107 protein-coding genes and 2 pseudogenes (2 of these 109 running past the window's edge) are annotated in these 114,150 nt (G+C 62.4%); 63 read left to right on the forward strand and 46 right to left on the reverse strand.

The window, feature by feature from the left end:
- The 17 genes from R1T45_RS02715 to xylB all read left to right on the forward strand — a co-directional run.
- Positions 1 to 1,194: the 3' portion of an FAD-binding oxidoreductase gene (locus R1T45_RS02715; RefSeq protein ID WP_317389169.1), read on the forward strand. 30 nt of this gene lie to the left of the window's left edge; only the last 1,194 of its 1,224 coding nucleotides appear in the window; the start codon falls outside the window, past its left edge; its stop codon occupies positions 1,192 to 1,194.
- A gap of 8 nt (positions 1,195 to 1,202) precedes the next feature.
- Positions 1,203 to 2,204: a 4-hydroxyproline epimerase gene (locus R1T45_RS02720; protein WP_317389170.1), complete on the forward strand. Its 1,002-nt coding sequence runs from the start codon at positions 1,203 to 1,205 to the stop codon at positions 2,202 to 2,204.
- Between the two features lie 16 nt (positions 2,205 to 2,220).
- On the forward strand, positions 2,221 to 3,918 hold the full coding sequence (locus R1T45_RS02725) for an aconitase family protein (RefSeq protein WP_317389171.1): 1,698 nt from the start codon (positions 2,221 to 2,223) through the stop codon (positions 3,916 to 3,918).
- Entirely contained in the window at positions 3,911 to 4,942 is a 1,032-nt protein-coding gene (locus R1T45_RS02730) for a trans-3-hydroxy-L-proline dehydratase (RefSeq protein ID WP_317389172.1), read from the forward strand. The genes R1T45_RS02725 and R1T45_RS02730 overlap by 8 nt, the downstream gene beginning before the upstream one ends.
- A 211-nt stretch (positions 4,943 to 5,153) precedes the next feature.
- Entirely contained in the window at positions 5,154 to 6,770 is a 1,617-nt protein-coding gene (locus R1T45_RS02735) for a peptide ABC transporter substrate-binding protein (protein ID WP_317389173.1), read from the forward strand.
- A gap of 96 nt (positions 6,771 to 6,866) precedes the next feature.
- Complete coding sequence (gene oppB, locus R1T45_RS02740) at positions 6,867 to 7,784, forward strand: oligopeptide ABC transporter permease OppB (protein WP_120352378.1); 918 nt, start codon at positions 6,867 to 6,869, stop codon at positions 7,782 to 7,784.
- Position 7,785: 1 nt separating this feature from the next.
- Complete coding sequence (locus R1T45_RS02745) at positions 7,786 to 8,700, forward strand: ABC transporter permease subunit (RefSeq protein WP_120352379.1); 915 nt, start codon at positions 7,786 to 7,788, stop codon at positions 8,698 to 8,700.
- Positions 8,700 to 9,668 carry an oligopeptide/dipeptide ABC transporter ATP-binding protein gene (locus R1T45_RS02750; RefSeq protein WP_317389174.1) on the forward strand — a complete coding sequence of 323 codons (969 nt, stop codon included), beginning with the start codon at positions 8,700 to 8,702 and terminating at the stop codon, positions 9,666 to 9,668. Before R1T45_RS02745 ends, R1T45_RS02750 begins: the two co-directional genes overlap by 1 nt.
- Positions 9,665 to 10,672 carry an oligopeptide/dipeptide ABC transporter ATP-binding protein gene (locus tag R1T45_RS02755; protein ID WP_317389175.1) on the forward strand — a complete coding sequence of 336 codons (1,008 nt, stop codon included), beginning with the start codon at positions 9,665 to 9,667 and terminating at the stop codon, positions 10,670 to 10,672. Before R1T45_RS02750 ends, R1T45_RS02755 begins: the two co-directional genes overlap by 4 nt.
- A gap of 186 nt (positions 10,673 to 10,858) precedes the next feature.
- Positions 10,859 to 11,917, forward strand: coding sequence for a LacI family DNA-binding transcriptional regulator (locus R1T45_RS02760; protein WP_317389176.1), 1,059 nt, complete (start codon positions 10,859 to 10,861; stop codon positions 11,915 to 11,917).
- A complete protein-coding gene (xylA, locus tag R1T45_RS02765) occupies positions 11,914 to 13,209 on the forward strand; it encodes a xylose isomerase (protein ID WP_317389177.1) in 1,296 nt (431 codons plus the stop codon). Before R1T45_RS02760 ends, xylA begins: the two co-directional genes overlap by 4 nt.
- Before the next feature lie 22 nt (positions 13,210 to 13,231).
- Positions 13,232 to 14,287: a sugar phosphate isomerase/epimerase family protein gene (locus R1T45_RS02770; RefSeq protein ID WP_317389178.1), complete on the forward strand. Its 1,056-nt coding sequence runs from the start codon at positions 13,232 to 13,234 to the stop codon at positions 14,285 to 14,287.
- A complete protein-coding gene (locus R1T45_RS02775; RefSeq protein ID WP_317389179.1) occupies positions 14,287 to 15,423 on the forward strand; it encodes a Gfo/Idh/MocA family oxidoreductase in 1,137 nt (378 codons plus the stop codon). Before R1T45_RS02770 ends, R1T45_RS02775 begins: the two co-directional genes overlap by 1 nt.
- A complete protein-coding gene (locus R1T45_RS02780) occupies positions 15,420 to 16,937 on the forward strand; it encodes a sugar ABC transporter ATP-binding protein (RefSeq protein ID WP_317389180.1) in 1,518 nt (505 codons plus the stop codon). Before R1T45_RS02775 ends, R1T45_RS02780 begins: the two co-directional genes overlap by 4 nt.
- A gap of 11 nt (positions 16,938 to 16,948) precedes the next feature.
- Entirely contained in the window at positions 16,949 to 17,947 is a 999-nt protein-coding gene (locus tag R1T45_RS02785; RefSeq protein WP_317389181.1) for an ABC transporter permease, read from the forward strand.
- 33 nt (positions 17,948 to 17,980) lie between these two features.
- A complete protein-coding gene (locus R1T45_RS02790) occupies positions 17,981 to 18,928 on the forward strand; it encodes an ABC transporter substrate-binding protein (RefSeq protein WP_120352387.1) in 948 nt (315 codons plus the stop codon).
- A gap of 62 nt (positions 18,929 to 18,990) precedes the next feature.
- Positions 18,991 to 20,436, forward strand: a complete 1,446-nt coding sequence (gene xylB, locus R1T45_RS02795; RefSeq protein WP_317389182.1) for a xylulokinase — start codon at positions 18,991 to 18,993, stop codon at positions 20,434 to 20,436.
- Between the two features lie 59 nt (positions 20,437 to 20,495).
- On the opposite strand, the gene R1T45_RS02800 is transcribed toward xylB, so the two are convergent.
- Genes R1T45_RS02800 through R1T45_RS02810 form a run of 3 tightly spaced genes read right to left on the reverse strand, consistent with a single transcriptional unit; the run spans position 20,496 to position 24,171 of the window.
- On the reverse strand, positions 20,496 to 22,685 hold the full coding sequence (locus R1T45_RS02800; RefSeq protein ID WP_317389183.1) for a xanthine dehydrogenase family protein molybdopterin-binding subunit: 2,190 nt from the start codon (positions 22,683 to 22,685) through the stop codon (positions 20,496 to 20,498).
- Positions 22,682 to 23,668 (reverse strand): xanthine dehydrogenase family protein subunit M, encoded by a 987-nt coding sequence (locus R1T45_RS02805; protein ID WP_317389184.1) that lies wholly within the window; start codon positions 23,666 to 23,668, stop codon positions 22,682 to 22,684. Before R1T45_RS02805 ends, R1T45_RS02800 begins: the two co-directional genes overlap by 4 nt.
- The gene (locus tag R1T45_RS02810; protein ID WP_317389185.1) at positions 23,665 to 24,171 is read right to left on the reverse strand and encodes a 2Fe-2S iron-sulfur cluster-binding protein; all 507 of its coding nucleotides are present in this window, start codon (positions 24,169 to 24,171) and stop codon (positions 23,665 to 23,667) included. The genes R1T45_RS02805 and R1T45_RS02810 overlap by 4 nt, the downstream gene beginning before the upstream one ends.
- 258 nt (positions 24,172 to 24,429) lie before the next feature.
- Here R1T45_RS02810 and R1T45_RS02815 point away from each other — a divergent pair, with 258 nt between their 5' ends.
- Positions 24,430 to 25,656 carry a glutathionylspermidine synthase family protein gene (locus R1T45_RS02815; RefSeq protein ID WP_317389186.1) on the forward strand — a complete coding sequence of 409 codons (1,227 nt, stop codon included), beginning with the start codon at positions 24,430 to 24,432 and terminating at the stop codon, positions 25,654 to 25,656.
- Between the two features lie 39 nt (positions 25,657 to 25,695).
- The gene (locus R1T45_RS02820; protein WP_067941094.1) at positions 25,696 to 26,274 is read left to right on the forward strand and encodes a DUF1190 domain-containing protein; all 579 of its coding nucleotides are present in this window, start codon (positions 25,696 to 25,698) and stop codon (positions 26,272 to 26,274) included.
- A 23-nt stretch (positions 26,275 to 26,297) separates the two neighbouring features.
- Here R1T45_RS02820 and R1T45_RS02825 read toward each other — a convergent pair whose 3' ends face one another.
- From R1T45_RS02825 to R1T45_RS02835, 3 genes are read right to left on the reverse strand one after another with little or no spacing between them, the layout of a single operon-like run.
- Positions 26,298 to 26,456, reverse strand: coding sequence for a peptidase M23 (locus R1T45_RS02825; protein ID WP_067941096.1), 159 nt, complete (start codon positions 26,454 to 26,456; stop codon positions 26,298 to 26,300).
- 38 nt (positions 26,457 to 26,494) lie between these two features.
- Positions 26,495 to 27,322, reverse strand: a complete 828-nt coding sequence (locus R1T45_RS02830) for a 3-keto-5-aminohexanoate cleavage protein (RefSeq protein ID WP_120352393.1) — start codon at positions 27,320 to 27,322, stop codon at positions 26,495 to 26,497.
- 27 nt (positions 27,323 to 27,349) lie between these two features.
- Entirely contained in the window at positions 27,350 to 28,213 is an 864-nt protein-coding gene (locus R1T45_RS02835) for a 3-hydroxyacyl-CoA dehydrogenase NAD-binding domain-containing protein (RefSeq protein WP_317389187.1), read from the reverse strand.
- Between the two features lie 85 nt (positions 28,214 to 28,298).
- Here R1T45_RS02835 and R1T45_RS02840 point away from each other — a divergent pair, with 85 nt between their 5' ends.
- Complete coding sequence (locus R1T45_RS02840) at positions 28,299 to 29,024, forward strand: SDR family NAD(P)-dependent oxidoreductase (RefSeq protein WP_317389188.1); 726 nt, start codon at positions 28,299 to 28,301, stop codon at positions 29,022 to 29,024.
- Here the strand turns inward: R1T45_RS02840 and R1T45_RS02845 are convergent, their stop codons facing one another.
- The 4 genes from R1T45_RS02845 to R1T45_RS02860 all read right to left on the reverse strand — a co-directional run bounded on the left by R1T45_RS02845 (position 29,025) and on the right by R1T45_RS02860 (position 34,077).
- Positions 29,025 to 29,933 carry a LysR family transcriptional regulator gene (locus R1T45_RS02845; protein WP_317389189.1) on the reverse strand — a complete coding sequence of 303 codons (909 nt, stop codon included), beginning with the start codon at positions 29,931 to 29,933 and terminating at the stop codon, positions 29,025 to 29,027. It lies immediately after the preceding gene.
- A gap of 78 nt (positions 29,934 to 30,011) precedes the next feature.
- Positions 30,012 to 31,193, reverse strand: coding sequence for a LarC family nickel insertion protein (locus R1T45_RS02850; RefSeq protein WP_317389190.1), 1,182 nt, complete (start codon positions 31,191 to 31,193; stop codon positions 30,012 to 30,014).
- Positions 31,193 to 32,506 carry a lactate racemase domain-containing protein gene (locus R1T45_RS02855; RefSeq protein WP_317389191.1) on the reverse strand — a complete coding sequence of 438 codons (1,314 nt, stop codon included), beginning with the start codon at positions 32,504 to 32,506 and terminating at the stop codon, positions 31,193 to 31,195. The genes R1T45_RS02850 and R1T45_RS02855 overlap by 1 nt, the downstream gene beginning before the upstream one ends.
- Positions 32,507 to 32,529: 23 nt before the next feature.
- On the reverse strand, positions 32,530 to 34,077 hold the full coding sequence (locus tag R1T45_RS02860; protein WP_240791625.1) for a UxaA family hydrolase: 1,548 nt from the start codon (positions 34,075 to 34,077) through the stop codon (positions 32,530 to 32,532).
- Between the two features lie 90 nt (positions 34,078 to 34,167).
- Here R1T45_RS02860 and R1T45_RS02865 point away from each other — a divergent pair, with 90 nt between their 5' ends.
- Entirely contained in the window at positions 34,168 to 34,944 is a 777-nt protein-coding gene (locus tag R1T45_RS02865) for a GntR family transcriptional regulator (RefSeq protein WP_243263584.1), read from the forward strand.
- A 1-nt stretch (position 34,945) separates the two neighbouring features.
- Here the strand turns inward: R1T45_RS02865 and R1T45_RS02870 are convergent, their stop codons facing one another.
- From R1T45_RS02870 to araD, 3 genes are read right to left on the reverse strand one after another with little or no spacing between them, the layout of a single operon-like run.
- The gene (locus R1T45_RS02870) at positions 34,946 to 35,656 is read right to left on the reverse strand and encodes a ribonuclease activity regulator RraA (protein ID WP_120352400.1); all 711 of its coding nucleotides are present in this window, start codon (positions 35,654 to 35,656) and stop codon (positions 34,946 to 34,948) included.
- Positions 35,653 to 36,564, reverse strand: coding sequence for a dihydrodipicolinate synthase family protein (locus R1T45_RS02875; protein WP_317389192.1), 912 nt, complete (start codon positions 36,562 to 36,564; stop codon positions 35,653 to 35,655). Before R1T45_RS02875 ends, R1T45_RS02870 begins: the two co-directional genes overlap by 4 nt.
- Before the next feature lie 11 nt (positions 36,565 to 36,575).
- A complete protein-coding gene (gene araD, locus R1T45_RS02880) occupies positions 36,576 to 38,318 on the reverse strand; it encodes an L-arabinonate dehydratase (protein WP_317389193.1) in 1,743 nt (580 codons plus the stop codon).
- A 117-nt stretch (positions 38,319 to 38,435) separates the two neighbouring features.
- Here araD and R1T45_RS02885 point away from each other — a divergent pair, with 117 nt between their 5' ends.
- From R1T45_RS02885 to R1T45_RS02895, 3 genes are read left to right on the forward strand one after another with little or no spacing between them, the layout of a single operon-like run.
- Positions 38,436 to 39,236: an HpcH/HpaI aldolase family protein gene (locus R1T45_RS02885; RefSeq protein ID WP_120352403.1), complete on the forward strand. Its 801-nt coding sequence runs from the start codon at positions 38,436 to 38,438 to the stop codon at positions 39,234 to 39,236.
- A gap of 2 nt (positions 39,237 to 39,238) precedes the next feature.
- The gene (locus R1T45_RS02890) at positions 39,239 to 40,780 is read left to right on the forward strand and encodes an aldehyde dehydrogenase (NADP(+)) (RefSeq protein ID WP_317389084.1); all 1,542 of its coding nucleotides are present in this window, start codon (positions 39,239 to 39,241) and stop codon (positions 40,778 to 40,780) included.
- On the forward strand, positions 40,777 to 41,739 hold the full coding sequence (locus R1T45_RS02895; RefSeq protein WP_317389085.1) for a 2-hydroxyacid dehydrogenase: 963 nt from the start codon (positions 40,777 to 40,779) through the stop codon (positions 41,737 to 41,739). The genes R1T45_RS02890 and R1T45_RS02895 overlap by 4 nt, the downstream gene beginning before the upstream one ends.
- A 39-nt stretch (positions 41,740 to 41,778) precedes the next feature.
- On the opposite strand, the gene R1T45_RS02900 is transcribed toward R1T45_RS02895, so the two are convergent.
- From R1T45_RS02900 to R1T45_RS02920, 5 genes are read right to left on the reverse strand one after another with little or no spacing between them, the layout of a single operon-like run.
- Positions 41,779 to 42,093, reverse strand: a complete 315-nt coding sequence (locus R1T45_RS02900) for an NIPSNAP family protein (RefSeq protein ID WP_317389086.1) — start codon at positions 42,091 to 42,093, stop codon at positions 41,779 to 41,781.
- A 25-nt stretch (positions 42,094 to 42,118) separates the two neighbouring features.
- A complete protein-coding gene (locus tag R1T45_RS02905; RefSeq protein WP_120352407.1) occupies positions 42,119 to 42,835 on the reverse strand; it encodes a FadR/GntR family transcriptional regulator in 717 nt (238 codons plus the stop codon).
- Positions 42,836 to 42,838: 3 nt separating this feature from the next.
- Positions 42,839 to 43,540 (reverse strand): nickel pincer cofactor biosynthesis protein LarB, encoded by a 702-nt coding sequence (larB, locus tag R1T45_RS02910; RefSeq protein ID WP_348408789.1) that lies wholly within the window; start codon positions 43,538 to 43,540, stop codon positions 42,839 to 42,841.
- The gene (locus R1T45_RS02915; protein WP_317389087.1) at positions 43,527 to 44,312 is read right to left on the reverse strand and encodes an adenine nucleotide alpha hydrolase; all 786 of its coding nucleotides are present in this window, start codon (positions 44,310 to 44,312) and stop codon (positions 43,527 to 43,529) included. The genes larB and R1T45_RS02915 overlap by 14 nt, the downstream gene beginning before the upstream one ends.
- Positions 44,309 to 45,064, reverse strand: coding sequence for a FadR/GntR family transcriptional regulator (locus R1T45_RS02920; protein WP_120352409.1), 756 nt, complete (start codon positions 45,062 to 45,064; stop codon positions 44,309 to 44,311). Before R1T45_RS02920 ends, R1T45_RS02915 begins: the two co-directional genes overlap by 4 nt.
- Before the next feature lie 254 nt (positions 45,065 to 45,318).
- Between R1T45_RS02920 and R1T45_RS02925 the strand changes: the two genes are divergently transcribed.
- The 5 genes from R1T45_RS02925 (at position 45,319) to R1T45_RS02945 (ending at position 51,483) form a co-directional block, all read left to right on the forward strand.
- Positions 45,319 to 46,050 carry a TAXI family TRAP transporter solute-binding subunit gene (locus R1T45_RS02925; protein ID WP_317389088.1) on the forward strand — a complete coding sequence of 244 codons (732 nt, stop codon included), beginning with the start codon at positions 45,319 to 45,321 and terminating at the stop codon, positions 46,048 to 46,050.
- Entirely contained in the window at positions 45,959 to 46,279 is a 321-nt protein-coding gene (locus R1T45_RS02930; protein WP_317389089.1) for a TAXI family TRAP transporter solute-binding subunit, read from the forward strand. The genes R1T45_RS02925 and R1T45_RS02930 overlap by 92 nt, the downstream gene beginning before the upstream one ends.
- Positions 46,280 to 46,409: 130 nt before the next feature.
- A complete protein-coding gene (locus R1T45_RS02935; RefSeq protein ID WP_317389090.1) occupies positions 46,410 to 48,284 on the forward strand; it encodes a TRAP transporter permease in 1,875 nt (624 codons plus the stop codon).
- Between the two features lie 31 nt (positions 48,285 to 48,315).
- Positions 48,316 to 50,022 carry a thiamine pyrophosphate-binding protein gene (locus R1T45_RS02940; protein WP_317389091.1) on the forward strand — a complete coding sequence of 569 codons (1,707 nt, stop codon included), beginning with the start codon at positions 48,316 to 48,318 and terminating at the stop codon, positions 50,020 to 50,022.
- A 12-nt stretch (positions 50,023 to 50,034) separates the two neighbouring features.
- Positions 50,035 to 51,483, forward strand: a complete 1,449-nt coding sequence (locus R1T45_RS02945; protein ID WP_317389092.1) for an FAD-binding oxidoreductase — start codon at positions 50,035 to 50,037, stop codon at positions 51,481 to 51,483.
- 4 nt (positions 51,484 to 51,487) lie between these two features.
- Here the strand turns inward: R1T45_RS02945 and R1T45_RS02950 are convergent, their stop codons facing one another.
- On the reverse strand, positions 51,488 to 52,234 hold the full coding sequence (locus tag R1T45_RS02950; RefSeq protein ID WP_317389093.1) for an SDR family oxidoreductase: 747 nt from the start codon (positions 52,232 to 52,234) through the stop codon (positions 51,488 to 51,490).
- Between the two features lie 169 nt (positions 52,235 to 52,403).
- Here R1T45_RS02950 and R1T45_RS02955 point away from each other — a divergent pair, with 169 nt between their 5' ends.
- The 10 genes from R1T45_RS02955 (at position 52,404) to ureG (ending at position 59,424) form a co-directional block, all read left to right on the forward strand.
- Positions 52,404 to 53,015: a TetR/AcrR family transcriptional regulator gene (locus tag R1T45_RS02955; protein ID WP_317389094.1), complete on the forward strand. Its 612-nt coding sequence runs from the start codon at positions 52,404 to 52,406 to the stop codon at positions 53,013 to 53,015.
- Between the two features lie 11 nt (positions 53,016 to 53,026).
- Positions 53,027 to 54,007, forward strand: a complete 981-nt coding sequence (locus tag R1T45_RS02960) for a zinc-binding dehydrogenase (RefSeq protein ID WP_317389095.1) — start codon at positions 53,027 to 53,029, stop codon at positions 54,005 to 54,007.
- Between the two features lie 275 nt (positions 54,008 to 54,282).
- Positions 54,283 to 55,053 carry an urease accessory protein UreD gene (locus tag R1T45_RS02965; protein WP_317389096.1) on the forward strand — a complete coding sequence of 257 codons (771 nt, stop codon included), beginning with the start codon at positions 54,283 to 54,285 and terminating at the stop codon, positions 55,051 to 55,053.
- A 1-nt stretch (position 55,054) separates the two neighbouring features.
- Positions 55,055 to 55,357 (forward strand): urease subunit gamma, encoded by a 303-nt coding sequence (locus R1T45_RS02970; protein WP_067263701.1) that lies wholly within the window; start codon positions 55,055 to 55,057, stop codon positions 55,355 to 55,357.
- A gap of 9 nt (positions 55,358 to 55,366) precedes the next feature.
- Positions 55,367 to 55,564, forward strand: coding sequence for a hypothetical protein (locus tag R1T45_RS02975; protein WP_067941446.1), 198 nt, complete (start codon positions 55,367 to 55,369; stop codon positions 55,562 to 55,564).
- Positions 55,561 to 55,866: an urease subunit beta gene (locus R1T45_RS02980; RefSeq protein ID WP_067630724.1), complete on the forward strand. Its 306-nt coding sequence runs from the start codon at positions 55,561 to 55,563 to the stop codon at positions 55,864 to 55,866. Before R1T45_RS02975 ends, R1T45_RS02980 begins: the two co-directional genes overlap by 4 nt.
- On the forward strand, positions 55,866 to 57,602 hold the full coding sequence (gene ureC / locus R1T45_RS02985; RefSeq protein WP_317389097.1) for an urease subunit alpha: 1,737 nt from the start codon (positions 55,866 to 55,868) through the stop codon (positions 57,600 to 57,602). The genes R1T45_RS02980 and ureC overlap by 1 nt, the downstream gene beginning before the upstream one ends.
- A gap of 10 nt (positions 57,603 to 57,612) precedes the next feature.
- Positions 57,613 to 58,143, forward strand: a complete 531-nt coding sequence (ureE, locus tag R1T45_RS02990) for an urease accessory protein UreE (RefSeq protein ID WP_317389098.1) — start codon at positions 57,613 to 57,615, stop codon at positions 58,141 to 58,143.
- Entirely contained in the window at positions 58,136 to 58,783 is a 648-nt protein-coding gene (locus R1T45_RS02995) for an urease accessory protein UreF (protein WP_317389197.1), read from the forward strand. The genes ureE and R1T45_RS02995 overlap by 8 nt, the downstream gene beginning before the upstream one ends.
- Positions 58,780 to 59,424: an urease accessory protein UreG gene (gene ureG, locus R1T45_RS03000; protein WP_120352419.1), complete on the forward strand. Its 645-nt coding sequence runs from the start codon at positions 58,780 to 58,782 to the stop codon at positions 59,422 to 59,424. Before R1T45_RS02995 ends, ureG begins: the two co-directional genes overlap by 4 nt.
- 107 nt (positions 59,425 to 59,531) lie before the next feature.
- On the opposite strand, the gene R1T45_RS03005 is transcribed toward ureG, so the two are convergent.
- On the reverse strand, positions 59,532 to 60,707 hold the full coding sequence (locus tag R1T45_RS03005; RefSeq protein WP_317389099.1) for a nucleotide sugar dehydrogenase: 1,176 nt from the start codon (positions 60,705 to 60,707) through the stop codon (positions 59,532 to 59,534).
- 247 nt (positions 60,708 to 60,954) lie between these two features.
- Here R1T45_RS03005 and R1T45_RS03010 point away from each other — a divergent pair, with 247 nt between their 5' ends.
- Positions 60,955 to 62,289: a DUF2793 domain-containing protein gene (locus R1T45_RS03010; RefSeq protein WP_317389100.1), complete on the forward strand. Its 1,335-nt coding sequence runs from the start codon at positions 60,955 to 60,957 to the stop codon at positions 62,287 to 62,289.
- Positions 62,290 to 62,335: 46 nt separating this feature from the next.
- Here R1T45_RS03010 and R1T45_RS03015 read toward each other — a convergent pair whose 3' ends face one another.
- The 4 genes from R1T45_RS03015 to R1T45_RS03030 form a co-directional block, all read right to left on the reverse strand.
- Complete coding sequence (locus R1T45_RS03015) at positions 62,336 to 63,298, reverse strand: threonine/serine dehydratase (protein WP_317389101.1); 963 nt, start codon at positions 63,296 to 63,298, stop codon at positions 62,336 to 62,338.
- Positions 63,299 to 63,386: 88 nt separating this feature from the next.
- On the reverse strand, positions 63,387 to 64,532 hold the full coding sequence (locus tag R1T45_RS03020; RefSeq protein ID WP_317389102.1) for an aminotransferase: 1,146 nt from the start codon (positions 64,530 to 64,532) through the stop codon (positions 63,387 to 63,389).
- A 19-nt stretch (positions 64,533 to 64,551) separates the two neighbouring features.
- A complete protein-coding gene (locus R1T45_RS03025) occupies positions 64,552 to 65,625 on the reverse strand; it encodes a serine hydrolase (protein ID WP_317389103.1) in 1,074 nt (357 codons plus the stop codon).
- 91 nt (positions 65,626 to 65,716) lie between these two features.
- A complete protein-coding gene (locus tag R1T45_RS03030) occupies positions 65,717 to 66,196 on the reverse strand; it encodes an Lrp/AsnC family transcriptional regulator (protein ID WP_120352424.1) in 480 nt (159 codons plus the stop codon).
- A 96-nt stretch (positions 66,197 to 66,292) separates the two neighbouring features.
- On the opposite strand from R1T45_RS03030, the gene R1T45_RS03035 reads away from it, so the two are divergent.
- The 5 genes from R1T45_RS03035 (at position 66,293) to R1T45_RS03055 (ending at position 73,022) form a co-directional block, all read left to right on the forward strand.
- The gene (locus R1T45_RS03035) at positions 66,293 to 67,495 is read left to right on the forward strand and encodes a methionine gamma-lyase (RefSeq protein ID WP_120352425.1); all 1,203 of its coding nucleotides are present in this window, start codon (positions 66,293 to 66,295) and stop codon (positions 67,493 to 67,495) included.
- Positions 67,496 to 67,573: 78 nt separating this feature from the next.
- On the forward strand, positions 67,574 to 69,958 hold the full coding sequence (locus R1T45_RS03040; RefSeq protein ID WP_317389104.1) for a transketolase-like TK C-terminal-containing protein: 2,385 nt from the start codon (positions 67,574 to 67,576) through the stop codon (positions 69,956 to 69,958).
- Between the two features lie 30 nt (positions 69,959 to 69,988).
- A complete protein-coding gene (locus tag R1T45_RS03045; RefSeq protein WP_317389105.1) occupies positions 69,989 to 70,909 on the forward strand; it encodes an isoaspartyl peptidase/L-asparaginase in 921 nt (306 codons plus the stop codon).
- A 143-nt stretch (positions 70,910 to 71,052) separates the two neighbouring features.
- Positions 71,053 to 71,631, forward strand: coding sequence for a TRAP transporter small permease subunit (locus tag R1T45_RS03050; RefSeq protein WP_067622577.1), 579 nt, complete (start codon positions 71,053 to 71,055; stop codon positions 71,629 to 71,631).
- Positions 71,631 to 73,022 carry a TRAP transporter large permease subunit gene (locus R1T45_RS03055; protein ID WP_317389106.1) on the forward strand — a complete coding sequence of 464 codons (1,392 nt, stop codon included), beginning with the start codon at positions 71,631 to 71,633 and terminating at the stop codon, positions 73,020 to 73,022. Before R1T45_RS03050 ends, R1T45_RS03055 begins: the two co-directional genes overlap by 1 nt.
- Positions 73,023 to 73,306: 284 nt before the next feature.
- Here the strand turns inward: R1T45_RS03055 and R1T45_RS03060 are convergent, their stop codons facing one another.
- Complete coding sequence (locus tag R1T45_RS03060) at positions 73,307 to 74,401, reverse strand: TRAP transporter substrate-binding protein (protein ID WP_120352429.1); 1,095 nt, start codon at positions 74,399 to 74,401, stop codon at positions 73,307 to 73,309.
- Positions 74,402 to 74,643: 242 nt separating this feature from the next.
- Between R1T45_RS03060 and R1T45_RS03065 the strand changes: the two genes are divergently transcribed.
- Genes R1T45_RS03065 through dctP form a run of 3 tightly spaced genes read left to right on the forward strand, consistent with a single transcriptional unit; the run spans position 74,644 to position 77,566 of the window.
- On the forward strand, positions 74,644 to 75,144 hold the full coding sequence (locus tag R1T45_RS03065) for a TRAP transporter small permease subunit (protein ID WP_067936149.1): 501 nt from the start codon (positions 74,644 to 74,646) through the stop codon (positions 75,142 to 75,144).
- Positions 75,145 to 75,160: 16 nt separating this feature from the next.
- On the forward strand, positions 75,161 to 76,456 hold the full coding sequence (locus R1T45_RS03070) for a TRAP transporter large permease (protein WP_411041173.1): 1,296 nt from the start codon (positions 75,161 to 75,163) through the stop codon (positions 76,454 to 76,456).
- Positions 76,457 to 76,477: 21 nt separating this feature from the next.
- Complete coding sequence (gene dctP / locus R1T45_RS03075) at positions 76,478 to 77,566, forward strand: TRAP transporter substrate-binding protein DctP (protein WP_317389108.1); 1,089 nt, start codon at positions 76,478 to 76,480, stop codon at positions 77,564 to 77,566.
- A 106-nt stretch (positions 77,567 to 77,672) separates the two neighbouring features.
- Here the strand turns inward: dctP and parA are convergent, their stop codons facing one another.
- The 13 genes from parA to R1T45_RS03140 all read right to left on the reverse strand — a co-directional run bounded on the left by parA (position 77,673) and on the right by R1T45_RS03140 (position 89,370).
- Positions 77,673 to 78,311, reverse strand: a complete 639-nt coding sequence (gene parA / locus R1T45_RS03080; RefSeq protein WP_132445442.1) for a ParA family partition ATPase — start codon at positions 78,309 to 78,311, stop codon at positions 77,673 to 77,675.
- A gap of 93 nt (positions 78,312 to 78,404) precedes the next feature.
- Positions 78,405 to 79,139 (reverse strand): amino acid ABC transporter ATP-binding protein, encoded by a 735-nt coding sequence (locus R1T45_RS03085; RefSeq protein WP_317389109.1) that lies wholly within the window; start codon positions 79,137 to 79,139, stop codon positions 78,405 to 78,407.
- Positions 79,136 to 79,810, reverse strand: a complete 675-nt coding sequence (locus R1T45_RS03090; RefSeq protein WP_120352433.1) for an amino acid ABC transporter permease — start codon at positions 79,808 to 79,810, stop codon at positions 79,136 to 79,138. The genes R1T45_RS03085 and R1T45_RS03090 overlap by 4 nt, the downstream gene beginning before the upstream one ends.
- 3 nt (positions 79,811 to 79,813) lie before the next feature.
- Positions 79,814 to 80,572: an amino acid ABC transporter substrate-binding protein gene (locus R1T45_RS03095; RefSeq protein ID WP_120352434.1), complete on the reverse strand. Its 759-nt coding sequence runs from the start codon at positions 80,570 to 80,572 to the stop codon at positions 79,814 to 79,816.
- 244 nt (positions 80,573 to 80,816) lie between these two features.
- The gene (locus tag R1T45_RS03100) at positions 80,817 to 82,172 is read right to left on the reverse strand and encodes a sigma-54-dependent transcriptional regulator (protein WP_120352435.1); all 1,356 of its coding nucleotides are present in this window, start codon (positions 82,170 to 82,172) and stop codon (positions 80,817 to 80,819) included.
- Positions 82,173 to 82,189: 17 nt separating this feature from the next.
- Positions 82,190 to 82,315: a hypothetical protein gene (locus tag R1T45_RS03105; protein WP_259950196.1), complete on the reverse strand. Its 126-nt coding sequence runs from the start codon at positions 82,313 to 82,315 to the stop codon at positions 82,190 to 82,192.
- Between the two features lie 31 nt (positions 82,316 to 82,346).
- A complete protein-coding gene (locus R1T45_RS03110) occupies positions 82,347 to 83,546 on the reverse strand; it encodes a formate dehydrogenase subunit gamma (protein WP_132445436.1) in 1,200 nt (399 codons plus the stop codon).
- A gap of 66 nt (positions 83,547 to 83,612) precedes the next feature.
- The gene (fdh3B, locus tag R1T45_RS03115) at positions 83,613 to 84,206 is read right to left on the reverse strand and encodes a formate dehydrogenase FDH3 subunit beta (protein ID WP_067266580.1); all 594 of its coding nucleotides are present in this window, start codon (positions 84,204 to 84,206) and stop codon (positions 83,613 to 83,615) included.
- A 12-nt stretch (positions 84,207 to 84,218) separates the two neighbouring features.
- Entirely contained in the window at positions 84,219 to 87,206 is a 2,988-nt protein-coding gene (locus R1T45_RS03120; protein WP_317389110.1) for a formate dehydrogenase subunit alpha, read from the reverse strand.
- Between the two features lie 103 nt (positions 87,207 to 87,309).
- On the reverse strand, positions 87,310 to 87,522 hold the full coding sequence (locus R1T45_RS03125) for a twin-arginine translocation pathway signal protein (protein WP_120352438.1): 213 nt from the start codon (positions 87,520 to 87,522) through the stop codon (positions 87,310 to 87,312).
- Between the two features lie 65 nt (positions 87,523 to 87,587).
- Positions 87,588 to 88,196: a molecular chaperone gene (locus R1T45_RS03130; RefSeq protein WP_132445427.1), complete on the reverse strand. Its 609-nt coding sequence runs from the start codon at positions 88,194 to 88,196 to the stop codon at positions 87,588 to 87,590.
- Positions 88,193 to 88,834, reverse strand: a complete 642-nt coding sequence (locus tag R1T45_RS03135) for a DUF3306 domain-containing protein (protein ID WP_317389111.1) — start codon at positions 88,832 to 88,834, stop codon at positions 88,193 to 88,195. The genes R1T45_RS03130 and R1T45_RS03135 overlap by 4 nt, the downstream gene beginning before the upstream one ends.
- Positions 88,831 to 89,370 (reverse strand): DUF3305 domain-containing protein, encoded by a 540-nt coding sequence (locus R1T45_RS03140; protein ID WP_120352458.1) that lies wholly within the window; start codon positions 89,368 to 89,370, stop codon positions 88,831 to 88,833. Before R1T45_RS03140 ends, R1T45_RS03135 begins: the two co-directional genes overlap by 4 nt.
- 380 nt (positions 89,371 to 89,750) lie before the next feature.
- Here R1T45_RS03140 and R1T45_RS03145 point away from each other — a divergent pair, with 380 nt between their 5' ends.
- The 5 genes from R1T45_RS03145 to R1T45_RS03165 are packed head-to-tail and all read left to right on the forward strand — an operon-like array spanning position 89,751 to position 94,215.
- Entirely contained in the window at positions 89,751 to 91,715 is a 1,965-nt protein-coding gene (locus tag R1T45_RS03145) for a 4Fe-4S binding protein (protein WP_120352441.1), read from the forward strand.
- A gap of 25 nt (positions 91,716 to 91,740) precedes the next feature.
- Positions 91,741 to 91,944 (forward strand): DUF6494 family protein, encoded by a 204-nt coding sequence (locus tag R1T45_RS03150; RefSeq protein ID WP_067628701.1) that lies wholly within the window; start codon positions 91,741 to 91,743, stop codon positions 91,942 to 91,944.
- 5 nt (positions 91,945 to 91,949) lie between these two features.
- Positions 91,950 to 93,020, forward strand: coding sequence for an Mrp/NBP35 family ATP-binding protein (locus R1T45_RS03155; protein WP_317389112.1), 1,071 nt, complete (start codon positions 91,950 to 91,952; stop codon positions 93,018 to 93,020).
- Positions 93,017 to 93,733 (forward strand): biotin/lipoate--protein ligase family protein, encoded by a 717-nt coding sequence (locus tag R1T45_RS03160; RefSeq protein ID WP_317389113.1) that lies wholly within the window; start codon positions 93,017 to 93,019, stop codon positions 93,731 to 93,733. Before R1T45_RS03155 ends, R1T45_RS03160 begins: the two co-directional genes overlap by 4 nt.
- A complete protein-coding gene (locus R1T45_RS03165) occupies positions 93,730 to 94,215 on the forward strand; it encodes a DUF6505 family protein (RefSeq protein WP_067628709.1) in 486 nt (161 codons plus the stop codon). Before R1T45_RS03160 ends, R1T45_RS03165 begins: the two co-directional genes overlap by 4 nt.
- A 42-nt stretch (positions 94,216 to 94,257) precedes the next feature.
- Here the strand turns inward: R1T45_RS03165 and R1T45_RS03170 are convergent.
- From R1T45_RS03170 to R1T45_RS03180, 3 genes and pseudogenes are all read right to left on the reverse strand, one after another.
- Positions 94,258 to 95,071 (reverse strand): annotated as a pseudogene (locus tag R1T45_RS03170) (substrate-binding domain-containing protein).
- Positions 95,068 to 95,778 carry an ATP-binding cassette domain-containing protein gene (locus tag R1T45_RS03175; protein ID WP_317389198.1) on the reverse strand — a complete coding sequence of 237 codons (711 nt, stop codon included), beginning with the start codon at positions 95,776 to 95,778 and terminating at the stop codon, positions 95,068 to 95,070. The pseudogene R1T45_RS03170 and the gene R1T45_RS03175 overlap by 4 nt, the downstream one beginning before the upstream one ends.
- On the reverse strand, positions 95,778 to 96,482 hold the full coding sequence (locus R1T45_RS03180; RefSeq protein ID WP_067628713.1) for an ABC transporter permease: 705 nt from the start codon (positions 96,480 to 96,482) through the stop codon (positions 95,778 to 95,780). The genes R1T45_RS03175 and R1T45_RS03180 overlap by 1 nt, the downstream gene beginning before the upstream one ends.
- Positions 96,483 to 96,933: 451 nt before the next feature.
- Between R1T45_RS03180 and repA the strand changes: the two genes are divergently transcribed.
- The 4 genes and pseudogenes from repA (at position 96,934) to R1T45_RS03200 (ending at position 102,557) form a co-directional block, all read left to right on the forward strand.
- Positions 96,934 to 98,109, forward strand: a complete 1,176-nt coding sequence (repA, locus tag R1T45_RS03185; RefSeq protein WP_120352309.1) for a plasmid partitioning protein RepA — start codon at positions 96,934 to 96,936, stop codon at positions 98,107 to 98,109.
- Positions 98,109 to 99,104 carry a plasmid partitioning protein RepB gene (repB, locus tag R1T45_RS03190; RefSeq protein ID WP_317389114.1) on the forward strand — a complete coding sequence of 332 codons (996 nt, stop codon included), beginning with the start codon at positions 98,109 to 98,111 and terminating at the stop codon, positions 99,102 to 99,104. The genes repA and repB overlap by 1 nt, the downstream gene beginning before the upstream one ends.
- Positions 99,105 to 99,282: 178 nt before the next feature.
- Entirely contained in the window at positions 99,283 to 100,437 is a 1,155-nt protein-coding gene (gene repC / locus R1T45_RS03195) for a plasmid replication protein RepC (protein ID WP_317389115.1), read from the forward strand.
- A gap of 153 nt (positions 100,438 to 100,590) precedes the next feature.
- A pseudogene (locus R1T45_RS03200) lies at positions 100,591 to 102,557 on the forward strand (cache domain-containing protein).
- A gap of 35 nt (positions 102,558 to 102,592) precedes the next feature.
- Here R1T45_RS03200 and R1T45_RS03205 read toward each other — a convergent pair.
- The 5 genes from R1T45_RS03205 to R1T45_RS03225 form a co-directional block, all read right to left on the reverse strand.
- A complete protein-coding gene (locus R1T45_RS03205; RefSeq protein ID WP_317389116.1) occupies positions 102,593 to 103,645 on the reverse strand; it encodes a M42 family metallopeptidase in 1,053 nt (350 codons plus the stop codon).
- Positions 103,646 to 103,740: 95 nt separating this feature from the next.
- Entirely contained in the window at positions 103,741 to 105,054 is a 1,314-nt protein-coding gene (locus R1T45_RS03210; protein ID WP_317389117.1) for a TRAP transporter large permease, read from the reverse strand.
- On the reverse strand, positions 105,051 to 105,554 hold the full coding sequence (locus R1T45_RS03215; RefSeq protein ID WP_317389118.1) for a TRAP transporter small permease: 504 nt from the start codon (positions 105,552 to 105,554) through the stop codon (positions 105,051 to 105,053). Before R1T45_RS03215 ends, R1T45_RS03210 begins: the two co-directional genes overlap by 4 nt.
- A gap of 58 nt (positions 105,555 to 105,612) precedes the next feature.
- Positions 105,613 to 106,632: a TRAP transporter substrate-binding protein gene (locus R1T45_RS03220; RefSeq protein ID WP_317389119.1), complete on the reverse strand. Its 1,020-nt coding sequence runs from the start codon at positions 106,630 to 106,632 to the stop codon at positions 105,613 to 105,615.
- Between the two features lie 138 nt (positions 106,633 to 106,770).
- Positions 106,771 to 107,265 carry a MarR family winged helix-turn-helix transcriptional regulator gene (locus tag R1T45_RS03225; protein ID WP_067628730.1) on the reverse strand — a complete coding sequence of 165 codons (495 nt, stop codon included), beginning with the start codon at positions 107,263 to 107,265 and terminating at the stop codon, positions 106,771 to 106,773.
- A gap of 137 nt (positions 107,266 to 107,402) precedes the next feature.
- Between R1T45_RS03225 and R1T45_RS03230 the strand changes: the two genes are divergently transcribed.
- The 6 genes in view from R1T45_RS03230 to R1T45_RS03255 are tightly spaced (at most 11 nt apart) and all read left to right on the forward strand, a layout consistent with a single transcriptional unit that may run on beyond the window.
- Positions 107,403 to 108,353 carry a PDR/VanB family oxidoreductase gene (locus R1T45_RS03230; protein ID WP_317389120.1) on the forward strand — a complete coding sequence of 317 codons (951 nt, stop codon included), beginning with the start codon at positions 107,403 to 107,405 and terminating at the stop codon, positions 108,351 to 108,353.
- Between the two features lie 11 nt (positions 108,354 to 108,364).
- A complete protein-coding gene (locus R1T45_RS03235) occupies positions 108,365 to 109,699 on the forward strand; it encodes an aromatic ring-hydroxylating dioxygenase subunit alpha (protein ID WP_317389121.1) in 1,335 nt (444 codons plus the stop codon).
- Positions 109,696 to 110,175, forward strand: coding sequence for an aromatic-ring-hydroxylating dioxygenase subunit beta (locus R1T45_RS03240; protein ID WP_132445385.1), 480 nt, complete (start codon positions 109,696 to 109,698; stop codon positions 110,173 to 110,175). Before R1T45_RS03235 ends, R1T45_RS03240 begins: the two co-directional genes overlap by 4 nt.
- Positions 110,172 to 111,797, forward strand: coding sequence for an AMP-binding protein (locus tag R1T45_RS03245; RefSeq protein ID WP_317389122.1), 1,626 nt, complete (start codon positions 110,172 to 110,174; stop codon positions 111,795 to 111,797). Before R1T45_RS03240 ends, R1T45_RS03245 begins: the two co-directional genes overlap by 4 nt.
- Entirely contained in the window at positions 111,794 to 112,963 is a 1,170-nt protein-coding gene (locus R1T45_RS03250) for a thiolase family protein (protein ID WP_317389123.1), read from the forward strand. Before R1T45_RS03245 ends, R1T45_RS03250 begins: the two co-directional genes overlap by 4 nt.
- Positions 112,960 to 114,150: the 5' portion of an SDR family NAD(P)-dependent oxidoreductase gene (locus tag R1T45_RS03255; RefSeq protein WP_317389124.1), read on the forward strand. 57 nt of this gene lie beyond the right edge of the window; the window shows 1,191 of its 1,248 coding nt (coding positions 1-1,191); it begins with the start codon at positions 112,960 to 112,962; its stop codon lies off the right edge, out of view. Before R1T45_RS03250 ends, R1T45_RS03255 begins: the two co-directional genes overlap by 4 nt.

A 114,150-nucleotide genomic window follows, 5' to 3' on the forward strand; every position in this document is an offset into this window, starting at 1 on the left:
GCTGGCGTGGTGGGCCTGTCCACCGCGCTGGCGCTTCAGGCGCGCGGGTTGACCGTGCGGGTGATTGACCGCGAAGGCCCGGCAGCGGGCGCGTCGGCGGGCAACGCAGGCGCCTTTGCCTTTACCGAGATCCTGCCGCTCGCCTCACCCCGGATGATCCGGCAGGCGCCGAAATGGCTGCTGGATCCGCTGGGGCCGCTGACCGTGCCGCCGCGCTATGCCGGGCGGATCGCGCCGTGGATGTGGCGCTTTTGGAAAGCGAGTTGGCCCGCGCAGGTGCGCGCCTCGACCGTGGCGCAGACGGCGTTGATGAAGCTCTCGCAAGCCGCCCTTGAACCGCATCTGGAGATGAGCGGTCTGGCGCATATGCTGCGGCACGACGGGCAGTTGCAGGTCTATGAAACCGAGACCGAGTTCCGCGCGTCACTCCCCGGTTGGCAGGCCCGCGAAGAGGCGGGGATCGCCTTCACGCATCTAAAGGGCGATGAGATTGCGGCCTATCAACCCGGTCTTGCGCCCGGCTTCACCCATGCGACCTTCACCCCGGAATGGCAGTCGATCTCGGACCCGCGCGACTATGTGCTGGCGATGGCCGAGCGTTTTCGCGCAGGGGGCGGCGAGATCACGATCACCCGCGCCGAGCGTTTGGTTGCAGGCGGGGTCGAGACCTCCGATGGCATGATCCCCGGCTGCGTCGTGCTGGCCGCAGGTGCGCACTCGCATCACTTGGCCCTCACCGCCGGCGCGAAAATCCCGCTGGAAACCGAACGCGGCTATAACACGACGCTACCCGCAGGTGCCTTCGATCTAAAACGCCAGATCACCTTCGGCGGCCATGGCTTTGTCATCAGCAAAGCCGGCAACGGCCTGCGCGTTGGCGGGGCGGTGGAACTGGGCGGGCTCGACCTGCCGCCGAACTTTGCCCGCGCCGATGCGATGCTGAAAAAGGCCAAGCGCTTCCTGCCGGGGCTCGACACCTCGGGCGGCACGCAATGGATGGGTTTCCGCCCCTCGCTGCCAGATAGTCTGCCTGCCATCGGCGCGCTGCCGAACCGTCCGGATGTGTTCTGCGCCTTCGGCCACGGCCATCTCGGCCTCACGCAATCCGCGGGCACCGCCGCCATCATCGCTGACCTGATGACCGGCCAAAATCCCGGCATCGACCTGACCCCCTTCTCTCCCGCGCGCTTTTAGAGGCTGACATGACGCAACACACATTTCCTTGTATCGACGGCCACACCTGCGGCAATCCGGTACGGCTCGTCACCGGCGGCGCGCCCCTGCTCAAAGGTGCGAACATGCTGGAAAAACGCGCGCATTTTCTGGCGGAATACGACTGGATCCGCACCGGTCTGATGTTCGAGCCGCGCGGCCATGACCAGATGTCGGGCGCGATCCTTTATCCGCCGACACGGGATGATTGCGACATCGCCGTGCTGTTCATCGAAACCTCGGGCTGCCTGCCGATGTGCGGCCACGGCACCATCGGCACGGTCACCATCGCGCTGGAAAATGGGCTGGTGACACCTGCCTCCCCCGGCCAGTTGCGCCTTGAAACCCCCGCCGGGCGGGTCGATGTGACCTACCGCCAAGAGGGGCGTTTCGTCGAAGAAGTACGGCTGACCAATGTGCCTGCCTTCCTCCATGCCGAAGGGCTGACGGCTGAGGTCGAAGGCTTGGGCGAAGTGGTCGTCGATGTGGCCTATGGCGGCAATTTCTATGCCATCGTCGAGCCGCAGAAGACCTTTCGCGATATGGCTGATTTCTCTGTTTCCGAACTGGTCGGTCTCAGCCCGAAACTCCGCACGGCGCTGAACGCGAAATACGAATTCATCCACCCCGAACACCCCGCCATCAACGGGCTAAGCCACATCCTCTGGACCGGTGCTGCCCAAGCCCCCGAGGCTCACGCCCGCAACGCGGTTTTCTACGGCGACAAGGCGATCGACCGCTCCCCCTGCGGCACCGGCACCTCTGCCCGGATGGCGCAACTCGCGGCCAAGGGGAAGCTGAAAGTTGGCGATGACTTCGTCCATGAATCCATCATTGGCTCCATGTTCAAAGGCCGCGTCGAAGCGGCGGCGGAGGTGGCGGGAAAGCCCGCGATCATCCCCTCCATCGCCGGTTGGGCCCGGGTCACCGGCTTTAACACCATCTTTATCGACGAGCGTGATCCCTTCGCGCATGGCTTTGTCGTCACCTGACTTGGAAAGGCTCCCCATGGCGCAAATTATCGTTCCCGCCGAGGCCAAAGGCGCGGTGCTCGTCTCGTCCGAGGGGTTGAGCTTCTGGGGCGGCGTCGATCCGGCCGATGGCAAGGTCATCGACGCGCATCACCCGCTCTGTGGACAATCGCTAGCAGGGAAGATCGTGTTGATGCCGACCAGCCGCGGCTCCTGCACCGGCAGTGGCGTCTTGTTGGAACTGGCGATGAACGGCCATGCCCCCGCCGCATTGGTGTTTCGCGAGGCCGAAGACATCCTGACCTTGGGTGCCTTGATTGCGGGCAAGATGTTCGACAAGCCACTGGCGGTGCTGCGCCTCGGAACCAAGGATTACGACCTGCTCGCCAAAGCCCGCAGCGCACGGATTACGCCTGAGATGCTCAGCACCGGTGATTGGGACTTGCCGCTGTCTGCCAAACCCGCCCGCGATCTGCATCCGAGCACCGAAGACCAAGCGATGCTTGATGGGGCCCACGGCCCGGCCGTGCAACTGGCGATGGAGATCACCTGCACCATGGCGCGCGGGCAGGGGGCCGAGCGGCTGATCGACGTGACGCGCGTGCATATCGATGGCTGCATCTACGCCAGCCCCGCCAACCTGCTTTTTGCGCAGACCATGGCCGATATGGGATCAAAAGTGCGGGTGCCGACAACGATGAATGCCATCTCGGTCGACCACGGCAACTGGCGCGCGCAGGGCGTGCCGCCTAATTTCGGCCTGCCCGCCAGCCGTCTGGCCGATGCCTATGTCACCATGGGTGCGCGCCCCAGTTTTACCTGCGCGCCCTACCAACTGCCCGCCCCGCCCGAGCGCGGCGAGTTCATCGCCTGGTCTGAATCCAACGCGGTGATCTATGCCAATAGCGTGCTCGGCGCGCGGACGGTGAAACATCCTGATTTCCTCGACCTGTGTATCGCGCTCACGGCGCGCGCGCCGCTCTCGGGGGTCTATCTGGATGAACACCGCGCCCCACGCCGGGTGATCGATGTGGCATTGCCCGCGCAATATGACGAGGCGATCTGGCCGATGCTCGGCTGGCTGGCGGGGCAGGCGGCACCGGACCGGACCCCGCTGCTGCGCGGGCTGGAAACCGCTGCGCCGAACGAGGATGACCTCAAAGCGCTCTGCGCCGCCTTTGGCACCACCTCCGCCGCGCCGATGCTGCATGTGGCAGGCGTCACGCCCGAAGCCGATCTGCCCCCCGTGGCCGAGGCCGATACGCTGCGCATCACGCCCCAAGACCTGCGCCGTGTCTGGCGGCAATTCAACGCGGGGCCTGCGCAGGTCGATCTCGTGGCCTTCGGCAGCCCGCATTTCTCGCTCGCGGAATGCCGAGCTTTGGATGCGGCTCTGGCCGGGCGAAAACGTCACCCAGACACGGCGGTTATCGTTACCCTTGGGCATGACACGCTCACGGCGGCGCGCGACGACGGCACCGTGGCGCGGCTCGAAGCGGCAGGGGTGCAGGTCGTGCCCGACATCTGCTGGTGCTCGATTTCCGAGCCGGTCTTCCCGCCCTCGACCAAGGTGTTGATGACCAACTCGGGCAAATATGCCCATTACGCACCGGGCCTTTCAGGCCGTGCAGTGCGCTTTGGCAGCATCGCCGATTGCGTGGATGCTGCCGTGACCGGGCAGGCCGGAGAAGCTTTGCCCAAATGGCTGGCTGAGGAGGAGACAAGCAATGCGTAGCAGCAAGACCGTTCACGTCATTTCCGCCCATGCCGAGGGCGAAGTCGGCGATGTGATCGTCGGCGGTGTCACCCCGCCCCCCGGCGACACGCTTTGGGAGCAAAGCCGTTGGATCGCGCGGGACCAGACGCTGCGCAACTTCGTGCTGAACGAGCCGCGCGGCGGGGTGTTTCGCCATGTGAACCTGCTCGTCCCGCCGAAAGACCCGCGCGCCGATGCGGCCTTTATCATCATGGAGCCGGAGGACACGCCGCCGATGTCGGGCTCCAACTCGATCTGCGTGTCGACTGTCCTGCTGGACGGGGGGATCCTGCCGATGACGGAACCGGTGACGGAGCTAACGCTCGAAGCGCCGGGCGGGCTGGTGAAGGTCCGCGCGGAATGTCGCAATGGCAAGGCGGAGCGTATTTTCGTGCAAAACCTGCCGAGCTTCGCCGCCCGGTTGGATGTGCCGCTTGAGGTCGAAGGGCTGGGCAGGCTCACCGTCGATACCGCCTATGGCGGCGACAGTTTCGTGGTCGTCAACGCCGCCGCGATGGGGTTTTCACTGGAGGCGCATGAGGCCCATGACATCGCCCGCCTTGGCGTGCGGATCACCAATGCCGCGAATGCTGCGATGCGGTTTGAGCATCCCGAGAACCCCGATTGGCAGCATTTCTCATTTTGCCTTTTTGCCGGGCCAGTCTCCCGCGACGCGACCGGTCTGCGCGCCGGGGCGGCGGTGGCAATCCAGCCGGGCAAGGTCGATCGCTCCCCCACGGGCACGGCGCTCTGCGCGCGGATGGCGCTGCTGCATGCGCGGGGGGAAATGGGGGTGGAGGACAGCTTGACGACTGTGTCGCTGATCGGTTCGACCTTTACCGGGCGGATCTTGGGCGAGACGCGCGTGGGCGATCATCCGGCGATCCTTCCCGAACTCTCTGGGCGGGGCTGGGTCACAGGCATCCACCAGCACATGCTAGACCCCGATGACCCGTGGCCCGGCGGCTACCGACTGTCCGACACTTGGGGGGCACGCGGTTAGGCGCCCATCCCTTTCGCCAAATTGAACCCCGATCCCCCGGCCTGAGTGGGGGCGGGGCGCGGGGTGGTTATTCGCCGCGCTACCGCCGCGCCGCCTCGGCGCGAAGCCGCCGTCCTTGGCTGACGCGAGGCAACGTCTTGCATGTGCTCTTCGTTTTCGATTGATTACTTTTCAATCAGAACACGAACTTTCAAACAACGGAGAAGTCACCATGAAGCTACGCACCACACTTGCATCCTCCGCATTGGCGCTCAGCCTTGCGTTTCAGGCCCAAGCCGCCGATGTCCCCGAGGGTGTGAACCTTGCCGAAGATCAAAGCTATACCTTCTGGCTGCTTGACGCGATCAAGTCGATGGACCCGCAGATCAACACCGATGTCGAAGGTTCGGACGTGCTGCGCAACCTCTTTGAAGGGCTTTATAACGAAGACGGCAATGGCGAACTGGTCCCCGGTGTGGCGCTGGATCATGAGGTCTCCGAAGACGGCAAGACCTATACGTTCAACCTGCGCAAAGACGCCAAGTGGTCCAATGGTGATCCGGTCACGGCCAATGATTTCGTCTATTCTTGGCGCCGTTTGGCGGACCCGGCGACCGCGTCGGAATACGCATGGTATATGGAGTTGATGCAGGTCGAAAACGCGCCTGAGATCATCGCCGGGGACAAGTCGCCCGAGGAATTGGGCATCCAAGCCGTCGACGACCACACGCTTGAGGTCAAGATCACCACGCCGCTGCCCTATTTCCCGCAGATGCTGGTGCATGGGTCGACCTTCCCCGTGCTGCAAAGCGTGGTGGAAGAGCATGGCGACGATTGGACCGATGCGGGCACGCTCGTCGGCAACGGCGCTTATAAACTGGTCGAGCATCAGTTGGGCGAACGTGTCGTGATGGAAAAGAACGACACCTATTGGGATGCCGACAACGTGGTGATGGAGAAGATCACCGCGCTCACGATCAATGACGTGAACCAAGCGCTGACCCGCTATCTGGCTGGTGAGTTGGACCGCGTGGATATCCCCGCCGGGCAGTACCCGCGTCTGAAGAAAGAATACCCCGAACAGGCGGTCTCAACCCCCTATAACTGCTCGTATATCTACATGCTGAACGTAGGCGAAAAGGGCCCCGAGGCGCTGAAAAACGTCAATGTGCGCAAGGCCTTGGCCTATGCCATCGACCGCGACATCATTGTCGAGCGTATCCTGCAAGGCGGTCAGAAACCGTCGTACAACTGGACCCACTGGGCGATTGCCGATTTCGAGCGTCCCGAGCTTGATTGGGCCGACAATATGGATCAGGCGCAGCGCGTGGAAAAGGCCAAGGAACTGTTGGCCGAGGCGGGCTATGGCCCTGACAACCCGCTGGACCTGACGCTGCAGTACAACACATCCGAAGATCACAAAAAGATCGCCATCGCGGCCTCGCAGATGCTCAAACAGATCGGCGTGAACCTGACGCTGGATAACTACGAGTGGAAGGTGCACACCGACCGCATGCAGCGCCAAGACTACGACATGGCGCGCTATGCATGGTGCGGCGACTACAACGAGGCCTCGACCTACCTCGATCTGCTGACCTCATATTCGGGCCACAACAACGGCGAGTTCTACAATGACGCTTATGACAAGCTCATGAAGGACAGCAAAACCGCCGAAGACCCGCAGCCGCTTTACAAAGATGCGGAGCGTATCTTGGCCGAGGAAATGCCGATCATCCCGATCTACCACTACGCCAACGTCGACATGATCGCGGAAGACATCGAAGGTCTGCCCGAGAATAACGTCAACAACACGTGGTACGGCAAAGACCTCTATCGTACCGCGGAGTAACCTCTCGACATTCGGGCAGCCCGGCGGTTAAGGCACGGGCTGCCCGATTCCATTTTGCCCCCCCCTCAACCCCCCCGTATCCGGAGCGCGCGCCTCTTGCTCAGTTACATCCTCAAGCGCCTTGCCATCGCTGTTCCGACGCTGCTTGTGCTGATCGTCATCTCCTTTCTGCTGATGCATTCCGCCCCCGGTGGGCCCTTCACATCAGAGCGTGAATTGCCGCCGCAGGTGCTGGCGAACCTCAATGCGAAATACGGGCTGGACGACCCGCTGTGGAAGCAGATCGGCAGCTATGTTTGGGGCATCGTGACCGAGTTCGATTTCGGGCCGAGCTTTGTTTACAAAGACCGTTCGGTGAATGAGATCATCGCCCAAGGTTTCCCGATCACGCTGACCTATGGGCTGTTGTCCTTTGCTGTCGCAGTGATCGTCGGCGTTGGCCTTGGCGTGGCCGCAGCGGTGCGGCACAACTCGCTGCTCGATTATGTCGCGGTTGGGGTTTCCATCGGCGCGCAGGTGCTGCCGAATTTCGTCATGGCGCCGATCTTGGTGCTGGTCTTTACGCTCTGGCTTGGTTGGTTGCCCGGGGGCGGGTGGCAAGGGCCGGAGTATTGGATCATGCCGGTGATCGCGCTGTCGACATCCTTCATGGCCTCGATTGCGCGGATCACCCGCTCGTCGATGCTTGAGGTGCTGACCTCGAACCACATCCGCACTGCGCGCGCCAAGGGGCTGCCCGAACGCCGGGTGATCCTGCGCCATGCGCTGAAACCCGCGATGCTGCCAGTGATTTCCTATCTGGGCCCCGCTTTCGTGGCGATGATCACTGGCTCCGTGGTGGTCGATATCTATTTCTCCACCGGCGGCATCGGCAAGGCTTTCGTCGATTCAGCGCTCAACCGCGATTACGCGGTGATGATGGGGGTGACGATCCTCGTGGGCGCGCTGACCATCTTCTTTAACCTCGTGGTCGATATCCTCTACGGGTGGATCGACCCCAAGATCCGGTACTGACATGGTGATGACATCCGAACAACGGGTCGAGGCCAGTGAGATCGCAGGCAAGGGCCGCTCGCCTTGGGCCGATGCGCGGCGGCGGTTCTTTCGCAACAAGGCGGCGCTGATGGGTCTGGTAATCCTCGGCTTCGTCGTGGTCTTTGCGCTTTTCGGCAACAGCTTTGCGCAATGGTCGAACGAGGAATTGGACTACAACGTCATGGGCCAGATCGTCGAATTGGGTGGGCCGTCGATTGAAAGCGGCCATTACTTTGGCACCGACGATCTGGGGCGCGATTTGTTCGCCCGCACCGTGCAAGGCACGCAGATCAGCCTCGCGGTGGGCCTTGTCGGCGCGTTGATTGCCTGTGTGGTCGGCACGCTTTACGGCGCGGTAGCGGGCTACTTCGGCGGGCGCACCGACAGCATCATGATGCGGCTCGTCGATATCTTCATGGCCGTGCCTTACATGTTCGTGCTGATCCTGCTCTTGGTGATGTATGGCCGTTCGATCACCATTCTTTTTGCGGGCGTCGGGCTGATCTCATGGATGGAGATGGCCCGCATCGTGCGGGGCCAGACGCTGACCATCAAGGGCCGCGAGTTTGTTGAGGCTGCCCGCGCCACCGGCGTTTCGGCCCCGGTCATCATCCTGCGCCATATCGTGCCCAACCTCTTGGGCGTCATCGCGGTATACGCCACGCTGCTGGTCCCGCTGATGATCCTGACGGAAAGCTTCATCTCTTTTCTCGGGCTTGGCATTCAGGAACCGCTGACCTCCCTCGGGGCGCTGATCTCCGAAGGGGCGGGGACCATCGCCTATGGCACCACTTGGCAGTTGGGTTTCCCGCTGCTGTTCTTCTGTCTCACGCTCTTTGGCCTGTTCTTTATCGGCGACGGATTGCGTGACGCCCTCGACCCCAAGGATCGCTGATGTCTCTGCTGGAAATCGACAAGCTCTCTGTCACCTTCGACGGCGAAGATGGCCCCGTGCATGCGGTCAATGACCTGTCGCTCTCCATCGATAAGGGCGAGACGCTTGGCATCGTGGGCGAAAGCGGGTCGGGCAAAAGCCAGACCGCCTTTTCTGTCATGGGACTGCTCGCGCCGAATGGGCGCACTGATGGCTCGGTAAGGTTTGACGGGCAGGAAATTTTGGGCGCGAAGCCGAAGGTGCTGAACAAACTGCGGGCTGAGCGGATCGCGATGATCTTTCAAGATCCGATGACTTCGCTCAATCCCTATATGCGCATCGCCGACCAGATGACCGAGGTGCTGACCCTGCACAAAGGCATGTCCAAACGCGACGCACTGGCGGAGTCGGTGCGGATGTTGGACGCAGTAAAGATCCCCGCAGCCAAGGAGCGCATCCGCCTCTTCCCGCATGAATTTTCGGGCGGGATGCGCCAGCGGGTGATGATCGCCATGTCGCTGCTGTGCAAACCCGACCTGCTGATCGCGGATGAGCCGACCACCGCGCTCGACGTGACGGTGCAGGCGCAGATCATGGACCTGCTGGGTGATCTGCAAAAGGATTTCGGCATGGCCACGATCCTCATCACCCATGACCTTGGCGTCGTCGCGGGGTTCTGCGAGCGGGTGCTGGTGATGTACGGTGGCCGCGTGATGGAGCAGGGCCCGACCGAGCCGCTTTTCGCGCAACCGACGCACCCCTACACCCGTGGCCTTCTGGCCGCCGTGCCGCGGGTCGATGACCAAGACGCCACCATGAAGGCGATCCCCGGCAACCCGCCCAACATGGCCGCCCCGCCCGAGGGCTGCCCTTTCCGCCCGCGCTGCACCTACGCCGGTGAGGATTGCCGCGTGATGCCGCCACTTGCGCCTTTTGCCGAAGGCCGCGCCCGTGCCTGCCACCGTCCGATTTCGGAGGTCACCGCATGAGCCCGCTTCTCTCAGTGCGCGATCTCCACGTTCGTTTCCCCATCACCCGCGCTGGCGACATGCCTTGGACGAAACCGCGCTATCTGCACGCGGTGAACGGGGTGAGCTTTGATCTGGAGCCGGGCAAAACGCTTGGCGTGGTTGGCGAATCCGGCTGTGGTAAATCCACCCTCGCGCGGGGTTTGATCCAAATGGTCCCCGCGACGGGGCAGGTGAACTGGCGCGGAGAGACGGACCTGCTGTCACTCTCCCCCCGGCAGATGAAACCCTACCGTTCTGAGATCCAGATGGTGTTTCAAGACCCTCTGGCCTCGCTCAACCCCCGCATGACGCTGGGCCAGATTATCGCAGAGCCGCTGCGCACGCACCGGCCCGAGATCTCTGCCAAGGAACGCCGCGCCCGTGTCGCGCAGATGATGGAGCGCGTGGGTCTGCTGCCGCAGATGATCAACCGCTACCCGCATGAGTTCTCGGGCGGCCAGTGCCAACGCATCGGCATCGCCCGTGCCCTGATCGTAGAGCCGAAGTTGCTGATCTGCGATGAGCCGGTCTCGGCGCTTGATGTGTCGATCCAAGCGCAGGTGATTGAGCTGCTGAAGGAACTGCAACGCGATCTGGGGCTGGCGATGATCTTTATCGCCCATGACCTCAGCGTGGTGAAAAACATCTCGGACGAGGTCATGGTGCTCTATCTGGGCCGCATCATGGAAAAGGCCCCCAAGGCGCAGCTCTACGACAACCCGCAGCACCCCTATACGCAGGCGTTGCTTTCGGCGGTGCCGATCCCCGACCCCGTGGCCGAACGCGCCAAGCAGATCGTGCCGATGACGGGCGATATGCCCTCCCCGATGAACCCGCCCTCGGGCTGTGTTTTTCGGGGCCGCTGCCCGCGCGCGCAGGCCGATTGTGCAGAGGTGGTGCCAGAACCGGGGCGGGGCGCGCATCAGGTGGCCTGCATTCACCCCGGCCCGATGCAGGAAAATGAAGTGGCCGTAGGGCGCTGACGCCCTGCTGTCGGTTTAAATCCCTTTATAATAACGCTTTACCTGCCGCCGTAGAACCCCGCGGCGGCTTTGCATTCTGCAAAAATGATATACGTCTATCAAAAATGATTGACGTATATCAAAATATCCTCATAGATAGGGTCAAGACGCGCCGCTTGGGAGGGTTGGTGCGATGGGGGAGGGATCATGACAAGTCCAACGCTGAGCGATGTCGCACGCGCTGCCGGGGTGAGCTATGCAACCGCGGACCGGGTGATCAACAACCGCGGCAATGTGGCCGACAAGTCCATCGCCAAGGTGCGCGAGGCGGTCACCTCTCTTGGCTATGTGCGCAATGTCGCGGCGGCCAACCTGTCGCGCGGTCGGATCTACCGGCTCGCGTTTTTGATCCCCCGCGGCTCCAACGCTTTCTTCAACCGTATCCGCCAGCACATCGACCACGCCGCCGCCCATCACGTCAGCGAGCGTGTGACCGCCGAGGTGATCGAGGTCGCAGCCTTCGCGGTGGAAGGGCTGCAAGACAGTATCTCGGCCCTGCTTGAGCGTGATTTTGACGGTGTCGCCATCGTCGGGCTGCAAAGCGCTGCGCTTGAGGCACCCTTGGCCGAATTGCGCGCCAAAGGGGTGGCTGTGGTGGGCCTTGTCTCCGACCTGCCCCGCGCCGCCCGCGCGGCCTATATCGGCATCGACAATATCGCCGCCGGGCGCACTGCCGGGCGGATGGTGGGCCTTGCCCATGGCGGGCAGGGCGGGCAGGTGCAGACCTTTGCAGGCTCGCTCGACGCGCGTGACCACGCGGAGCGCCTTACCGGATTTCGCGAAGTGCTCAACGCTGATTTTCCGCAGGTTACGGTGCTCGATCCGATCATGACCAAGGACGATGCGCAGGTGCTTCAGGCGCAGACGCAAGAGGTCCTGACCCAGCAAGGGCTGACGGCGCTTTACAACGTTGGCGCGGGCAACAGCGGCCTGATCGCCGCCCTTCGCGGCGGGCAGGGAAAACGTCCCTTTTGCGTGGTGCATGAGCTTGTCGCCCATTCCCGCCAAGCACTGATGGAGCGGCAGATTGATCTGGTCATCGACCAGCGGCCTGACGTGGAAATCAACCGCGCGTTCACCGTGCTGCGCGCCCTGATTGACGCGAAAGACCTGCCGCCGATGCCGGAACTCGTGCCGACGATTTATGTGCGGGACAATCTGCCCGCCGACGCTTTGACCGATCAGATGAAGGCCCAAGATACATGAGTGATTTCTTTAAAGATATTAAGCCCCTGTCCTATGACCCAGAAGGGTCTGACCTGGCCTTTCGCCACTACAATCCTGACGAAGTGGTCATGGGCAAACGGATGGAAGACCACCTGCGCTTTGCCGTGGCCTATTGGCATTCCTTTGCGTGGCCCGGCGGCGATCCCTTCGGCGGCCAGACATTTGACCGCCCGTGGTTTGGCGAGACGATGGACATGGCGCGGCTCAAGGCCGATGTGGCGTTTGAAATGTTCGACCTGCTGAACGCGCCCTACTTTTGCTGGCACGATGCCGACATCCGCCCCGAAGGCGATACATTCGCCGAGAGCCTGCGTAATTTTGAAGAGATCATCGACTACCTCGGCACCAAGATGGAAAGCTCCAAGACCAAGCTGCTTTGGGGCACCGCGAACCTCTTTGGTCACCGCCGCTTTATGTCAGGCGCGGCCACCAACCCCGACCCGGAGGTCTTTGCCTGGTCCGCGGCGACGGTCAAAGCCTGTATGGATGCGACCCACAAGCTGGACGGCCAGAACTATGTGCTTTGGGGCGGGCGCGAGGGCTATGAAACCCTGCTGAACACCGACCTGAAACGCGAACGCCAGCAGGCCGGGCGGTTCTTGCAGATGGCGGTGGAGTACAAACACAAGATCGGCTTCAAAGGCGCCATTCTGGTGGAGCCGAAGCCGCAAGAGCCGACCAAACACCAGTATGATTTCGACGTCGCCACCGTTTACGGTTTCCTCAAGGAGTTCGGGCTGGAGGGTGAGGTGCAGATGAACATCGAACAGGGCCACGCGATCCTTGCGGGCCATTCGTTCGAACATGAATTGGCGCTGGCATCCTCGCTCGGAATTTTCGGCTCCATCGACATGAACCGCAACGACTATCAATCGGGCTGGGACACGGACCAGTTCCCCAACAACATCCCCGAGGTCGCGCTGGCCTATTACGAGGTGCTGAAAGCGGGCGGTTTCACCACCGGCGGCACCAATTTCGACGCCAAGCTGCGGCGGCAATCGCTCGACCCGGTCGATCTGGTCGCGGCCCATGCAGGCGCGATGGATGTCTGCGCGCGGGGCTTCAAAGCCGCCGTCGCGATGTTGGAGGATGGCACGCTCGAGGCCATGCGTGATGAACGCTACGCGGGGTGGGAGAGCCCCAACGCCAAGGCCATGCTGGAGGGGGATCTGGCCAGCATCGCGGCGCAAGTCGCCAAAGACGGCATCAATCCGCAGCCCCGCTCGGGCCGGCAGGAAATTCTGGAGAATATCGTGAACCGGTTCGTTTGAGCCGGGGAAAGGGAGGACCACCATGAAAACGATCAAGGGACCAGCGCTGTTTCTGGCGCAGTTTGCAGGCGACGAAGCGCCGTTCAACTCTTGGGATAGCATCACTAAATGGGCTGCCGATTGTGGGTACAAAGGCGTGCAGGTGCCCAGTTGGGACGCGCGGCTGATCGACTTGGCCAAAGCGGCATCGAGCAAGGATTACTGCGACGAATTCAAGGGCAAGGCGGTCGAGAATGGCGTAGAGGTCACCGAGCTTTCGACCCACCTTCAGGGCCAATTGGTTGCCGTGCACCCGGCCTATGACACCGCATTCGATGGCTTCGCCGCTGAAGAAGTGCGCGGTAATCCGAAGGCGCGTCAGGAATGGGCCGTCGAGCAGGTTAAGATGGCCCTTTCGGCGTCCAAGAATATGGGCATCGGCGCACATGCGACCTTTTCGGGCGCGCTGGCTTGGCCCTATGTCTACCCATGGCCGCAGCGCCCTGCGGGGCTGATCGAGACCGCCTTTGATGAGTTGGCCGCGCGTTGGCTGCCGATCCTCAACCACGCCGAAGACTGCGGTGTCGATGTCTGCTACGAGATCCACCCCGGCGAAGACCTGCATGACGGCATCACCTATGAGATGTTCTTGGAACGCACGGGCAATCACGCGCGGGCCAATATGCTCTACGATCCCAGCCACTACGTGCTGCAATGCCTCGATTATATTGATAACATCGACATCTACAAAGACCGGATCAAGATGTTCCACGTCAAGGATGCGGAGTTCAATCCGACGGGTCGGCAGGGGGTCTATTCAGGCTACCAAAGCTGGACGGACCGCGCCGGGCGGTTTCGGTCGCTGGGCGATGGTCAGGTTGATTTCGGCGCGGTCTTTTCCAAAATGGCCGCCAATGATTTCGATGGTTGGGCCGTGGTTGAATGGGAATGCTGCCTGAAACACCCCGAAGACGGCGCGCGCGAAGGGGCGCAGTTCGTCAAGGATCACATCATCCGCGTGACGGACAAGGCCTTTGACGATTTCGCCGATGGCGGCACTGATGAGGCGGCAAACCGCAAGATGCTGGGGATCGACTGATGGCACGTATTCGACTTGGCATGGTGGGCGGCGGCAATGACGCCTTTATCGGCGGGGTGCACCGCATCGCTTCGCGCATCGACGACCGGTTCGATCTGATAGCGGGCGCGCTGTCTTCGACCCCTGAGAAATCCGCCGCCAGTGCAGAGGCTTTGGGCATTCCGCGCTCCTATGGCAGTTTTGAAGAGATGGCCGCAGCCGAAGCCGCCCGCGAAGACGGGATCGAGGCGGTGTCGATCGTCACGCCCAACCACGTCCATGCGGCTGCCGCCAAGGCGTTTTTGGCCAAGGGCATCCATGTGATCTGCGACAAGCCGCTGACCTCCACGTTGGAGGATGCAGAGGCGTTGGAGGCGGCGGTGGCCAAGGCCGACGCACTCTTCATCCTCACCCATAACTACACCGGCTACCCGGTGATCCGCCAAGCGCGGGCGATGGTCGAAGCGGGCGATCTGGGCGATATTCGCATCGTTCAGGCAGAGTACCCGCAGGATTGGCTAACCGCGCCGATGGAGAACGAAGGCGTCAAACAAGCCGAATGGCGCACCGATCCCGCACGCTCTGGCGCTGGTGGCTCGGTGGGCGACATCGGCACTCATGCGCATAACCTTGCGTGCTTTGTAAGCGGCTTGCAGGTCGAAAGCATCGCCGCCGATCTGCAAACCTGGGGCGCAGGGCGCAAGCTAGATGACAACGCGCATATGATGCTGCGCTTTGCGGGCGGCGCGCGCGGCATGCTGTGGTCAAGCCAAGTCGCCCCCGGCAATGAAAACGCGCTGAAGCTGCGGGTCTATGGGGAAAAGGGCGGTCTGGAGTGGTCGCAGGAGGATCCCAACTACCTGTGGTCTACGCCGCTCGGCGAACCCAAACGTCTGATCACCCGCAACGGGGCCGGGGCATCGGAAGCCTCGCAGTCGGTGAGCCGTATTCCCGGTGGCCACCCCGAAGGCTACCTCGAAGGGTTCGCCACAATCTATAACGAAGCCGCCGATGCGATCCGCGCGGTGCAGGGCGGGGCGAGCCGCGAAAGCGCCATGGGCGTGCTGCCGGGCATCGCGGCGGGGATGGACGGAATGCGGTTCATCAATGCATGCGTGACCTCTTCGGCCAATGACGCGGCGTGGACCAAGCTATGACACCCAACCCCGTTCTTGCCCTGCGCAATGTGAGCAAAAGCTTCGGCTCGATCGAGGTGTTGCATGGTGTGACCCTCGCGCTGGAGCCGGGGACCGTTCACGCGCTGATTGGCGAGAATGGGGCGGGCAAATCCACCACGATGAAGATCATGGCGGGCTATCAACTGCCCACGCAAGGGGATGTACAATTGGACGGCGCGCCCGCCCGGTTCGACAGCCTGCACGATGGCGAGGTGGCCGGGATCGTGATGATCCACCAAGAGTTCAATTTGGCCGAACAGTTGACGGTTGAGCAGAATATCTTTCTGGGCCGAGAGCTAAAACGTGGCCCATTGCTTGATAAAGCCGAGATGCGGCGCCGCACGCGAGAGTATCTAGACCGCGTGGCTTGCGACGTTTCCCCTGATGCGCGCGTATCCACTCTGTCGAACTCCGACAAACAGATGGTCGAGATCGCCAAAGCCCTGTCGCGCGATGCGCGGGTGTTGATCATGGACGAGCCGACGGCGGTGTTGACCAAACGTGAGACGGATATGTTGTTCAAACAGGTCGCGGCGCTGCGGGCAGCGGGTACGGCGGTTCTGTTTACGTCACATAAGCTTGATGAGGTCGCCGAGATCTCGGACCATGTCACCATCATGCGCGATGGCGAAGTGGTGCAATCCAGCCCCACGGCAGAGATCACCGAAGATGAGATGGCGACCGCCATGGTGGGCCGCGATGTGTCTGATCTTTACCCGCCAAAACCCGGCGTCCCCGCAGACGCGCCGGTGGTGCTTTCGGTCGAAAACCTCAGCGTGCCCGGCTACGCCAGCAACGTGTCCTTTTCGCTCCGGCAATGCGAGATACTGGGGATTGGTGGGCTGATCGGTTCGGGCCGGACGGAACTGATGGAGGGTCTGGCGGGCTTGAGGGCGGCGCGCGTCGATCGAGTGACACTCTTTGGCGAGCAGGTTCATTTCAAACAACCCAGCGACGCGAAGCGGGCCGGACTTTGCTACCTCACCGAGGACCGCAAGCTGCGGGGGCTGCTGCTGGAACGCGGTATGCGTGAAAACCTGACGCTGCAGAACCTGCATAAATTCGGCGGGTTTATGATCGACCGGGGTGCCGAGGAAACGGCGCTGACCCATGCGATCAAAGAATTCGACATTCGCGCAGGCAGCCGCGATGTGCGTGTCGGCAATATGTCAGGCGGCAACCAGCAAAAGCTTTTGCTGGCCAAAATCATGCTCTCTGAACCGCGCATCCTGATCGTAGATGAGCCGACCCGCGGCATCGACATTGGCACCAAACAACAAATCTATGCCTTCTTGCGCAACTTGGCTGATCAGGGTCATGCGATCATCGTGATCACCTCTGAAATGCCCGAACTTATCGGACTTGCCGACCGCGTGTTGGTCATGCGCTTGGGCGAAGTGAGCGGCACGCTGGCGCCAAATGAGATCACGGAAGACGCGATTGTGCGCCTCTCGATGGGGCTGCGCGCCGAACAAATGCCGATGACGGCCTAAGGAAACCGAAGATGACAGATGTAACCACACCTCACACCAAAAGCCTTCGGATGCCGTCGATGTCCGTCCTCGGGCCGATCATCGCCTTGGTCGTCTTGCTGTTGATCGGCGCGCTAATGAACTCTAACTTCCTGAGCGCGGCGAACATCACCAACGTCTTGGCACGGTCGGCCTTTATCGGGATCATCGCGGTGGGCATGACCTTTGTCATCACCGCTGGCGGCCTCGACCTTTCGGTTGGCTCAATGGCGGCCTTTATCGCGGGGCTAATGATCTTGGTGATGAATGCGGCGTTGCCCAGTCTAGGCATCGGCGTGCCTATTATTCTGCTGGGGATGCTCACCGCCATCGTCGCGGGGCTGCTGGCGGGGCTGTTGAATGGCTTTTTGATCACCACTCTCGGGATCGAAGCCTTTATCGTCACCCTGGGGTCGATGGGGATTTACCGGTCGCTGGTGACATGGCTTGCCGATGGGGGCACGCTGTCGCTCGACTTTGGTTTGCGGACCTTCTACCGGCCCGTCTACTTCGACGGCATTCTCGGGATCAGTTGGCCGATCATCGTCTTTGCGCTGGTTGTGATCATCGGTGAGATCATCATGTCGCGGTCTGTCTACGGGCGCCATTGTGCGGCCACCGGATCGAACGAACATGTCGCGCATTATTCAAATGTGAACGTGAAACGCACGCGGCTAATCTCTTACGCGGCCTTGGGCATTTTGGTCGGCGTTGCGACGATCATGTATGTGCCACGGCTTGGGTCTGCTTCGGCCTCTACCGGGGTGCTGTGGGAGCTTGAGGCCATCGCCGCGGTGATCATCGGCGGCACGGTTTTGAAGGGTGGCTTTGGCCGGGTCTGGGGCACCGTCATCGGCGTGCTGATCCTAAGCCTCATCGGCAATATTCTGAACCTCACCGATTTCGTGTCGCCATATCTCAACGGGGCGATCCAAGGGATTATCATCATTCTCGCTGTGATCCTACAGCGCGAAAGGAAGACGGCGCTTTAAGCCGTAGTTGAACGCTTCATGGGAGGAGCAAAAATGACATTTACCAAAACATTCATTGCCACAGCGCTGGCCACGGCTGTCGGTACGGGCGCCTTTGCCCAAGAGACCAAGGTTATCGGCGTCTCGATCCCGGCGGCGACCCACGGCTGGGCGGGGGGTATGAACTTCCACGCCAAGGAAACCGTCGAGCGGCTGGAAGAGGTCTATCCCGATCTCGACTTCGTGCTCGCCACCGCGTCGGACCCCGGCAAACAGGTGAACGACATCGAAGACATGGTTGCCACACGCAACATTGACGCGCTGGTGGTACTGCCGTTCGAATCCGATCCGCTGACCCCGCCGGTGCAAGCCGTGGCAGACAGCGGCGCATGGGTGACGGTTGTCGACCGTGGCCTGTCGGTCGAGGGTATTCAAGACCTCTATGTCGCGGGCGACAACAGCGGCTTTGGCAAGGTCTCGGGTGAGTTCATGGCCCAGCAGATGCCCGACGGCGGCGACATCGTCGTGCTGCGCGGCATCCCCACCACCATCGATAACGAGCGTGTCGAGGGCTTCAACACAGCCATCGAAGGCGCCGGGATCAACGTGCTCGATATGGAGCACGGCAACTGGAACCGCGACGACAGCTTTACCGTGATGCAGGATTTCCTGTCGAAATACCCCAACATCGACGCGGTCTGGGCCTCGGATGATGACATGGCGATTGGCGTTCTGGCCGCGATTGAGGCCGCAGGGCGCGATGACGTGAAATTTGTGCTCGGCGGTGCTGGCATGAAAGAGATGATCAAACGCACTGCCGATGGCGACGCGATGATCCCGGCCAATGTGACCTATCCGCCGTCGATGATCGCCACCGCGATTGAACTGACCGCCGTGGGCCTCACCTCCAACGCGCCGGTCTCGGGCACATTCGTGATCGGCTCGGTGCTGGTGACGCAAGAGAACGCGATGGATTTCTACTATCCTGACAGCCCGTTCTAATGAACATCGCCACCGGCAGATTGCCGGTGGCTTTTTCCCACCTGTGAAGTAATGAGTACCGCATGACCTATCTCGGCTTGGACCTAGGCACCTCGGGCGTCAAAGCGCTTTTGATCGACGAAGGCCAAAGGGCCTTGGCCGAGGGTCATGCCCCGTTGGAGGTTCAGCGCCCGCACCCGATGTGGAGCGAGCAGGACCCCCAATCATGGATCACCGCCTGCGAGGCCGCGATTGCGCAGGTCCGCGCTGCGGCCCCGGCCGAGTTCGCGGCGCTGCGCGGCATTGCCGTGTCGGGCCAGATGCACGGGGCCACGCTGCTTGACGTGAACGACCGGCCTCTGCGCCCGGCAATCCTGTGGAACGATGGCCGCGCCCACGCCGAATGCGCGGAGTTGGAAGCGCGCGCCGATTTTCGCGGGCTAGGCGGCAATATCGTCATGGCAGGTTTCACCGCGCCCAAGTTGCGGTGGGTGCAAAAGCATGAGCCTGAGGTTTTCGAACAGGTCCGCAAAGTTCTGTTGCCCAAAGATTATGTCGGCCTTTGGCTGACGGGTGAACACGTCTCGGAAATGTCCGACGCGGCGGGTACGCTCTGGCTGGATGTCGCCAAACGCGATTGGTCTGATGAATTGCTCGCCGCGACGGACCTTTCGCGCGATCACATGCCTCGCTTGGTCGAGGGCAGTGCGCGCGCGGGTGGGCTGCGGGCCGCGCTTGCCGCCGACTGGGGCGTCAGCAACGTTGCCGTTGCGGGGGGCGCGGGCGACAACGCGGCCACCGCCGTCGGGCTGGGGCTGGTGCAACCGGGGCAGGGGTTTTTGTCACTCGGCACGTCGGGCGTGCTTTTCACCGTGACCGACCGTTTCGCCAGCAACACCGAGAACGCGGTGCATAGTTTCTGCCACGCCGTGCCCGAGACATGGCATCAGATGGGCGTGATCTTATCGGCGACGGATGCTTTGGCGTGGCTGGGGCAGATCACGGGACAAAGTCCCGCAGCCTTGGCGGGCATGGTTAGGGATGCGACCGAACCCTCTCCCATCACTTTCCTGCCCTATCTTTCTGGCGAACGCACGCCGCATAACGCGCCCGACGCCACCGGTGCCTTCCACGGGCTGCGCCGGGGGCATGGGTTGCACGACATGGTGCAGGCCGTGATGGAGGGGGTCGGATTTGCCTTTGCAGACTGCTGTCGCGCACTGGAGCAATGTGGCTCCCTGCCAGAGCGTGTTTGCGTGGCGGGCGGGGGCAGCCAGTCAGAGACATGGTTGCAGATGATCGCCGACATCACCGGCCTGACCCTCGACGTGCCGGAAAGCGGTGCGCAGGGGGCGGCGCTTGGCGCGGCGCGGCTGGCCATGCTGGGTGGCAGTGACGCGGCGCAGGCCGAGGTGATACACCCCCCAAAGATCCGCAAAAGCATCGCCCCGAACCCCGCGCTTGAAGGGGCCTATGCGCAAAGCTACGCGGCCTACAGACAGGCGTGGACGGGGGGTCAGACGCGCTGACCACCAGATCATAATGATAGACAGAGCAAGGGGCGACCAATGGGCCGCCCCGTCATCGATCACATCCCCGCAATCACCTTGTCCAAGGTGGCGGGATAGTCGCGCACCCGCACCCCGGTGGCGTTGTAGATCGCATTGGTGATCGCCGCGGCCGCGCCGCAGATGCCCAACTCACCGATCCCTTTCGCCTGCAGCGGGTTCGCCCAATCGTCGCGTTCCTCCAGCAGATCGACGGTCAGCTGTGGCACGTCGGCGTTCACCGGAATGTGGTATTCGGCCAAGTTGTGGTTGGCCACATGCCCGTCGCGCGGGTCAAAGGCCAACTCCTCGGTCAGCGCGATGCCGATGCCAAAGGTCATCCCGCCCAGACATTGCGAGCGCGCCGTCTTGGCATTCAGGATCCGCCCTGCGGCGAAAGTGCCGTGCATCCGCCGCACCCGCGTCTCGCCCGAGGCGGCATGCACCGCGACTTCGGCGAAATAGGCACCGAATGTCGCCTGCCGCACCGCCTCGGAAGTGTCGCCGGGCAGCACATGGCCAAGCTTTGCGATCTCATCGCCGTTCAGGATCTCGCTCAGGCTCCGGGTCTGATTGTCGAAAGTGGCCATGCCATCTTTCAGCGTCAGGTCATTTCCGTCCACCTCCAGCCGCTCGGCCAATTGTTTGCGGATCGCCTCACAGGCCAGATAGACGGAGGTGCCGCTCGACGACGCGCCCCACGACCCGCCAGAGCCAGAGGCCGGAGGCAGGGTGGTATCGCCCAAGACCACATCCACGGCATCGCGCGGCAGACCCATCATATCGCCCGCGATTTGCCCCAAGATCGCATAGGTGCCGGTGCCGATATCGGTCATGTCCGTCTCGACCCGCAGGCGGCCATCGGGCATCAGCGTCACGCGGGCTTGGCTCTCCATCAGCACGTTGATCCGCGCCGCCGAGGCCATGCCGTATCCGATCAGCCATTCGCCCTCGCGCCGTTCCTTGATGCCGGGGCGGTCGGCCCAGCCAAAGGTCTCGGCCCCGCTGTCAAGCGCCTCACGGAAACGACGGGAAGAGAAGTCTTTGCCGCTTTCGGGGTCTTTTTCGGGGATGTTGCGGCGGCGCAGTTCGACCGGGTCCATGCCGATCTTGTCGGCCAGCTCATCCATCGCGCCCTCGAAAACGGTGACGCCCACCGCTTCGCCCGGCGCGCGGACAGAGCCTGCGCAGAGGCGGTGCACCCGTACCAGATCCATCGACATCTTGCGGTTCGCCCCGGCATAGAGGAAATGCGAGGCTTGCAAAACCGGCTCAGCAAAGGTCTCTCCGGGCAGGTTGGACACGCGCGCGTCATGGCCCAGACCGGTCAACTTCCCCTCGGCATCGGCGGCAAGCCGTACACGCTGCGTGGTCTCTGACCTGCGCATCGTCGCCTCATAGACCTGCGGCCGTTGGAGGGCGACAGAGACCGGGCGGCCAACTTCTTTTGCCGCAATCGCCGCCGCGACCGCCTCGGGGGCGATCCCGAGTTTCGAGCCAAAGCCGCCACCGACATAGGGGGACAGAATGCGCAGCCGGTCGGGGTGAATACCAAGCGCGTCCGACAGCTCATTGCGGTTGTATTTCAGCATCTGATAGCTGCCGCGCAGGGTCAGGTCATCGCCGTCCCACGACGCGATAGAGGCATGCGGCTCCATCGGGGAGCTGGAATGCGACGGGGTGGTATAGGTCACATCGACCGAAAACGCGGCCTCCTGCATCGCCCCATCCAGATCGCCCTGATCCAGCGTTTTCGCCTCTTGCGGTTCAACCGCCGCCGTTGCGGGATCGACCGGCATGACCTCGCCGTTTTCAAGTTCCACCTTCAGCGATTGCGCCGCATGGCGGGCCTGTTCAAAACCTTCGGCAACCACAACCGCGATCAACTGCCCAAGATAGGAGGCGTGATCCGGCCCCTGAATCGGGGCTTTGTTCGCGGTGCCTTGGGCGGGATTGCGCAGCAGGCGTTCGTCTTGGATCACGGCCAAGACGCCCGGCATCTTCGCCACGTCATCCCGGTTGGCCAAAACCACGCGGCCACTGTTGCCCGGGGCGCGGACCATCACGCCATGCACCATCCCCTCGACCTGCCATTCGTTGGCATAGGTCGCCGTGCCGGTGACTTTCAGCGGCCCCTCGGGGCGGTCAAGCGGCGCACCGACAAGACCCTGCGCCATTTCATCAAGCCTGCGTGCGGTGGCGGGCGCGTCCATCTTGAATTGCTCGGTCATTGCTGGGCCTCCTCAGTGAGTTCGCCTAGCACCGACACCAGCGTGCGGCGGGCGAGGGGGATTTTGAAATCATTCGCACCGTAGCCTTTGGCCTCGGCCAGCAGCAGATCGGCGGCTTTGTTGAACAGGTCTTCCGATGGCGTTTCACCGGTCAGCAGGTCCTCAACCTCAGCATTCCGCCAAGGTTTCGGTGCCAGCCCGCCAAAGGCCAGATCGGCGCGGGTGATCCGCCCGTCTTCGATATCAACGATCCCTGCGACCGAGACCAGCGCGAAGGCATAAGAGGCCCGATCCCGCACTTTGCGGTAGGTCTGTTTGCCCTCGACGGGCGCAGGCAAGACCACAGCGATGATCAACTCGCCCGCTTCAAGAACGGTCTCTTGATCGGGGCGGTCTCCCGGCAGAAGATAGAGATCATCCAGCGTCAGGCGGCGCGTGCTTCCATCCTCTTTCAGCGTCTCCACCTCGGCCCCAAGGGCGCGCATGGCCACGGCCATGTCGCTGGGATGGGTGGCGATGCAATGCTCCGACGTGCCCAGCACGGCGAGGATGCGGTTAAACCCGTCTTTCGCCGAACAGCCCGTGCCCGGCTCACGTTTGTTGCAGGGCATGGCGCGGTCGTAGAAATACAGACACCGCGTGCGTTGCAGCAGATTGCCCCCCGTCGTCGCCTTGTTGCGCAGCTGCCCGCTGGCCCCGGCCAGCAGCGCGCGGCTCAGCACTGGCCAGCCTTCGCGCACGCGGGCGTCATTGGCCAGATCGCTGTTGGTCACCAAGGCCCCGACGCGCAGCCCGCCGTCGTCGGTCTCTTCGATCTCGGCAAGGTCCAGACGGTTGATGTCGATCAGCGCCTCGGGGGTCATGACCTCTAGTTTCATCAGGTCCAAAAGGTTGGTGCCCCCGGCGATGAAAGTGCCACCGCCCGCCGCTTGGCGCGCTGCGGCTTCTGTGTCTTCGGCGCGGGTATAGTCAAAAGGTCTCATGCGTTTTCTCCCGCGGCTTTGCGGATCGCCTCGACGATATTGGGATAGGCCGAACAGCGGCAGAGGTTGCCGCTCATCCGTTCCGAGATTTCTTCGGGCGTCAGGCCGGCCTTGCCGCTCAGATCATCGGTCACATGGCTGGGCCACCCGTTTGAGATTTCCTCAAGCATCGCGGTGGCCGAGCAGATCTGACCGGGGGTGCAATAGCCGCACTGAAACCCGTCTTCGCTGACAAAGGCCTCTTGCAGCGGGCTGAGGTTGCCGGGCTGGCCGATGCCTTCGATCGTCGTGACTTCATCACCGTCATGCATACAGGCCAATGTCAGGCAGGCGTTGATCCGGCGACCGTTCACCATGACCGTGCAGGCGCCGCATTGCCCGTGATCGCAGCCCTTCTTGCTGCCGGTCAGTCCAAGGTGGTGGCGCAGGGCATCCAAAAGCGTTGTGCGGGGATCAAGATCCAGCCGCTGCTCGGTGCCATTAATGGTCAATTTCGTTTCCACGGCAAATTCCTTTGGCTAAATGGGAGCGAAGGGGCAAAACCCTCCAGCTATCGGCTGCGTCGGGACGTAGAGCGGCGAAGTTGGGCGGCAAGCGGTTGAGGGCGGCGGAAGCGGAAGCCTTGGGGCGCGCGGCCTTCTATTACATAATGATGATTACAAGCGATACTTCTGCCGATAGCCGCGTTAAACCGTCCCGCCTCTGGCCGCTTGGGCCAAAGCCGATTAGAAGCGGAGGCGAAACCCGGGGGGAGCGAACCGTTGCAAAAGACCACATTGCCCGAAAGACCCGATTGGCGCGCCCATGCCGAAGAGGTCGGCTTTACCTTCGCCGATATGCATGGTGAGCCCTATTGGGACGAAACCTCGGCCTATGCGCTGTCGCTTGAGCAGATCGAGAACGACATCGAAGACCCCTCGACCGAGTTGCACGCCATGTGCCGGGAGGCCGTGGCAGAGATCATTGCCAGCGAAGAATTGATGGCGCAGCTTGCCATTCCAGAAGCGCATCGCGACCTCGTGGCCGAAAGCTGGCGGCGGGGCGACCCTGAGATCTACGGGCGTTTCGATCTGGCCTATGACGGCGCGCGCCCGGCCAAGCTGCTGGAGTATAACGCCGACACGCCCACCTCGCTCTACGAAAGCGCGGCCTTTCAATGGCAGTGGCTTGAGGATCAGTTGAAGGCGGGCGTTTTGCCCGAAGGCACGGATCAGTTCAACGGCATCCATGAGGCATTGGTCGCCCGATTTGCCGAGGTTTTTGAGCCCGACAGCGACCTGCATTTCACCGCCGTGGCGGACAACCCCGAAGATTACGGCACCGTCGAAGCCATGGGCTGGGCCGCGCGCGAAGCGGGTCTTGGTGCGCATTACTGCGACCTCGACAAGATCGCGCTCAGCGAGGACGGTCAGTTCCTCGACGATCAGGATCGCCGCATTGCGGTGCTGTTCAAGCTCTACCCTTGGGAAGACCTGCTGCGCGATGACTACGCGGCGCATATCGACGGGTCGGGCTGCCTGTTTCTGGAGCCTGCGTGGAAAGCGCTTCTGTCCAACAAAGGGCTGCTGCCCGTGCTTTGGCAGATGTTCGAAGGCCACCCCAATCTGCTGCCCGCGTTTTTTGAGGCGGATGTGGCAGACGCGCTCGCCGGGGGCGGCCCCGCCGCCCCCGCCTGCGCCGAGGCCTTTGACCGTGCCGCCGCGGATCTGGCAGCAGCGCATGTGCGCAAGCCAATCCTCTCGCGCGAAGGGGCGTCGGTCTCGATCCACCAATCTGGCAAGGTCATCGAACAGTCGAAAAACTTAGACTACGCCGAACATCCGCGCATCGTTCAAGCCTATGCCCCCCTGCCCGAATTTGACGGATTTCGCCCCGTTATCGGGTCTTGGATCGTGGGCGAAAGTTGCGCGGGCATCGGTATCCGCGAGGACCGCTCGCGCATCACGCAGGATTTGTCCCGCTTCAAACCGCACTATATTCTCGCATAACGCTATGCCCCGCCGCCCCTTGGCAGAAAGACGACCATCATGACCAAACGCTCGAAACGGGTTTCCATCGCCATCGTCGGTGCCGCCGCCTTTACCCTCGCCGGATGTGAGGAGGAAAAGGTCGATGCCGCTGCCTTTCCCGACCTGCAAAGCTGTCTGGCGGATGCCTCAAGCGGCGGAATGTACACCCAGCAACAATGCGAAACCGCCTTTGACGCGGCCCAGACCCTCCATGTGGAATCCGCACCGCGCTATGACAGCCTAGAGGTCTGCGAAGAGCAGCATGGCGCAGACGCCTGCGGCTCGGAACAGACGGCAACCCAAAGTGGATCGGGCGGGATTTTCATGCCCCTGCTGGCGGGCTACCTGATCGGCAATATGATGAGCAATCGCGCAGGTATGGCGGCGGCACAGCCGCTGTATAAAACGAAGGATGGGCGCTTTACCAATGCGGCACGCTCCAGCACCTATTCAACCAATCGCGGCGCGGCCAAGCTTGGCACGTCGCAATTCACCCGGCCCAGCACCACCATCGGCAAAACCCCGATGACCCGCGCCACTGCCGCATCGCGTGGCGGTTTTGGCCGTTCGGGTGGATCGCGCGGTTTTGGTGGCTGACGGGCACTAGGGCAGTCCCACGCCTACCTGCGGCGCATCACCGCCGCCGCAAGGATCGCAACCGCCAGCGCCAGCACCGCCACGGCCCAAAAGGGATCGTGGCCATGGGGATGCACATGCACGCCCTCATGCGCCGCCAATGGGCCTGCGAAAGTGGTGAGGGCGAATGTCAGTCTCTTCATCTCAATATCCTTAATCTATTGCGTTGGCCCTTGTGGCCTCAACCCAGCCCCAAAATCTCACGCGCCTGCTGCGGCGTGGCGACAGGGCGACCCGCCTCGGCGCAGATCTCTGCCGCGCGGGTGACGAGGGCGGCATTGGAGGGCGCAAGGGTCTGTTTGTCCATCCGAATATTATCCTCCAGCCCGGTGCGCAGATGCCCCCCTGCTGCAGCACACCATGCGTTAAGTTCGGCCTGATGCCGCCCGATCCCGGCCGCGCACCACGGGATGTCGCCGAAAAGCCGTTTGACCGTTTGGATATAGAAATCAAAGACGTCTCGATCCGCAGGCATGGCGTTTTTCACCCCCATGACGAACTGAATATAGGGCCGCGCCGGGATCTTGCCCGCGTCGGCCATGGCCTTGGCCTGTAGGATGTGGCTCAGGTCGAAGACCTCGATCTCGGGCAGCACGCTGTAGGTCATCATCTCTTCCGCCAGCCAGTCGACAAGCTCAGGCGGGTTTTCATAAACGCGGTTGGGAAAGTTGTTCGACCCTACGGAAAGCGAGGCCATATCGGGCCGCAGCGGCAGCATCCCGCCCCGGTTTCGCCCCGCGCCCGAGCGCCCTCCGGTTGAGAATTGCACGATCATGCCGGGGCAATGCTGCCGCAGCCCCTCTTGCAGCCGCGCGAAACGGTCGGGGTCTGCCGTGGGGGTGCCATCGGCGGTGCGGACATGGGCATGGCAGATCGTCGCCCCGGCCTCAAACGCGGCTTGGGTGCTTTCGATCTGTTCGGTGATGTCGATCGGCACCGCCGGGTTGTCGGCCTTGGTGGGAAGCGATCCGGTGATGGCCACGCAGATGATGGCTGGATTATCGGTCATGGGTGTCCTCGGCTGTCTGAAAATCAGTTAATCGGCGCTGTCGCGGGCAAGGGCGATGACACGGCGCAGCGCCTCCTCCGCGGCCCTCGCATCCTCCCCCGCGGGCCAGTCGTAAAACCCCTTGCCGCTGCGTTTGCCCAGATGCCCCTGCCCCACCAGGTTGGCGAGGGTCGGCGACGGTTCGTGCCGGTCACACAGATCGGGATAGAGGTATTCGGCAATGCTTAGATGTGTGCCCAGCCCGTTCAAATCGCGCTGCCGGAACGGGCCGGAAAGCGCCATGCGGACACCGACGGACCATTGCACGATCTCATCGATCTCCGCCGGGCTGGCGACACCTTGATCCACCAGATGCAGGCATTCGCGCATGATGGCATGTTGGATGCGATTGGCCACGAAACCGGGCGGCGCGTGGTCCAGACGCACGGGCCGCCGCTCCAACCCGCGCAGCAGGGTCATGACCTCTTCACATAGCCCTTCGGGCGCATCCTTGGCCGCGACCACTTCGACGGCTGGGATCACATCGCCGGGGTTGAAGAAATGCGTGATGACGGCGCGCTCTGGCCGGGCCATGTCCGCCGACATTTCTTCGAGTGTCAGGCCAGAGGTGTTCGACAAGATCGGCGCCCCCTCTGGCACCACCCCCTCCAAGGCGGCCAGTACCTGCCGTTTGAGCGCAAGGTTCTCCGGCACGCATTCCAGCGCGACATCCGCCTGCTCTGCGTCCTCCAACGCAGCAGTGGCGCTTGATCCCGGCACCGTCGCCAGAAACCCATCGCGCGCGGCCTCGGTCGGGTCGACCGCCTGTACCGTCCAGCCATGCTGGCCAAAGAGCCTGCCGATGGATTGCCCCATCGTGCCAGCCCCCACGATGATGATGCGTTTGGCCATGCTATCCCCCTCCCGGATATCAGTCGTTTACTTATCACTAGATGATGGTGATAAGTAAACAGCGAATAGAGAAAAGGAGGCCCTCGTGGCCCAAAACCCTTCCCCGCGCCATGCGGTTGTCACTGGCGGTGCGCACAACATCGGCCTTGGTATTGCCCGCAGGTTAAGTGAGGACGGCTGGCGGGTCTTCGTGCTCGATATCGCGGAACCGGAGGATCCTGCCCTGCGCGCGGATGCACAGCAGGTCGATCTGTCAGACCCTGAGCCAACCACCGCCGCCTTGCGCAACATCCTCAAAGAGGGGCCGGTCACCTGTCTGGTCAATAACGTCGGCATCGTGAAACCCGCGCCCTTCGACGCGGTAGAGATTGATGACTTCGACCGCATCATGCACCTGAACCTCCGCCCCAGCATCTTGGCGGCGAAACTGCTGGTGCCGGGCATGCGCGCGGCAGGGGGAGGGCGGATCGTGATGAACACCAGCCGCGTGACAAAGGGCAAGATCGACCGGACGCTTTATTCCGCCAGCAAGGGCGCGATCCAGTCGATGGCGCGGACATGGGCGCTGGAACTGGCGCGCGACGGGATCACCGTGAACTGCGTCGCCCCCGGCCCCATCGCCACGACCGCCTTTTGGGAGAACAACCCCGAAGATGCGCCAGAAACCCGCGCCATCGTCGATGCGGTGCCGATGGGCCGCATGGGCACGCCCGAGGATGTCGCGCAGGCGGTGGCCTTTTTCGCCGATGCCCGCAGCGGTTTCATCACCGGGCAAACGGTCTTTGTCTGTGGTGGCACGGCGGTCGGGTAATCAGCCCTCGGCCTCCGATGCGTCAAGCAGCCTGCGCAGGACCGGATTGCTTGGGTCGCGCAGATAGGCCAGCCCGATCCGGCTTTGAACCTTTGCATCGCGGATTGGCAGAAAGGCCACGCCCGCATCCTTCATCCGCGCGGCAGAGGCGGGGACAAAGGCCACGCCCAGACCCGCCGAGACGAAATTCACGATCGCAGTAAACTGCGGCGCGCGGTGCGCGACGCGGGGCGCGAAACCAGCATCAGCACAGAGTTGATAGGCGCAGGCCGCGAAACCCATATCAGGGCCGAGATGGCTGAAAATGAAACTCTCCTCGCGCAGCGTTGCCATGGAAACCGAAGGCACCCCGGCAAGCCGGTGGTCGGGCGGCACGGCCAGCAAAATATCCTCGGTATGGACGGTGCGCGTGACCAAAGTCTCGGGCACGCCCGAGAGCGGCAGGCGCACGAACCCCGCATCGAGCCTGCCCGCCACGATCTCGGCGATTTGTAAGTCCATGTCCAACTCGCGCAGGATCAGGTCCACATCCGCAGCGCCCGCGCGCAACTCTCGCAAAAGCCGCCCCAGAATGCCCGCGTAAGAGGCCGAGCCGACATAGGCCAGTTCAATCCGCCCGCGCTGGCCGATCCGAGCGGCCTCGGCCACCGCCTCGACCCGCTGCGCTTGCTGCAACAGCGCGCGGGCTTCGGGCAACAGCGCCTTGCCGAAGTCGGTCAGCATCACCCGGCGGCGATTGCGGTCAAACAGCAGCGCGCCGCCAAAGACGGTCTCAAGGTGTTTCAACTGTTGCGTCAGTGCGGGCTGCGCCACGCCAAGATTGGCCGCCGCTTGGCCAAAATGCAGCGTTTCGGCGATGGCGACAAAGACCTCATATTGGCGCAGCGTTGCGCTGAGTTGCTTTTCCATGCGGTCCTCTGAATTGGCATCAGAGGATTTTCACACGCGGCCCGGTGATAAGCAAGTTAGATCACCGGGCGGCGGCACCTAGCCTTCGGCGGCGCGGGCGCGTTTGCGACGGTCGTGCAGGGTCTCGGCATCGGCCAGATCATCGCTTTCGACCTTGGTGGTTTCCTGCCCACTTGGCCGCTGCGCACGCTTGCGCCGGAGCGGCTCACTGTCATCACTCTCCCGCGGGAGGATCAAACGCTCCACCCGTGTCCGGCGCAGACCGAGTGTTGAGGTCAGATCAAAGACCCGCGCCGCGATCCGGTCGGCAGCCTGCGGCTGCACCAACACCTCAAGGCGCGTTACCGGGCGGGATTTCTTGCCCTGCCCGTTCAGCATCAGCAAATCGATCACGCCGTCCATCGCCCGCAGACGGTCCACCGCCGCGCCGAGTTCTTCGCCCGTCATGTCGTCGATATCGCAGGCGAATTGCACCAGACTGTCTTGGGCGATACCGCCCGAGGCGGTGTCAAAAACGCTGACCCGCAGGATATTCGGCAGGCCCTTCATCACCCGCACACCCGCGCCCGACCCGGTACAGCGCAGCCGCCCCGCTGGGCGGCTGGCGGTAGGGCTGCCGCCAGTGACATGCGCAAGGATCGCCGCACCCGTGGGGGTAACCCTTTCGCCCGGAACGCCATCGTCATGCCAGTCGTAGCCCTGCAAGATCAGCGCGGTCGCCGGTGCGGGAACGGGCAGTTTGCCATGCGCCGTTTCAACCAGCCCGCCGCCCAGAGGCAGTGGGGCGAGCGAGACGGTCGCCCCCGACAGCGCGGCGCAGATGCTGCCCGCAGCGGTCACGTCCATCAGCGCGTCCCAATCCGCGATCTCGTGAAAATGCACCCGGTCGATGGGGATGTCGTGCACCTGCGCTTCGGCCTCGGCAATCCGGTGAAGGATCGCGCAGGCGGCCTGAGCCGTGCCCTCGGACAGCGGTGCGTTTTCCAAAAGTTCGCGCATCGCGCGGTAGGTCGTCTCGGCCCCGTGGCGCCTGCCTGCGTCGGGTGCGGCCAGCACCAATTCGAACCGCCGCGCGGTGATGCCCGAAGCCACATGTTCGCTTAGTTCCGCATGGCCCACCTCGGCCGGGAGCACGGCGGCGACATCGGCCAGTGCGCGTTCGGCCAGTTCGGGGAAAGCATGCAGCATCGCCGCGATGAACATATCACCCGCCGCCCCGCCTACGGGGTCGAGGTGCAGATGAAGCCCTTGCCCCTGCATCAATGCGCATCCGGCCAAGGGTTGTGCAACAGGCCGCCATCAAACTGCATCTCTTGCAGGTCGCCGACCACCTCCAGCCCCGGGCGGTCGCGCAGCTCTGGCAGCATCGCCTCGGAGGCATAGAGATACTCAAGCTTCAGCGTATTGGGGATGCGCAGCAGCCGGACCTTGGTGATATCCTCGGCCCCGCAGGTCTTGACCGCTGTCTGGATCGCCGTGCGGTCGCAGGGCATGACCATGGGGATCTTCGACTGCTTCAACACCTGCGACGTGATGGCATTGGCATAAACCGCCTCTCGGTCAAAGTCCTGCTCCAACCGCTGCGTGATCACATCTGCTCGCGCCGCGCCATTGCCGTTGCCGTTGCTAAGCGGCGAGAGGCCAAGCGCGACCAGCCGTGAAATGTGCAGATGGACCTGCATCTTTTCGCTGGAAAAACGATGCGTGATATTCGGGTCCATCCCAGTGCCGGAAAATTCTTTGCCGATCTCATCGACCACCAGCACATCCAGATCGCCCGAAGCTGATGGTGCGTCCAGCGGCCCCAGCGGCAGGCGCGGCATGTTGCGCATCGCCTCTTGCAGATAGGGCGCTTCGGCCTCCAACATCCCGTCGCCGTCGAGTGCCACGACCTGCGAGAGCCCGTCATAGGCATTCTCAATCGTGCCGATGCCGAAGAGCACCTTGCAGCGCTCCAACTTCATCCGGGCCATTTTGGCGACGAAGATGCCGACGTTGTCGATGCCCCGCGAATGGCAAGTCTCGGCCCCCGATTGTTTACCCAGACCGATCGAGAGCATCTTGGCCAGCCCGCTTTCGTTCGGCGCGCGGAAGGAGGTATGCGGCTTGATCCGGTTGAACAGGATGATCCCATCGGCGGCATTGGCGTGGCGGTCCATCCGCACCGACATGCCGTTGTCGAGCACGCCGATCTCGTCAGTCTCCATCGACGAGCGGATCTCGCAACCGAGGCTCTCTTCGGTCACGCCCAGTTTCGCCAGCAGCGCGGTTTGCCCCTCTGCCGTGGCGCCGCCGTGGCTGCCCATGGCGGGCACGACAAAGGGCTGCGCCCCGCGCGCGCGGACCTCGGCCACGATGGCGGCCAGCAGTTCCGGCAGGTTTGCCAGACCCCGGCTGCCTGCGGTGATGGCGATGGACATGCCGGGTTTGATCTTGCCCGCGCAACCGGCCTGCATCGCCTCCGCCACGGCAGCGCGCGGATCATCGACTTGCGTCGCGGCAAAGGTCTGACGGCAAAGCGCCATGCGCGGCAGCGGCGTATTCTCCACCAGTTTTACATAGTTCGGTTTCATCTGCGCTCTCCCGTCTGACATCTTTACCCCGTGACCCCGATCGGCCAAGGCGCGAATTCCTCTTCGCCCACCCCGAGCGCTTCGGATTTGCTCTGCTCCCCCGAGGCTATGGCGAGGATGCGTTCAAAGATCGCTTGGCCCAGTTCCTCAAGGCTCAATTCGCCGTCGATCACGGTCCCGCAGTTGATGTCCATATCGTCCTGCATCTTGGTGAACATCGGTGTGTTGGAGGCCAGTTTGATCGTTGGCGAGGGATAGGAGCCAAAGCAAGACCCGCGCCCGGTGGTAAAGCAAATCAGGTTCGCACCCCCCGCGATCTGCCCGGTGGCAGAGACGGGATCGAAGCCGGGCGTGTCCATAAAAACCAGCCCCTTTTGCGTCACCGCTTCGGCATAGCGGTAAACCTCCATCAACCCGGTGCTGCCGCTTTTCTTGGCCCCGCCGAGCGATTTTTCCAACACATTCGCCAGACCGCCCGCCTGATTGCCGGGGCTGACCACGCCGTTGATCTGAGTATCGCGGCCCTTGGTATGCTCCAGCCACCAGTCCATGCGTTCGACCAGTTTGCGGCCCACCTCTTCGCTGCGGGCGCGGCGGGTCAGCAGGTGTTCGACGCCGAAAATCTCGGGCGTCTCCGACAGGATCGCCGTGCCGCCGTTGCGCACGAGGATATCCGCCGCAGCCCCAAGCCCGGGGTTGGCCGACAGACCCGAAAGCCCGTCCGACCCGCCGCATTGCATTCCGATGGTGATATGCTCTGCCGAACAGGGTTCGCGCCGCACGGCATTGGCCTGATCCAACATCTCGCGCACGGCGTCCTTGCCATCGGCAATCGCGCGGGCCGTGCCGCCGACGTGCTGCATGGTGATGGTGCGCAGCATCTTGCCCTCGGCCAACCCTTCCTCCTCAAAGAACTGCGCCAAATTGTTGCGCTCGCACCCCAGCGACAGGACCACGGCCCCGGCCAGATTGGGGTGGCGGATATAGCCCGAGAGCGTGCGCCGCAGCAGGTCCATCGGCTCGCCTGTCAGCTCCATCCCGCAGCCGGATTCGTGGATGAAGGGGATCACCCCGTCGACGTTCTCCCATGCCTCCATCCGCTCTTCGTCGAAGTAGTTGGCGATCTTGCGCGCCACGGTGGCGGAGCAATTCACGGTTACAAAAAGCCCGATGTAGTTGCGCGTGCCCACGCGGCCATTCGCGCGGCGGATGCCCATGAACTGCGCGCGGTCTGAAGGCGGCAGCAGGTCGGTCGGGGTATAGTCGCGGGCAAAGGCATAGTCTTTGTCGACCGCGTCGAACTTGATGTTGTGGCTGTGCAGCCAATCGCCTGCGGCGATCTCCTCTGCCGCGTAGCCGATGACGGTGTCGAATTTCAGGATCGGCGCGCCCTGCTGGATCGGGCGGATCGCGATCTTGTGTCCTTGGGGCGTATCGTGGTTGGCACGCAGCCCGTCTTGCGGCAATACCGCGCCTTGGGGCACCGCCGAGGTCGCCACGACCACGTTATCCGTCGGTGACAGCAGCATCACCTTTACGCGTCTGTCCTCTTGCATGGTCTGGCTGTCCATCGGATGCTCCCCCCAGGGTGTCGAAAAAAACCGCTTCGGTAAGATGTCATTAACTGATATATTAGATTTAATAGCTATGGAAGAGCCCTCATGACCTCATCGAACAAACCTTCAGCACAGAGTGCGCAGACCCTCGCCAAAAGCATTTTGGGCGGCGGGGCCGATCTGGGTCTGTTCGAGGGCGGGCCGACGGGGCGCGGGGTTTACGCCACTCTGCGCGATCAGATTGTCCGGCTCGACCTGCCGCCCGGCACCCCGCTGTTGCGCGCCGAACTGGCTGAGACCCATGGGGTGAGCCTGACGCCGCTGCGCGATGCGCTGCAGCAGCTTGCCAAAGAGGGGCTGGTCAAGATCTACCCGCAATCGCGCACTTTGGTGACGCCAATCGACATGTCGGCGATCCGCGAAGCGCAGTTCATGCGCATCGCGCTTGAGACCGAAGTCGTGCGCCGTTTGGCCGCCGAGATCGCGCCCGAAGCCCTGACCCGTCTGCGCAGCATCGTCGCCCTGCAAAGCAGCATCTCGGACCAACCCGGCGACGTGCCGACTTTTCAGGAGTTGGACGAAGTATTCCACCAGACCCTCTTTGTGGCAGCAGGCCACGTGCAAAGCCAGCGCATCATGCGCAGCCACGCGGGCCATCTGGAACGACTGCGCCGCCTGCATCTGGATGACATTGATGAGGCGGGGCGCATCCTGAACAACAAGGACGTGATCGGGGGCCACAGCCGGATCCTTGATGGGATTGAAGCGGGCGATGCCCCTGCCGCGATGGAGGCGCTGCGCCAACACCTGCAACGCACCGTTGACCGCATGACCGAGAAACGGGCGGCTTTCCCGGAGTATTTCACCCCGGAAAAGCCCTGATTCAGCGGTTGTTGGCCTTGCGCCATTCCGCGAACCTATCGAGGTTTTCCTGCTTGGTGCCCGGATAAAGCCCGATGATCCCCGCGCCGCCTTTGACCTCCTCGACGACGAAATCCTCATAGGCCGTCATCTCTACCGCCTCATCCGCGACCTCTTCGGCGATATCTGCGGGGATGATGATTACGCAGTCGTCGTCGCCCACCACGATATCGCCGGGAAAGACCGGTGCATCGCCGCAGCCGACGGGGCAGTTGATCTCTATCGCCTCATGGAGGGTCAGGTTCGTGGGGCTTGAGGGCCGCGCGTGGTAGGCGGGCATCTCGAGCGCGCCAATGGTCGCGGCATCACGCAGCCCGCCATCTGTCACCACCCCCGCCGCGCCGCGCATCATCAGACGGGTGATGAGGATATCCCCAGCACTCGCGGCACGCGCATCCTTACGGCTGTCCATCACCAGCACATGGCCCTCGGGGCAGGTCTCAATCGCGACGCGCTGCGGGTGTTCGGGATTGCGAAACTCGACCAGTTGATTGCGGTCTTCGCGGGCGGGCATATAGCGCAGCGTGAACGCCGGGCCGACCATATTCTGCCCCTTTGCCGCGACCGGGCCGACCCCCTGCACCACCTGATTGCGCAACCCGCGTTTATACAGCGCCGTGGCCAGCGTCGCGACTGAGACCGCCTTGAGTTTCTCGCGTAGTTCGGGGGTCATGCTCTCTCTCCCTTTAGTCCGTTGTCTGTTATGAATTGGTCCAGCACCGCCTGCTGCCGTTCTGTCAGGGGCCAAGCGGAGGGCGGGCGCGTGGCCCCGCAATCCTGTCCGATGGCCATAAGGGCGGCTTTGACACCGGTGACATTGGTGCCGTTATGCTCTTCCGCGCGGATGTCCTCAAAGGCGCGCATCCCTGCGATAAGGCGGTTCGCCTCGGCGTAGTTGCCTGCATCCAGTGCCGCGTGAATGGCGACCGACCGCTCGGGCCAGACGTTGATAAGGCCCGAGGTGAACCCCCGCGCCCCCACCGCATAGAGCGGCGGCGCCCAGACCTCGGCCAGCCCGCCGACCCAGACGATATCATCCGGCGCCGCCTCAATCGCGCGGGCAAGGTTCAAAGGGTTCGGCGTGGCCCATTTGACCCCCTTCACCCCCTCGACTTCGCACAGTCGCGCGATGCCCTCAGGCCCCATCGCATCATTGCGTAGATACAGCATCACCGGCAGCCCGCCCGACGCATCCCGCACCGCGCGCACATAATCGACCGTGCCACGGGGGGAGACGAAGGGATCAGGCGGTTGGTGGATCATCAGCGCATCCGCGCCCGCCTTGGCACTCGCCTTGGCCAGTGCGCAGGCATCCCGAATGCCGCGCCCGACGCCTGCCAGTAGCGGCGCGCGCCCGTCGACCAACTGCGCCACCTCCCGCACCATGGTGCAGGCCTCATCATTGGTCAGCGCGTAATATTCGCCGGTGTTGCCGTTCACGACCGGGATATGCACCCCGGCGGCGAGGGCGCGGTCGATGATCGGGGCCAGCTTGCGCGGCGCAATCTCTCCAGCATCGTCATAGGGCGTCACGAGGATGCCCGAGATGCCGGTGAGCGCTTTTGATAGATCATGTGTCATAGACGTACCCCTCAGAAAATATCCGGCTCACCCGCCGTTTGGCCAAAGGCCGCGGTGAGATAGTCGAAGTCGCAGCCCTGATCGGCCTGCCCCACATGGCGCTGGAACATATAGCCCCAGCCCCGCTCGAACCGCGGCTCCGGCGCTTGCCACGCGGCGCGACGGGCGGCGAGTTCATCCTCGTCCACCAGCATGTCGAGGGTGCGCGCCTCTAGATCCATCCGCACGATGTCGCCCGTTTTTAGGAGCGCCAGTGGCCCGCCCACGAAAGACTCCGGCGCGACATGCAGGATGCAAGCGCCGTAAGACGTGCCCGACATCCGCGCGTCTGAGATCCGCAGCATGTCGCGGTGGCCCTGTTTCAGCAGCGCCTTCGGCATCGGCAACATGCCCCATTCGGGCATCCCCGGCCCGCCCTGCGGCCCCGCGTTGCGCAGCACCAGCACATGGTCCGGCGTCACGTCGAGGTTCTCGTCATCGATCGCGGCCTTCATCTCGGGGTAGCTGTCAAAGACCAGCGCCGGGCCTTCGTGGCGGTGGAACTTCGGGTCGCAAGCCGCCGGTTTGATCACCGCGCCATTGGGGCAAAGGTTGCCCTTAAGCACGGCGAGCGAGCCTTCCTTATAGACCGGGTTCGACAGGGGCCGGATCACGTCGTCATTATAGACAGGCGCGCCCGCGATCCCTTCCTCCAAGGGTTTGCCGGTGCAGGTGATCGCCGACCGGTCAAGCTTATCGCCCAACTGGTCCATCAGCGCCCGCAACCCGCCTGCGAAATAGAAATCCTCCATCAGGTATTCGCTGCTGCCCAAGGGTCGGATATTGGCAATAAGCGGTGTGGTGCGGCCCAGAGCGTCCAGATCGTTCAACTCCAGCGCCACACCCGCGCGACGCGCCATTGCCAAGAGATGCACCACCGCATTGGTCGAACAGCCTGTCGCCATCGCCACCGTCGCCGCGTTCTGCACGGCGGCGGGGGTGATGATCTTGTCCGGCGTCAGGTCCTCCCAAACCATATCGACGATGCGCCGCCCGCAAGAGGCGCTCATCCGTTTGTGGCCCGCGTCAGCGGCAGGGATCGAGGTGGCCCCCGGCAGCGTCAGCCCCATCGCTTCGGCAATCGCCGTCATGGTGGAGGCCGTGCCCATGGTCATGCAATGCCCATAAGACCGCGCAATGCCGCCCTCGACACCGACCCACTCCTCGGCCGAGATCGTGCCCGCGCGGCGCTCATCCCAGAACTTCCACGCATCCGAGCCAGAGCCAAGCGCCCTGCCTGCGTAATTGCCGCGCAGCATCGGGCCTGCGGGCAGGAAGATAAACGGCACGCCTGCGCTGATCGCGCCCATGGTCAGACCGGGGGTGGACTTATCACAGCCGCCCATCAGCACCACACCGTCAAGCGGATGCGAGCGGATCGTCTCTTCGGTCTCCATCGCGATCATATTGCGATAGAGCATCGAGGTCGGCTTGGTGAAACTTTCGTCAATCGAGATCGTGGGGATCTCCAACCCCAGCCCGCCGGCCTGCGCGATTCCCTTTTTCACGTCCTCCGCGCGGTCGCGGAAATGGAGGTGGCAGGGGTTCATCTCGGACCAAGTGTTCAAGATACCGATCACCGGGCGGCCTTCCCAATCCTCGGGGCCCAGACCCATCTGCATCATGCGCGACCGATGCCCAAAACTGCGCAGATCGTCGGGGGCAAACCAGCGCGCGCTGCGCAGCTGATCGGCGGTTTTCTTGGTCTCGGTCATGGAATCCTCGCCAGCTAAAACATCATCGCAAAACGGGTGGAAAACACATCTTGCTCGAACTGATATATTACCGTATCACCCCAATTGTCGATACCATTTGAGGGGCGCGTCGCGAAAATGTCGGGAAAAACACTCAAGCAATCGCTTCGCCAAGGCAGCCGCCTGTCGGGTTTCTGGCTCTCGCTCTGCTCACCTACGGTGACGGAAATCGCCGCGGGCAGCGGGATCGATTGGTTGTTGCTAGACATGGAACATGCGCCGAATGACCTAAGCCAGATCACCGATCATCTGCGCGCCGCAGGCAGCGCCAATCCCAATGCGCAGATGGTGGTGCGGATGCCCTCTTCCGACCAGACGATGACCAAGCGGCTGCTGGATATCGGCGTGCAAAATCTGATGTTCCCGATGATCCAAAACGCCGAAGACGCCCGCCGCGCCGTGTCATGGACCCGCTACCCCCCCGAAGGGCTGCGCGGCATCTCGGCTACGATTCGCGCCAATAACTACGCGCGGCAGACGGATTACCTGACCACATATACAGACGCGCAATGCGTCATCGTGCAGGTCGAGACCCCCGAAGCGGTCGACCAAATTCCCGCCATCGCCGCCGTGGCCGGCGTGGACGCGATCTTTATCGGGCCGGGCGATTTGTCGTCGGCGATGGGCCATACCGGCAACCCCATGCACCCCGATGTCCAAGACAAGATCCGCGAAGCGGTCGACGCCATTCACGCCGCCGGGCTGCCTGCGGGCATCCTTGGCTACGGCGCCGATCTGGCGCGCCGCTACTTTGACAACGGTATCGAATTCGTCGCCATCGCGGGCGACGCCTGGCTGCTCACGCGGCAGATGGACGCGCTGGTGCAAACCATGGCGCAGCCCTCCCCCACTTTGACACAGCAAACCGACAAGGATTGATCATGAGCGCTGACAGCAAGACATTTCACCCCCACGGCAAGCACTTGATCGCAGGCGAATGGATCGGCGGCGGAGAAACCTTCGCCAATTCCCCCGCCACCGGCGAAAGCGACCAATTCCAAAGCGGCACCCCGGCCCATGTGGACCGCGCTTGCGAAGCCGCCGAGGACGCCTTTTGGTCCTACGCCTATTCAAGCCGCGAGAGCCGCGCCGATTTCCTTGACGCCATCGCAGACGAGATGGAGGCCCGCGCGGATATCATCACAGAAGTTGGCGCGCGCGAATCTGGCCTGCCGACTGCCCGCCTTCAGGGCGAGCGCGGACGGACCATGGGGCAGCTTCGCCTCTTTGCCGATCACATCCGCAAAGGCGCCCATCTGGACCGTCGTGTCGACGGTGCCCTGCCCGAGCGCCAACCCATGCCCCGCCCCGACATCCGCATGATCCAGCGCCCCATCGGCCCGGTTGCGGTATTCGGCGCGTCGAATTTTCCGCTGGCATTCTCCACCGCAGGCGGTGACACCGCCGCGGCGCTGGCGGCGGGCTGCCCGGTCGTCGTGAAAGGCCATTCCGCCCATCCCGGCACGGGGGAGATTGTGGCCGAAGCGATCCATGCCGCGATCAAGAAATGCGACATTCATCCCGGTGTCTTCTCCCTCATCCATGCCAACAGCTGTGAGGTGGGCCAGACGCTGGTGCAGCATCCGCTGATCAAAGCCGTTGGCTTCACCGGCTCCCTCGGTGGAGGCCGCGCGCTGTTTGACCTCTGCGCGCAACGGCCCGAGCCGATCCCGTTCTTCGGCGAGTTGGGCTCGGTCAATCCGATGTTCGTTCTGGCCGAGGCCACTCGAAACCGCGGCGCGGAAATCGGCGCTGGCTGGGCCGGGTCGCTGACCATGGGCGCGGGGCAGTTCTGCACCAACCCCGGCATCGCGGTCGTGGCCAAGGGGGCCGAGGGCGATGCCTTTGTCGCAGCCGCGAAAGAGGCGCTTGAGCAGGTCGGCCCGCAGGTCATGCTGACCGACGGCATCGCCAAAGCCTACCGCGAGGGCAAGGAACGTTTCACCGGGCGCAACGCCGTGCGCGCGCTGCTGAGCAATGACAGCGAAGGCCGCAGCGCCCAGCCGAACCTCTTTGAAACCGACGCCGAGACCTACCTGCAAGATCACGCCCTTGGGGAAGAGGTCTTCGGCCCCTTGGGTCTGGTGCTGCGGGTCTCGTCGGGCGATGAGATGCAAGAGCTTGCCAAAGGGTTCGAAGGCCAGTTAACCGCGACACTCCAGATGGACGAGGGCGACACCGAAGCCGCCAAGGCGCTGATGCCGATCCTTGAACGGAAAGCGGGCCGGGTGCTAGTGAACGGCTTCCCCACCGGGGTCGAGGTTTGCGATGCCATGGTGCACGGCGGCCCCTACCCGGCCTCCACCAACTTCGGCGCGACCTCCGTCGGCACCATGGCGATCCGCCGCTTCCTGCGACCTGTCTCCTACCAGAACCTGCCCGAGGCCTTGCTGCCCGAAGATCTGCGCGGGGCATCGACATGAGCGGCGATCTGATCGGCCCCGTCGCCGTGCTCGACGCGATGCCGGAGGATATGCAGAATAAAGTGCGCGGCTATGCCGAAGGGCTCGACCTGCGCTTTGCGGCGTCCTATTCCGAAGAGGATTTCGCCAAGGCAGTGAAAGGTGCCGCCTATATCGTTCCGCGCGGGCGCGGCCTTCCGGCGCCGGTGCTGCGGGGGGCCGATAGCGTGCGCCTCGTGCATCAATGGGGCACCGGCTATGACAAGATCCCGGTGGATCTGGCGAAAGAAATGGGCGTGACCGTGGCGCGCAGCCCCGGCGTTAACGCCCCCACCATTGCGGATCTCACCATCGGCATGATGATCGCCGCCCTGCGCCGCATTCCGCTGCACTATAACAACACCCGCGCGGGCAAGTGGATCGTGCCAGAGATCGTCCCCGGCACGCGGGACCTCAGCAGTCAAAAGGTCGGGCTGATCGGTTTTGGTGCCATCGGGCAACTCGTGGCGAAACGGCTGACGGGCTTTGACTGCGAGGTGCTCTACTACCGCCGCTCAGGGGAGGCTGAAGGCACCAGCGCGCGCTATGCCGAGCGCGACGAAATTCTTGAGACCTGCGATATCGTCAGCCTGCACATGCCGCTGACGGAGGCGTCGCACCACACCATCGGCACGCCGGAACTGGCGCAGATGAAATCCGACGCCCTGCTGGTCAACACCGGGCGCGGCGGGCTGGTCGATGAGGCAGCACTGATCGACACGCTCACCCACAAACGCATCGCGGGCGCGGCCTTGGATGTCTTCACCGAAGAGCCTGTCGAGCCAGACAACCCGCTTCTGCGGCTCGATAACGTCCTGCCCCTGCCCCACATCGGCGGCCACAGTGAGGATAACCTCAAACGTATGGTCGGCCATTGGGCCAGCAACATCCGCGCTTTTCACGAAGGGCGCGGGATCGACGAAAGCTACCTTGTGACCTGAACAACGCCCCGGCCTGACCTGTCGGGCCGGGACCGCCGCTTAGCCTTCGAGCGGGATGGGCATCAGGATCTTATTGGTCTGGCGCACCAGATATCCCGCCTCGGCGCTTTTCTTGAGGTAAGTCTGCCACTCAGGGTCCGCCGCCATCTGCGCGCGGCGCGCCGCCCGGTCGGCGGCATCCTGATAGGCCCAGATATGCACGAAGGAGTTCACATCCCCCGTCTCGACCTGAGCATAGATCACTGGCGCTCCGAGGATGCGTTTCTGCGCGGGAAAGCCGAACTCCGCATAGAGGGCGAGGTGTTTCTTGATCGTGCCGGGGCGGCAGCAATAGGTGCGGTGGTCGTAGATCATAAAGGGGCCTTTCGGGGTGTTGGCGTCATGCGATACCGGCGTGGTCGGTGATCCGGGCCCGCGCCTGCAACAGGTGATAGGCCATCGATACGCCCGCAACTTCGCTGTCGCCCGCACGGATCGCTTCAAGGATTTGGCGGTGCTCATTGATCACCACGTCGATCCGCGCTTGCGAGCCTTGGCGGGTCAGTTTTTGCGCCACGTCGATCCCCTGTTCGATCGACTCGCGCGCGCAGTCGAGCATCTGAAGGAAAACCTCATTGCCCGAGGCCGCCGCGATGGCGCGGTGGAATTGGTAATCGGCATCGAAGGAAGGGTTGCGCGCCTGCATCGACGCCTCAAGCGTCTGCAGCGCGGCCTCGATCCGGGCGATATCCTTGGGGCTGGCCCGTTGCGCGGCCATATGCGCGGTGGCTTTTTCAATCGTGATCCGCGCCTCCATCGCGCGCATCAGCCCGGCAACCGACCCCGCCGTGGCGTATTCGATCAGCTTTTCCGAAGGCCGCCGCCGCACAAAAGTACCCACGCCGCGCCGGGCTTCTACCAGCCCATCCTCCTGCAACTTGCGCAGCGCCTCGCGCACCACGGGGCGGGACACGCCAAAGGCTGTGGCGATCTGGTTTTCCGAAGGCAGCTTTTCGCCCTGCACCAGTTTGTTCGACACGATCTGCTCAAGCACCTGCCCGTAAAGCTGATCGGCCAGTGTCTGCCGTTTCTTGATCTTCAGTTTCGGTGTTGTCACCGGCTACCCTCCCGCCGCGGCGCGGCGCATCATATTGGCCAGCCGCAAGGCCGAAGTCGCAGCCCCATAGCCGTTGTCGATATTCACCACCGTCACCCCCGGCGCGCAGCTGGCAAGTATCGAATCGAGCGCGACCCTCCCGCCGCGGGCCACACCATAGCCCACGGAGGTCGGCACACCAATGACCACCCCCGGCACCAGCCCAGCCACGACCGACGGCAGGGCCGCGTCCATCCCGGCGAAGACGATCACCACATCCATCTCGCGCAACAGGTCTTCCCGCGCGAGCAGACGCCAAAGCCCGGCCACGCCCACGTCTGACACTTCGGTCGCGTCCATTCCACCGTAAGCCAACGTACGCTTCGCCTCTTCCATCGGGGCATAGTCTGACGTCCCCGCGCTGACCAAACCGATGCGTGGGGTGCTGGCCAACGGGCCAACCTCTCCGAGAATGGCGGTGCGAGAGGCGGCGCAGTAATCAACCAACTGACGCATATTTTCTGGCAGGTCGCCGAACTGCTCTGCCGTCAGCCTGGTCAAGAGAAGCCTGCGCCCCTCCGTCGCCGCGTCACCGATGATCGCGGCGATTTGCGGCACTGATTTATGCTCGCAAAGCACGGCTTCTTCGATGCCGATGCGCCCCCCGCGCCCCCGGTCAAAGGTCACGTCCGGATGCCCGTCGGGGCCTTTCTTATTGATGGACAAATGCACTTCCTCTTGAATAGGCCCGCAGATCCACCGCGCGCCCGTCGTCCGTGGCCCGCCGGACCTGCGTCAAAATCGCCGCGCGCTTTTGCGCGGAAAGACCTTCATAAAGAGGCGGATCAAGCTCAACCACCCAGCCCCCGCGCAAGCGCCGGCAGCGCAGGGTGATATTGCCCAATGCCGCACGCAGCAGGGTTTCGACCCGGTCGATCACCTCCAGATCCGCAGGCTCCACCCGCAGGCCGGTCTCAATCCGGCTGGCCAAACAAGGGGCCGCGGGCAGTTCCGCCAGTTCCCCCAACCCAAGCGCCCGCGCCAAGGCCCGCACATCGGCTTTTGACAACTGCGCATCGACGAACGGGTGCAGCACGCCATGCTCCGCCGCGGCCTGCAAACCGGGGCGGTAGTCTGACAGATCGTCGGTATTGGTGCCCGCCGCCACCAACGGCCCCATCCGCGCCAATGTGCCATAGAGGTTCGACTTGCAGAAATAGCAGCGGTTCACCGGGTTGGCGCGGTAGGACGGATCGGCGAATTCGCCCGCATCCACCAGTTTCAGCGGCAGGCCCCAAGCGGCTGCAAAGTCTTTTACCCGCGCCGTCGCCGCCGAAGGGACCGCAGCCGAAACCGCGTGGCAAAGCGTAACCCCCTCCGTCCCCCGCACCTTGGCCGCGGCGGCAGAGAGGGTGAGGCTATCGATCCCCCCGCTAAGCGCGATGGTCAACGATGCGGGCCGCGCGAGGGCGGCTTGGAGCGCGGCAGGAACCGTCACTCGCCCAATCCATCCTCTGTCTTGAGCTGCGCCAAGAGACGCCCGCTCGACATTTGAAGGTGGTCGCGCATCCGCTGGCGCGCCCGTTCGGCATCGCCCTGAGCAATAGAGGCCGCAATGTCATAGTGTTCCTGAATGGCGTCCCGGCTTTCGCCGCCGCGTTTCAATGCTTGCAAACGCCCGGCCAGCATCGTCTCGCGCAGGCTGGCGACAAGGTAGTTGAATAGGCTGAGATAATAGCTGTTCCCGGTCGCCTCACAAACCGCGCGGTGAAAGGCGAGGTCGGCGCTGACCCCACTCGCAACCGCGGGGCCGCCGATTTTGTTGCTTTGGTCATAGGCGGCGGCGGCGCGCTGGATCTCCTGGCAGGCTTCGGGCGTTGCACGGGCGGCGGCGATGGCGGCGGCTTCGATCTCAAGCCCCATGCGCAACTCTAGGATCTGCTCAAGCTTACGCTGGCTTTCCATATCCCGCTCAGGAATCGCAAAGCCCTGCCGGGGCCGATCACTGGCCACAAATGCCCCACGGCCCTGGCGGCTGGAAAGCATGCCTTCCGCCTTGAGCCGCGAGACAGCCTCCCGGATCACGGTGCGGCTGACATCGAAATCGCTGGCCAAGGTGGTTTCCGACGGCAGCACATCCCCCACGCCCCAGATGCCGTTCACGACATTATGGCGCAGGACTTCCGTCACTTGATCGCTGAGCGTCGCGCCATCGACGAGGAGCGCAGTCGCCTGAAGATTTCCAGTCATGATAACAACATCCTTTCGCCGATTGGAGCACCTGTATGACAAGCTGTCGATAATCAGTAACTAGGGCCATTCGCTGCATTACAAGCAGAATACAACATTACAAGTAAGAGGGAATCCCCCTAAATTTGTATTTTTAATTGACAGGCTGACGATTCCCCCGCAGTCTGCGGTCCTACGGCAAGAGGATGTCAGGGGGGAGCCCGGAACCCATCCAGTTACTGCCGATACACAGTTAAAACTCGGGAGGAGTTTCTATGTCACCAATGTTGAAATCACTGCGCCGCACAGCCGCGGCCACCATCCTTTTCACCGTCGCCGGCGTCGCCGCACATGCGCAGAGCTTTGTCATGGCCACCGGCCAGCAGGGCGGGTCGTGGTATCCCGTGGGCGGCGCGATCAAGGCGATTGTAGAGCGTGAGAACCCCGGCATGGACATCACCGTCACGCCGGGCGCGGGCGTGTCCAACGTGGTCGGCGTGGACGCGGGCCGCTTTGGCATCGCATTCGCGAACTCGATCTCGACCGTGGACAGCCTGTCGGGCAAAGAGCCATTCCGCAAGGCGACCACCAATGTCTGCAACCTTGGCATTCTCTATCCGCAGTATTTCCAGATCGTCGCGCTTGAGGATTCCGGCATCAAGACCATCGCCGACATGAAGGGCAAACGCCTGACCACGCAACAGCTTGGCAACACCGGCGAATTCCTGACGCGCGAGCTTTTGTCGACTGCTGACATGACGTTCGATGATCTCGATAGCGTGGCCAACACGTCCTATTCCGACTCTGCTTCGCAGATGAAAGACGGTCAGGCCGATTTCTTCACCCTTGGCTCGTCGCTGCCGACCGGTTCGGTCATGGATACTGGCATCCTCGCGCAAAATCCGTCTGATCGACGTGGACGAAGAGACCTTTGCCTATTTCAAAGACAAGAACGCCGCCTTCCAGCGTCGCGAAGTCAAAGCGGGCGCCTATCCCGGTTTCGATGAGACCGTGCATGCGATCAGCTACGACACCCATATGGTCGCGCCCTGCGACTATGACGGTGAGATCATCAAATCGGTGCTCGGCGCGATTGCTGACAACAACGACAGCTTTGCCGCGATCAGCAAATCCATGGCTGACCTGACGGTTGAGGAAATGGCCACCGACATCGGCGTGCCCTTCCACCCCGCCGCGAAAGAGTTCTACGCAGAGCGTGGCGTCTCGGGGATGTAATCCACCCCTGACGAGAAACGGGTCGGCCGGGGCCATGCTCCGTCCGACCTACACCCCTAAAGGCCCTGCCCCGCGCATTCCGCGCGATGACGCATAAGGGCCGCCTTCCACTCTAGACGCGAGAACCCCCATGCAACTGTCGATCTTTCTGGACAAGATGCCCCTGATTACCCGTATAGCAAGGCTGATCCTGATCGGCATGGCTGCTTGGCATCTCTACGTCGCCTTCGTTGGCCCGCCTAACCCCTATATTATGCGCGGCGTGCACGTCGCCCTGGCGCTGCTGCTGATTTTCTTGACGGTGAACCGCAAGGGTCTGCGCAATGATGTGCCCAGTTGGTATGATGTGGTCATCGGGCTTATCGCGGCGGGGGCCGCACTCTATCCTTCCTTTAACCTTAATTACATCACGCAGCGGTTTCTCTACGTCGACCCTCTGATGCCGATGGATATCGTGGTGGGGATCACTCTTGTGGTTCTGCTGCTTGAGGCAACTCGACGGATGCTCGGGCCGATGCTGCCCATCACCGCCCTGCTGTTTCTCGGCTACGGTCTGGCTTTCACCTCCACCCTGCCTTCGGTGATCCTTGAGCAATTGTTCATGACACCCGAAGGCATCTTCGGCATCCCCATCGCCGTTTCGGCAACCTATATGGTGCTCTTCATCCTCTTCGGCTCGTTGGTCGAGCGGATGGGCGTCGGCCAGCTCTTTATGGATTTCGCGGTGGCGCTTACGGGGCGTCAGGTCGGCGGCCCGGCCAAGGTGGCCTGTGTGACCTCCGGCCTCTTCGGCTCGGTCTCTGGCTCTGCCGTGGCCAATGTGATGACGACCGGCACCTTCTCTATTCCGCTGATGAAACGCATGGGGTTCAAACCCGCCTTCGCGGGCGCGGTTGAGGCCGTGGCCTCGACAGGCGGGCAGATCATGCCGCCCGTTATGGGGGCTGCGGCCTTTGTCATGGCGGAATACCTTGGCGTGGGCTACCTGACGGTCGCGAAATATGCACTGGCACCCGCGATCCTATTCTATGTGGCTCTTTTTGCTGCGGTCCATTTTGAGGCCAAGCGCAAGGGCATCGGCTCGGTCCCGAAAGAGGATCAAGTGCCGCTGAAAATCGTGCTGCTTGAACGTGGCCACCTGTTCTTGCCGCTGGCGATCATCGTGGGCGTGTTGATGATGGGCTACTCTGCACCCTATGCAGCACTTTGCGGTATCATCTCGGTCGTGCCGGTCGCGGCCCTGCGCAAGACGACACGGCATTACGTCACCATCGACAACATCCTCGAAGCGCTTGAGGGCGGCGCGCGCAATGTGCTGGCGATTGCCGCGGCCTGTGCCTGTGCGGGCATCGTGGTCGGCGTGATCGACATCACCGGCCTTGGCCTCACCTTCTCGAACTTCGTGATCGAAGCGGCCCAAGACACGCTGGTCATCGCGCTGTTCCTGTCGATGATCGCGGGCATCATCCTTGGTATGGGGATGCCGACAACACCCGCCTATATCGTGCAGGTCGCCCTGCTGGTTCCGGCGCTGGTGAAGCTGGGCGTACAGGTCGAAGCGGCGCACCTCTTTGTGTTCTACTTCGCCATCCTGTCGGCCATCACACCCCCCGTCGCCATGGCGGTCTATGCAGCCAACACCCTATCGCACGCCAAGATCGTCGAGGCGAGTTGGGCTGCGGTGAAACTCGGTGCCACCGGCTTTATCGTGCCCTTCATGTTCGTCTATGAACCGGCGATCCTGATGCAGGGTTCGGTCACCCAGATCACGCTGGTCCTGTTGCAGGCCACCATTGGCGTCATCCTGCTGGCCGCCGCCTTGCAGCGCTACTACTTCGGCAGACTGTCCAATGTGCTGTCGGTGGTGCTGTTCGGGGCGTCCTTGCTGCTGATCTACCCCGATCTGCGGCTCACCGCCTCGGGGTTGGTCATCGCGGGCGTTATCCTGGCCTTCCAAAAGGCCAGGAACCCCAGCCCGAAAAGCCAAGCGGCCACACATACTTAAATCTTAGAACGAACGAAACGGAGCCTTCTCCATGCTGCAAAAAACTTCCCTCAAGGCGCGGACCGGCGGACAGGTCCTTGTGGATCAACTGCTGATCCACGGTGCCGACACCGCCTATTGCGTGCCCGGCGAAAGCTATCTTGAGGTGCTCGATGCGCTGCATGATGTGCAGGACCGTTTCACCCTCATCAACGCGCGGCACGAAGCCGGGGCCGCCAATATGGCCGAGACCTATGGCAAGCTGACCGGCACCCCCGGCATCTGCATGGTCACCCGCGGCCCCGGCGCCTGCCACGCGGCCATCGGCGTGCATATCGCGCAACAAGACAGCACGCCGATGATCCTCCTGGTGGGGCAGATCGCCCGCGACACGACCGACCGTGAGGCGTTTCAAGAAGTCGACTACCGCGCCATGTTTGGCCCCATCGCCAAATGGGCCACCCAGATCGACGACCCGGCGCGGGTGCCGGAATATATGGCACGCGCCTTTCGCGTGGCGACCTCGGGCCGCCCCGGCCCGGTGGTGATCTCCCTGCCCGAAGACATGCTGACCGAGGTGGTTTCCGTCGCCGACGCGCGGCCCTATACGGCGACCCATGCTGGGCTGTCGCCTGACAATCTCGACATGCTCAAGACCGAGATCGCGCAGGCCGAACGGCCCCTGCTGCTGCTCGGCGGCTCGGGCTGGTCGGATGAGAGTGCGGCGGCCATCACCCGCTTTGCCGAGGCCAACAAGATCCCCGTCACCACCTCTTTCCGGCGGCAAGACATCGTCAACAACCTCTCGCCCGTCTATGCAGGCGATTTCGGCACCTCTACCGCGCCCAGCCTCTATGCGCATCAACGCGATGCGGATCTGCTCGTGGTGATCGGCGCGCGTTTGGGGGAGATGACGACCAAGACCTACACCACCATGCAATCGCCCAACCCCGAGACGCGGCTGGTGCATCTCTACCCCGACGCGGATGAGATCGGGCGCGTCTATTCGCCAGATCTGGGCATCGCTGCAGCACCCGTTTCTGTCGCTGCCGCCTTGGACGGTGTCGATCTGGGCCGCGCTGAGGCATGGGACGCATGGTGCGAGAAACTCCACGCCGATTACCTCACCGATACCGAAGCGCCCAATGGCGGCGACTGGGATCTCGACATGGGGGTGGCACTTGCGCAGCTGCGCGACGAGCTGCCCGATGATGTGGTGGTCACGCTCGACGCGGGCAACCACACCGGCTGGGCGCAACGGTTCCTGCGCTTTGGCCGTCCGGGCCGGATTGTCGGCTCGACCTGTGGTGCGATGGGCTATTCCGTGCCCGCCGCCGTCGCGGCCTCGATTGCCGAGCCGGAGCGCCTGACGCTCTCCTTCGTCGGCGATGGCGGCTTTATGATGAGCGGCAATGAACTGGCCACGGCCGCGCAATATGGCGGGCGGCCCATCGTGCTGCTGTTCAACAACGGCATCTATGGCACCATCCGCATGCACCAAGAACGCGACCACCCCGAGCGCATCTCGGGCACCACTTTGCAGAACCAAGATTTCGTCAAGATGGCCGAGGGGCTGGGCGCTCATGCGGAACGGGTGACCAAGACCGAGGATTTCGCCGCCGCCTTCACCCGCGCCCGCGAAAGTGGCCGCCCGGCCCTGATCGAGCTTGTAACCGACCCCGAGCAAATCTCGACCCGCACCACGATCAGCAAGCTGCGCGCGGCGGCCCAGAAAAAAGTCGACGCCGACCAGCGCTAAAGGATGACCTAGATGACCACTCTGACCGCGCCGCGCCGCGCGCCCGAAACGGACGGGCAAAACCATAGCGCTCTGCTCGATGATCTGCGCCAAGCCATCGGTGCCGCCCATGTCGTGACCGACGCCAAGGATTTCGACGCGCGGCTGATCGAAGATCGCGGGCTTCGGCGCGGCACGGCGCTGGCCCTCATCCGCCCCGGCTCCACCAAGGAAGTCGCCGCCTGCATCCGTTTGTGCCATGCCGCACAGGTACCGGTAACCCCACAGGGCGGCAACACCGGTCTGGCTGGGGGCGGCGTGCCGGACGGCGGGATCATCCTCACGACTGACCGGTTGAACCGCATTCGGGGGGTCGATCCGACCAACGCAACCATGACGGTTGAGGCGGGCTGTATCCTCGCCAATATCCAAGCGGCTGCGGATGAGGTTGATGCGCTCTTCCCGCTGTCGCTCGCCTCCGAAGGGTCCTGCCAGATCGGCGGCAATCTTTCGACCAACGCGGGCGGCACGGCGGTGCTGCGCTATGGCAATACCCGCGATCTGGTGCTGGGGATCGAAGCGGTTCTGCCCGATGGCCGGGTGCTGAATGATCTGGGCGGGCTGCGGAAAAACAACACTGGCTTTGACCTCAAACACCTCTTTATCGGGGCCGAAGGAACGCTTGGCATCATCACGGCAGCGGTGATCAAGCTTTTCCCCAAGCCCACCGCCCGCGCCACGGCGCTGGTGGCCTGCACCGGCCCCGACCCCGCGCTCGCGCTCTATGCCCGGATGCGTGGCCAAACGGCGGACACGCTCTCGACTTTTGAATATATCGACCGGCTTGGCCTGCAAATGGTGATCGACCACGCGCCCGGCTGTAGCGACCCGATGGCAGAGACCCATCCGGCCTATTGCCTGATCGAACTCACCGGCAATGGCGCGCAGGCCGACCTTGATGCCCGGCTGGAGGCGGCGTTGGAAGCAGCGTTTGAGGCGGAAGAAATCATCGACGCCGTGATCGGCGCATCGGAAGCGCAGAAGGACGCGCTTTGGGCGCTGCGGGAAAACCTCTCAGAAGCGCAAAAGCCTGAGGGCGCGTCGATTAAGCATGACGTATCCGTGCCGGTCTCGCGCGTGGCTGATTTCATCCGCGAGGCGACTCAAGCATGCATGGAACATATGCCCGGACTGCGCCCCTGCCCCTTTGGCCATTTCGGCGACGGCAACCTGCATTTCAACCTGTCGCGCCCCGTCGATATGGCCGATGCCGATTTCCTTGCAGAATACAGCACGTTCAACCGCATCGTGCATGATATCGTGCACCAGATGGGCGGCTCATTCTCGGCGGAACATGGCATTGGCACGTTCAAACGGGCCGAACTGCGCCGCTATAAAGACCCGGTCGCGCTGGAGTTGATGGAGCAGATCAAAGCCGTGCTCGACCCGGGCCAATTGATGAACCCGGGCAAGGTGCTTTGACGGCTTAGCCGCGCCCGACAAATGGCATCTTGGTGGCCATCACGGTGACGAACATGGCGTTGGAGTCGAGCGACAGCTTCGCCATGTATGACAGCGTTTCGGCCACGTCGTTCACATCCATGCGTGGCTCGGACATGCGGCTGCCGTTGGGTTGCAGGATGCCGTCTGCCATCCGCTCCGTCATCTCGCTGGCCGCATTGCCGATGTCGATCTGCCCGCACGCGATGTCATGCGCGCGCCCATCGAGCGACAGCGCGCGGGTGAGCCCGGTGATCGCGTGTTTCGTCGCCGTATAGGGCACCGACAGGGGGCGCGGCACATGGGCGCTGATCGAGCCATTGTTGATGATTTGCCCACCCTTTGGGCTCTGCCGTTTCATAAGGGCAAAGGCCGCACGGGCGCAGAGGAATGACCCGGTCAGATTGGTCGCGACGATGTCGTTCCACTCCGCGACGCGGAGCGCGTCCAGCTCGACCGCCGGACCATTGCGCCCGGCATTGTTGAACAGCAGATCCAGCCGGCCAAAGGTCGTCTCTACCCGCTCGAAAAGCGCGTCGACCTCCGCCTCGACGCCCACATCGGCGGCCACGGCGATATGCCCCTGCCCGTCAAGCGTAGCAGAGGCAGCGTCGATCTTATCCTGCTGCCGCCCGGTGAGAACGAGAGTGAAACCGTCTTTCGCCAACCGCTGCGCGCAGGCGAGGCCGACGCCGCTCCCGGCCCCTGTGATCAGAGCAATCTTTTGGTTCATTCTACTATTCCATTCCTTATCGTTGCGTGTCGGTCCGTTACTGAGAATCTAATATATAAGATCGCACAGGGATAGGTTTTTTCACCGCTTTCCAATCATCACGGGGTCCGTGCCTCACATTCACGCGAGCGCACTAGACGACCGGTCTATTATTTCATAGATGCCCCTCATGACAGACGCAAAGAAATCAGATCAGACGCGGCAACGCATCTTGGACACCGGACGTAGCCTCGTGCTGCGGCACGGGTTCTCTGGCGTTGGCCTGTCGCGGATCCTGAGCGAAAGCGGCGTGCCCAAAGGGTCGTTCTACTACTACTTCGCGTCGAAAGAGGCTTTTGGCACCGCGATGCTGGCCGATTACATCGAGGGCTACCTGACCCGCGTCGATGCGCTGATTGCAGCCCCGGGAACGGCGGGCGACAAGCTCGACAGTTTTTGGGATGCATGGCTCAGCCAATCCAGTGCTCCGGGGATCGCCAGCGCTTGTTTGGTGGTGAAACTTGGCTCCGAAGTGGCTGACCTGTCGGATTCCATGCGCGAGACGCTGGACCAGGGTGTCGACGCATTGGTCGCCCGGATTTCCCAATTGCTGCGCCAAGGCGCAGAGGATGGGACCGTTCGTGCGTTGTCTGACCCCGAAACCACCGCCCGCATGCTCTATGCCAAATGGCTCGGCGCGGCGGTGCTGGCCAAACTGGCGCGCAGCGATGCAGCCCTGCGCATGGCCCGCGCTGAAACCTCTGCCCAACTCTCCCCCACTGGGGGCCAATTCCCAACCTGAAAGGAAACAGCATGTTCGCTGCCATCCACGACACATTCGGCGAGCCCGCCGAGGTTCTGACCACCCGCGAAACCGACAAACCCGCACCCGCCGCTGGCGAAGCGCTGGTCCGCATGGTGCTGTCGCCCATTCACAACCACGACCTTTGGACCGTGCGCGGCAACTATGGCTACAAGCCCGAACTGCCCGGTGCCATCGGCGGCTCTGAAGCGCTTGGCATCGTCGAGGCTGTGGGCGAAGGCGTTGACGAAGCGCTGATCGGCAAACGGGTCACGGCGGCCGGGTTCCACGGCGCATGGGCTGAGTATTTCACCGCCCCCGCTGCCGGCCTGCTGCCCCTGCCCGAGGCGATCTCGGACGAGGCCGGTGCGCAGTTGATCGCCATGCCGTTCAGCGCCCTGTCCCTGCTGGAGACCCTGAAGGTCGGCGAAGGCGAATGGTTGATCCAAACCGCCGCCAACGGCGCGGTGGGCAAGATCATGGTCGGTCTGGCCAAGGCACGCGGGATCAAGCTGCTGAACCTCGTCCGCCGCGAAGGTGCCGCCGAAGAAATGCGCGACACCGGCGCGGAACATGTCCTGTCCACCGAAGATGCGGATTGGCAAAGCAAGGCGCGGGAGTTGATCGGCAAAGACGGCGCGGTTTCGGCTATCGACTCGGTCGGCGGCGAGTTGGGCGGTCAATTGGTCGAGCTTCTGGGCAAGGATGGGGAGTTGATCGTTTTCGGCACGGCGACGGGCCAACCGCTTTCCATGTCCTCGGGCGAATTGATCATGAAGCACATCACCGTCAAAGGCTTCTGGGGTTCGCGCGTCAGTGGTGACATGGCGGCTGAGACGCGGGGCCGTCTGATTGGTGAGCTGGTGCAACTCGCCGCGAAGGGGCAGCTCCCCCTCGACACAGGCGGCACCTACCCGCTGGCCGATGTGACCGAGGCGATGAAGGCCGCACTGACCACCGGTCGTGGCGGCAAGGTCATGCTGCGCCCTTGATCGGGATTTAACGACAGCGGCGGCCCTCAACGCGGGGCCGCCGCGCCATTCTTGGACCGCCCAAGATTACGACACATCCGCGAATTTCCGCCCTTTATTTGGGCAAATGCAGCGCGCTGGCGACCCTGCACCGCCTCGGCGATGACTCTCCCCCGTCTCTATGGTGATTAAAAAATCATCATACCTTTCCGGGCGGAGCCATTCTCATTCTCGTCGACACCAGCATAAACAGCCCCCAAGCGACCCCCGTTCAGCCGCGCGCGATCGGTGCGGCGATGGTCTCGGCCAAGGCCGCGCGGGGTGGCTCGACGCTGGGGGATTTGCGGCAATCGGGCGCGATGAAGCTGCTCTTTCCGCGCCCCGACCCCGCGATGCTGCAAGCGATCGTTATCAATTCTGCAGGTGGCATCACGGGCGGCGATAGTTTTGCCCTGACCGCCTGGGCAGAGGCAAAGGCCGCGCTCAGCCTCACCACGCAGGCCGCCGAACGCGCCTATCGCGCGCAACCGGGGCAAGTGGCAAACCTGCGCAACACCCTCGCCGTAGACTCCGGCGCGACGCTGCATTGGCTGCCGCAAGAGACGATCCTTTATGACGGATGCGCGCTGCGGCGGCGGCTGTCGGTCGATCTGGCGCAAGATGCCTCCCTCCTGCTGGTTGAGCCGCTGGTCTTTGGCCGCGCCGCCATGGGCGAAACCCTTCGACAGGCCCATTTCCGCGACCGGATCGAGGTCAGCCGCGCGGGACGCCCGCTGTTCCACGACGCGATGACGCTTAGCGGCGATGTCACCGCCCATCTGGCGGCCCCTCATATCGCGGCGGGCGCGGGCGCCCTTGCCACGATTATCTATGTCGCGCCCGATGCCGAAGCGCGGCTTGCCCGGCTCCGCGGCCAATTGCCCGCCAGCGCCGGGGCCAGTCTGATCGGCCCTGACCTGCTGGTCGCGCGGATCCTCGCGGCAGACAGTTTCGACCTTCGCCAATCGCTCGTCCCGATCTTGGGCGAACTGAGCGGTGACACCCTCCCCCGATCATGGATGACCTGACGTGCAACTGACCCCGCGAGAAAAAGACAAACTGCTGATCTCCATGGCCGCCGAGGTCGCCCGCAAGCGCCTTGCGCGGGGGGTCAAGCTGAACCATCCCGAAGCCATCGCGCTGATCACCGACACCGTGGTCGAAGGCGCGCGGGACGGGCGCAGCGTGGCCGATATGATGCAGGCCGGTGCCCATGTCATCACCCGAGACGACTGTATGGAGGGGGTGGCCGAGATGATCCCCGAAGTGCAAGTCGAAGCCACTTTCCCCGACGGAACCAAATTGGTCACCGTGCACAACCCCATCAGATAAGGACATTTCATGCCGCGTTTTGCCCCCCTTCTTGCCCTGCCGCTCATGTCGCTTGCCATGGCGGCCTTTGCCCATACAGCGCCTCTCCCCCATGGCCATGGCGCAGAGAGTGACGGATCGCTGGCGGTCTATATTGTCGCCGGGCTGGCCTTTGTGCTGTCGGGCCTGATCCTTGCCATGCGCCACCTGAAAACAGCAAAAGCATGATCCCCGGAGAGATCTTTCCGGCGGCGGGCCTGCTGACCCTGAATGCCGACAGCGAGGCGATCACGCTCATGGTGGCCAATACCGGTGACCGCCCGGTGCAGGTGGGCAGCCACTACCATTTCGCCGAGAGCAACCCCGCGCTGGAGTTTGACCGCGCGGCGGCACGGGGGCACCGGCTTGATATCGCGGCGGGGACCGCTGTGCGGTTCGAGCCCGGCCAACGGCGTGAGGTATCGCTGATCCCGATCCGCGGGGCGCGGCGGATCTTTGGCTTTAACAGCGCGGTGATGGGAGACCTCTGATGCCTGCACAGATCAAACGCGGTGACTATGCAGCCATGTTCGGCCCCACGGTCGGCGACCGGGTGCGGCTGGCTGACACGGACCTCATCATCGAAGTTGAGCGCGACCTGACCACCGAACACAGCGGTCAAAACGCCCCCGCCTATGGCGAAGAGGTCAAATTCGGCGGCGGCAAGGTGATCCGCGACGGCATGGGCCAGTCGCAGGTGACCCGAGCAGGCGGGGCCGTGGACACGGTCATCACCAATGCGCTGATCGTCGACCATACCGGCATCTACAAAGCCGATGTGGGGCTGAAAGACGGGCGCATCGCCAAGATCGGCAAGGCGGGCAACCCTGACACGCAACCGGGGGTCGATGTCATCATCGGACCGGGCACCGAGGTGATCGCGGGCGAAGGGCGCATCCTGACCGCAGGCGGGTTTGACAGCCACATCCATTTCATCTGCCCGCAACAGATCGAAGACGCGCTGCATTCGGGGCTGACCACCATGCTTGGCGGCGGTACCGGCCCCGCGCATGGCACATTGGCCACCACCTGCACGCCCGGCGGCTGGCATATCGGGCGCATGATGCAGGCGGCAGATGCCTTTCCGATGAACCTCGCCTTCGCGGGGAAAGGCAACGCCTCACAGCCCGCAGCCCTTGAAGAACAGATCAACGCGGGCGCTTGTGCGCTGAAACTGCATGAGGATTGGGGCACCACCCCCGCCGCGATTGACTGCTGCCTGAGCGTCGCCGACGCCATGGATGTGCAGGTGATGATCCACACCGACACGCTGAATGAAAGCGGCTTTGTCGAACATACCGTAAAGGCCATGAAAGGCCGCACGATCCACGCCTTCCACACCGAAGGCGCAGGGGGGGGCCATGCGCCGGATATCATCAAGATCTGCGGCGAAGAGCATGTGCTGCCCTCCTCGACCAACCCCACGCGGCCCTTCACGGTCAACACACTGGAAGAGCATCTCGACATGCTCATGGTCTGTCACCACCTTGATAAATCCATCCCCGAGGACGTGGCCTTTGCCGAAAGCCGCATCCGGAGAGAGACCATCGCCGCCGAAGATATCCTGCATGACATGGGGGCCTTTTCCATCATCGCCAGCGACAGTCAGGCCATGGGCCGGGTCGGAGAAGTCTTGATCCGCACATGGCAGACCGCCGACAAGATGAAAAAGCAGCGCGGGCGGCTGGCCGAAGAGACGGGCGAGAACGACAACTTCCGCGTCCGCCGCTACATTGCGAAATACACCATTAACCCCGCCATCGCGCATGGCATCTCGGCCCATATCGGCAGCATCGAAGAGGGCAAGCGCGCCGATCTGGTGCTGTGGAACCCCGCCTTTTTCGGAGTGAAGCCCGAGATGGTGCTTTTGGGGGGCAGCATCGTCTGCGCGCAAATGGGCGACCCAAACGCCTCTATCCCGACCCCGCAGCCGGTCTATTCGCGGCCCATGTTCGGGGCCTATGGCCGCGCGGTGGAAAACTCTGCCGTGGTCTTTATCAGCGAAGCGGCAGAGGCGGCGGGCGTGGGCGGCAAGCTTGGCCTTGCCAAACAAACCCTCGCCGTGCGCAACACCCGCGAAATCGGCAAGCGCGATCTAAAGCTGAACGATGCGCTGCCCAAGGTCGAGGTGAACCCCGAAACCTATGAAGTCCGCGCCGACGGTGAGTTGCTGACCTGTGAACCTGCCTCTGTGCTGCCCATGGCGCAGCGCTATTTCCTGTTTTGAAGAGAGCCAAATGACCCCCATCCTTTGCCAAGACATGCGCCGCGCCGAAGCGTGGTCCGATGCCAGTGACCGGGTAGAACTGACCTATGACGGGCGTTTTCTGCGCCGCAAGGTGCTGACCACGGCGGGCGGGCTGCCGTTTCTGGTCGATTTGGCGCAGACCACCTCGCTTGACCACGGCGACGCTTTTGTTCTGGCCGACGGGCGCGTGGTTGAGGTGGTGGCCGCCGACGAAGACCTGCTGGAAGTGACCGGCCCTGACCTGCCGCGCATCGCGTGGCACATCGGCAACCGACATACCCCCTGCCAGATCGACGCCGACCGGCTTGTGATCCAGCGCGACCATGTGATCGCCAAGATGCTTGGCCAGATTGGTGCCGCCACGCGAGAGATCACCGCCCCCTTTCGCCCCGAAGGCGGTGCCTATGGCCATGGGCGCACCCATGGCCATGACCACGGCCATGTTCACCACGCCGTTCATGATCACGACCACGTCCATGATCACGACCCCGCCCAGCACCACGACCACGCGCATGGCTGAAACCCTGCAGGCCGACGCGCTTCTGACGCTGGTGCAGATGCTCTCCCCCTCCTATCCGGTGGGGGCATTTGCCTATAGCCACGGGCTGGAATGGGCGGTGCAGGACGGGGCGGTGACGGATCAAGATGCGTTGGCCGACTGGCTGTCCAGCGTGCTGCGGCACGGCGCGGGACAGCCCGATGCGCTGTTTCTTGCGGCGGCCTATCGCGCGGATGACCCGGCAGAGATCGACGCGCAGGCCCGCGCCTTTGCAGCCTCTGCCGAACGGTTGAAAGAGACCGTGCTGCAAGGCGAAGCCTTTGCCCGCGCAAGTGCCGCGATCTGGCAGGTCGACCTGCCGCCGCTTTGCTATCCTGTTGCCGTAGGACACGCGGCGCGTCTGCAAGCGCTGCCGCTGCGCCAAACGCTAGAGATGTTCTTGCACGCCTTTGCCGCCAATCTTGCCACCGCAGGCATGCGCCTTATTCCCTTGGGGCAGACCAAGGGGCAGATCGTCATCCGGGCGCTCGCGGCAGTCTGTCTCGAAGTTGCCGAGGCAGCGGCGGCGGGCACGCTCGACGATCTCTCCTCCACCGCCTTTCTAAGTGACATCGCCGCCATGAAACACGAAACCCAGTATTCGAGGATTTTCCGCACATGAAACGCAACAACGGCCCTTTGCGCGTCGGCATCGGCGGCCCCGTGGGCGCGGGCAAAACCACCCTGACGGCAGCGCTTTGCCGCGCCCTGCGTGACCGGCTGTCAATCGGCGTGATCACCAATGACATCTACACCCAAGAGGATGCCGAAGCGCTGATGCGGATGCAGGTGTTGCCCCAAGACCGGATCATCGGGGTCGAGACCGGCGGCTGCCCGCATACGGCAATCCGCGAAGATGCCTCGATCAACCTTGCCGCCGTGGCAGAGATGGTCGCGCGCCACCCTGAGGTGGACGTGGTCTTGATCGAAAGCGGCGGCGACAATCTGTCGGCCACTTTCAGCCCTGAATTGGCGGATGTGACGCTTTATGTGATCGACGTGGCAGCGGGTGAGGAAATCCCCCGCAAAGGCGGTCCGGCGATTACCAAGTCCGACATTCTGGTGATCAACAAGACCGATCTCGCGCCCCATGTCGGGGCCTCGCTTGAGGTCATGCAGCGTGACAGCGCGCGGATGCGGCCAGTCCTGCCGACGGTCTTTTGCGCATTGAAGTCCGGTCAAGGGGTCGACGCCCTGCTGGAGCATCTGGCGCAGGTGGGCGGGTTGGACCTTGCGCCTATGGCCCCGGCAACCGCGGATTAGGCGGTGGTGAGACCCGCCTTCCGGTCGCGGAAGGCGGGCAACGGCTGCTATCCTCGCCCCGCTGCGGCCCACCATTCCAAAGCGCGTTGAGGAGTGCCGCCCGTCCGTTAATCCGCGCCAAAAAGGTCGCGGGTAAAGACCTTGTCCGGGACATCCGCCAGATCGGGGTGATTGCGGTTTGCCACGATCACATCCGCGCGCGCCTTGAAGGCCTCCAGATCGCGGGTGACCTCCGAACCAAAGAACTGGTCCTCCTGCAACACAGGTTCATAGACGATCACTTCGATGCCCTTGGCCTTGAGCCGTTTCATGATCCCTTGGACCGAGCTTTGGCGGAAATTGTCCGACCCGGTCTTCATCACCAGCCGGTAGATGCCCACCCGCTGCGGGCCAAGTGCCATGATCTGCTCTGACACAAAATCCTTGCGGGTGCGGTTCGCCTCGACCACGGCGTTGATCAGGTTCTGCGGCACATCCGAATAGTTCGCTAGCAACTGCTTGGAATCCTTGGGCAAACAATAGCCGCCATAGCCGAAAGATGGGTTGTTGTAATGCCCGCCGACGCGCGGGTCGAGGCAGACACCGTCGATAATCTGGCGCGTGTCTAACCCATTGGTCAGCGCATAGCTGTCCAATTCATTGAAATACGCCACCCGCATGGCGAGGAAAGTATTGGCGAAGAGTTTGACCGCCTCTGCCTCGGAGGCACCGGTAAAGAGCATGGGAATATCATCGTCGATTGCCCCCTCGGCCAGCAGTTGCGCAAAGCGCCGCGCACGGGGGCTGTCTTCGCCGACGACGATTCGCGAGGGGTGCAGATTGTCATAAAGCGCGCGGCCTTCGCGCAGGAATTCCGGGCTGAAGATCACTTGATCGGTGTCCAACGCGGCAGACAAATCTGCGGTATAGCCCACCGGCACCGTGGATTTAATAACGATGGTGGCCGTTTTCGTAACCGCCAGAACATCCCGCACCACGGCCTCGACACTGGAGGTGTCGAAAACATTGGTGCGCGGGTCATAGTTCGTCGGCGTGGCGATCAGCACATAGTCGGCCTCACGGTATGCCGCCTCCGGCTCGGTGCTGGCCTTGAGGGTGAGCGGCTTTTGGGCGAGGTATTGCTCGATCTCGGGGTCGACGATCGGCGCGTGGCGCGCATTCACCTGCGCCACCCTGTCCGCGTTCAGATCCACCGCCGTCACGTCATTGTGCTGCGCCAGAAGCACCGCGTTCGACAGCCCGACATAGCCGATGCCAACAACGGCGATCTTGGTCATAGACATAAGCGTGGGCCTTTCCTGCGTGCCGGTGGCGGGATGTTAGACTGCGGCTTTCGGATTGAAAAGGTGCCGCCTGACAGGGAGTTAGGGCGGATTGGCAAATGTGAAAGCGGCCCGGTTCAGCAATTGGCGCGCGGGGCGCGGCCGGGCAAGCCCCCCGCGCCGTTGCGCCCCGCCCGAGCGGTGGGTTGTCAGGCTGGAAAGACTTCTTTCACACAGTCTCAGGCGACCCATAACCCGGAGAGCCCCGATGCCCGACACCTCAGAGCGCCTGTCCCTTCCCTATCTGATGCCGGCACAGGCGCAAAAACATGTGACCCACAACGAAGCGCTGCAACGGCTGGACCTTCTGGTGCAGCTTGCGGTCGAAGGTTTCGACGCCAACACGCCGCCCGCCCTGCCGCAGGCGGGGGAGGTTCATGCCCTCGGCACCGCCCCCACGGCGGCTTGGGCGGGTCATGTCGGCGAACTGGCCGTCTGGATTGGAGAGACCTGGCAGTTCAGCGCGCCACAGGACGGCTGGCTTGCCTTGGATAAATCCACCGGGATCCTGCGCCGTTGGGTGGCGGGCGCATGGGCCGAGGTGTCGCCCCCCGATCTGGCGAACCTCTCTGGGGTGGGGATCAACACGGATCACGACAGCGGCAATCGCTTGTCGGTTTCTTCCCCGGCGAGCCTGTTCACCCACGAAGGCGCGGGGCATCAGGTGAAGCTCAACAAAGCCAGCGCCGCCGATACCGCGAGCCTGCTGTTCCAGACCGATTTTTCCGGACGGGCCGAAATGGGCACGGCGGGGCAGGATGATTTCGCCATCAAGGTCAGCGCCGATGGCAGCGGGTGGACCACCGCGCTGGCCTTTGACGCCGCCAGCGGCATGGCCTCGGGCGCGGCGCTGACGCAGAGCGTGAGTGACGCGACGGTGGGACGGCTGCTGCGCGTGGGGGATTTCGGCATCGGTGCGGATGCGGGGCCGCTTGTGGCGGACCTTGACGCGCATGCGCTTTCGGGCAGTTTCTCAGCCTATGGCGGCGCCCATGCACAGGCACCCGCTGGGGCCAATCCGTTTTCGGCGCTGGATGGGGTTTTTGGCCTGCTTTGCGGCAACAGCACCTTGGGCGGGCCGAGCGCGAACTTGTGGCAGATCGCAGTGGGGATCGACACGCCGGGTCTGGCCTTTCGCGTGCGGGCAACCGGGGCGTGGGGCGCGTGGCAATCCCTGTGGACTGGGGCGAACACGACTGTGGATGCCAATGGTTTCATCAAAGAAGCGAGCCCGATTGTCCGGCTGTTCCACGACAGCAGCGAAGAGCCAGCGGTGCCCCTAGCGGCGCGGTTCGAACGGATTGGGCTTGGCCACTACAGATTGACGGATGTCCCGCCGCTTGCGTCCAAAGGGTGGCAGATCGAAGTGCCGCAGGATGCGAATGGCAACCGGTTGGTCTATGTCGATTGCAGCTATGACGCGGGGATGGCGGCGCTTGATGTCCGTACCCGCGAGGTGATCTGGCAGGATGGCTGGGCCGGGGGTGCGCCCTGTGACATCCCCGTGGGCCGTTGGGTTGATCTGCGGTTCGACATGCCCTGAGGCAAAGAGCCCCGGCCCGCTGACGCCACAGCGGGCCGGGCTGCAATCAGAGAATGCTGCACAACTGCGCGACCTCATAGTTGCCCCCGCAAAGCAAAACGGCAGAGGTTTGGCCTGCGTATTTCTGCGGCTCCGCCAGATAGGCCGCCAGCGCCAAGGCGGCGGCCCCTTCGACCAACATATTCTCTTCCCATGCCAGCACCTTTAGCGCGGCGGCGATTTGTTCTTCGTTGCAATATACGATCTCGTCGATCACCGCGCTTGCCATCGGCAGGGTGAGCGACCCCTCATCGACCCCGCCCGCCACGCCATCGGCCAAAGTGTCGAGATGGTCCGTCTCGACGATCTTGCCCGCCTTGATCGACGCCGCCAGAGCGCAGCTGTTGGCGGCACTCACGCCGATCACACGGGTTTGCGGCGAGAACTCTTTGATCACCGACCCCATGCCAGAGATCAGCCCGCCCCCGCCCATCGAGATAAAGACAGTGTCGATCCCTTCGATCTGGTCGAGCAGTTCCAGCGCGGCGGTGCCTTGGCCCGCGATCACCTCGGCGTCGTTGTAGGGGGAGATATAGGTGTAGCCTTCGGCTTCGGCCAAGGCTTGCGCATGCCGTTCCGAAAGCGACGCATCCGACCCATGGATCACGACCTTGGTGCCAAAACCTTCGATGGTTTTGCGTTTCTTGGCGACAACCGTCTCGGGCAGCACGACGATCAATTCATGCCCCGTGGTCTGGGCGGCACGTGAACAGGCGATGCCGTGATTGCCGGAGGACGCGGTGATGACCGGTCGGTCCAGCGGCACCCTTGTCAGTTTGGCACTGGCCCCGCGCAGCTTGAACGACCCGGTGTGTTGAAAGTTCTCGGTTTTGTAGAAAAGCCGCGTGCCCTCTGCCATCGGCAGGCGCGAGGCGATCACCGGGGTGCGCGAAATCGCGCCTGCGATCTTGCGGTGAACCACGCAGGAACGCGCGGCGGATTGGGCGATCAGATCAGAGACTGGCGGCATGATAGGCTCCATCAGGTTGGCTGAGATGCGCCGCTGCGGCATGTGGGCCCGTCAGAGCCCGATAACCACGGCGGAGGGCGGTCATCGGTTAAGGCTGCGTGGCGGTCTGGGCCACGCTCTGCCGCGCGAGGAAGGTTGAGACACGTGCCAGCCCGGCCTGCAAGTCGGCGGTCGAATTGGCGAAACCGATGCGCAGCCAACCCTCCATATCCATGGCGCTGCCGGGGGTGAAAAGCACGCCCTCTTCCTCCAGCAACTGGGTGCAGAAATCGCGGCTGCGCAGTGGCAGGTCGTATTGCACCAACGCCGTGGTGCCCGACTGGGGTTTCACCCATGAGATCAGCGGCTCCGCCTCGACCCAATCTGCCAAGATTTCGAGGTTCCCCCGGGTGATCCGATGCGCGCGGTCAAGGATCTGCGCGCGGCTCTCAAGCGCGAGAGCCGAGAAATACTCGTCGATCCCCCCGACGGAAATCGTGTTGTAGTCACGATGGATCATGATCTTCTCAAGCAGCGCCTGCGGCCCCGCCACCCAGCCCACGCGCAGCCCGGCCAGCGAATAGGCTTTGGACATGCCCGCCGTGCTGATGCCGCGGTCGTAGAGATCGCAGATCGAGGCGGTATAGCCATCACCCGTCTGATCGGTGCCGCGATAGACCTCATCGCAGAGCACCCAAGCCTCGCTGCCGCGCGCGATCTCGGCGATCTCTGCCAGCATCGCGCGGTCCATCAGCGCGCCGGTCGGGTTGTTGGGATTGTTGGTGGCGATCATCCGCGTGTCAGGGCGCATCATGGCGCGCAATTCGTTCAGATCGGGCAGAAACCCGTTCTCGGGGCGCAGGTGCAGCAGTTCGACCTCTGCGCCGATGCTTTCGGGGATGGAATAGTGCTGCTGGTAGGTCGGCACGATGGCGATGACATGATCGCCGCGCGAGATCAGCGATTGGTGCACCAAAGCATTAGCCCCGATGGTGCCATGGGTGGTCAGGATGTTCTCGCGGCTCTGGGTCTCATAAAGCCCCGCCACCGCGTCGCGCAGACGGTCCGAGCCTTCGATCGCGCCGTAGCCCATGCGCATCCCGCGCAGTTCGCCCAGCACCGAATTGTCGACGCCCGCCATGTCGATCAACTCTCCCAATGTGATCGAATCGACGCAGGTCTCGGCGAGGTTGTAGCGGCAGTGGTTTTCGAACTCGTTCATCCACATTTCGACGCCGAAGGTCGCGATCTTCATGGGGTTTTCCTTTCGTATCTCAGTGGTCTGCCAGCGCGGCAAAAAGCTGGCGCAGAAAGTGCGGCGTGGCGGTTGGGGCGAGCCAGCGCATCACCGCCACGATGTCATGCTTCGGCGCGATCCAGATCGTGTGCCCACCCGCGCCCTGCGCGCTAAAGGCGGTTTCGGGCAGCTTGGGGTCAGCCTCCGCCCCGCGGTTCAGCCACCACAGGAAGCCGTATTTATCCAGTGTCGGCGTGGGCGTCAGCGCTTGCTGCATCCAACCTTCGGGCAAGATCTGCGCGCCGTTCCACTGGCCGTTTTGGCAGATGAACTGGCCGAAGCGCGCGTGATCTTCGGCGCCGATGAACAGCCCGCCGCCCCAATGGCCACCACCGGTGACCGATTGAACGCGCCTGCCCGCCATCTCGATCCACGACGTTGAATAGCCCTCCCACCGCCAATCGTCTGAGGCGCCGATCGGGTCCATGATCCGCGCGCGCAGCACCTCTGGCAGCGGGCGGCCGAACCGCATCAGCAGCGCATAGGCCAGCGCGTTCACCCGCACGTCGTTGTATTCGTAATGGCTTCCCGGTGGGCCGGCTTTGCGCAATTGCCCCTTGCGGCTGTTGTCTGCCCCCGGCCCGATCTGGCGGTAATGGTCGACCTGATCGTCTTTGCCGAAAATCTCGCCGCGCCATTCACTGTTCATCTGCAACATATGCCGCCAAGTGATGCGCCCGTTGTGGTCGCCCGCAAAATGCGGCCCCGGCACGCTGTCGCCCACGGGCGCGTCGAGGTCGGTGATCAGCCCATCCTTCACCGCCAGCCCCGCCAGCACCGACAGGTAGCTCTTGGCGATGGAAAAGGTCATGTCGGTCCGCGTCGTATCGCCCCAATCGGCGACCCGCTGCCCCCGGTGCAGGATCACCCCTGCCGGGCCGCCGCGCGGCTTTACCGGGCCCACGATCTCGGTCCAAGGGCCGCTTTCGTTCCACTCGCGGTTGCCAACATAGGCCCCATCGGGGTGATACATCGAGCGGGGCCAGTCAGTCTCATGCGCCAGCGCGTGGTCGACGACGGCTTGCAGGGCGGGGGTGGCGGCGAATGTCATGCGGACTCCTCGGGGCTTGGGGCGAACCTTTCCCAAGGGGGGCGGAATTGTAAACCGGTTAAATGGTTTCGGCGTCCTCAATCGCGCCTGCTCAGCCCCCAATATCAGGATAGACCTGAGAGCGTTTGACCACCCCGTAGACAAAACTGGTGTCGATCGACCCAATGCCGCCGATGGGGTGCAGCCGGGCGCGCACGAAACGCTCATAGTCTTCCAGATCACCCACCACCACGCGCAGCAGGTAGTCTGACAATCCGCTCATCACGAAGCACTCCAGCACCTCCGGGATCGCGCGAATCTTATTTTCAAAACGTTTCACCGTGCCCTCGTCATGGCCATCGAGCGTCACCCGCACCATGACCGTAACCGGCAGGCCGTAGGCCTTGGCGTCGACCTCCACACTATAGCCACGGATCGCGCCGTTTTTCTCAAGCGCGCGCAGGCGGCGGAGACAGGGGGAAGGCGACAGGCCAACTTCCTCGGCCAGATCAAGGTTCGTCATCCGGCCATTGCGCTGTAGCGCGCGGATGATGCGGCGGTCAGTAGCGTCCAGTCGGGGTGTTTGGGGCATGATATGCCAAATCCTCTGCAATCTGCGCATACATTAGCAACAAAATGCCTCTTGTGCCATCGGATCATGCCCTCAAAATCAATCAGGGGGCCAGCCATGACCGAGAACCAGAAATCCTTCTCCACCCGCGCCATCCACCACGGGTATGACGCGCAAAGCGAACAGGGCGCGCTGAACCCGCCGATCTACATGAGCTCGACCTTCACCTTCGAGACCGCCGAGGCCGGCGGCGACATGTTCGCGGGCGAGCGCGCGGGGCATTTCTATACCCGCATTTCCAATCCGACGCTGGACCATCTGGAAAAACGCATTGCCAACCTTGAGGGGGCCGAAGCGGGCCTCGCCACCGCCTCGGGCATGGGGGCGATCACCTCCACGCTCTGGACATTCCTGCAGGCGGGCGATGAGATCATCATCGACAAGACGCTTTATGGCTGCACCTTTGCATTTATGACCCACGGCCTGCCGCGCTTTGGCGTCAAGGTGACGCTGGTCGACATGACCGAGCCGGAAAACCTTTCCGAGGTGATCAGCGCTCAGACCAAGATCGTCTATTTCGAAACCCCCGCGAACCCGAACAACCGTCTGGTGGACATCGCCGCGATCTCGGCCATTGCGCATCGCGCCGGGGCCAAGGTGGTGGTCGACAACACCTATGCCACGCCGGTGATCACCCGTCCCATCGAACATGGCGCGGATATCGTGCTGCATTCGGCAACGAAATTCCTCTCCGGTCACGGTGATGTGGTCGCGGGTCTTGTCGTTGGCAGTGCCGAGGACATGACGCAGGTGCGGCTTGTCGGGCTCAAAGACATGACCGGTGCCGTGATGTCGCCGCTGACCGCCATGCTGCTCTTGCGCGGGATCAAAACGCTGGAACTGCGGATGGAGCGGCACTGCGCCACGGCCGCCAAGGTGGCCGAGGCGCTCGAAGCGCATCCGGCGGTGCTGCATGTCGCCTATCCGGGGCTGGAGAGCTTTCCGCAGGCCGAACTGGCGCGGGGGCAGATGGGCAATTTCGGCGGCATGATCCCCTTTGAGGTCAAGGGCGGCAAACCGGGCGGCATCGCCTTTATGAACCGTCTGCACCTCATTCAGCGCGCGGTGAGCCTTGGCGATGCGGAAAGCCTGATCCAGCATCCGGCGAGCATGACCCATTCCACCTATTCCCCCGAGGAACGCGCCGAGCATGGCATCGCCGAAGGGCTGGTGCGGCTCTCGGTTGGGCTGGAATCTGCGGAAGACATCATTGATGACCTTTACGCCGCGCTTGGCGCGCATAACATGCAAGCGGCCTGATCCGGCAAAGACCGGACCAGTCGCGGGCGGTGTCGAGGAGGGCACCGCCCGAGGGATCCTCAAGATGAAAGACCTGCCATGACCGCTCTCGCCCCTGCCCAGCTCAAAACCATCGAACAACGTCTGCTGTGGCTGTCGCATTGGATGATCCACAACGCCAACCACATCCGGCCCAAGGTGGACGGGATCAAGGTGGGCGGGCATCAGGCGTCTTCGGCCTCCATGGTGTCGATCATGACGGCGCTTTATTTCAGCGCCCTGCGGCCCGAGGACCGGGTGGCGGTCAAACCCCATGCCTCCCCGATCTTCCACGCGATGCAATATCTGATGGGCAATCAGACCCGCGAGAAGATGGAGAACTTCCGCGGGTTTCAGGGCGTGCAGAGCTACCCCAGCCGGACCAAGGACATCGACGACGTGGATTTCTCCACCGGATCGGTGGGTCTTGGCGTGGCAGTGACTTCCTTCGCCTCATTGGTGCAGGATTACATCGCCGCGAAGGTTTGGGGCGCGGATGTCGATCTGGGCCGCATGGTGGCGCTGGTGGGCGATGCGGAACTCGACGAGGGCAATATTTATGAGGCCCTGCAAGAGGGTTGGAAGAACGATCTGCGCAACACATGGTGGATCATCGACTACAACCGCCAATCGCTCGACGGGGTGGTGCGTGAAGGGCTGTTCAAACGGATCGAGCAGATTTTCGACGCCTTCGGCTGGGATGTGGTCAAGGTGAAATACGGCGCCCTGCAACGCGCCGCCTTTGACGAGCCGGGCGGCGACAAGCTGCGCGACTGGATCGACAATTGCCCCAACCAACTTTACTCGGCGCTGACCTATCAGGGCGGCGCGGTCTGGCGCGAGCGGCTGATGGAGGCGCTTGGCGATCAGGGCGATGTCACAGCACTGATCGACGCGCGCAGCGATGACGAACTGGCCGAGCTGATGGAGAACCTCGGCGGCAACTGCGTTGAGACCATGGCCGAGACCTTTGCCGCCATCGACCACGACCGCCCGGTCTGTTTTCTGGCCTACACGATCAAGGGCTGGGGCACGCCGATCGCGGGGCACAAGGACAACCACGGCGGGCTGATGACCAAAAGTCAGATGGCCGATTGGCAGAAACACATGGGAGTGAATGAGGGCGCGGAATGGGAGAAATTCGCCACCGTCGACGACCCCGATGCCCTGCAAGCCGCGCTCGACCGCGTGCCGTTTTTCGCCAAGGGCCGCCGCCGCTACGGTGACGCGACCCTGCCGGTGCCGCAGATCGAACTTTCCAGCGACCGCGAGATTTCCACGCAGATGGCCTTTGGCAAGATCCTCGACGATCTGTCGAAAGGCGACAGCGATCTGGCCGCGCGTATCGTCACCATGTCCCCCGACGTGACCGGCACCACGAACCTCGGCCCGTGGGTGAACCGGCGCAAGCTGTTCGCGCGCAGCGAACAGGCCGACACCTTCATTAACGAGAAAATCCCCTCCACCGCGAAATGGGAGTTCACCCCCGAGGGCCAGCATATCGAGCTAGGCATCGCCGAGATGAACCTCTTTCTGCTCTTGGGTGCGGCGGGTCTGTCGCATTCGCTCTTTGGCAAGCGGGTCATTCCCATCGGCACGGTCTACGACCCCTTCGTCGCCCGCGGCTTGGATGCGTTGAACTATGCCTGCTATCAAGATGCGCGCTTTATGATTGTCGGCACGCCGTCGGGCGTGACGCTCGCCCCCGAAGGCGGCGCGCATCAGTCCATCGGCACGCCGCTGATCGGGATGAGCCAAGACGGGTTGGCGAGCTTCGAGCCCGCCTTTGCCGATGAGTTGGCCGTCATCATGCAGTGGGCCTTCGATTATCTGCAAAAGGACGGCGAAGGCGACCCTGACGAGCGCACGTGGCTGCGCGATGAGACCGGCGGCTCGGTCTATCTCCGGCTCACCACCAATCCCATCGAACAGCCCGGCAAGCGGGTCGACGAGGACTTCCGCCAAGGCGCCATCGACGGGGCCTATTGGCTGCGCAAGCCGGGGCCGAACTGCGACGTGGTGATCGCCTATCAAGGCGCGGTGGCGCCCGAAGCGATCAAAGCGGCGGGCAACATCGCCGAAGGCCGCCGCGATGTCGGCGTACTGGCGGTGACCTCTGCTGACCGTCTGAACGCGGGCTGGACCGCCGCGCAACGCGCCCGCGCGCGCGGCAACCACGCGGCGCAAAGCCATATCGAGACGCTGCTGGGGCAGCTCCCGCGCGACTGCAAACTGGTCACGGTGATCGACGGGCATCCGGCGACGCTTTCGTGGCTGGGCTCGGTCGTTGGGCACCAGACGGTGCCGCTTGGGGTTGAGCACTTCGGCCAGACCGGCACCATTGCCGACCTTTATCGCCACTTCGGGATCGACGCGCGGTCGATCGTGGAAAAGGTGCAGGGGCTGACCCCGGGCCGCCAAATGCTTCACCGGGTTGCGGGCTAGACGCCCTCCCCCCGGATCGAAAGGACCGACATGACCTATTCCCTTGCCATCCACGGCGGTGCCGGAACCATCCTCAAGGAAAACATCACCCCCGAGCAGGAGGCCGCCTATCACGTCGCCCTCGCCCGCGCGCTAGAAGCGGGCGAAGCCATCCTGCGCGAAGGGGGCAGCGCGATGGACGCGGTCGAAGCGGCGGTCTGCGCGCTGGAGGATGAGCCCCTGTTCAACGCAGGGCGCGGCGCGGTCTATACGTCGGAAGGCGCGCAGGAGATGGACGCCGCCGTGATGGACGGGCGCGACCGCAGGGCGGGATCGGTCGCCGGTGTCTTTGGCCCGAAGAACCCGGTGAAACTGGCCCGCGCGGTGATGGAGCGGACCGAGCATGTCACGCTCATTGGCCCCAACGCGCTCGAGATCGCGCGGCAAGCGGGGCTTGAATTCGGCGACCGCGACTACTTTTTCACCCAGTCCCGCTGGGACGCGCTGCAAGAGACGCTTGCGATGCGGGCGCGCGGCGAAGTCTCGGACGATCCGGCGCGGCGGCATGGCACCGTGGGGGCCGTGGCGCGCGATGTTGCAGGAAATATAGCCGCCGCCACCTCAACAGGGGGCATGACCGCCAAGGCCCCGGGCCGCGTGGGCGACACGCCGATGATCGGCGCGGGCACATTCGCCGATAACGCAACCTGCGCGGTCTCGGCCACCGGACATGGAGAGGTCTTTATCCGCTGGAACGCGGCGGGCGAAATCGCCGCACGCATGCGACACGCGGGCGAAGACCTTGCCACCGCCGCCGATCATGTGGTGATGCAGGATCTGGCCCCCAACGACGGGTCGGGCGGGGTCATCGCCGTGGACGGTGCGGGCAATATCGCCATACCGTTCAATTCCCAAGGGATGTACCGCGGCTCGGTGCGGCAAGGCAGCGCCCCCGAAACCAACATCTACTGAGCGGCCCCGCCCTTCGGTTGCCCTCCTGCCACTGCGGGCAGGACAAATGCGGCCCGTTGAGGGCCACCCGCCATCTAAATCTTGACATTTAGCCCCCTCCCTTTGATTGACGGTCAAACGAACTTGACGGGAGAGGGGACAAGGTGCGTTTTTTAGCAGCAATTGCCAGAGTTATCTGCGCGGTGAACTTATTCATCGGCAATCTCTTCTCATGGCTCGCACTCGGCATCGTGTTGGTCTGTTTCACCGTGGTCGTGCAGCGCTATCTTTTCGCGATCAGCTTCGTTTGGATGCAAGATCTCTATATTTGGCTAAACGGCGCGATGTTCACCGCCGTTGCGGGCTTTGCCCTGCTGCGCGACGACCATGTGCGGGTCGATATCTTTTACCGCCCCGCCACGATGGCACGCCGCGCGCTGATCGACCTGATCGGCGTGGTCGTTTTTTTGCTGCCCTTCTGCTGGATCGTTTACACCTATTCGATGCCCTTCGTGACACGCGCATGGGGTTATCAAGAAGGGTCCGCCAATGTGGGCGGCATGCCGGGGCTTTATATTCTCAAGGCCTTCATCATCGGCTTTGCATTTCTACTCGCAATTCAAGGGATTGCATGGATCATCCGCTCCATCCTCGTGCTCAGCGGCAATGCTGAGCTGGTGCCCAAATCCATGCAATACAGCCGGGACCAAATCCCCGCAGACCACCCGCAGGGAGCCGTTTGATGGATCCGATTTTGATCGGCGAAATGCTCGCCGCGCTAATGTTTTTTGGCGTGATCGGCTTTTTGCTATTGGGCTTCCCGGTCGCCTTCACGCTTGCTGGTGTGTCGTTGCTCTTTGGATTGGTCGGCATCGGCTTTGGCGTCTTCGACCCATCGAACTTCGGCTCTCTGCCGAACCGTTACATCGGCTTCATGACCAACGAAGTCTTGGTCGCCGTGCCGCTATTTATCTTCATGGGGGTGATGCTGGAGCGCAGTCAGATCGCCGAGCAACTGCTGATGACCATGGGCAAACTCTTTGGCAATATGCGCGGCGGGCTTGGCTTTTCGGTCGTGATCGTGGGTGCGATGCTTGCCGCCTCGACCGGTGTGGTTGGCGCGACAGTTGTAACCATGGGGCTGATCTCTCTGCCTGCCATGTTGCGTGCGGGCTATGATCCTAAGCTTGCCACCGGCGTCATCTGCGCGAGCGGGACACTGGGCCAGATCATTCCACCGTCGACCGTTTTGATCTTCATGGGCGACATGCTCGCGGGTATCAACTCGCAAGTGCAGATGGCCAAGGGGAACTTTGCGCCATCGCCCGTGTCGGTCGGCGACCTTTTCGCCGGGGCGCTCTTGCCGGGCATCCTGTTGGTGTCGCTTTACCTTGGATATGTGCTGTTCAAGGCCGTTACCGCGCCTGAATCCTGCCCTGCCACGCCCGTTCCTGCGGATGAGAAAGGCCAGCTTTTGCGGGATTTCTTTGTGGCGCTGGTGCCGCCACTTTTGCTGATCCTCGCCGTTTTAGGGTCGATCCTCGGCGGCATAGCAACCCCGACAGAGGCGGCGTCGGTCGGTGCCGTGGGGGCGATGGTGCTGGCAGCATTGCGCTGGCGCCTGTCCTTCCGCATCTTGCGCGAGACGATGATCGCGACCGCGACGATCACCAGCATGGTCTTTATCATTCTGCTGGGCGCGTCGGTCTTTTCCATCGTGTTCCGCATGATGGGCGGCGACAATCTGGTGCATGAGTTCCTGAGCAACCTGCCCGGCGGCCCCTTGGCGGCGGTGGCGGTGGTGATGATCATCATGTTCTTCCTCGGGTTCATCCTTGATACCTTTGAGATCATCTTCATCGTGATCCCGATCACCGCGCCCGTGCTTTTGATGCTGGACATTGATCCGATCTGGCTGGGCGTGCTGGTGGGGGTGAACTTGCAGACCTCCTTCCTCACGCCGCCCTTCGGCTTTGCGCTGTTCTATTTGCGCGGGGTGGCTCCGGCGGATCTGCCGACCAGTGCGATTTACAAGGGTATCCTGCCGTTTGTGATGTTGCAGGTGGTGGCGATTGCGATCCTCTTCGCCTTCCCGCAGATCGTGACGTGGTTGCCGAAGTTGGTCGCCGGGTAAGACGGCGTTTTTCTAGAGCAAAGGCCCGGTGGAAACGCCGGGCCTTTCGCGTTTGTACGCGAAGGGCATCGCCCTCTCTTGGGGGCGATCGGAACCTGCGAAAGTGGCCGGTGCGGTGCGACACTCTTCCCCAATCCGGTTGGCGAAAGGTTGCAAAATCGCCCTCCGGGGGGAGGAAGGGCGATTCCCGGTGTGCCACCGGGCGGGACAGTTCTGAGACCTCTTCCTCATAGAAAAAGACCCGGCGTTTCCCCCGGGCCTTTCCACATCTCTCGGCGCGAAGCTTAGTACTTCAAGAACTTCTGACGCGCCTGAACGTAGGGGCTGTCGATGTTCTCGGTCCGGGTGCGGACGAGGTTCAGCGCTTCGACAAAGCTGTCGGCGGTCTTCTTGACCAGCGGGTCGTCGCTGTTGCGCAGTTCCTCGACCACTTCAACCGACGCTTTCGCGCCCGCTTCCATGATGTCGTCAGGGAAATTGCGAACGGTGACGCCGTGCTCTTCGACCAGCGTCTTCAGAGCGCGCGGGTCGTTGGCATAGAAGTCAGCGGCAACCTGATCGTATTCCGCCTGGCTCACGTCACGGATGATCGCCTGAAGATTCTCAGGAAGCTCCTGATACTTCTTCTTGTCGACCACAAGCTCAGTCGCCAGACCCGATTCCACGAAGGACGGCATGTAGTAGTTCTTGGCCACCTGATGGAAGCCGAGCGCCAGATCGTTGTAGGGGCCGACGAATTCCGCGGCATCGAGCGTGCCGGACTGCAGCGCTTGGAAGATCTCGCCCGCGGCCATGTTGGTCACGGTTGCGCCCAGCTTCTCCCACACGCGGCCACCAAGGCCCGGCGTCCGGAAACGCACGCCTTTGACATCATCGAGGCTTTTCAACTCATCGCGGAACCAACCACCCGTCTGGGTGCCGGTGTTGCCGGACAGGAAGCCCTGAACGCCGAACTGGTCATAGATCTCGTCCCAGATTTCCTGACCGCCCATGTAACGCATCCAAGCTGTCAGCTCGGGCGTGGTCATGCCGTAAGGCACGCCGGTGAAGAAGGACAGCGCGGGGGATTTGTTTTGCCAGTAGTAGGCGGCGCCGTGGCTCATCTCGGCGGTACCGTCGATCACGGCATCGAGCGACTGCAGCGGCGGCACCATCTCTCCGGCCGAGAAGACCTGAATGGTCAGCTCGCCACCCGAGGCGGCGGTGATCCGGTCGGCCAAACGCTGCGCGCCGACACCCAGACCGGGGAAGTTTTTGGGCCAAGTGGTGACCATGCGCCACGTGATGTTGCCCTGCGCAATAGCGGGCGCTGCAAGTGTCGTGGCGGCGGCACCTGCCCCCATCACACCAGCTTTGCGAATAAATGAACGACGATCCATGTTTTTCCTCCCAAACGGATATTTGCTAAGCCTCCCCCGACGTCGATGCGGAGGGCTCTGCGCAGCAGATAATCGTTGCTTTTCGAAAATGTCCATGGCTTAGGCAAATTGAAACCTCTCCTTCTGGACAAACTCTCCCCACGCCGCATACGTAGTGCTACTTAAAGCAGCATTATTATTGGTCTTTTGCCTTGTTTTTGGCAGAAAGGCCAATAATGTGCGAGCTGCCAGGGAGGGCTCAGATCTTGATAAAATTCATCGACCAGATGAACGAATTCGTCGGGCGTATCGTGTCGGTCGTCGCCGTCATTTTCGCCGCAATCATCATCTATGACGTTTTCATGCGCTATGCGCTGAATGACCCGACCCGCTGGGCTTTTGACGTTACGAAACAGTTATATGGCTTTTATTTCGTGATGCTGGGCGGCTATGCGCTGCGTCATCAAGCCCATGTGCGGGTCGATCTGATCACCGAAACCCTTGCCCCCACCCTGCGACGCTGGGTCGAAGCGGCGGGCTATGTGATCTTTTTCTTCCCCTTCGCGTGGATCTTCACCACCCGCTCTTATGAATTCGCCATGCGCTCCTATGCTCAGGGCGAGACGACCTATGGCTCGGTGCAGCTGCCGGTCTATCCGCTGAAAATGGCCATGGCGCTCGCCGCTGGTTTGCTGTTGCTGCAAGGTGTGGCGGAATTTTTGAAACTCGTACTTAACCGTCAGGAACTGCCCCGTGACGCCTGAACTCATTGCACTCACCATGTTTGGCCTGCTGTTGCTGGGCCTTTTCATGGGCCACCCGCTGGCCTTCGTTCTGGGCGGCACCGCCGTTTTGGGCGCTGTCATCGCTGGCAAGCCCATGGTGCTGGGCATCGTCATCAACCGGATTTTCGGCGATGTGCTCGACAACTTCACGCTGATCGCGATTCCGCTGTTCATCTTGATGGCGCGGTTCCTGTCCGATTCGGGCGTGACGGATAAGATGTTCGAATCGCTTCGGCTTTTGATGTCGAACATCCGCGGCGGTCTGGCGCTGGCGGTGGTCTTCATCTCGATCCTACTGGCCGCCACCACCGGCATCATCGGTGCGTCGATCACCGTGATGGGCGTGATGGCCCTGCGCCCGATGCTGCAATATGGCTACAGCCCGACACTGACCACCGGCGTCATCGCGGCCTCCGGCTGTCTGGGCATTCTGATCCCGCCGTCGATCATGTTGATCCTTATGGCCTCCTATTCGCCCCTGTCGGTGGGCGAGCTTTTCGCCGGTGCGATGGTGCCGGGCGTGGTGCTGGGGCTGCTCTATGCGGTGTGGGTCTTTATCGTGGCCGTGGTGCGGCCGGACATGGCCCCGGCGGTTGAGCCGGATGAGAAGATCTCTAAACCCGCGCTTGTGCGTATGCTGCTGATCGAAGCCGTGCCGCCGCTGGTGCTGATCCTTGGCATCCTCGGCTCCCTTCTGGCGGGCATCGCCACGGCGACCGAAGCCTCGGCCATTGGCGCGGCGCTGGCGCTGGTCATCGTGATCATGCGGCGCAAGTTCACTTGGGCCAGCTTTTACGGCGCGATGCTGGAAACGGGCCGCACCTCGGCGATGATCTTGTTTATCGTTGTGGGCGCCACCGCTTTCACCGGCGTGTTCAACATCACCGGGGGTCTGCGCGCCACGCAAGAGATCATCCGCAACCTCGATATGGCCCCTTGGATGCTGATCGCGATGATGATGTTCATCGTCTTCATCCTCGGTGCATTCCTTGATTGGACCGGCATTGTGCTGCTGTCTTTCCCGATCTTCCTGCCCATCGTGCAGGAGATGGACGTGAGCCTGTTGTGGTTCGTCGTCCTAATGTCGGTGGTCTTGCAGACGTCCTTCCTCACCCCGCCCTTTGGATATGCGCTGTTCTACCTGCGCGCCATTGCGCCGCGCGAGGTCAAGACGTCGCATATCATCATTGGTGTGCTGCCGTTCATCGGGCTGATCCTGATGATGTGCGTGGCCATCGCCCTGTTCCCGCAGCTTGTCACTTGGCTGCCGGAAACGCTCTATACAAAATAAATCAACGGAGGAGAGAATATTATGAAATTGAAATCAACACTTGCCGGTCTGGCACTCTGCGCAGGCTTTGGCACGCAGGCCGCGGCCCAAGACAACTGGACCATGACCACCACATGGCCAACTTCGCTGGAACTGATCGAGATCGACAAGCATTTCGTCGATCTGGCCAATAAGCTGACCGGCGAAGACCTGACCATTGAATTCTTCGAAGGCGGCTCGCTCGTGCCCGCAGGCGAAGTTTTTGGCGCGGTTGAATCGAACACCGTGCAGGCTGGCGCCGACTGGCCCGGTTACTGGGCTGGCCGCAACTCTGCCTTCTCGCCGCTGGCGACCACGGCGAGCCTGTTCAACGCGGTTGATTACGTCAACTGGATCGAACAATGGGGCGGCAAAGAACTCTATAACGAGATCTACGGCAAGTTCGGCATGGTCTATCTGCCCTACGGCGTGACCAACAACGAATCCGGTTTCCGCACCAACGAGCAGATCGTTACGCTGGAAGACCTCAAGGGCAAGCGTCTGCGTCTGTCGGGTCTGGAGCAGGGCCGTCTGTTGGAAAAACTGGGCGGCTCTCAGGTCTCCATGGCCGGTGGCGAAATCTACCAGTCGCTTGAGCGCGGCGTGATTGATGGTGCCGAATTCTCGACCCCCAACGTCGACTTCTCGGGCGGTTTCCAGCAGGTCACCAAATACTGGGCGACACCGGGCTGGCACCAGTCGGCGTCGATCTTCGGTGTGATGATCAACAAAGGCGCGTGGGACGCGCTGTCGGACGAAACCCGCGAAGCGCTTGAAATCGCGGCACAGGCCAACCTCGTCTGGTCGCTCTCCTTCACCGAGAAGCGCGCGACCGAAGCCTATCAGCAGTTCCTCGATGCGGGCATCGAGATCAACCGCTACGACGATGAAACGCTGGCCACCGTTCAGGAAATGGCCAACGAAACCATCGAAGAAACCGCCTGTGAGAACCCCAATTCCGCAAAGGTTTACCTGAGCCAGTTGGAGTATCTGAACGACTACGCCAAATGGCGTGACGCCTCGGCGCCGTTCAACTTGGGCCGCACGCCCAACGGTCCGGACATCGAAAAAATCCGCGCCTGCGCGGAGTGATCTGAGCCTATCGGTTCTAACGGAAAGGCCCGCCAAATGGCGGGCCTTTTTACGTTTTCGGGGGCTTAGTCTGTACCGAGACAGAATTAACCCCGCTCAGCCGGGACTACAGTTCAAGAATGCCTGCGACCTCTTGCGCTAGCGCGCGGACTTCATCCGCGGCAGGGCCGGACTTTTTCGCCTCGACCACACCCAGACCCCGGCCAAGGGCATCGGCGTAGATCACTCTGTTGGCCAGCGACGCGTCAAGCCGCCCAGCCCCAAGCTCGGCCACCGACTTGGCCACGTCATCGCCGACCCGCGTGCCGGCGCGGGTGCGGTTCATCACGATATGCGTCGGTTTCTGCGCCCGCTCGGCCAAATCCAATACATCATGGGTTGCCCAGACATCGGCCTGACTGGCCGATACCGGCACCAGCACCAGATCCGAGTCGCGCAGGACCCAACGCACATCGCTATCCGCCTTTGGGGGCGTATCGATGAGAATGACATCAGCCTCGTTGCCGACCGTCCGGATGGCGCGGGATATCCCATAGGGGGTCGCCGTGGCGAACTTCAGTTTTGGATCAAGCCCAAGCATCTCTTCGCGAATGTCGAGCCACTTGCCGAGGCTGCCTTGAGGGTCCGTATCCAACAGGCCCACGCTTTTGCCCGCTGCCAAATAGGCAATCGCCAAGTTCGAAACGAGGGTGGTCTTGCCTGCCCCACCCTTTTGTTGGGCTACACAGATAATCCGGGCGCTCATTTGCCAAGCCTTCAATAGGTTCTCTGCACCGCAGCATAACGGGCCAAGCCGGTAAAAGCGACAAATACCTCGCGACAGGCGCGCGGCGCCCGCCTAGCCCTCGACACGCTTGAGAAACTTTTGCAATCGCGCATCCTTGGGCGCGCTGAAAATCTCAGATGGCGGGCCGCTCTCAACAATCTTGCCGCCGTCCATAAAGATCACCCGATCCGCGATCTCGCGGGCGAACTGCATCTCATGGGTCACGATCAGCATGGTTTGCTTGCGCTCTGCCACCGCGCGCATCAGGTCCAGCACCTCACCGACCCATTCAGGATCAAGCGCGGATGTCGGCTCATCGAACAGCATCAACTCGGCCCCAAGCGCCATCGCCCGGCCGATGCCGACACGTTGCTGCTGCCCGCCGGACAGCGCCGCGGGGAAACTGTCGGCCTTGTCGGCCAATCCGGTCTCGGCCAAGACCGAAAGCGCGCGCTGCTCGGCCTCATCCTTGGGGCGCTTTTGCACGGTGACAAGCGCCTCCATGATGTTCTCTTTCGCCGTCTTGTTGGCGAACAAGGCGTAGTTCTGAAACACCATCGCAGTCCGACGGCGCAGCGCCAGAATGTCGGCCTTGCGCGCCTTCGCGGCGTCAACCGTCACATCGCCGATGCGAATGGTCCCCGCCTGCGGCATGTCGAGGAAGTTGAGACAGCGCAGCAGGGTCGATTTGCCCGTGCCGGAGGGGCCGATGACAACCACGCGCTCGCCTTCCGCAATCTGCAAATCAATGCCATTGAGGACCGGCGCGCCGCCGAAATGTTTGGTCAGGCCAGTGATATCAATCATCGGACGAACGCCTTATTTAGATAGGTTTCAAGCCGCTTTTGCATCTGGCTAAGCGCTTCGACAATGACCCAATAGATCATCGCAACAACGAGATAGGCCTCGAAGTAGAGAAAGCTGCCCGCTGCCTCTTTCTGGGCTGCGCCCATCATTTCGGTCACGCCAAGAGTAAATGCCAGCGAGGTGCCTTTGATCATGTCGATGAAATAATTGACCAATGTGGGCGCGGCGATCCGGGCGGCCTGTGGCAGGATGATGCGCCACATCATCTGGCCTTGGGTCATGCCGATGGATTGCGCGGCCTCCCATTGGCTGCGGTCGACCCCCATGATCGCGGCGCGGATGCTCTCGGCCATATAGGCCGAGAAATGCAAGGTCAGGCCCATGATGGCGGCGGTCACGCCGTTGATATCCGACAGGAATGACAGCACCTGCGGCAGGCCAAAGTAGAACAGAAACAACTGCACCAGCAGCGGCGTGCCGCGGAAAAAGCTGATGAAGACGATCACGAACCAGTCGAGAACAGGCACTTTGGCCACCCGTTCGACAGCCAAAAGCGAGGCGAGGATGAGTGCACAGACCATCCCCGCCACCGCCATGAACAAAGTTAACGGTACATAGCCCAATATGACGGGCACCAGCCCCAGCATGTAGTCGAGGTCTAGCGCCCGCATGGGTTACTCCGCTTTGGTGATGTCAGTGCCGAACCATTTGTCCGAGATTTCGGTCAGTGTACCGTCTTCGCGCAGGGACTCCAGTGCGGTGTCGACACGGTCCCGCAGGGCGCGGCCTTCGTCATTGTCTTGGAACGGCAGCGCGTTGCGGATTTCGGAGAACGGCTTGCCTGCCAGTTGCAGCGGCAGGGGGCTTTCCTGAATCAGCTGGGCAGAGGAAACCCGGTCCATCACGAATGCATCCACCCGGCCAAGCGCGGTGTCTTGGGCGATGTTGGACTCATAGGTCTTGATCTCGATCTCATCTGCAAAGTCGAGTTCGTTCAAAAGCTGCTCGAAGTTCGAGCCGAGGTTGACCGCAACGGTTTTACCGCGCAGGTCTTCGACGCCACCGATCTCTTCGTTGCCCTCTTTGGTCACGACCTGCGCGCCATCAAATACGTAAGGCGCGGTAAAGGCGAACTTTTCCTCACGCTCTGGCGTGATGGTGATCTGGTTGGCGATCGTGTCGATGCGGCCTGCGTCCAGCGCGCCAATCAGGCCGGAAAAGGCCATGGTTTCGAATTCAACCTCAAAGCCCGCCTCTTCGCCGACAGCATTCATCACGTCGACTTCGAAACCCTGAAGCACGTCCTGCTTAACGAATGTGAAGGGGAAATAGCCGCCCGACATGCCCACGCGGAGCGTTTCATTGTCTTGGGCGAAGGCTGCGGTGCCAGAAACCGCGGCGAGCACGGTGGCGGTAACGATCTGTTTCAGCATTGAATTTACTCCTGTAACGCTTGAGCATCAGATGTCACCGGGCGCCGCCCGCTTCAACACCGTTGCTGAAACAGGAACGTTTGACGGGCGGGATCGGTTCAGATGGAATGGGAGCTTTGGCCATCGGGTATGCGCGGATCGAATTTCCTACTGTGGCCCCAGAGGCAGAACAGAATTCCCAAAAGGCAGGATTGATTCCTCAGCTGCGGGACGGATATGCGCAATTTACATAGCTTTGCGCCCCTCAAAGCGCGTCGATATCCAGCCCCTCAGCGGCCCAAGCGGCAAGCTTGCGGTCGACAGTTTTGCGAGAGACACCCAAACGCCGCGCGGCCTCGGCCCGGTTGCCGCCCGAAAGATCAAGAATGTGCAGCATGTGGCGCTGTGTGACCAGTTCGAGATCCTCGATTGCCCTTGGCCCATCGACGGTGCCATGGCCCGCAAAGGCTTCGGGCAGGCTGCCGAGGATGACCGAGCGTTCGATCAAATTTCGCAATTCTCGTACATTGCCCGGCCAATCGTAGCGCCGCAGTTTCAGCAATGTCTCGGCATCCAACCGCAGCGCGGGCATGCCAAGCGCGGTCGAGAATTGCTGCATGAACATCGCCGCCAGTTCGACGATATCATCCGAGCGGTCCTTGAGCGGCGGCATCGCGACTTCGACAACATTCATCCGGTGATAAAGGTCTGCGCGGAAACGCCCCTCCTCCACCGCTTTGGGCAAATCGGCATTTGTGGCGAAAAGGAACCGCAGGCTCAGCGGAATTTCCCGCTCGGCCCCTTCGGGCCGGATGCGTTGATCTTCCAGTACTCGCAACAAAGCCGCCTGCAACTGCTCCGGCATCTGCGCCACTTCATCAAGGAACAGCGTGCCGCCATCGGCCAAAAGGAACAGCCCCGGCTGTAGGGTTTCGTTCCCCTCCACCGCACCGAAGAGTTCAGGCACGATCCGATCCGGCGTAATGGCGGCGCAGTTGACCGCAACGAAAGGATGGTCGGCGCGGTCAGACATCTGGTGCAGTTGCCGCGCGGCCAACTCCTTGCCGGTGCCGCTGGCCCCAGTGAAAAGCACCGGCGTCGGGACCGGGGCAAGCCGGTTCAGCATCCCGCGCACCTTCGACAGGGCCTCGGACTTGCCAAGCATCTGCACCGCTGCCCCGCCCTGCAATTCACGCCGCAACAGCGTGTTGTCGCGGCGCAGGTTCTTGCGGTCGAGCGTGCGGGAAACGGCGCCGAGGATTTGGTTCGCCCGGAAGGGTTTCAGCACGAAATCACTGACGCCCGCGCGCAGCGCGGCGATGGCGGTTTCCAGATCGGCATAGGCGGTGATCAGAACCGTGTCGGCGTAAAACCCTTTGCGGCGCTGCTCGACCACCCATTCCAGCCCGGTTTTGCCGGGCATGACATTGTCCAGAACGACCACATCGAAATGCGCCTCGTCCAAGAGTTTGGTGGCCTCTGCAGGCGACGCGGCCTGTGCCACGCGCTTGACACGCGGCTCCAAAATCTTGGTCAGGAAATGGCGCATTCCCGGTTCGTCGTCGATCACAAGGATCGACGCGCCCTCGAGCGTGCCGCCGTATTCATCGCCTGCCGCCATGATATGCCTCTTCGGTGTCAGTCCAACCGGACGTTTTCACCTGAATAGACCTCAGCCGAGGAAAAGCCTATCTCATGCAGTCCGAAATAGGCCACAACGCCGATCACCGCGACGCCCAGAAACCCTGCCAGCATGGCTTTCATTGCGCGTATCCTTTTACCTGAACGCCGCCCATCATTCTGCGGGGGTCCGCTTGTCATCTTTGACCTCATCAAGCCAGAGCGAATGGTGCTGCTCGGCCCAACGTTCATCAACCTCGCCGTTGCCCATGGCGTCAAAGGCGCCTTCCATACCGAGTGTCCCGATATAGATGTGCCCCAAGATCACCGCCATCATCAGAAAGCCGATGATCGCGTGCCAAAGCTGGGCATATTGCATTTCCGCATGGGGCGTCAGATCGCCCTGAAGCGGGCCAAGGCCTGCGGCCTCGGCCATGCCGATGTCATTGATAAGGTTGAACGTATGCCCGAAAAGCTGGATTTCGAAGGGAAACAGCAGCGACAGCCCCGAGAGCGAGACCGAGAAGCCCAGCAGGATCACGGCCCAAAAGACGATCTTTTGCCCGAAGTTAAACTTTTTCGCGGGCGGGTGTTTGTCGCCGATGAAACCGCCGCCTTGCTTGATCCAAACCCAATCGGTCTTGTTCGGGATATTGTGCCAAATCCACATCACAAAGACCATGACGAGCGCAATCATAAAGGCCCATGACACGTTGTTGTGGATGAACTTGGACCCGGTCAGCAGCACCGAGTTGAATTCATGCCCCAAGAGCGGAATGACCACCTTGCGGCCAAAGAGCGTGGCCAATCCCGTCAGGGCAAGCAGGATGAAAGACCCGGCCAGCATCCAATGGGCAAACCGTTCGATCGCTTTGAAACGGGTTATGGTACGCCCGACCTTACCGCCTTCGATACGGATCCGCCCCCGCAGGAGATAGAACAGCAAGAGCACGGCCAGCGTCCCGGCAAGAAGCCAAGCGCCGTAGGTTGCCAGCGGCCCTTCGCGGAATTGCTGCCACCACATGCCGTTGTCTTGCACCAAGACGCGGCCCGTCTTGTTCATCGTGCTGACGCGCACGGGCAATTCGTTATAGCGGATGCCGCGCCACAGGTCCGGGTCCGAGCGCCCGCCAAGCGGGCCAAGGCCCGGCACCGTTGCGGCGTCGCCGCCCAGATTGTTGCGCCGGAACCCGTCGTCAATCTCGGCCCCGTTTTGGCGGCGTTCGATATCGGCCAGGTTCTGCGCGCCGCCGGTGTTAGCGCGGTCAATGGCCGAGGGGGTCGCGTTCTCGGGCAGGCGCACGTCCTGCGCCGTGGCGCTGACCGGCAGCGCGGCCAAGGCGAGAATGAAAAGAGCCATCAGGTGGCGCAGCATGGGAAATCCCCCGGCTAGACAGATATGGAGAAAAGGGGCGACCCGGTCAGGCCGCCCCGAAAGCCGTTACTGGCCTTTTTGCTCGTAAGCCGTGCCCCAGCCCCAAGCGCCGGAGCCAAAGCCGCGCGCGACAACACGCTCGCGGTAGATGTCGGAGACCATGTCCCCGTCACCGGCCAGAAGCGCCTTGGTCGAACACATCTCGGCGCAGATTGGCAGTTTGCCTTCCGCGATCCGGTTGCGGCCGTACTTCTGGAACTCCGCCTGAGAGTGGTTTTCCTCGGGGCCACCGGCGCAGAAGGTACATTTGTCCATCTTGCCGCGGCTGCCGAAGTTGCCAGCCTGCGGATACTGCGGCGCGCCGAAGGGGCAGGCGTAGAAGCAGTAACCGCAACCAATGCAGAGGTCCTTGGAGTGCAGGACGATGCCATCGTCGGTCTGGTAGAAACAATCCACCGGGCAGACCGCCATACAGGGCGCGTCCGAGCAGTGCATACAGGCGACCGAGATCGAGCGTTCGCCCGGTTGGCCGTCTTGAATGGTTACCACGCGGCGGCGGTTGATGCCCCAAGGGACTTCGTGTTCGTTCTTACAAGCCGTTACACATGCGTTGCATTCAATGCAGCGCTCGGCATCGCAGAGAAACTTTGCTCTTGCCATTCTCTTGTCTCCTTACGCTGGCATAATCTTGCAGAGAGTCGCTTTGGTCTCCTGCATTTGCGTCACTGAATTGTAGCCGTAGGTCTGAACCGTGTTGGTGCTTTCGCCCAGAACGATCGGATCGGCCCCATCGGGGTATTTGTCCCGCAGGCTGACACCTTCCATGTGCCCGCCGAAGTGGAAGGGCATGAAGGCCACGCCCTCGCCCACCCGTTCGGTGACCATGGCCATCACCTTGATCTTGCCGCCCTCGGGCCCTTCGACCCAGACATCGGACCCGTCGCGCACGCCGAGGTTGTTGGCGTCACGGGTGTTGATCTCGATGAACATGTTCTGTTGCAGCTCGGCAAGCCATGGGTTCGACCGGGTCTCGTCCCCGCCGCCCTCATATTCGACCAGACGGCCAGATGTGAGGATGAGCGGGAATTCCTTCGAGAAGTCGTTCTTTTGGATCGAGGCATAAAGCGTCGGCACCCGCCAGAAGGTCTTGTCTTCGTAGGTCGGATAATCCGCCACCAGATCGCGCCGGTTGGAATAGAGCGGCTCGCGGTGTTTTGGCACCGGGTCGGGGAAGGTCCAGACCACGCAGCGGGCCTTGGCGTTCCCGAAAGGCGCGCAGCCATGTTCAATCGCGACCCGCTGGATGCCGCCCGAAAGGTCGGTCTTCCAGTTGATGCCACCGACTTGGGCCACGTAATCGGATTCCATCTCGCCTTGCTGCGAGGTTTCACCGACCTCTTCTTGGCCATCGTCCGCATTTTCAGGCTTCTCGTAACCTGCGACCGCTTCGATGATGGCGCGTTCCTCCGCTGTGAGATCGCCGTCCCAGCCCAAATCCGTCAGCATCTGCATCGTGAACTCAGGATAGCCGTCTTTGATCTCGGAGCCTTTGGAATAGACACCTTCAGCCAGCAGGTTTTCACCGTCACGTTCCACACCAAAACGGGCGCGGAAGGTCAGGCCGCCTTCGGCCACTGGCAGCGACAGATCGTAAAGGTTCGCCGTGCCGGGGTGGTTCATCTCGGGCGTGCCCCAGCAGGGCCATGGCATGCCGTAGTAATCGCCATCCGCCGGGCCGCCGTTGGCACGCAGAGTGGTTTTGTCGAAGGTGTGCTGGTTCTGCATGTGCATTTTCATCCGCTCGGGCGACTGCCCGGTATAGCCGATGGTCCACATGCCTTTGTTGAACTCGCGCGTCAGGTCTTCGATGAGCGGCTCTTCACCGTTCACTTCGATGTTGCGGAACATGCGATCATCAAAGCCGAACTTCTTGGCGAACTTATAGAGGATCGTGTGGTCCGGCAGGCTTTCAAACAGCGGCTCGACAACCTTTTCGCGCCACTGGAGCGAGCGGTTCGATGCGGTCACGGAACCGGAGGTTTCGAACTGCGTACAGGCCGGGAGCAGATAGGTGTTGTCGGTCCGATCGTGGAGAACGGCAGAGACGGTTGGGTATGGGTCGACCACAACCAGCAGGTCGAGCTTTTCCATCGCCGTTTTCATCTCACCCTGACGGGTCTGCGAGTTCGGCGCGTGGCCCCAGAGCACCATGGCTTTGGTGTTGTCGGGCTGCTCAAGGTTCTCACGGTCCTCAAGCACACCATCGATCCAACGCGACACCGGGATGCCGGTGAGGTTGATCATCTTTTGCTCTTCGCCCGCGCCATCGGTCCACGAGGCGAAGCGGCTCTGGATCCATTCCAGATCCTCACCCCAGACCCGCGCCCAATGCGCCCAAGAGCCATCGGACAGACCGTAGTAGCCCGGCAGCGTATCGGCCAGAACGCCAAGGTCGGTCGCGCCCTGCACGTTGTCGTGGCCGCGGAAGATGTTGGTGCCGCCACCGGCGGTGCCCATGTTGCCCAAGGCCAGCTGCAGAATGCAGTAAGCGCGGGTGTTGTTGTTGCCGTTGGTGTGCTGCGTGCCACCCATGCACCAGATCACTGTGCCGGGGCGGTGGTTGGCCAGTGTCCGCGCGACGCGCTGAAGCTGTTCGCCGGGCACGCCGGTGACGCGCTCAACCTCATCGGGGGTCCAGTTGGCGACTTCCTGACGGATTTCATCCATGCCCCAGACGCGGGTGCGGATGAATTCCTCATCCTCCCAACCGTTCTCGAAGATATGGTAGAGGATACCCCAGACCAGCGCCACGTCCGAGCCGGGACGCATCCGCACATATTCGTCGGCATGGGCCGCGGTGCGGGTGAACCGCGGATCGCAGACGATCAGCGGCGCGTTGTTCTCTTCTTTGGCTTTCAGCACGTGCTGCAGCGACACCGGGTGCGCCTCGGCGGGGTTGCCGCCGATGATGAAGATCGCGCGCGACTTGTGGATGTCGTTGTAGCTGTTGGTCATGGCGCCGTAGCCCCATGTGTTCGCCACGCCCGCCACGGTGGTGGAGTGACAGATCCGCGCCTGGTGGTCGACGTTGTTGGTGCCCCAATAGGCGGCGAACTTGCGGAACAGATAGGCCTGTTCGTTGGAGTGTTTCGCCGAGCCGAGCCAGTAGACCGAATCCGGACCGGAAGAGTCACGGATCGACAGCATCTGATCGCCGATCTCGTTGATCGCCTGCTCCCAAGAAATCCGCTGCCATTCGCCGCCGACTTTCTTCATCGGGTATTTCAGGCGGCGCTCACCATGGGCGTGCTCACGGACCGAGGCGCCCTTGGCGCAATGCGCGCCGAGGTTGAAGGGGCTGTCCCAACCGGGTTCTTGACCGAGCCAAACACCGTCCGACACTTCGGCGATGACGGTACAGCCGACCGAGCAATGGGTGCAGACGGATTTCTTGACTTCCATCTTTCCGCTGACGGCTGCGGTGGCGGCTGATGCCTGTTGCACGCTGCCCGCGGTGCCTGCGATTGCGGCAAGCCCGCCGATGGCAAGGCCCGAACCGCGCAGGAACGCGCGCCGGTCAATACCGCTGCGCGCCACATCGGACATGATGCCTGTCCGCTGCGCAGACCGCGCGACCCCATTGGTCTTTTTCCTCAACATATCTTCACTCCCTATGCGCGGGCTGGTCCCCGCCTGAGGTGGCTATTGAACGGCGGGTGTTATCGCCTTGCCAAGTTTTCGGGGCCTCGCCCCGGTTATCTGATCAGAACCGCGCGGCGGCGTAATAGGCCCGCGTGTGTTCGGTGTCTTGGATGCGGTCCGACGACAGGTCGGGGGCTTTGGCCGCTTCGGCCTCGGTCCCTGTGGTGGCCACGGCAACGGCGGCCAAGGGGGCGGCGGAGCCCGCGAATTTCAGGAAGTCGCGCCGGTCCTTGCGAACGGGTGCGTCGGTGGTACCCTCTGGCTTGCGTGTCATCTTCTCTCTCCTGTTACGTCTCTTGTTCAGGGGCGCGCGGCCCCGCCTGTCTCATCGCGGTGGGTCTAGTCGTCTTTGCTGAGCCGGAAGGCTTCTGCTTCAATCTGCATGAAGGCACGGCCAATTTTGCCCACGGGGGCATAGAAGACCGAGTTTTTCGCGCCTTCGAGGTCGGCAAAGAAGTGCCCAGCCCAAGGGGCGATATGCCGGTTGAAAAACGTCTTTTGCTGCGCCAGCGTCGCGGGGGACGCAAAACGGCCGGCGATCATCGCGCCCATCATTTCCATCAGCGACGCGATGTTGTCTTCGGGCTCAAACACATTCGCCGCCCGCTCAAGCCCGCGTGCAACCATATCTTGGCGCAGGGCGGCCAGCGGTTTTTCATTGAGAAATCCGGTGAGGTAAAAGCTTGCATAGGGCAAAAGCTCGCCCCGACCCAGCCCGATGAAAAGCCGATTGAACTCACTCTCGGCACCCGAGGGTTTGGTCTTGGCGGCGAGTTTCGACAGCGTCTTGAAGCCCTGCCCCAGCTCGCTGTCATCACCCGACAGGCCCGCGCATTGATCCAACAAGATCTGATCCGGCGGCCCGGAAAGGATTAGCCCCATGAAGTTGTAAAGGTCCGCGCGCAGGCGGTCTTCTTCGGGCAGGGGCGTCGCGGCCAATTGGGTCATGCGCTGCTACCTTCCATGTCCTGTGCCAGATCGCTGGCAAATTGAAACCGCATCCGGCGGTGGGTCGGCGCGGGCTGCGCCTCGGCTTCTTCTTCCGGGGCGGCATGATGCACCTCAAGGGGGGCATCTGGGGCCAGCGTCATTTCGGTCCGGCGGGGGCCGGGCACGACAACATCATGGGTCGACGCCAGAACGGGCGCGTCATTGTTGGCGCTCTCAACCGTCTCTCCCGGCGCTTCGGCCTCAGCGGTCAGCACCTCTTCGACCTTCGAGACCATGCCGCGGCCCACTTGATAGATCGTGTTAACCGGTTTCCCGGCTGTCGCCGCCGCTGTGTAATCGTCGTCGTAATCGTTCAACCCGTCAAGGCAGGCGAGCACCGGGTTGGTTTTCCAAAAGCTGCGCAGCGCGCGGGACTTGAGCCGTTGGGGCAGTTGCGCCTTGAGAAAGGCACGCAACTGTTCGCCGCTCACCAGATCCTCGGGCGCGGGCAGTTCGAACTCGGCCAGCAGGTCATCATCGCTGCGCTCGGCCAGCGCGGCTTCTTCAGCCTCTGCCACCTGCGCTGCGTGAACGCGCACTTCGGCTTCTGCCTCAGCCGCGACGGCGGCGCGGCGTTTCTGCCAAAAACCGCTCATGCCAGACGCTTTCGTTTCAGCGCGGGCGATGCATAGATGTCCGCAGGCTTTTCAATGCGCGGATCCCCGATCCCGTCTTGTTTAAGATCAGTGCGCAGACGATCCCGGCGGCGTTTGACGAAGGCTTCCTCTTGGTGGAACTCTTCGACGAACTCTTGCACCCATGCCAACAGACCCGGCGTCATCGCGACCTTTTCAACCACCTCTTCGGCGCTGTCGCAATAATCCTGCGCCTCATAGGGCGATGCTGTGACCAGCGCGAGTTTGAAGGGGCGGTCGGTTGCACCCGGAATGGGGCGCATCACAACATAGACACATGGCACATCCGCGCCGAGCCCGTGGACATAGGCTTCGGTCTCGGCTCCGTGGAGGTCCAGCTTGAGCGTGGCGGCGTGGTACTCGACGATCTCGCCGTCGCGGCGCAGCTCGCGCCAATCGGCCTCCCCGGCACCGGGCAGCACGGCGGTCGCTTTCCAGCTCCACTTGGCCCAACGGGTCACCCCCGGCGAGCGCCGCAGTACAATGCCCAAGGGCATCGTCCGATACATTGTCGGGTTGTGAATCAAATTGCTCCTCCGTTTCAACGACCTTCGCCTCTAAGGCTGGTCCGGGGAAGCGCAAATCCGCGCCAAAGCCCGAAAAAACCGGCTTTCGAGACAAGATGGCCCATCGGCTTGGCCCGCCAATGGCGCCTCGGCCTAATTGTCTAACTTGAGTATTTCGCTCGGAAAATGAGGGAATCGCAAATTTCGAATCACTGCCCCCGCTGACCGCTGTTTCTGCCTGCTTCACCGCCTAGGAGCAGCACCGCCGCGCCGCGAATTTCGGTTGTAGGGGGTGGCAAATCCCGTCTAGCTTGGGGCCTCTGCCCTGCCCAGATGGGCTGCGGAATGTCGTGCGAGATAAGGGAAAATTCATGGCCAAGACATTGATAACATGCGATTGCGCAGGGTCGCAGCGTATCGATTCCGATGCACTGGCCGAGCGCAGCGGTTTGGCGGTCGCGCCCCCCTGTTCGGCCCTCTGCACCACCCAGATCGACCGGGCGGCCAAGGCCCTGACCGCCGGGGACGCAATTTTATGCTGCACCCAAGAAGAGCGGGTCTTTACCGAATTGGCCGAGGAATTGGGCCTGCCCCCTGCCCCCCTCTTGGACCTGCGCGACCGGGCCGGATGGTCGGATGACCCCCGTGACAAACTACCCAAAATGTCCGCCCTTGCAGCCGAGGCGCTTTTGGACGCCCCGGCAGAGAAAACCATCGATGTCGGGTCCGAAGGGCTTTGCCTGATCGTGGGGCGCGGCCCGGCAGCGCTGGAGGCGGCGGCACAGCTCAAGGACCACCTGAGCGTCACGCTGTTGATGGACGACGCGGTGACACAGGCCGAGGACAATCTGCCCGAGGTGCGCGATTTTGACCTCATTTCCGGCAAGCTGCGCCGTGCCAAGGGCGCGCTTGGACAGTTCGAAGTGGTGATCGACGCGCTGCGGCAGGTCGACCCGCGTGGCCGGGGACCGCTCAACTGGACCGCGCCGCGCGACGGTGCGCGCAGCCAATGTGACATCATCATCGACCTGCGCGGCGAGACGCCGCTGTTCCCGGCGCATGAAAAACGCGAAGGCTACCTGCGCGCCGATCCCGGCCACCCGCCTGCCGTGGCCGCCGCCGTGTTGGCTGCCTCGCATCTCACCGGCACATTTGAGCAGCCGCTCTATGTCCGGACCGAGCCGCTGCTCTGCGCCCATTCCCGCGCGGGGCAAACCGGCTGCACCAATTGTCTGGACCTTTGCCCCACTGGCGCAATCACGCCCGACGGCGATCATGTTGCGATCGACCCGATGATCTGCGCGGGCTGCGGTGCCTGTTCCTCGGCCTGCCCCTCGGGTGCGATCAGCTATGACGCACCGCCCGTCGATTTCACCATGCGCCGGGTGCAGACACTGGCGCGCGCCTATCTCGAAGCGGGCGGCGAAGCGCCGCGCCTCATGGTCCATGACGCCCATGGCGCCGAGATGATCCGCCTTGCCGCACGCCACGGGCGCGGGCTGCCTGCCGATGTGGTGCCGATGGAGCTCGATGCGCTCGCCGCCTTTGGCCATGCTGAGGCGCTGGCCGCGCTCGCCGCCGGGTTCGCCCATGTCTCGCTTCTGCTTGGCCCCAAGGCCGACCGCGACGCGATTGAGACGCAGACCGCGCTGGCCCGCGCCATTGCGGGGGAAGCGCGGATGTCGCTGATCGACACCCCCGACCCCGAGGCGCTGACCGACATTCTTTATGACGGCGAGGCCCCTGCCCCCGTCGCCCAGCCGGTGCGCCCGATGGGCAGCCGCCGCCAGATCGCGCGGCAGGCGGCGCGGGCGCTCAACCCCGAGGCCGAGGTGCTGGACCTGCCCGAGGGTGCGCCCTACGGTGCCGTTCTGGTCGACAAGGATGCCTGTACGCTGTGTCTTTCCTGCGTATCGCTCTGCCCTTCGGGCGCGCTTGGCGACAACCCGGACTTGCCGCAACTGCGCTTTCAGGAAGACGCCTGCCTGCAATGCGGGCTCTGCGCCAATGTCTGCCCCGAGGATGCCATCACCCTCGCGCCGCGCCTCGACCTGACCGAAGCCGCGCTGAGCCAGCGCGTGCTGAACGAGGAAGAGCCCTTTGCCTGCGTCGAATGCGGAAGCCTCTTTGGTGTGAAATCCACCGTGGAGAAAATCACCGACAAGCTGCGCAGCCATTCGATGTTTGCCGACGAGGCAAAACTGCGGATGATCCAGATGTGCGATGACTGCCGGATCAATGCGCAGTATCACAGCACCAACAACCCGATGACCGGCAACGAACGCCCGCGCCCTCGGACCACCGACGATTATCTCTCCAAACGGCGCGACCACTAGGCCGCCCACAGCACAGGAGCCACCCATGAGCGAAGACTTCAACATGTCGATGCGCAAGTTTCTCAAACAGGTCGGCGTGACCTCGCAGCAGGCCATCGAAAAGGCCATGCGCGACCATGACACCAGCGGCAAAGAGTTTGCGGTCAAGGCCGTGATCACCATCCCCGAACTGGGCCTTGAGCACGAGATCGACGGCACCATCGCCGGCGCGGACAAGGGCGAGGCATAAGCGACGTGACAGCCAGCAGGGAAGCGGTCTTGACCGCCTTGAAGACCGTGACCGATCCGGCCACGGGGACAGACATCGTGGCCAGCGGCGTGATGCGCGCGCTGAATGTGGATGACGCGGGCGCGGTGCGTTTCGTGATGGAAATCCCGCCCGCCCAAGCCAAAGCCTATGAGGAGGCCAAGGCGCTGGCCGAAGCGGCGCTGGCGCAGGTCGAGGGGGTCTCGAAAGTCTCCATCGTGCTGACTGGCCACAGCGAGAAAGCCCCGCCGCCTGACCTCAAGCCTCAGCGCAAAGCGGAGCCAACCGGCCCGCAGAGGATCCCCGGCGTTGACCGGATCATCGCCGTCGCCTCGGGGAAGGGCGGCGTCGGCAAATCCACCGTTTCCGCGAACCTCGCCTGTGCGCTGGCCGCCCAAGGCCGCCGGGTCGGGCTGCTGGATGCCGATGTCTACGGCCCCAGCCAGCCGCGCATGCTCGGCGTCTCTGGCCGCCCCGCCTCGCCCGATGGCAAGACCATCCTGCCGATGCGCAACCACGGCGTTACCATGATGTCGATTGGCCTGATGACCAACGAAGACCAAGCCGTGGTCTGGCGCGGGCCGATGCTGATGGGCGCGCTGCAGCAGATGATGACGCAGGTGCAATGGGGCGCGCTTGACGTGCTGATCGTGGACCTGCCGCCCGGCACCGGCGACGTGCAGATGACGCTGGCGCAAAAGGCCCATGTGGATGGGGCGGTTATCGTCTCTACACCGCAGGATGTGGCTCTGATCGACGCGCGCAAGGGCATCGATATGTTCAACCAGCTGAAGGTGCCGATCCTCGGCATGATCGAAAACATGTCGACGCATATCTGCACCAATTGCGGCCACGAAGAGCATGTCTTTGGCCACGGCGGTGTCGCCTCCGAGGCCGAGAAATGGGGCGTGCCCCTGCTCGCCGAAGTGCCGCTTGATCTTCAGATCCGTCTCGCCTCGGACGGCGGTGCGCCGATCACCGTCAGCCAGCCGGACAGCAAACAGGCCGCGGCCTTTCACGCCATCGCCAAGCAACTCGTGGACGCTGGCGCCGCATGAGCGAACCGCTGTCCTTCCCCCCGCTGATGTCGGGCGAGGCGGTCGCGGGCGATGCGCTTGCCGCCGCCTGCGCCCGCGCGGCCGAGGGCTGCGATGCGGGTCTCATCACCTACCGGCTTGACGGGGCCGAGATGCAGGCGGCCTTGGTCTTTGCCCCCGAGGTGCCGCTGGCCCGCGCGGTGGCGATGCTGCCGCTCTGCGGGGTGGGCTTTCAAAACGCCCTCGGCGCGCTCTCGCCGCCCGAAGTCGCGGTGCAACTGGAATGGAACGGTGGCATCCGCGTGAACGGTGCGGCCTGCGGCGCGCTGCGGATGATGGCCTCGACAACCGATCCGGCGGCGGTGCCCGATTGGCTCGTCGTCGGTTTCACCCTGCCGCTCTACCCTGCGAACGACCCTGACATGGCGCAAACGGGTCTAAACCCGGATCAAACCGCGCTCTATGCCGAAGGCTGCGCAGAGGTGCAGCCCCCTGCCCTTGTCGAATCCTGGGCGCGGCACACGCTGCATTGGATCAACCGCTGGGAAGACCTCGGCCCTGCCAGCCTGCATGGCGAATGGCGCGGCTTGGCCTACGGGATCGACGAAGAGGTGACCGCGCAGGGCGCAAGCGGTACATTCATCGGTGTCGACGAGGACTTCGGCATGTTACTGCGCGCGGGACAGACGACCCGCCTGATCCCGCTCACCACCTTATTGGAGCCCGCACCATGACCCTCAAACTTGCCCGCGCGATCCATTTCGATGAGAGCGACCGCAACGTCTTCGCCTCACCCGCCCGCACCGGGGAATGGTGCATCTCTGGCGGATTCGAGTTTTCCGATTGGACCGAGGGCGACCTGACTGGCAAAGCCCGCCAAGCCTTCGCCAACGGCTGGCTCGGGCTCGAAACCTTCGGCCGCGTGACCTTTGTCGCCGTGACCCAGATTGAAGAAGCCGAGGTAGAGACCCTCGCCGCGCTCCTGGCGCAGCATTTCGTCACCTACTACGGTGCACCTTCGGTCGATGCCGCGCGTCCCGTGGCGAAAGAGGAGTTGGCGCAGATGATCGACCTCTGCGCCGATCACGCGCCCAACTGTCTGCTCACCGTGGCGCGCGAGTTGACCGACGCGGGCGTCCGTGAAAGCTTTCGCATGATCCAGCCGCAGGATGCAGGACTAGAGCAATTCGCGATCCACGGCGACCTGCCCGAGTGAACCATCCGCGCCGGTTTGGGCGCGGATGGTCTCTAACTCAGGTTATTCGGCACCTTCCGCGTTGAACACGAATAGTGTCTCACCATTGATCTTATAGTCGTTGATCAGCGCTTTCGCCCGGTCCGATGTCAGCCAGTCTTCGAGCTTCAGAGCCAGATCATTTTTGACATGGCCGTGACGCTCGGGGTTCACCGGCAGATAGGCATATTGGTTAAACAGAACCGGATCGCCCGCATAGAGCAACGCCAGATCCCCCTTATTGCCGAAGTTCAGCCAGCTTGCCCGGTCCGACATCACATAGGCAGGCATCCCCGAGGCGGTGTTGAGCGCCGCCCCCATGCCTGCCCCGACGGCGCTATACCAATCGCCGAACTCTGCCGGATCGACCCCCGCTTCAGCCCAAAGCGACAGTTCTTTCTTATGGGTGCCGCTGTCGTCCCCTCGGCTCACGAAATCAGAACTCTTTGCCGGCGATTGCGCTCAATGCTTCGGTGGCCGCACCCGAGGATGCGATGCCCGCCGGATCGCTTTTTGGACCGATGAAGACGAAATCGTTGTACATGATTTCCGTTCGGTGGCTGCCGAACCCCGCGTCGACGAAAGCCTCCTCGGCTTTGCGCGAATGGACCAGGATCGCGTCCACGTCCCCGGATTCGCCTAGCTTGATCGCCTGTCCGGTCCCGACGACCAACAATTGCACATCGAGATCAAGATCCGCTGCGATCTGAGGCAAGAGAACATCCGCGAGACCGGAGTTATTGAACGATGTCGTCACCGCCATTTTCATCACGTCCGCGGCCTGCGCCGCACCGCTCATCGCCAGCGCGGAAATTGCGCCTACAATCCAATGTTTCATTCTACGATATCTCCTCTTAAAAATGCCTGGGCCTCTGGGGTCTCAGGTCGGTTGAAAAACATAGTCGCGGGACCGGCCTCATGCAGACGGCCCCCCAGAAGGAACAAGACATCGTCGGCCAAACGGCGGGCTTGACCGTGGTCATGTGTCGAAAGGATCAGCCGCGTGCCCGCAGATTTCGCCGATTGCAAAATCGCCTCGATCTCGCGGGTCGCACGGCCATCCAATGCGGCACAGGGCTCATCAAGAAACAGCAGCTTGGGCTTGCAGATCAGGGCGCGGGCGAGGGCGAGTTTCTGCTGTTCGCCGCCCGATAGCACAGGGGCTGCGCGCCCCAAAAGCGGCTCTAACCCGACGCGCGCGGCCCATTCCTCCGCCGCCTGACGGGCCTCTGCCTTTGCGACACCACGCAGGCGCAACGGATAGACAAGGTTCTCCAAAACCGTGCGCCGGAGCATGACGGGCCGCTGGAAAACGAACGCCTGATGATGCCGCGCCTCTTCGGTCGTGCAGGCCCAATCGATCCGCCCCGCAGAGAGCCGCGCGGTGCCATGCAGCAATTGCAACAGCGTGGTTTTGCCCGCGCCGTTCGGGCCGATAACGACCGTGGCGCCCTGCCCGTCTAGCGTCAGATCAATCGGTCCCACCAGCCGTTGCCCGCGTCTGCGGCTTTCGATCGCGCTGGCCTGCATCGGGAAAAGCTGCATCACCACCGGCCCTCCCGTTCGGTGCGGCCCAGCCAATGGATCGCGAGATTCACCGCCACGGCCAGCCCGATCAGTACGAAACCGAGGGCGAGCGCCAAGGCAAACTCACCCTTTCCGGTCTCAAGCGCGATCGCGGTGGTCAGCACCCGCGTCGCGTGGTCGATATTGCCCCCGACGATCATGATCGCCCCCACCTCTCCAATCGCGCGGCCAAAACCTGCGAGCGCGGCAGTGAGGAGCGCACGGCGGGAATCCCAAAGCAGGGTCCGTATCTTTTGGCCCTGCGTGACATTCATCGAAATCAACAGATCATGATATTCCTGCCAAAGTTCGCGGATCGACTGATGCGCGATTGAGGCAATGAGCGGCACGATAATGATCACCTGCGCTATGATCATCGCCGTGGGGGTAAAAAGCAGCCCCAACACGCCAAGGGGCCCGGAGCGGGAAAGGACCACATAAACGATGAGCCCCACCACGACCGGCGGCAGCCCCATGAGCGCATTTAAAACCGCGATCACCAAGCGCCGTGCGCGAAACCGTTTTACGGCGACCAATGCCGCGAGGGGGAGGGCAATCAGGCAGGCAACGACCAAGGCGGAGACGGTCACCTGCAATGACCGACCGGCGATCTCAACCAACTCGGGATCAAGCGTGAAGACAAGCCAAAAGGCCTGCGTCAGTCCGCTCCAAATATCGACCATCCCGCAGTGGCCTCCCCCGACTTGGGGCCCAAAGCCCCCTTTTCCCGCACAGTGTCAGGACTGACCTGCCGACGCCAGAGCCACCGGGACCGAAATTGCCGGAAGAGACAGACTGGCTTGAAACTCACCGTGATCTCGGCCGCGCAAGGTCAGGATGACCCATCCCATGATTCTCGCAAATCGGGTATGTGGCTCTAACTACGGCAAAACCGCGAAATGCTGGCCATCCAGCTCATGATGAGCTCATTCTCATTTCCAAGGATAGTTTTAACAAATAATTACAGACCCTTAGACGTAAAAGCCCGGACTATCTTTGATCGTAGCTTCGACTATCGATGCCGTCTTTCCCTCTCCTCGCGCAAGAATCTATTGCACGCATCGCTTTAATGGCATTAAGTAACGGAAACAAAAGCGCTACCGAATAATAGCGTTACTGAGAGCGAGGGCAGATGTGACGGACACTGTACACATCAATACACGGATCCGCCGTAATGCGGAAACGCTTTCCGAGGCGTTGGAAAGTCACATGTTGAAGGTCTTTGCGCCCGACGCGCGCAAGGAGCTACGCCGCTTTTCAGCCGGAGAAGCGGCTGAATTGCTTGGAATTTCTACCAGCTTCCTTCGCAAACTCCATTTCGACAATAAGGTCGTTGACGTTCAGACAAGCCCGGGCGGGCGGCGGCATTACAGTGCTGAAGATCTGCTCTCGATCCGGCGCACGCTTGAATCAACGGCCAAATCGCGCGGTGCCTACCAGCGTGGCCGTCGTGACGGGGACAAACTGCAAGTATTGTCCTTTTTGAACTTCAAAGGCGGCAGCGGAAAGACGACGAGCGCAATCCATGCGGCGCAACGACTGGCCTTGAAGGGCTACCGTGTGCTCTGCGTCGATATTGACCCGCAAGCGTCTCTAACAACGCTTTTTGGCTATCGGCCAGAGTATGATTTCCTGAACTCGGGGACCATCTACGATGCCATCCAATATGACGATCCGGTCCCTTTGGCCGATGTCATTCAGAAAACATTCTTTACTGGCATTGATCTTGCTCCCGGCGGGTTGATGCTTCAGGAGTTTGAGCATGAAACCCCGCAAGCTCTGCTGAACAACACCCAGCCAGCATTTTTCGCCCGGTTGGCGACCTCTCTGCAGGACGTAGAGCAAGATTACGACGTGGTTATCTTCGATTGCCCGCCGCAACTGGGGTACCTCACGATGTCGGCGCTTTGCGCCTCGACGGGCGTGTTAATCACAGTGGTCCCAAACATGCTCGACGTCGCATCGATGTCGCAGTTCCTGCAGATGAGCGCGGACCTGCTTGATGTGGTCTCTAATGCAGGAGCAAGCATGGAATTTGATTTCCTGCGTTTCCTGATAAATCGGTACGAGCCGAATGATGGGCCGCAACAGCAGGTTCTATCCTTCCTGCGCCAGCTCTTTGACGAGGAAGTCATGGTCGCACCAATGCTGAAATCCACCGCGATTTCGGATGCTGGGCTAACGCATCAGACGATTTATGAGGTCGACCGCTCTCAGTTTCACCGGTCGACCTATGACCGGGCGGTGGATTCACTCAATCTTGTGAATGATGAGATCGAAAGCATGATCCAGAAAGCATGGGGGCGGTAATGGCACGTAAAGGCATTTTATCTTCTGCACCGGCGAATGTTGAGAAGCCGGAGAAGCCTAAATCCCCCTCGATAGAGCCTAATAAGAGCCGGGGTAAGGCCAGTTTAATGCCGCGCGGCGCGGTGGGGGCGCTTCAGTCTTCGTTGAACCGGATGCAAGAAAACGCGGTTCAGGAAATGGACGGTAATCTGATCGACATGGCAGGTGTCGAAGACCGTTTAGGCACTGATACGCAGGCTCAGAAGCAGCTGCATGACAGCCTCAAGACTTACGGGCAGCAGGTTCCTGTGCTCGTTCGGCCCCACCCCAAAACCCCCGGACGGTTTGAGATTGTCTACGGGCGGCGGCGGCTTCAGGCACTGAAAGCGCTTGCGATGCCCGTCAAGGCGATGGTTCGCCAGTTGGACGACCATGCTCTGGTGATGGCGCAGGGGCAGGAGAATACCGCGCGACAGGACCTGTCGTTTATCGAAAAAGCGAGCTTTGCTGCTCAGTTAGACGTGGGCGGGCATGATCGGCAGACAATCGCAGACGCGCTGTCGATCGATCTGCCGATGGTCAGTCGCATGCTCAAAGTTGGTCATGCGTTCGAGCTACCTTTTTTGCGCCAGATCGGTTCTGCCCCGTCCATCGGCCGGGACCGCTGGATGGCTTTGGTCAAATTCTTTGAGCAATCCGCAACAAAAGCGCGGGCGGACAAACGGATGTCGCGGGCCGACTGGGAAGGGTTCAATTCAGATGAACGGTTCGAGGCGATCTTTGCCGAAGCCTCAGCTCAGCCCGAGAAAGCTGCCACCTCCCCTGCCCCATCGGCCAAGCCCCGCACCCTGCGGAGCCGTAATGGCAAGGCTTTGGCGGACATTCGCAGCGGCAAGCGTGGGGTGACGGTGACCGTCCCTGCCCGTGCAGCCGAGGGATTTGATACATGGCTCGATGCGCATGCAGAAGAGCTTTTGCAAGAGATTCACGACCGCTGGCAAAAGACCCGCGCGTGAGAAATTGAGGAAGTAGCAACAGGAGGCACATCCAAGACCACAAAAAAAAAGCCCCCCAGGATAAATCCCGGAAGGCCCTTCTCAAACTTTGCACCTTCGAGATAGCCCCAAAGATTTATCGATGTCAACTCTACCCGATGGGATAGGGCCGGTATTTTGTTGTCTTTCGTGATTTTAAATGGAAAACACGTTCCGAACTGGGTTCGGGCGGCCGAAATCGGCTACCCAAGTGTCATGCGAGGGGCCGGACAAATGGGCTTTGCTCGACCGGCTGACAACTGCGGCTGACTGTTTTGAATTGTCGCACCGCACCCTCACCGTATTGAAGGCGTTGCTCAGCTTTCTGCCGCGCCGTCATATTCCAGACGGCGCGGCAGGGATCGTATTTGCCTCGAACGCCCGGCTGTCGGAGCGGTTGCACGGGATGCCTGAAAGCACGCTTCGGCGGCATCTTGCACAGCTTGTCCGTGTCGGGCTTATTGCCCGGCACGATAGCCCCAATCGCAAACGCTTTGCACGAAACCGGGGCGGCGCGATTGCGCTGGCCTTTGGCTTTGACCTCTCCCCCCTTGTCGTTCAGTCAGATATGATAGAGACAGCCGCTCAGGCAGCCGAAGCGCACAGTGAGCGCCTGCAAGCGCTGAGGGACCGGGTGCTTGTTCTGAGGCACGCGCTGATCCGTCAGGGTGGCGCTGAGGGGGTGGCAAATGAGGCGGGGCGTGTCCTTCGGCGCAAGCCGGATGAAGCGGCATTGACCCTTCTTGAGAGTGCATTACGTGAGGCGCTTGAGAGCACGGCCACCATTGTTGATGAAGCCGAAGCAGAACCGGTTTCCCCTGCCCCATCTACAGAACAAATGAGCGCCAGCGACGGCGAAAATGAGCGGCACATACAGGATTCAATTAAATCCTATTTTGACTCTGAACAGCAGAGCGGTCCGAAAGACGCCCTCCCTCACTCGGCTGACAACATTGACAGTGAAGACAACGAGCCAAAGAAAGGGGTCACTTTTGCTGAGGTGGTCGCTGCTTGCAAAGAAGTTCAAAGCTTCTTCCCAGAAGCGATGCGCAATTGGAGTGACATTGTACGGATCGGAGATCAGATTGCCCCAATGCTGGGGATTGACCTGCCGGTCTTAAATGAGGCAAAACGGGACATGGGTGCGGAGAGCGCAGCGGTGACAGTCCTTTGTCTGTTAGAGAAAGCCGCGACCATCCGAAGCCCGGGCGCATATCTTCGCCGTTTGACCCAAATGGCCCGTAATGGCGCTTTTTCCCTTAATCCCATGGTGGCAGCACTGGTAAATCAGCGCAATTGTCAGCTGACAATTTGAAAAACTACGGTTTTACAGTGGGTTAGGCATATGTATGCCTGGCAATCGGGGCCAAAATACTGAATTGGTGGGGTTTGTCGGGCAAAATACGCCCCCACACTTCACCCTTGAAGGCGCAGCGGCTAAATTGGCCTCAGTTTTCCGGGAAAGCCCATGACCTCCGTTCGCCTACGCCTGCTGATCCTCGCGCTAACACCGCTTATCGTGTTGATGCCGCTGCTGCTGGTCTTGGGCATGTCGCGTTGGACGGCGGACTATGACGAAGTGCTCATCGCGAATGTCGAGAGCGAGTTGAGGATCGCCAACCAGTATCTCGCGCGGTTGTTGGCGCAGACCGGCAATGAACTGGATGCCGTCGCAGGCTCGGTCGAATTTGCCCGCTTGCTTGAGATGCCGACCGCAGATCGGGTGGCCTCCTTTGCCGAGATACAAGATCGGCTGGGCTTGGATTTTCTGCGGTTCCTCCCCCTCGAAAGAGCGGTCGATGAAGGCGAGGATTGGCCGGTGATCGCCCGCGCGGCGCGGGGAGCACGCGGGGCGGAGATCGACGTATTTAGCAATGCACGGCTGACAACTTTGAACGACGCGCTTGCGGTACGCACGCGGGTGCCGGTGATCGACACGCCCGCCGCCGTGCCCACCAACCGAAAAGTCGAAGACCGCGGGATGGTGGTCCATGCGGCAAGCCCGGTGGCGTTGAACGGCAGGCAGGGCGTTTTGGTTGGCGGAATGCTTTTGAACCGAAACCTCGACTTCATCGATACGATCAACGACCTGGTCTATTTGAACGCGGTGACCGGCGGCGACCGGCAGGGGACTGCGACGCTGTTCCTCGACGATCTGCGGATCTCGACCAATGTGCGCCTGTTCGAGGATGTGCGCGCCCTTGGCACGCGCGTCTCGGCCGAAGTGCGGGAGGCCGTATTGATCGAAGGGCGCACTTGGCTCGACCGGGCGTTTGTGGTGAACGATTGGTATATCTCAGGCTACCAGCCCATCACCGACAGTTTCGGGGAGCGGGTAGGGATGCTCTATGTCGGCTTTCTTGAGGCGCCCTTTGCGCAGGCGAAGCGCGAAGCTTTCTGGTGGATGCTGGCGGCCTTCTTTGCCGTGCTGGCCCTCTCGGCGCCGGTGTTCCTGTGGCTGGCGCGGGGAATCTTCTCGCCGCTTGAACGGATGACAAAGGTCATGCATCGCGTCGGCAAGGGAGAGCTTTCGGCGCGGATCGGGCCAGTGCCCGCGCGGGATGAGATCGGCGCCGTGGCGCATCACCTCGATTGGTTGCTGGAGCAGGTTCAAGAACGCGACCGGCAGTTGCGCAGTTGGAATGATGAGCTGAACCAGCGCGTGGATCAGCGTACCGGTGAATTGCGCGAGGCGAATGAGAAGTTGGAGCAGACCTTCCGCCAGTTGGTGATGAGCGAAAAGCTCGCCTCCATCGGGGAAATCACCGCCGGGGTCGCCCATGAGATCGACAACCCGGTCGCGGTCATCATGGGCAATGTCGATGTCATCCGTGAGACCCTAGGCGAGGATGCCGCGCCCGTGGCCACGGAACTGGGGCTGATCGACAGACAACTGTCGCGGATCGAGGTGATCGTCGGCAAATTGCTGAAGTTCGCCGCGCCGTCTGAGTTTTCCGACTGTGAACATAATATCGCGCTGCGGCCCTTGGTGCAGGATTGCCTCGTGCTCGTTGATCATCTGATCAGCCGGGGCGGGATTGAGGTGGATTGCGATTTTGAAGAGGTCCCGCCCGTGCGCGCGGACTCGGCGAGATTCAGCAAGTCGTGGTGAACCTTGTGGTCAATGCCGTGCAGGCGATGCGGGGGGCAGGGCGGTTGGATCTGTATCTAAGGTCTGAGGAGCGCGACGCTTTGCCCGGTGTCGCGCTTTCTGTTCATGACAGTGGGCCGGGGGTGCCAGAGGCATTGCTCGGCTCGCTGTTCGATCCCTTCTTTACCACGAAACCCGGAGAGGGGACGGGGCTGGGCCTGTCGATCTCTCAGACGCTGATCCAGCGCGCCGGGGGGATCATCACGGTGCGCAACCGGGACGAGGGAGGCGCGGCCTTTACCGTCTGGCTGCCGCAAGCGACCGATGATGCAGGCCCCCCCTGAACGCGCGCGGCGCGTTTAGGGGGGGGCAGGGGGCTCTAGGCGGCCTTGCCGTCGAAGCCTTCCAGATAGGCCACGAGGATATCCAGCGCCGCCTGTAGGTCACTCTTGGAGACCATCTCCGTCACCGTGTGGATGTAGCGGGTGCCGACCACGATCCCCACGGCCCGCGCGCCAGCGGCGGCCTGCTGCGCCGCTGCGCCGTCTTGGCCGCCGGCGGCGAGCATGGTGCGCTGGAAGGGGATTTTGCGGGCCTCGGCCAGCTTTTCGATGTCGCGCACCAAATCCACATCGGCGATGAAGCTGCTGTCACGCACGTGCAGGCCAAAGCCCTTGCCGAGGCGTGTGGTGGACAGATGCTCGGGCACGCCGGGCGTGTCGCAGGCCAGCGTCGTGTCGATGCCAAGACCGATGTCGGGCTGAACCTTATAGGCCGCGGTGCGCGCGCCGCGCAAGCCGACTTCCTCCTGACAAGTGAAGGCCACGTGAATTTCCGCCCCGCGCCCCTTGTCGGCCAGCTTGCGGATCGCTTCGATCCCCAGCCAGCAGGCGACGCGGTTGTCGAGCGCCTTAGACACAAATTGATCGCCCATTTCGAGGAAAGGTTCATCCATCACCACGAAGTCACCGACCTTCACGATATCCTTGGCATTTTCGCCCAGTCCCAGATCGACGAAGAACTCCGACACTTCGGGAATTTTCTTGCGGTCTTCGGCAGAAGAGATGTGAATGGGCTTACCGCCGGGGTTCATCACGCCCTTCAGATCGCCCTGTTCGGTGCAGACCAGCACACGGCGCGAGAAGAGGTTGCGCGGATCAAAGCCGCCGACGGGTTGAAGGTACAAAAACCCGTCTTTCGAGATATGGCTGACCAGAAACCCGATCTCATCCATGTGGCACAACAGCATGATCTTGGGCGCTGTGCCGTCGCCTGCCGTCGCATCACGGCGGCAGAGGAGGGATCCCATGGCGTCGGTCTCCACATGGTCGAACAGGCCCTCAATCTGCTGGGTGATCAGGTCACGCACGCGGTGCTCGCGCCCCGGCACGCCGGGGGTTTCGCAAAGGTCTTTGAGTAGGTTGATGTTCATGCTGGCCTCATCCTTGGTGATTTGGCCGCACTATCGCGCCGCGCTGGTCGAAGTGCAAACAGACGCGGCGCGATGAGGTTGAAAGGGGAGGGGGCCTACATCTGCCCCGGTAGGAAAAGCACCAGCGCGGGGAAGATCAGCAGCAGGATCAGCCGCAGGATATCGACCAGCCAGAAGGGCGTGACCCCGCGAAAGATCGTCCCGGTAGAGACATCGCCGACCACGCCCTTAAGCACAAAGACGTTCAGACCCACGGGAGGGGTAATCAGGCTGATCTCTGTCACTACGACGACGATGATACCGAACCACACCGGATCAAACCCAAGGCTGGTGACCAGTGGAAAGAAGATCGGCACCGTCAGCAGCAGCATCGACATGCTCTCGAAAATGCAACCAAGCGCGATGTAAATCAAAAGGATCAGCCCCATGACCACCCATGGGCCGAGGTCCAGCGCCGTGACGGTCGCCAGCAGCCCTTCGGGCAGGCCCGCGAGGTTCACGAAGTTTGAGAAAATCCATGCGCCGATCAGCACCGAGAAGAGCGAGGCGGAGGTAAGCGTCGTTTCCTCCAGCACCTCACGCAGGCCGCGCCAGCTGAGCCCGCCACGCGCCCAAGCGATCAGGAACGCACCCGCAGCCCCCATGCCCGCCGCCTCTGTCGGGGAGAAGGCGAGGTGGATGGGCCAGAAATCAAGCACACCGTAGAGCCCGCCGATCACCAGCGCGAAGAGCGCCAGCACCGACCAAACGTGGTTCAGCGCGCGCAGCCGCTCACCCCATGTGGCGCGGGGGCCAGCGGGGCCGGCCTCAGGGTTCATGGCGACGGAAAAGCGCACCGCGCAGAGGTAGAGCAGGATGCCAAGCGCGCCGGGCACGATGCCCGCGATAAACAGCGCGCCGATAGAGGTCTCGGTCAGCAGCCCATAGATCACAAGGATCACCGACGGCGGGATCAGGATGCCGAGCGTGCCGCCAGCGGCAATGGACGCGGTCGAAAGACTGTCAGCATAGCCGTATTTGCGCATCTCTGGCATGGCGACTTTGGACATGGTCGCCGCCGTGGCCAAGGAAGAGCCACAGATCGCCGCAAAGCCCCCGCAAGCCACGATGGTGGCCATCGCCAAGCCGCCCCGGAAGTGGCCCAAAAAGGCGTTGGAGACTTGGTAAAGCTCACGGCTGATGCCGCCTTTGTTCACGAAAAGCCCCATGAGAATGAAGAGCGGAATCACCGACAGCCCGTAGTCTTGGCTAGTGTCGATGATCAGCCGCGACACCATAGAGATTGAGGCGCGGTAGCTGGTTTCATAGACCAGCCCGATCATCCCAACGAGGCCCATGGCAAAGGCAATCGGCAAGCGCAGCAAGACGAGGGCGAAAACGGCGGCAAAGCCGATGGCAGATGCGATCATGTGGCAGGGTCCAGAAGTTGCGGCGCAAAGAGGCGCAAAAGCCCGCGCAGGATCAGCACAACGGCGGTGAGATAGGTCATCACCGCGATGAACATGCCGATGTAAAAGGTCTGAATTTCAAGGTATTCTGTCACGTCGCCATAGCTCAGCGCGCGGTAGGCTAGGTCCACCACCCGCCCGGCTGGAAACCACAGCATCACCCCGCACCCCAGCGTCACCAACCCGTCGCGCCAGCGTTGCAGCCCCCAATTTTCAAAGGGGCGGTCCAGCAGGTCAGCAGCGATATGCCCCTCGCGACCAGACAGAACGGGCAGGGCAGAGAAAACGATCAAGGCGATGCCGATGCGGATCAGCTCGGTCGCGGCTTCGATCGGGGCGTTGAAGACCGAGCGCATGATGACATCGGCAAAGGTCAGCACCATCAGCGCGAAAAGCGCGACAGAGGCCATCGTCATCGGCAGGGCCGAGAGGGCGGTGGTGAGGCGGATCAAAGAGCGCATGGCGGTTCCCTGGCTGGGGGCCGACCGCTGCTGCGACCGGCCCCTTTGGCGGTGGGGGTTACTGGCTGGCGTTTGCCATTTCCTCACGCATCATCTCATAGGCGGCCTGCCCATCGACACCGGCCTCGTCCAACTCGGCGATCACCTTGTCGCGCACCTTGGCGGCCATTTCGGCAAAGCGGGCCTGATCTTCTTCAGAGGCGGTGACGATCTTGTTGTCGCCTGCGGCTTCGGTCGCCTCACGCGCGTCCACGTCGCTCTGATCCCAGACGGCACCCATCATGCGGCTCGCCGTCTCGCCAAAAACTTCGCTGTCGAGCTTTTGCTGAACGTCTTCCGGCAGGCCATCAAAGGTCTCTTGGCTCATGATGACCGAGAAGGAACCACGGTAAAACCCGCCGGGCATTTCATAGACGTTCTTGGCCACTTCGTTCAGTTTAAAGCTGATCCGCTCGCCCATGTTCATCGCCACCGCGTCAGCGGCACCGGAATTGAGGGTTTCGTAAACCTTGGGCGCGGGCACCTGAATGCCGACGAGGCCAAGCTCCGCCCCCACATCCGCCGAAACACCGCCACCGAGACGGGTTTTAAGCCCTTGGAGGTCTTCCAGCGAGGCGACTTCTTTGTTGGAGTGAATCTGCCCCGGACCGTGGGTCGTCAGCGCGATCACTTTCACGCCGCGGTGCTCGTCCAACTCGGCCAGCATCGCCTCATGCACGCGCCAATGGGCGACCGATGCGGCTTCGGCATTGCCCTCGTATCCGGGGATTTCCACCAGCTTGGTGCCGACGAAACGACCGGGCGTGTAGCCATGAAACAGGATCGCGATATCGGCGGCACCGTCCAGCAGCAGGTCCATCTGCGCGGGCGGCGGGGCAAGGCCGTTTTTCAGCTCGGTTTCGATCAGCCCATCGCTGGCTTCGGACATCATGTCGGTCAGCTGCGTGAACATGCCGGTGTTGACCGGGTGGCTTGGTGGCAGCCAAGTGGAAATGGTCAGCGTCTCGGCGGCAAACGCGCCGGTCGCGGTGCAGAGCGCAAGCGCACTCGTCGTGAGAAACTTGGTGAATTTGGTCATTTTGGGCTCCTCCCCATACCGTTCGATATGCCTTGGCGGGGTTCTCCCAAACCCGTGTCGCCAAGTATATGCTTTTTCATGTATTCACATTTACAGCACGATTGGAACCATTTTTTGCGCGCAGGGCAAGGGCTGCGATCAGCCGCGTTGATCCGCAGTGTCGTCCAAGGCGGCCAGCAAGGATTTCAGCGCCGGTTTCAATTGCGCGCCCTCATTGCCCTTGAGCATTTCCATCAAAGCGGCCTCATGACGGCGCGCTTGCGGCACCAGTTCGGCGGCCAGCGCCCGGCCCGCATCGGTCAGATAGACCCGGACCCGGCGGCCATCGGCGGGGTCACTGCGGCGGATCAGCAGGCCGCGTTCCTCCATTTGGGCGATGATCCGGGTGAGTCGTGATTGCTCGGCCAGCGCCTGCCGAGCCAGTTGCGTGATCATCGCGCCATCGGTGTCCGACAGACAGGCCAGCACGCGCCATTCCGGCACGCGCAGCCCCGCCTTGCGCACCTGCGCGTGGAACTGTGCGCTCGCCACATCGCTGGCCGCCGCCAACAAATAGAGCAGGTAATCGGAGACGAATCCCCCCTCCTGACCCGTGTCTTTGTCAGAGGTTGCGTCGGTCTTTTGCTGCGTCACACCTGTTAAGCCTTTGATGGAAAGAGGGCTCCTTGCGCCTCGGCACCTCTAAATGGCGGTCAAATTCGCGCTTGGCAAGAAAACCCTTGACCGAAACTATATGAAAAATCATATTGTTTACCACGGGAGGACATCACATGACGAAGATCAACGCTATTGTGCGGGAGGTCACAGCGCCGACCGATCGCATCAGTGAGTTCCAGATCGCAGCCGCAGATGGCAGCGCGCTGCCGCGGTGGGAGGCGGGCGCCCATGTGCTTTTCGATCTGCCCGACGGCGACACCCGCGCCTATTCTCTGATCTCCTTCGATCCGATTCCCGAGGCCCCCGAGAGCTACCGCATCGCCGTCCAACGCGAACCTGAGGGCAAGGGCGGCTCAACCCATATGCACGGGCTGAAACCGGGGGCAGAAATCACCTGCGCCGCGCCGAAGAACAACTTCCCCCTGACCCAAGACGCGCCTGCGGTGCTGCTGGCGGGGGGGATTGGCATCACGCCGATGATCTCAATGGCGGCGACGCTCAAGGCCGCTGGTCAGGCGTTTGCATTTCACTACTCAGGCCGCAGCGCATCCCTGATGGCCTATCGCGATACCCTGCGCGCGACCTTTGGCGATGCCTTGCATCTGCATTGTGACGATGACGACAGCGCGCTGAACCTTGATGCGGTGATTGCCTCTGCGGGGGGCGACACGCATTCCTATGTCTGTGGCCCCAAGGGGCTGATCGACGCGGTCAAGGCGAAGGCCGAAGCCGCTGGTATCGCGCCTGACCACATCCACTTCGAACTCTTCGACGCACCCCAAGAGCAGCAGGGCGACAGCGCCTTCGAGGTCGAAGTCGCCTCAAGCGGGGAGGTTTTCACCATCCCGCCCGGCCAATCCATCATCGACGTGCTGGAGGCGGGGGGCGTCGATGTCATGTACGACTGCCAGCGCGGCGACTGTGGCATCTGCCAATGCGACGTGATCAGCGGCACGCCCGATCACCGCGACGTGGTGCTGTCTGAGGCCGAACGCGCCGCAGGCAATGTCATGCAAATCTGCGTCAGCCGCGCCAAATCACCGCGCCTTGTACTCGACATCTGAGGGAGGAACTCATGGGACGTTACGACAGCCCGGCGGCACTGGCCGCCCTCGTGCAGCCACATCAGGTGCACCGCGATATCTACACCGACGCGGAGGTGTTCCAACAAGAGATGAAGCATCTTTTCGCCAATGCGTGGGTCTTTGTCGGCCATGAAAGTCAGACGCCGAACAAGGGCGATTATTTCAGCACCCACATCGGCACCCAGCCGGTCATTCAGGTGCATCATTCGACCGGCGACATCCATGTGCTGCTGAACCGTTGCCCGCATAAGGGCACGAAAATCGTCATCGACCGGCAGGGCAACACCGGCAAGTTCTTCCGCTGCCCCTATCATGCATGGAGCTTCAAAACTGACGGCTGCCTTTTGGCGATCCCGCTCAAAAAAGGCTACCAAGATACCGGGCTGGAAGAGACCGACAGCGGCAAGGGCATGCGCAGCGTTGGCGATGTGAAGAACTACCGCGGCTTCATCTTTGCCCGGCTCGCGGAAGAGGGCATCAGCTTCGACGAGTTCTTTGGCGCGAGCCTGACCTCGCTCGACAATATGGTGGACCGTTCCCCCGCCGGACGGCTCGAAGTCGTCGGCCCGCCGCTGCGTTACATGCATCATTGCAACTGGAAGATGCTGGTCGAAAACCAGACCGACACCTGCCACCCGATGGTAGCCCACGAAAGCTCTGCCGGGACGGCGGTGAAACTCTACGAGGAAATGGACCTCCCCGAAGGTGCCCCCAAGCCCCCCGCGATGGAGATCATCGCCCCCTTCATGTCGCCTTACGAATTCTTCGAAGGCATGGGCATCCGCACTTGGCCCAATGGCCACGGGCATACGGGCGTAAACCATTCAATCCACTCGGATTACGCCGCCATCCCCGGCTATTTCGAAGCGCTCTGCGACAGCTATGGAGAGGAGAAAGCCAAGGCGATCTTGGACGAAAACCGCCACAACACGGTCTATTTCCCGAACATCATGATCAAGGGCCCGATCCAGCAGCTGCGCGTATTCATCCCCATCGCGGCGGACCGCACGGTGGTGGAAAGCTACATCTACCGCCTTGTCGACGCCCCGGAAGAGCTGACCGCCCGCACCGCGATGTACAACCGCATGATCAACGCGCCGACCTCCATCGTCGGCCATGACGACTTGGAAATGTACGAGCGCGCCCAAGAGGGTCTGATGGTCGACGGTTTGGAATGGGTGAACATCCAACGCCTGATCGAAGACGACGAAGATTTTGAAGTGGAAGCGGTCGAAAACGGCACCACCGAACGCCAGATGCGCAACCAATTCCACGCTTGGGTCAAGTTCATGACCATGAGCCAAACAGCGGAGGCAGCGGAATGAGCGTGACGCGCGAGTGCCTGATCGACTTCATCTATGACGAAGCGCGCATGTTGGACGAGGGGCGCTATACCGAATGGCTGAACCTATGGCTGGCGGACGGGCATTACTGGATGCCGCTGGACTATCAGCAGACCGATCCGATCAACGAAACGTCGTTGATGTATGAGGATATGTTCATGCTAAAATTGCGCGTCGAACGGCTCAACGGCGCACGGACCTTCAGCCAAAAGCCAAAAAGCCGCTGCCATCATGTGATCCAGCGGCCTTTCGTGGATGAGATGGACATGGAGGCGGGGCGTTTCGTCACGACCACCTTCATGCACTACGTTGAGACGCGGCTTGATGAGCAGCAACTGCTCGCCATCACCGCGCGGCATGAGTTGGCCATGGTCGATGGCGCGCTTCGGATTGCCAACAAACGGGTCGATATCGTCAATTGCGATGCAGCCTTTCGCAACATTCAGTTGCTGCCATGATCGCGCCAGAGATCGCAACGGTTTACGCGGCCTTTCAGGACACCGCCGCGCGGCATCCTAACCGCGCCTTTCTCAATGTCTTGCCAGAAACGGCGGAAACCTACGGCATCGCGGCGGGCGAGGTGAGCTATGCCGCAGCCGCGCGCGAGGTTGCGGCTTTGCGTGAGAACATCGCGGCGGCGGGCTACCTTCCCGGCCAGCGGGTCATGCTGCTGGTGGAGAACCGCCCGGCCTTTTTCCTCTGGTGGCTGGCGCTGAACGGTTTGGGCCTGTCGGTCGTGCCGGTGAACCCCGATCTGCGCGCGGCGGAACTGAGCTATATGATCGACCACGCCGAGCCTGTTTTGGCCGTGGCGATCCCTTCGCGGGGCGATGACCTGCGCGCGGCGGCGCGGCAGGCGGGGCGCGACATGCCGGTGATTGCACCGGGCGATCCACTCCCATCGCCGGTCACGTTCACGGCCATCGCGGCGCATAATGGCGGCGCGGAGAACGCGGAAGCCGCACTTCTCTACACTTCCGGCACCACGGGCCAGCCCAAAGGCTGCATCCTCACCAATACCTATTTCCTCGACGCCGGGCGGTGGTACGCCGACACGGGTGGGCTCTGCGCCCTGTCGCAAGACCGCGAGCGCATGATTACGCCCCTGCCGATCTTCCACATGAACGCGATGGCCTATTCCTTTATGGCGATGATCGCCGTTGGCGGCTGCCTGACCGCGCTTGATCGGTTCCATCCGCGCACCTGGTGGGCCTCGGTTCGGGCCTCGGGGGCGACCTGCCTGCACTACCTTGGTGTCATGCCATCCATGCTGATGGGGGCCGAAGAAAGCGAAGCCGACCGCGATCACGCCCTGCGCTTCGGCTTTGGCGCAGGGGTCGACCCAAAACTCCACGCCGCGTTTGAGGCGCGCTTCGGCTTTCCGTTGGTGGAGGCTTGGGCCATGACCGAAACGGGCGCGGGCGCCGTGATCTGCGCCAACCGCGAACCCCGGAGGGTGGGCGAAAGCTGTCTTGGTGCCCCCGAGGGTGGGCTGGATGTGCGGCTGGTCGATGATGCCGGGCAAGAGGCCAATCAAGGCGAGCTGCTGGTGCGCCGCGCCGGTCCCGACCCTCGGCGCGGGTTCTTCGCGGGCTACTTCAAAAATGCCGAAGCCACGAATGAGGCATGGTCGGACGGTTGGTTTCACACCGGCGACATCGTGCGCCGTGCTCCGGATGGCGCGATGTATTTCGTTGACCGCAAGAAAAACGTGATCCGCCGCTCGGGCGAAAACATCGCAGCGGTTGAGGTAGAATTGACCCTGATGCGCCACCCCGCCGTGGCCAGCGCCGCCGTCGCCGCCGTGCCCGACGCGGTGCGCGGGGATGAGGTCTTTGCCTGTATCGTTGCCAAAGACAGCGCCGCCGATCCCGCCGCGCTGGCGCAAGAGATCACCCAATGGTGCCTCACCCAACTTGCCTACTACAAAGCCCCCGGCTTCATCGCCTTTGTCGAGGCGCTGCCCCTGACCGCGACCCAAAAACTCCAACGAGGGGTGCTGAAAACGCTGGCCGCCGACCTGCTCGCCGACCCTGCCACGCAAGACCTGCGCAGGCTGAAGAAACGGACAGCGGCATGAGGCGTCAGGGCTATGACGGTGTGGTGCTCGCGGCACCCACCTCGGTTCCCTACGCGCGCTACAGCAACGAGACCGCGCATTGGTGGATCGCCCGCGCCCTGCGCGAGATGTTGGGTGAAGCGGGAATCGCGCCGGCGGAGTTGGACGGATTTTCGGTCTCCAGCTTCTCGCTCGCCCCCGACACGCCGGTCGGGCTGACCCAACATCTTGGGCTTTCCCCGCGCTGGCTCGATACCGTGCCCACAGGCGGGGCCAGCGGGGTGATCGCGCTGCGCCGTGCGGCGCGGGCGGTGCAAGCGGGCGACGTGGATGTGGTCGCCTGCGTGGCGGGGGACGCAAACCGGATCGACAGTTTTCGCACCCTGCTCAGCGGGTTTTCGCGCTTTTCGATGGATGCCACCTTTCCCTATGGGTTCGGCGGCCCCAACGCCAGTTTCGCGCTGCTGATGGACCGCTACATGCAAGAATTCAGCGCCACGCGCGAGGATTTTGGCCATATTGCGGTCTCGCAACGCGCAAATGCGCTGAACTATCCTGCGGCCTTGATGAAGACTCCGCTAAGCTTGGCGCAGTATATGGACGCCCGGATGATCTCAGACCCCATCGCGCTATTCGACTGCGTCATGCCCTGCGCCGGGGCCGAGGCGTTTTTGGTCATGCGCGAGGACGAGGCCCTGCGCCGCGACCTGCCCTTCGCCCAGATCAGCGGCACGATTGAACGTCACAACGCCTATCCCGAAGACCCGATGCAACTGCGCGGCGGCTGGGGCATGGACATTGGGGAGCTCTATGACATGGTGGGTCATGGGCCGGAGGGCGTCGACCTGTTGCAGACCTATGACGACTACCCGGTGATCTCGATGATGCAGTTCGAAGACCTCGGGTTTTGCGCCAAGGGGGAGGGGGCCGCCTTTGCCCGCGAGCGTGATCTCACGACCAACGGCGACTTCCCGCACAACACCTCGGGTGGGCAATTGTCGGTGGGCCAAGCGGGGGCGGCGGGTGGTTATCTGGGGTTGGTCGAAGCGATCCGGCAGGTGACCGGACAGGCCGAAGGCACGCAGGTTGCAAACGCCCGGCGGGCGCTGGTCTCGGGCTTTGGCATGATCAATTATGACCGGGGCGTCTGTTCGGCGGCGGCGATCATCGAAGGGGGCGGGGCATGACCGAACCATTGATGCCGCCCCAAAAGAAGAACCCGCAAAAGCGCAGCACGGTGCCGACCCTGCCGCCTGCCCAACGCTCGCGCGCGGCGCTTGGGCTGGCGATTGCCGCAGGGCGCGGGCAGTTCGCCCTGCAGCACTGCGCGGATTGCGGCGCGGTGCAATATCCACCGCGTGATGCCTGCTGCAAATGCCTGTCGGTGGCGCTTGAGTGGCGCGAGACTGAACCGGCGGGCGAGGTGCTGGCCGAAACGACGATCCGGGTCTCGCCCGATCCTTACTTTCGCGAACGTCTGCCATGGCGCATTGGCACGGTCCAACTCGCCGCCGGACCGGTTGCGGTGTGCCATCTGCACGGCGATGTCGGGCGCGGCGATCACGTCCGTCTGGCGCTCAAATTGGACCGGGCTGGGCAGGGGGTCATGGTGGCCCTGCCGCGAGAGGAAAGCGAATTTATGCAAGACGATCCAATGCTGCGCGCAATGTCGAGCGACCCGAAACACCGGCGGGTGCTGATCACCGATGCCCGCTCCCCCTTGGTCTTGCCGCTGACCCAAGCGCTTTTGAAGGCTGGTGCGGCGCAGGTCTTTCTGGGCGAGCCGGAGCATTGGCGGCGGTGGGAAGGGCGCGCGGGGTTCGAGGGGATGGAGAACGTCAGCCTCATGCCGCTGGATGTGACCGACACCGCCTCGGTCTCGCGCCTTGCGGCAGAGATCGGCGGCAAGGTCGATATCCTCATCAACACGGCACAGTTCATCCGCACCGGCGGGGTGCTGGGCAATGATACGATCTTTGCCCGCGAGGGGATGGAGACCAATGTGCTGGGCCTGATGCGACTGGCGCAGGGCTTTGGCCCGGCGATGGCGTCGCGCACGGCGGATGGTGTGAATTCGGCAGTGGCGTGGGTGAACATCCTGTCGGCGGGAGCCTTGGCGCCCGAGGCAGGGTTTGGCGGCTTCGATGCCTCGCAGGCAGCGGCGCGGTCGCTCAGCCAGACGCTGCGGGCGGAATTTGCCGGGTCCGGGCTGCGGGTGATGAATGTCTACACCGGCCCGGTAGACGATGAATGGCACCAACCCCTGCCACCGCCCAAAGTCACCCCCCGCGCGCTGGCGCGGACGGTGGTGACTGGCCTGATTGATGGCCTCGAAGAGGTCGCCTGCGGGGATGTGGCCAAGGATGCTCTGGCC

Source organism: Sulfitobacter sp. LC.270.F.C4 (genome assembly GCF_032922545.1).
In the GTDB taxonomy this organism is placed as follows: Bacteria; Pseudomonadota; Alphaproteobacteria; order Rhodobacterales; family Rhodobacteraceae; genus Sulfitobacter; species Sulfitobacter profundi.

Coding starts and splice junctions, on each gene's coding strand:
- R1T45_RS02720 (WP_317389170.1), top strand. CDS start 1,203: ATGACGCAACACACATTTCCTTGTATCGACGGCCACACCTGCGGCAAT.
- R1T45_RS02725 (WP_317389171.1), top strand. CDS start 2,221: ATGGCGCAAATTATCGTTCCCGCCGAGGCCAAAGGCGCGGTGCTCGTC.
- R1T45_RS02730 (WP_317389172.1), top strand. CDS start 3,911: ATGCGTAGCAGCAAGACCGTTCACGTCATTTCCGCCCATGCCGAGGGC.
- R1T45_RS02735 (WP_317389173.1), top strand. CDS start 5,154: ATGAAGCTACGCACCACACTTGCATCCTCCGCATTGGCGCTCAGCCTT.
- R1T45_RS02745 (WP_120352379.1), top strand. CDS start 7,786: ATGGTGATGACATCCGAACAACGGGTCGAGGCCAGTGAGATCGCAGGC.
- R1T45_RS02750 (WP_317389174.1), top strand. CDS start 8,700: ATGTCTCTGCTGGAAATCGACAAGCTCTCTGTCACCTTCGACGGCGAA.
- R1T45_RS02755 (WP_317389175.1), top strand. CDS start 9,665: ATGAGCCCGCTTCTCTCAGTGCGCGATCTCCACGTTCGTTTCCCCATC.
- R1T45_RS02760 (WP_317389176.1), top strand. CDS start 10,859: ATGACAAGTCCAACGCTGAGCGATGTCGCACGCGCTGCCGGGGTGAGC.
- xylA (WP_317389177.1), top strand. CDS start 11,914: ATGAGTGATTTCTTTAAAGATATTAAGCCCCTGTCCTATGACCCAGAA.
- R1T45_RS02770 (WP_317389178.1), top strand. CDS start 13,232: ATGAAAACGATCAAGGGACCAGCGCTGTTTCTGGCGCAGTTTGCAGGC.
- R1T45_RS02775 (WP_317389179.1), top strand. CDS start 14,287: ATGGCACGTATTCGACTTGGCATGGTGGGCGGCGGCAATGACGCCTTT.
- R1T45_RS02780 (WP_317389180.1), top strand. CDS start 15,420: ATGACACCCAACCCCGTTCTTGCCCTGCGCAATGTGAGCAAAAGCTTC.
- R1T45_RS02785 (WP_317389181.1), top strand. CDS start 16,949: ATGACAGATGTAACCACACCTCACACCAAAAGCCTTCGGATGCCGTCG.
- R1T45_RS02790 (WP_120352387.1), top strand. CDS start 17,981: ATGACATTTACCAAAACATTCATTGCCACAGCGCTGGCCACGGCTGTC.
- xylB (WP_317389182.1), top strand. CDS start 18,991: ATGACCTATCTCGGCTTGGACCTAGGCACCTCGGGCGTCAAAGCGCTT.
- R1T45_RS02800 (WP_317389183.1), bottom strand. CDS start 22,685: ATGACCGAGCAATTCAAGATGGACGCGCCCGCCACCGCACGCAGGCTT.
- R1T45_RS02805 (WP_317389184.1), bottom strand. CDS start 23,668: ATGAGACCTTTTGACTATACCCGCGCCGAAGACACAGAAGCCGCAGCG.
- R1T45_RS02820 (WP_067941094.1), top strand. CDS start 25,696: ATGACCAAACGCTCGAAACGGGTTTCCATCGCCATCGTCGGTGCCGCC.
- R1T45_RS02825 (WP_067941096.1), bottom strand. CDS start 26,456: ATGAAGAGACTGACATTCGCCCTCACCACTTTCGCAGGCCCATTGGCG.
- R1T45_RS02830 (WP_120352393.1), bottom strand. CDS start 27,322: ATGACCGATAATCCAGCCATCATCTGCGTGGCCATCACCGGATCGCTT.
- R1T45_RS02835 (WP_317389187.1), bottom strand. CDS start 28,213: ATGGCCAAACGCATCATCATCGTGGGGGCTGGCACGATGGGGCAATCC.
- R1T45_RS02845 (WP_317389189.1), bottom strand. CDS start 29,933: ATGGAAAAGCAACTCAGCGCAACGCTGCGCCAATATGAGGTCTTTGTC.
- R1T45_RS02850 (WP_317389190.1), bottom strand. CDS start 31,193: ATGCAGGGGCAAGGGCTTCATCTGCACCTCGACCCCGTAGGCGGGGCG.
- R1T45_RS02855 (WP_317389191.1), bottom strand. CDS start 32,506: ATGAAACCGAACTATGTAAAACTGGTGGAGAATACGCCGCTGCCGCGC.
- R1T45_RS02860 (WP_240791625.1), bottom strand. CDS start 34,077: ATGGACAGCCAGACCATGCAAGAGGACAGACGCGTAAAGGTGATGCTG.
- R1T45_RS02865 (WP_243263584.1), top strand. CDS start 34,168: ATGACCTCATCGAACAAACCTTCAGCACAGAGTGCGCAGACCCTCGCC.
- R1T45_RS02870 (WP_120352400.1), bottom strand. CDS start 35,656: ATGACCCCCGAACTACGCGAGAAACTCAAGGCGGTCTCAGTCGCGACG.
- R1T45_RS02875 (WP_317389192.1), bottom strand. CDS start 36,564: ATGACACATGATCTATCAAAAGCGCTCACCGGCATCTCGGGCATCCTC.
- araD (WP_317389193.1), bottom strand. CDS start 38,318: ATGACCGAGACCAAGAAAACCGCCGATCAGCTGCGCAGCGCGCGCTGG.
- R1T45_RS02885 (WP_120352403.1), top strand. CDS start 38,436: ATGTCGGGAAAAACACTCAAGCAATCGCTTCGCCAAGGCAGCCGCCTG.
- R1T45_RS02890 (WP_317389084.1), top strand. CDS start 39,239: ATGAGCGCTGACAGCAAGACATTTCACCCCCACGGCAAGCACTTGATC.
- R1T45_RS02895 (WP_317389085.1), top strand. CDS start 40,777: ATGAGCGGCGATCTGATCGGCCCCGTCGCCGTGCTCGACGCGATGCCG.
- R1T45_RS02900 (WP_317389086.1), bottom strand. CDS start 42,093: ATGATCTACGACCACCGCACCTATTGCTGCCGCCCCGGCACGATCAAG.
- R1T45_RS02920 (WP_120352409.1), bottom strand. CDS start 45,064: ATGACTGGAAATCTTCAGGCGACTGCGCTCCTCGTCGATGGCGCGACG.
- R1T45_RS02925 (WP_317389088.1), top strand. CDS start 45,319: ATGTCACCAATGTTGAAATCACTGCGCCGCACAGCCGCGGCCACCATC.
- R1T45_RS02935 (WP_317389090.1), top strand. CDS start 46,410: ATGCAACTGTCGATCTTTCTGGACAAGATGCCCCTGATTACCCGTATA.
- R1T45_RS02940 (WP_317389091.1), top strand. CDS start 48,316: ATGCTGCAAAAAACTTCCCTCAAGGCGCGGACCGGCGGACAGGTCCTT.
- R1T45_RS02945 (WP_317389092.1), top strand. CDS start 50,035: ATGACCACTCTGACCGCGCCGCGCCGCGCGCCCGAAACGGACGGGCAA.
- R1T45_RS02950 (WP_317389093.1), bottom strand. CDS start 52,234: ATGAACCAAAAGATTGCTCTGATCACAGGGGCCGGGAGCGGCGTCGGC.
- R1T45_RS02955 (WP_317389094.1), top strand. CDS start 52,404: ATGACAGACGCAAAGAAATCAGATCAGACGCGGCAACGCATCTTGGAC.
- R1T45_RS02960 (WP_317389095.1), top strand. CDS start 53,027: ATGTTCGCTGCCATCCACGACACATTCGGCGAGCCCGCCGAGGTTCTG.
- R1T45_RS02965 (WP_317389096.1), top strand. CDS start 54,283: ATGGTCTCGGCCAAGGCCGCGCGGGGTGGCTCGACGCTGGGGGATTTG.
- R1T45_RS02975 (WP_067941446.1), top strand. CDS start 55,367: ATGCCGCGTTTTGCCCCCCTTCTTGCCCTGCCGCTCATGTCGCTTGCC.
- R1T45_RS02980 (WP_067630724.1), top strand. CDS start 55,561: ATGATCCCCGGAGAGATCTTTCCGGCGGCGGGCCTGCTGACCCTGAAT.
- ureC (WP_317389097.1), top strand. CDS start 55,866: ATGCCTGCACAGATCAAACGCGGTGACTATGCAGCCATGTTCGGCCCC.
- ureE (WP_317389098.1), top strand. CDS start 57,613: ATGACCCCCATCCTTTGCCAAGACATGCGCCGCGCCGAAGCGTGGTCC.
- R1T45_RS02995 (WP_317389197.1), top strand. CDS start 58,136: ATGGCTGAAACCCTGCAGGCCGACGCGCTTCTGACGCTGGTGCAGATG.
- ureG (WP_120352419.1), top strand. CDS start 58,780: ATGAAACGCAACAACGGCCCTTTGCGCGTCGGCATCGGCGGCCCCGTG.
- R1T45_RS03005 (WP_317389099.1), bottom strand. CDS start 60,707: ATGTCTATGACCAAGATCGCCGTTGTTGGCATCGGCTATGTCGGGCTG.
- R1T45_RS03010 (WP_317389100.1), top strand. CDS start 60,955: ATGCCCGACACCTCAGAGCGCCTGTCCCTTCCCTATCTGATGCCGGCA.
- R1T45_RS03015 (WP_317389101.1), bottom strand. CDS start 63,298: ATGCCGCCAGTCTCTGATCTGATCGCCCAATCCGCCGCGCGTTCCTGC.
- R1T45_RS03020 (WP_317389102.1), bottom strand. CDS start 64,532: ATGAAGATCGCGACCTTCGGCGTCGAAATGTGGATGAACGAGTTCGAA.
- R1T45_RS03025 (WP_317389103.1), bottom strand. CDS start 65,625: ATGACATTCGCCGCCACCCCCGCCCTGCAAGCCGTCGTCGACCACGCG.
- R1T45_RS03030 (WP_120352424.1), bottom strand. CDS start 66,196: ATGCCCCAAACACCCCGACTGGACGCTACTGACCGCCGCATCATCCGC.
- R1T45_RS03035 (WP_120352425.1), top strand. CDS start 66,293: ATGACCGAGAACCAGAAATCCTTCTCCACCCGCGCCATCCACCACGGG.
- R1T45_RS03040 (WP_317389104.1), top strand. CDS start 67,574: ATGACCGCTCTCGCCCCTGCCCAGCTCAAAACCATCGAACAACGTCTG.
- R1T45_RS03045 (WP_317389105.1), top strand. CDS start 69,989: ATGACCTATTCCCTTGCCATCCACGGCGGTGCCGGAACCATCCTCAAG.
- R1T45_RS03055 (WP_317389106.1), top strand. CDS start 71,631: ATGGATCCGATTTTGATCGGCGAAATGCTCGCCGCGCTAATGTTTTTT.
- R1T45_RS03060 (WP_120352429.1), bottom strand. CDS start 74,401: ATGGATCGTCGTTCATTTATTCGCAAAGCTGGTGTGATGGGGGCAGGT.
- R1T45_RS03070 (WP_411041173.1), top strand. CDS start 75,161: ATGTTTGGCCTGCTGTTGCTGGGCCTTTTCATGGGCCACCCGCTGGCC.
- dctP (WP_317389108.1), top strand. CDS start 76,478: ATGAAATTGAAATCAACACTTGCCGGTCTGGCACTCTGCGCAGGCTTT.
- parA (WP_132445442.1), bottom strand. CDS start 78,311: ATGAGCGCCCGGATTATCTGTGTAGCCCAACAAAAGGGTGGGGCAGGC.
- R1T45_RS03085 (WP_317389109.1), bottom strand. CDS start 79,139: ATGATTGATATCACTGGCCTGACCAAACATTTCGGCGGCGCGCCGGTC.
- R1T45_RS03090 (WP_120352433.1), bottom strand. CDS start 79,810: ATGCGGGCGCTAGACCTCGACTACATGCTGGGGCTGGTGCCCGTCATA.
- R1T45_RS03095 (WP_120352434.1), bottom strand. CDS start 80,572: ATGCTGAAACAGATCGTTACCGCCACCGTGCTCGCCGCGGTTTCTGGC.
- R1T45_RS03100 (WP_120352435.1), bottom strand. CDS start 82,172: ATGGCGGCAGGCGATGAATACGGCGGCACGCTCGAGGGCGCGTCGATC.
- R1T45_RS03105 (WP_259950196.1), bottom strand. CDS start 82,315: ATGAAAGCCATGCTGGCAGGGTTTCTGGGCGTCGCGGTGATCGGCGTT.
- R1T45_RS03110 (WP_132445436.1), bottom strand. CDS start 83,546: ATGCTGCGCCACCTGATGGCTCTTTTCATTCTCGCCTTGGCCGCGCTG.
- fdh3B (WP_067266580.1), bottom strand. CDS start 84,206: ATGGCAAGAGCAAAGTTTCTCTGCGATGCCGAGCGCTGCATTGAATGC.
- R1T45_RS03120 (WP_317389110.1), bottom strand. CDS start 87,206: ATGTTGAGGAAAAAGACCAATGGGGTCGCGCGGTCTGCGCAGCGGACA.
- R1T45_RS03125 (WP_120352438.1), bottom strand. CDS start 87,522: ATGACACGCAAGCCAGAGGGTACCACCGACGCACCCGTTCGCAAGGAC.
- R1T45_RS03130 (WP_132445427.1), bottom strand. CDS start 88,196: ATGACCCAATTGGCCGCGACGCCCCTGCCCGAAGAAGACCGCCTGCGC.
- R1T45_RS03135 (WP_317389111.1), bottom strand. CDS start 88,834: ATGAGCGGTTTTTGGCAGAAACGCCGCGCCGCCGTCGCGGCTGAGGCA.
- R1T45_RS03140 (WP_120352458.1), bottom strand. CDS start 89,370: ATGCCCTTGGGCATTGTACTGCGGCGCTCGCCGGGGGTGACCCGTTGG.
- R1T45_RS03145 (WP_120352441.1), top strand. CDS start 89,751: ATGGCCAAGACATTGATAACATGCGATTGCGCAGGGTCGCAGCGTATC.
- R1T45_RS03150 (WP_067628701.1), top strand. CDS start 91,741: ATGAGCGAAGACTTCAACATGTCGATGCGCAAGTTTCTCAAACAGGTC.
- R1T45_RS03160 (WP_317389113.1), top strand. CDS start 93,017: ATGAGCGAACCGCTGTCCTTCCCCCCGCTGATGTCGGGCGAGGCGGTC.
- R1T45_RS03165 (WP_067628709.1), top strand. CDS start 93,730: ATGACCCTCAAACTTGCCCGCGCGATCCATTTCGATGAGAGCGACCGC.
- R1T45_RS03175 (WP_317389198.1), bottom strand. CDS start 95,778: ATGCAGCTTTTCCCGATGCAGGCCAGCGCGATCGAAAGCCGCAGACGC.
- R1T45_RS03180 (WP_067628713.1), bottom strand. CDS start 96,482: ATGGTCGATATTTGGAGCGGACTGACGCAGGCCTTTTGGCTTGTCTTC.
- repB (WP_317389114.1), top strand. CDS start 98,109: ATGGCACGTAAAGGCATTTTATCTTCTGCACCGGCGAATGTTGAGAAG.
- repC (WP_317389115.1), top strand. CDS start 99,283: ATGGAAAACACGTTCCGAACTGGGTTCGGGCGGCCGAAATCGGCTACC.
- R1T45_RS03205 (WP_317389116.1), bottom strand. CDS start 103,645: ATGAACATCAACCTACTCAAAGACCTTTGCGAAACCCCCGGCGTGCCG.
- R1T45_RS03210 (WP_317389117.1), bottom strand. CDS start 105,054: ATGATCGCATCTGCCATCGGCTTTGCCGCCGTTTTCGCCCTCGTCTTG.
- R1T45_RS03215 (WP_317389118.1), bottom strand. CDS start 105,554: ATGCGCTCTTTGATCCGCCTCACCACCGCCCTCTCGGCCCTGCCGATG.
- R1T45_RS03220 (WP_317389119.1), bottom strand. CDS start 106,632: ATGACCAAATTCACCAAGTTTCTCACGACGAGTGCGCTTGCGCTCTGC.
- R1T45_RS03230 (WP_317389120.1), top strand. CDS start 107,403: ATGACGAAGATCAACGCTATTGTGCGGGAGGTCACAGCGCCGACCGAT.
- R1T45_RS03235 (WP_317389121.1), top strand. CDS start 108,365: ATGGGACGTTACGACAGCCCGGCGGCACTGGCCGCCCTCGTGCAGCCA.
- R1T45_RS03240 (WP_132445385.1), top strand. CDS start 109,696: ATGAGCGTGACGCGCGAGTGCCTGATCGACTTCATCTATGACGAAGCG.
- R1T45_RS03245 (WP_317389122.1), top strand. CDS start 110,172: ATGATCGCGCCAGAGATCGCAACGGTTTACGCGGCCTTTCAGGACACC.
- R1T45_RS03250 (WP_317389123.1), top strand. CDS start 111,794: ATGAGGCGTCAGGGCTATGACGGTGTGGTGCTCGCGGCACCCACCTCG.